89 protein-coding genes and 4 pseudogenes (1 of these 93 running past the window's edge) are annotated in these 115,343 nt (G+C 64.8%); 51 read left to right on the top strand and 42 right to left on the bottom strand.

Annotated features, from left to right (window positions below):
- From RT97_RS05235 to RT97_RS05210, 5 genes are all read right to left on the bottom strand, one after another.
- Positions 1-260 carry the 5' portion of a hypothetical protein gene (locus tag RT97_RS05235; protein WP_155403733.1) on the bottom strand. 169 nt of this gene lie to the left of the window's left edge, so only the first 260 of its 429 coding nucleotides appear in the window; it begins with the start codon at positions 258-260; its stop codon lies off the left edge, out of view.
- A 246-nt stretch (positions 261-506) separates the two neighbouring features.
- The gene (locus RT97_RS05230) at positions 507-911 is read right to left on the bottom strand and encodes a type II toxin-antitoxin system VapC family toxin (RefSeq protein WP_042577718.1); all 405 of its coding nucleotides are present in this window, start codon (positions 909-911) and stop codon (positions 507-509) included.
- A gap of 8 nt (positions 912-919) precedes the next feature.
- Complete coding sequence (locus RT97_RS05225) at positions 920-1,186, bottom strand: antitoxin (RefSeq protein ID WP_042577717.1); 267 nt, start codon at positions 1,184-1,186, stop codon at positions 920-922.
- A gap of 1,323 nt (positions 1,187-2,509) precedes the next feature.
- Positions 2,510-3,040: a PPC domain-containing DNA-binding protein gene (locus RT97_RS05215; RefSeq protein ID WP_042577715.1), complete on the bottom strand. Its 531-nt coding sequence runs from the start codon at positions 3,038-3,040 to the stop codon at positions 2,510-2,512.
- A 158-nt stretch (positions 3,041-3,198) separates the two neighbouring features.
- On the bottom strand, positions 3,199-3,621 hold the full coding sequence (locus RT97_RS05210; RefSeq protein WP_042577714.1) for a thioesterase family protein: 423 nt from the start codon (positions 3,619-3,621) through the stop codon (positions 3,199-3,201).
- Positions 3,622-3,825: 204 nt separating this feature from the next.
- On the opposite strand from RT97_RS05210, the gene RT97_RS05205 reads away from it, so the two are divergent.
- On the top strand, positions 3,826-4,749 hold the full coding sequence (locus tag RT97_RS05205; RefSeq protein WP_042577713.1) for a transcriptional regulator GcvA: 924 nt from the start codon (positions 3,826-3,828) through the stop codon (positions 4,747-4,749).
- Positions 4,750-4,772: 23 nt separating this feature from the next.
- Here RT97_RS05205 and RT97_RS05200 read toward each other — a convergent pair whose 3' ends face one another.
- Genes RT97_RS05200 through RT97_RS05185 form a run of 4 tightly spaced genes read right to left on the bottom strand, consistent with a single transcriptional unit; the run spans position 4,773 to position 8,843 of the window.
- Positions 4,773-5,699 carry an amidohydrolase family protein gene (locus RT97_RS05200; protein WP_042577712.1) on the bottom strand — a complete coding sequence of 309 codons (927 nt, stop codon included), beginning with the start codon at positions 5,697-5,699 and terminating at the stop codon, positions 4,773-4,775.
- Positions 5,700-5,716: 17 nt separating this feature from the next.
- The gene (locus RT97_RS05195; RefSeq protein ID WP_042577711.1) at positions 5,717-6,730 is read right to left on the bottom strand and encodes a Bug family tripartite tricarboxylate transporter substrate binding protein; all 1,014 of its coding nucleotides are present in this window, start codon (positions 6,728-6,730) and stop codon (positions 5,717-5,719) included.
- Between the two features lie 50 nt (positions 6,731-6,780).
- Positions 6,781-8,022, bottom strand: a complete 1,242-nt coding sequence (locus tag RT97_RS05190) for a CaiB/BaiF CoA transferase family protein (RefSeq protein WP_301280749.1) — start codon at positions 8,020-8,022, stop codon at positions 6,781-6,783.
- A 41-nt stretch (positions 8,023-8,063) separates the two neighbouring features.
- Positions 8,064-8,843, bottom strand: a complete 780-nt coding sequence (locus tag RT97_RS05185) for an enoyl-CoA hydratase-related protein (protein ID WP_042577709.1) — start codon at positions 8,841-8,843, stop codon at positions 8,064-8,066.
- Positions 8,844-9,118: 275 nt separating this feature from the next.
- On the opposite strand from RT97_RS05185, the gene RT97_RS05180 reads away from it, so the two are divergent.
- From RT97_RS05180 to RT97_RS05095, 18 genes are all read left to right on the top strand, one after another.
- Positions 9,119-10,258, top strand: a complete 1,140-nt coding sequence (locus RT97_RS05180) for an iron-containing alcohol dehydrogenase (protein ID WP_042577708.1) — start codon at positions 9,119-9,121, stop codon at positions 10,256-10,258.
- Between the two features lie 62 nt (positions 10,259-10,320).
- A complete protein-coding gene (locus RT97_RS05175; protein ID WP_042577707.1) occupies positions 10,321-11,295 on the top strand; it encodes a Bug family tripartite tricarboxylate transporter substrate binding protein in 975 nt (324 codons plus the stop codon).
- Positions 11,296-11,343: 48 nt separating this feature from the next.
- Positions 11,344-12,336: a TRAP transporter substrate-binding protein gene (locus RT97_RS05170; protein ID WP_042577706.1), complete on the top strand. Its 993-nt coding sequence runs from the start codon at positions 11,344-11,346 to the stop codon at positions 12,334-12,336.
- Between the two features lie 18 nt (positions 12,337-12,354).
- Complete coding sequence (locus RT97_RS05165; RefSeq protein ID WP_042577705.1) at positions 12,355-13,299, top strand: amidohydrolase family protein; 945 nt, start codon at positions 12,355-12,357, stop codon at positions 13,297-13,299.
- A 32-nt stretch (positions 13,300-13,331) separates the two neighbouring features.
- Positions 13,332-13,835, top strand: coding sequence for a TRAP transporter small permease (locus RT97_RS05160; RefSeq protein WP_042577704.1), 504 nt, complete (start codon positions 13,332-13,334; stop codon positions 13,833-13,835).
- A 22-nt stretch (positions 13,836-13,857) separates the two neighbouring features.
- Entirely contained in the window at positions 13,858-15,135 is a 1,278-nt protein-coding gene (locus RT97_RS05155) for a TRAP transporter large permease subunit (RefSeq protein WP_042577703.1), read from the top strand.
- 36 nt (positions 15,136-15,171) lie between these two features.
- Positions 15,172-16,626: an NAD-dependent succinate-semialdehyde dehydrogenase gene (locus tag RT97_RS05150; protein ID WP_042577893.1), complete on the top strand. Its 1,455-nt coding sequence runs from the start codon at positions 15,172-15,174 to the stop codon at positions 16,624-16,626.
- An 864-nt stretch (positions 16,627-17,490) separates the two neighbouring features.
- Positions 17,491-18,336 (top strand): translesion DNA synthesis-associated protein ImuA, encoded by an 846-nt coding sequence (gene imuA, locus RT97_RS32340; protein WP_080898175.1) that lies wholly within the window; start codon positions 17,491-17,493, stop codon positions 18,334-18,336.
- Positions 18,281-19,636 (top strand): Y-family DNA polymerase, encoded by a 1,356-nt coding sequence (locus RT97_RS05140; protein WP_042577701.1) that lies wholly within the window; start codon positions 18,281-18,283, stop codon positions 19,634-19,636. The genes imuA and RT97_RS05140 overlap by 56 nt, the downstream gene beginning before the upstream one ends.
- 6 nt (positions 19,637-19,642) lie before the next feature.
- Positions 19,643-22,759, top strand: coding sequence for an error-prone DNA polymerase (locus tag RT97_RS05135; protein ID WP_042577700.1), 3,117 nt, complete (start codon positions 19,643-19,645; stop codon positions 22,757-22,759).
- A gap of 254 nt (positions 22,760-23,013) precedes the next feature.
- Positions 23,014-23,277, top strand: coding sequence for a hypothetical protein (locus RT97_RS05130; protein ID WP_042577699.1), 264 nt, complete (start codon positions 23,014-23,016; stop codon positions 23,275-23,277).
- Positions 23,278-23,761: 484 nt separating this feature from the next.
- Positions 23,762-26,308, top strand: coding sequence for a DNA ligase D (gene ligD / locus RT97_RS05125; protein ID WP_042577698.1), 2,547 nt, complete (start codon positions 23,762-23,764; stop codon positions 26,306-26,308).
- Positions 26,309-27,538: 1,230 nt separating this feature from the next.
- Positions 27,539-28,858 (top strand): histidinol dehydrogenase, encoded by a 1,320-nt coding sequence (gene hisD, locus RT97_RS05120; RefSeq protein WP_042577697.1) that lies wholly within the window; start codon positions 27,539-27,541, stop codon positions 28,856-28,858.
- Complete coding sequence (locus RT97_RS05115; protein ID WP_042577696.1) at positions 28,858-29,625, top strand: SDR family NAD(P)-dependent oxidoreductase; 768 nt, start codon at positions 28,858-28,860, stop codon at positions 29,623-29,625. Before hisD ends, RT97_RS05115 begins: the two co-directional genes overlap by 1 nt.
- Positions 29,622-30,683 (top strand): LacI family DNA-binding transcriptional regulator, encoded by a 1,062-nt coding sequence (locus RT97_RS05110; protein ID WP_042577695.1) that lies wholly within the window; start codon positions 29,622-29,624, stop codon positions 30,681-30,683. Before RT97_RS05115 ends, RT97_RS05110 begins: the two co-directional genes overlap by 4 nt.
- Positions 30,684-30,716: 33 nt before the next feature.
- On the top strand, positions 30,717-31,712 hold the full coding sequence (locus RT97_RS05105) for a Bug family tripartite tricarboxylate transporter substrate binding protein (RefSeq protein WP_080898174.1): 996 nt from the start codon (positions 30,717-30,719) through the stop codon (positions 31,710-31,712).
- Between the two features lie 11 nt (positions 31,713-31,723).
- Positions 31,724-32,722 (top strand): Bug family tripartite tricarboxylate transporter substrate binding protein, encoded by a 999-nt coding sequence (locus RT97_RS05100; protein WP_253278129.1) that lies wholly within the window; start codon positions 31,724-31,726, stop codon positions 32,720-32,722.
- 148 nt (positions 32,723-32,870) lie between these two features.
- Positions 32,871-33,686, top strand: coding sequence for an HpcH/HpaI aldolase family protein (locus RT97_RS05095; RefSeq protein WP_367379254.1), 816 nt, complete (start codon positions 32,871-32,873; stop codon positions 33,684-33,686).
- A gap of 152 nt (positions 33,687-33,838) precedes the next feature.
- Here the strand turns inward: RT97_RS05095 and RT97_RS32010 are convergent, their stop codons facing one another.
- On the bottom strand, positions 33,839-34,534 hold the full coding sequence (locus RT97_RS32010; protein ID WP_080898173.1) for a YkgJ family cysteine cluster protein: 696 nt from the start codon (positions 34,532-34,534) through the stop codon (positions 33,839-33,841).
- Positions 34,535-34,915: 381 nt separating this feature from the next.
- Entirely contained in the window at positions 34,916-35,383 is a 468-nt protein-coding gene (locus RT97_RS05085; RefSeq protein ID WP_042577691.1) for a DUF1810 domain-containing protein, read from the bottom strand.
- 1,041 nt (positions 35,384-36,424) lie between these two features.
- Between RT97_RS05085 and RT97_RS05080 the strand changes: the two genes are divergently transcribed.
- Positions 36,425-36,658, top strand: coding sequence for a hypothetical protein (locus RT97_RS05080; RefSeq protein WP_042577690.1), 234 nt, complete (start codon positions 36,425-36,427; stop codon positions 36,656-36,658).
- Positions 36,659-36,716: 58 nt separating this feature from the next.
- On the top strand, positions 36,717-37,589 hold the full coding sequence (locus RT97_RS05075) for an SDR family oxidoreductase (protein ID WP_042577689.1): 873 nt from the start codon (positions 36,717-36,719) through the stop codon (positions 37,587-37,589).
- Between the two features lie 527 nt (positions 37,590-38,116).
- On the opposite strand, the gene RT97_RS05070 is transcribed toward RT97_RS05075, so the two are convergent.
- The 6 genes from RT97_RS05070 to RT97_RS05045 form a co-directional block, all read right to left on the bottom strand.
- On the bottom strand, positions 38,117-38,353 hold the full coding sequence (locus tag RT97_RS05070) for a hypothetical protein (protein ID WP_042577688.1): 237 nt from the start codon (positions 38,351-38,353) through the stop codon (positions 38,117-38,119).
- A 267-nt stretch (positions 38,354-38,620) separates the two neighbouring features.
- On the bottom strand, positions 38,621-38,959 hold the full coding sequence (locus tag RT97_RS05065; protein ID WP_042577687.1) for a PRC-barrel domain-containing protein: 339 nt from the start codon (positions 38,957-38,959) through the stop codon (positions 38,621-38,623).
- A 143-nt stretch (positions 38,960-39,102) separates the two neighbouring features.
- Positions 39,103-39,771 carry a carbonate dehydratase gene (gene can / locus RT97_RS05060; protein WP_042577686.1) on the bottom strand — a complete coding sequence of 223 codons (669 nt, stop codon included), beginning with the start codon at positions 39,769-39,771 and terminating at the stop codon, positions 39,103-39,105.
- A 408-nt stretch (positions 39,772-40,179) separates the two neighbouring features.
- Entirely contained in the window at positions 40,180-41,808 is a 1,629-nt protein-coding gene (gene groL, locus RT97_RS05055) for a chaperonin GroEL (protein ID WP_042577685.1), read from the bottom strand.
- A 50-nt stretch (positions 41,809-41,858) separates the two neighbouring features.
- Positions 41,859-42,179, bottom strand: coding sequence for a co-chaperone GroES (locus tag RT97_RS05050; protein ID WP_042577891.1), 321 nt, complete (start codon positions 42,177-42,179; stop codon positions 41,859-41,861).
- A 166-nt stretch (positions 42,180-42,345) separates the two neighbouring features.
- Positions 42,346-42,990 (bottom strand): hypothetical protein, encoded by a 645-nt coding sequence (locus RT97_RS05045; RefSeq protein WP_042577684.1) that lies wholly within the window; start codon positions 42,988-42,990, stop codon positions 42,346-42,348.
- A 463-nt stretch (positions 42,991-43,453) separates the two neighbouring features.
- Between RT97_RS05045 and RT97_RS05040 the strand changes: the two genes are divergently transcribed.
- Complete coding sequence (locus RT97_RS05040; RefSeq protein WP_155403732.1) at positions 43,454-43,669, top strand: hypothetical protein; 216 nt, start codon at positions 43,454-43,456, stop codon at positions 43,667-43,669.
- Between the two features lie 1,052 nt (positions 43,670-44,721).
- Here the strand turns inward: RT97_RS05040 and RT97_RS05035 are convergent.
- Complete coding sequence (locus tag RT97_RS05035; RefSeq protein ID WP_155403731.1) at positions 44,722-45,036, bottom strand: hypothetical protein; 315 nt, start codon at positions 45,034-45,036, stop codon at positions 44,722-44,724.
- 223 nt (positions 45,037-45,259) lie between these two features.
- Here RT97_RS05035 and RT97_RS32335 point away from each other — a divergent pair.
- The 7 genes and pseudogenes from RT97_RS32335 to RT97_RS05000 all read left to right on the top strand — a co-directional run bounded on the left by RT97_RS32335 (position 45,260) and on the right by RT97_RS05000 (position 51,586).
- Positions 45,260-45,626 (top strand): annotated as a pseudogene (locus RT97_RS32335) (fasciclin domain-containing protein).
- A 187-nt stretch (positions 45,627-45,813) separates the two neighbouring features.
- Positions 45,814-46,152 (top strand): hypothetical protein, encoded by a 339-nt coding sequence (locus tag RT97_RS05030; protein WP_042577681.1) that lies wholly within the window; start codon positions 45,814-45,816, stop codon positions 46,150-46,152.
- Positions 46,153-46,586: 434 nt separating this feature from the next.
- On the top strand, positions 46,587-48,089 hold the full coding sequence (locus RT97_RS05025) for an ATPase domain-containing protein (RefSeq protein ID WP_042577680.1): 1,503 nt from the start codon (positions 46,587-46,589) through the stop codon (positions 48,087-48,089).
- A 4-nt stretch (positions 48,090-48,093) separates the two neighbouring features.
- Entirely contained in the window at positions 48,094-49,788 is a 1,695-nt protein-coding gene (locus tag RT97_RS05020; protein WP_042577679.1) for a response regulator, read from the top strand.
- Between the two features lie 292 nt (positions 49,789-50,080).
- Positions 50,081-50,311, top strand: coding sequence for a hypothetical protein (locus RT97_RS05015; RefSeq protein ID WP_042577678.1), 231 nt, complete (start codon positions 50,081-50,083; stop codon positions 50,309-50,311).
- Positions 50,312-50,902: 591 nt separating this feature from the next.
- Positions 50,903-51,223, top strand: a complete 321-nt coding sequence (locus tag RT97_RS05005; RefSeq protein WP_042577676.1) for a hypothetical protein — start codon at positions 50,903-50,905, stop codon at positions 51,221-51,223.
- Positions 51,224-51,340: 117 nt separating this feature from the next.
- The gene (locus RT97_RS05000; RefSeq protein ID WP_042577675.1) at positions 51,341-51,586 is read left to right on the top strand and encodes a hypothetical protein; all 246 of its coding nucleotides are present in this window, start codon (positions 51,341-51,343) and stop codon (positions 51,584-51,586) included.
- A gap of 304 nt (positions 51,587-51,890) precedes the next feature.
- Here the strand turns inward: RT97_RS05000 and RT97_RS04995 are convergent, their stop codons facing one another.
- From RT97_RS04995 to RT97_RS04980, 4 genes are all read right to left on the bottom strand, one after another.
- Positions 51,891-52,259 (bottom strand): hypothetical protein, encoded by a 369-nt coding sequence (locus RT97_RS04995; protein WP_042577674.1) that lies wholly within the window; start codon positions 52,257-52,259, stop codon positions 51,891-51,893.
- A 117-nt stretch (positions 52,260-52,376) separates the two neighbouring features.
- On the bottom strand, positions 52,377-52,631 hold the full coding sequence (locus RT97_RS04990; RefSeq protein ID WP_155403730.1) for a hypothetical protein: 255 nt from the start codon (positions 52,629-52,631) through the stop codon (positions 52,377-52,379).
- 80 nt (positions 52,632-52,711) lie between these two features.
- Positions 52,712-56,962, bottom strand: a complete 4,251-nt coding sequence (locus RT97_RS04985; RefSeq protein WP_172672159.1) for an OmpA family protein — start codon at positions 56,960-56,962, stop codon at positions 52,712-52,714.
- Between the two features lie 62 nt (positions 56,963-57,024).
- Entirely contained in the window at positions 57,025-65,067 is an 8,043-nt protein-coding gene (locus RT97_RS04980; RefSeq protein WP_172672158.1) for an SdrD B-like domain-containing protein, read from the bottom strand.
- A gap of 245 nt (positions 65,068-65,312) precedes the next feature.
- Here RT97_RS04980 and RT97_RS04975 point away from each other — a divergent pair, with 245 nt between their 5' ends.
- Together RT97_RS04975 and RT97_RS04970 are read left to right on the top strand one after the other, a co-directional pair.
- A complete protein-coding gene (locus RT97_RS04975; RefSeq protein ID WP_042577671.1) occupies positions 65,313-66,149 on the top strand; it encodes a helix-turn-helix domain-containing protein in 837 nt (278 codons plus the stop codon).
- A gap of 1 nt (position 66,150) precedes the next feature.
- Positions 66,151-68,463, top strand: coding sequence for a sensor histidine kinase (locus RT97_RS04970; protein ID WP_052810551.1), 2,313 nt, complete (start codon positions 66,151-66,153; stop codon positions 68,461-68,463).
- A 309-nt stretch (positions 68,464-68,772) separates the two neighbouring features.
- Here the strand turns inward: RT97_RS04970 and RT97_RS32005 are convergent, their stop codons facing one another.
- On the bottom strand, positions 68,773-71,034 hold the full coding sequence (locus RT97_RS32005) for a hybrid sensor histidine kinase/response regulator (RefSeq protein ID WP_172672157.1): 2,262 nt from the start codon (positions 71,032-71,034) through the stop codon (positions 68,773-68,775).
- Between the two features lie 511 nt (positions 71,035-71,545).
- On the opposite strand from RT97_RS32005, the gene RT97_RS04955 reads away from it, so the two are divergent.
- From RT97_RS04955 to RT97_RS04930, 6 genes are all read left to right on the top strand, one after another.
- A complete protein-coding gene (locus RT97_RS04955; protein ID WP_042577669.1) occupies positions 71,546-71,884 on the top strand; it encodes a hypothetical protein in 339 nt (112 codons plus the stop codon).
- A 54-nt stretch (positions 71,885-71,938) separates the two neighbouring features.
- On the top strand, positions 71,939-72,376 hold the full coding sequence (locus RT97_RS04950; protein WP_042577668.1) for an Hsp20/alpha crystallin family protein: 438 nt from the start codon (positions 71,939-71,941) through the stop codon (positions 72,374-72,376).
- A gap of 19 nt (positions 72,377-72,395) precedes the next feature.
- The gene (locus tag RT97_RS04945; protein WP_042577887.1) at positions 72,396-72,803 is read left to right on the top strand and encodes an Hsp20/alpha crystallin family protein; all 408 of its coding nucleotides are present in this window, start codon (positions 72,396-72,398) and stop codon (positions 72,801-72,803) included.
- Positions 72,804-73,307: 504 nt separating this feature from the next.
- Positions 73,308-73,697: a VOC family protein gene (locus RT97_RS04940; protein WP_042577667.1), complete on the top strand. Its 390-nt coding sequence runs from the start codon at positions 73,308-73,310 to the stop codon at positions 73,695-73,697.
- 287 nt (positions 73,698-73,984) lie between these two features.
- The gene (locus RT97_RS04935; protein WP_042577666.1) at positions 73,985-75,112 is read left to right on the top strand and encodes a low temperature requirement protein A; all 1,128 of its coding nucleotides are present in this window, start codon (positions 73,985-73,987) and stop codon (positions 75,110-75,112) included.
- 324 nt (positions 75,113-75,436) lie between these two features.
- On the top strand, positions 75,437-76,765 hold the full coding sequence (locus tag RT97_RS04930) for a cation:proton antiporter (protein WP_437184091.1): 1,329 nt from the start codon (positions 75,437-75,439) through the stop codon (positions 76,763-76,765).
- A 212-nt stretch (positions 76,766-76,977) separates the two neighbouring features.
- On the opposite strand, the gene RT97_RS04925 is transcribed toward RT97_RS04930, so the two are convergent.
- The 5 genes from RT97_RS04925 to RT97_RS04905 form a co-directional block, all read right to left on the bottom strand.
- Complete coding sequence (locus tag RT97_RS04925; protein WP_155403729.1) at positions 76,978-77,808, bottom strand: prephenate dehydratase; 831 nt, start codon at positions 77,806-77,808, stop codon at positions 76,978-76,980.
- 835 nt (positions 77,809-78,643) lie between these two features.
- Positions 78,644-79,189, bottom strand: coding sequence for a hypothetical protein (locus RT97_RS04920; protein WP_042577665.1), 546 nt, complete (start codon positions 79,187-79,189; stop codon positions 78,644-78,646).
- A gap of 567 nt (positions 79,190-79,756) precedes the next feature.
- Entirely contained in the window at positions 79,757-80,731 is a 975-nt protein-coding gene (locus RT97_RS04915; protein WP_042577664.1) for a Bug family tripartite tricarboxylate transporter substrate binding protein, read from the bottom strand.
- 29 nt (positions 80,732-80,760) lie between these two features.
- Positions 80,761-82,026, bottom strand: a complete 1,266-nt coding sequence (locus tag RT97_RS04910) for a DUF1254 domain-containing protein (RefSeq protein ID WP_042577663.1) — start codon at positions 82,024-82,026, stop codon at positions 80,761-80,763.
- Between the two features lie 5 nt (positions 82,027-82,031).
- Complete coding sequence (locus tag RT97_RS04905) at positions 82,032-83,252, bottom strand: CaiB/BaiF CoA transferase family protein (protein ID WP_042577662.1); 1,221 nt, start codon at positions 83,250-83,252, stop codon at positions 82,032-82,034.
- A gap of 89 nt (positions 83,253-83,341) precedes the next feature.
- Between RT97_RS04905 and RT97_RS04900 the strand changes: the two genes are divergently transcribed.
- Positions 83,342-84,331, top strand: coding sequence for a LysR family transcriptional regulator (locus RT97_RS04900; RefSeq protein ID WP_042577661.1), 990 nt, complete (start codon positions 83,342-83,344; stop codon positions 84,329-84,331).
- 92 nt (positions 84,332-84,423) lie between these two features.
- Here the strand turns inward: RT97_RS04900 and RT97_RS04895 are convergent, their stop codons facing one another.
- Positions 84,424-84,651 (bottom strand): hypothetical protein, encoded by a 228-nt coding sequence (locus tag RT97_RS04895; RefSeq protein ID WP_042577660.1) that lies wholly within the window; start codon positions 84,649-84,651, stop codon positions 84,424-84,426.
- 259 nt (positions 84,652-84,910) lie between these two features.
- On the opposite strand from RT97_RS04895, the gene RT97_RS04890 reads away from it, so the two are divergent.
- The 4 genes from RT97_RS04890 (at position 84,911) to RT97_RS33015 (ending at position 88,804) form a co-directional block, all read left to right on the top strand.
- Positions 84,911-87,343: a catalase gene (locus RT97_RS04890; RefSeq protein ID WP_080898167.1), complete on the top strand. Its 2,433-nt coding sequence runs from the start codon at positions 84,911-84,913 to the stop codon at positions 87,341-87,343.
- Positions 87,344-87,692: 349 nt separating this feature from the next.
- Positions 87,693-88,148, top strand: coding sequence for a hypothetical protein (locus RT97_RS32000; protein ID WP_052810549.1), 456 nt, complete (start codon positions 87,693-87,695; stop codon positions 88,146-88,148).
- Positions 88,145-88,444, top strand: a complete 300-nt coding sequence (locus RT97_RS04880) for a hypothetical protein (protein ID WP_042577658.1) — start codon at positions 88,145-88,147, stop codon at positions 88,442-88,444. Before RT97_RS32000 ends, RT97_RS04880 begins: the two co-directional genes overlap by 4 nt.
- Before the next feature lie 186 nt (positions 88,445-88,630).
- Positions 88,631-88,804, top strand: coding sequence for a hypothetical protein (locus RT97_RS33015; RefSeq protein ID WP_155403728.1), 174 nt, complete (start codon positions 88,631-88,633; stop codon positions 88,802-88,804).
- A 460-nt stretch (positions 88,805-89,264) separates the two neighbouring features.
- On the opposite strand, the gene RT97_RS04875 is transcribed toward RT97_RS33015, so the two are convergent.
- From RT97_RS04875 to RT97_RS04865, 3 genes are all read right to left on the bottom strand, one after another.
- Positions 89,265-90,977, bottom strand: coding sequence for a phage integrase family protein (locus RT97_RS04875; RefSeq protein WP_052810548.1), 1,713 nt, complete (start codon positions 90,975-90,977; stop codon positions 89,265-89,267).
- Between the two features lie 1,883 nt (positions 90,978-92,860).
- Positions 92,861-93,904: a ParB/RepB/Spo0J family partition protein gene (locus RT97_RS04870; protein ID WP_052810547.1), complete on the bottom strand. Its 1,044-nt coding sequence runs from the start codon at positions 93,902-93,904 to the stop codon at positions 92,861-92,863.
- A gap of 1 nt (position 93,905) precedes the next feature.
- Complete coding sequence (locus RT97_RS04865) at positions 93,906-95,102, bottom strand: ParA family protein (RefSeq protein WP_253278128.1); 1,197 nt, start codon at positions 95,100-95,102, stop codon at positions 93,906-93,908.
- Positions 95,103-95,710: 608 nt separating this feature from the next.
- Between RT97_RS04865 and RT97_RS04860 the strand changes: the two genes are divergently transcribed.
- The 4 genes from RT97_RS04860 (at position 95,711) to RT97_RS04845 (ending at position 100,309) form a co-directional block, all read left to right on the top strand.
- Positions 95,711-97,057 (top strand): replication initiation protein, encoded by a 1,347-nt coding sequence (locus RT97_RS04860; RefSeq protein ID WP_172672156.1) that lies wholly within the window; start codon positions 95,711-95,713, stop codon positions 97,055-97,057.
- A gap of 596 nt (positions 97,058-97,653) precedes the next feature.
- Positions 97,654-98,553, top strand: coding sequence for a Bug family tripartite tricarboxylate transporter substrate binding protein (locus RT97_RS04855; protein WP_080898165.1), 900 nt, complete (start codon positions 97,654-97,656; stop codon positions 98,551-98,553).
- Positions 98,554-98,564: 11 nt separating this feature from the next.
- Positions 98,565-98,951, top strand: a complete 387-nt coding sequence (locus RT97_RS04850; protein WP_080898164.1) for a chorismate mutase family protein — start codon at positions 98,565-98,567, stop codon at positions 98,949-98,951.
- Positions 98,952-99,952: 1,001 nt separating this feature from the next.
- Positions 99,953-100,309: an H-NS histone family protein gene (locus RT97_RS04845; RefSeq protein WP_042577655.1), complete on the top strand. Its 357-nt coding sequence runs from the start codon at positions 99,953-99,955 to the stop codon at positions 100,307-100,309.
- Positions 100,310-100,418: 109 nt separating this feature from the next.
- Here RT97_RS04845 and RT97_RS04840 read toward each other — a convergent pair whose 3' ends face one another.
- The 4 genes and pseudogenes from RT97_RS04840 to RT97_RS04830 all read right to left on the bottom strand — a co-directional run bounded on the left by RT97_RS04840 (position 100,419) and on the right by RT97_RS04830 (position 103,728).
- A complete protein-coding gene (locus RT97_RS04840; protein WP_052810546.1) occupies positions 100,419-101,573 on the bottom strand; it encodes a PAS domain-containing sensor histidine kinase in 1,155 nt (384 codons plus the stop codon).
- Between the two features lie 9 nt (positions 101,574-101,582).
- Positions 101,583-101,771: pseudogene (locus RT97_RS34185) on the bottom strand (alpha/beta fold hydrolase); the annotation flags it as partial.
- A gap of 720 nt (positions 101,772-102,491) precedes the next feature.
- Positions 102,492-103,079: an NADPH-dependent F420 reductase gene (locus RT97_RS04835; RefSeq protein ID WP_042577653.1), complete on the bottom strand. Its 588-nt coding sequence runs from the start codon at positions 103,077-103,079 to the stop codon at positions 102,492-102,494.
- 40 nt (positions 103,080-103,119) lie between these two features.
- The gene (locus RT97_RS04830) at positions 103,120-103,728 is read right to left on the bottom strand and encodes an FMN-dependent NADH-azoreductase (RefSeq protein ID WP_042577652.1); all 609 of its coding nucleotides are present in this window, start codon (positions 103,726-103,728) and stop codon (positions 103,120-103,122) included.
- Between the two features lie 163 nt (positions 103,729-103,891).
- Between RT97_RS04830 and RT97_RS04825 the strand changes: the two genes are divergently transcribed.
- The gene (locus tag RT97_RS04825) at positions 103,892-104,812 is read left to right on the top strand and encodes a LysR family transcriptional regulator (RefSeq protein ID WP_042577651.1); all 921 of its coding nucleotides are present in this window, start codon (positions 103,892-103,894) and stop codon (positions 104,810-104,812) included.
- A gap of 298 nt (positions 104,813-105,110) precedes the next feature.
- Here the strand turns inward: RT97_RS04825 and RT97_RS04820 are convergent, their stop codons facing one another.
- Together RT97_RS04820 and RT97_RS04815 are read right to left on the bottom strand one after the other, a co-directional pair.
- The gene (locus tag RT97_RS04820) at positions 105,111-105,746 is read right to left on the bottom strand and encodes an alpha/beta fold hydrolase (protein WP_052810545.1); all 636 of its coding nucleotides are present in this window, start codon (positions 105,744-105,746) and stop codon (positions 105,111-105,113) included.
- Between the two features lie 280 nt (positions 105,747-106,026).
- Positions 106,027-106,227, bottom strand: a complete 201-nt coding sequence (locus RT97_RS04815; RefSeq protein ID WP_042577650.1) for a hypothetical protein — start codon at positions 106,225-106,227, stop codon at positions 106,027-106,029.
- Between the two features lie 264 nt (positions 106,228-106,491).
- On the opposite strand from RT97_RS04815, the gene RT97_RS31995 reads away from it, so the two are divergent.
- On the top strand, positions 106,492-109,284 hold the full coding sequence (locus RT97_RS31995; protein WP_052810544.1) for a GAF domain-containing protein: 2,793 nt from the start codon (positions 106,492-106,494) through the stop codon (positions 109,282-109,284).
- A gap of 325 nt (positions 109,285-109,609) precedes the next feature.
- Here RT97_RS31995 and RT97_RS04805 read toward each other — a convergent pair whose 3' ends face one another.
- Complete coding sequence (locus tag RT97_RS04805) at positions 109,610-110,059, bottom strand: hypothetical protein (protein WP_042577649.1); 450 nt, start codon at positions 110,057-110,059, stop codon at positions 109,610-109,612.
- A gap of 418 nt (positions 110,060-110,477) precedes the next feature.
- On the opposite strand from RT97_RS04805, the gene RT97_RS33005 reads away from it, so the two are divergent.
- The gene (locus RT97_RS33005; RefSeq protein WP_155403726.1) at positions 110,478-110,702 is read left to right on the top strand and encodes a hypothetical protein; all 225 of its coding nucleotides are present in this window, start codon (positions 110,478-110,480) and stop codon (positions 110,700-110,702) included.
- 827 nt (positions 110,703-111,529) lie between these two features.
- On the opposite strand, the gene RT97_RS04795 is transcribed toward RT97_RS33005, so the two are convergent.
- Entirely contained in the window at positions 111,530-111,958 is a 429-nt protein-coding gene (locus RT97_RS04795; protein ID WP_042577647.1) for a low affinity iron permease family protein, read from the bottom strand.
- Between the two features lie 395 nt (positions 111,959-112,353).
- Here RT97_RS04795 and RT97_RS33995 point away from each other — a divergent pair, with 395 nt between their 5' ends.
- A complete protein-coding gene (locus RT97_RS33995) occupies positions 112,354-112,830 on the top strand; it encodes an AAC(3)-I family aminoglycoside N-acetyltransferase (protein WP_042577877.1) in 477 nt (158 codons plus the stop codon).
- A gap of 274 nt (positions 112,831-113,104) precedes the next feature.
- Positions 113,105-113,494, top strand: a pseudogene (locus RT97_RS34075) (NmrA family NAD(P)-binding protein); the annotation flags it as partial.
- A 141-nt stretch (positions 113,495-113,635) separates the two neighbouring features.
- Here RT97_RS34075 and RT97_RS34070 read toward each other — a convergent pair.
- Positions 113,636-113,950, bottom strand: a pseudogene (locus RT97_RS34070) (CoA transferase); the annotation flags it as partial.
- Positions 113,951-114,087: 137 nt separating this feature from the next.
- On the bottom strand, positions 114,088-114,897 hold the full coding sequence (locus RT97_RS04775; RefSeq protein ID WP_042577646.1) for an enoyl-CoA hydratase/isomerase family protein: 810 nt from the start codon (positions 114,895-114,897) through the stop codon (positions 114,088-114,090).
- Between the last annotated feature and the right edge of the window lie 446 nt (positions 114,898-115,343).

Genomic DNA, 115,343 nt, shown 5'->3' with positions numbered 1-115,343 from the left:
GGCTTCTTAGTTGACTTGTCGAGCTCAGGCTTGTGCATACGAGACGTGATTGGGGGGCGATTGGCCTTCAGCGTCAACATGGTGAAACTTTTCCACATGACCGCGGTTTCGTAGTCCAGCCAGTTGCTCCACAGGCATGCCAAGCCCCATGGCCTGCCAATTGCACTCGCAAAGCGCCACCACTTGTTCTTTCGCTCTACCAGCAAGGCTCGTCGAAGCTCGGCGCGAGGATGCTGCAGCGATGGAGGCGATGAGTCCATGAGGTCGATTGGAGTTCGACCATCGCAACGATCAGAAGGTCCCGGCGGCGCCGGATTTCAGTGGCGCTTTTAGCGGAGCTCGATCGGCGCGAGGCCGGTACGCACTCTCAATCGCTCAGTTCGAGCCCACGCAGCGCCTTTCTTGGACTGTCGAGGGGCCGGACTTCTGTCTTCGGGAAGGGCGTCCATGACGTCGGGCCGAATGTGCGCTTCCCGGCGGTGTCCCATCCACGAGTTTCGCGATGGTCAATGTCCGGCCGGCGCTCGAAGCCAGTTGTCGAGCACCAGGCCAGGTACGCGCGCGAAGTGCTTCGTGTTGTCAGTGACGACGACGGCATCGACCGCTAACGCGTGAGCCGCGATCATCTCGTCGAAATCGCCGATTGGTGTACCGACAGCTTTTAAGTGGGCGCGCAGTTCGCCATGCCGCAGCGCCGCGTGCGCATCCCAAGGCAAGATGGGCGCGATGCGCAGAAATTCCTGGACGATCCGATGTAGTCGCGCAGCCTCGGGCCGTCGCGCAATGCCGAATTTCAGTTCGGAACAGGTCACAGCGGAGATGCACCACTGCCCCTGCGTCAACGCCTGCAGGCGAGCATCGAAGAGCGAATTGCCTTTGATCGCCTCGCTAGCCGCGTTGGTGTCGAGCATGTACAGCGTCACTCCTTCCAACCCTCAAAGGCGTCGCGCTGTGCCTCGCTCTGCTCGCGAGCGTCCAGAAAGTCTGCAGCAACGACACCCAGTTGCTCCCGCATTTGCATAAACGCCCTCCAGTCGGACGCGGCACGCGTGGACAGAATGACATCGCCCGTCGCATCGTCGCGTCGGATATACACCTCGGTAGTGCCATCGAAGCGAAACTCAGCCGGCAAGCGTACGGCTTGGCTCCCTCCGGTGGCGAAGAGCTTGGCAGTGGATTGCCGCATGGTAGGCTCCAAACATTGTTTGTAGATACAATTGTATATATATTGTGGATCAGGTCAAACGAGATGGAATCCGCCCCTACTTGTACAGGCGCGACCGGCTCATTCGTGTGAGATGGTGCAGGTTCACAGGCCGACTGTCATGCGTCGTGCCGACGCCAGATTCCGATTCCGTCGTGCACCGGGACCTTCATTCAATCGGCACGGCGGTTGGCGACAGGTATGCGCGGTGCGGGCGCGCATCGCCGAAGACACGCACCACGCGCACCAGTGTCGATTCATTATCTGCACGCACGTCAAATGGCTCTACGCCCAGTCACAGCGCGCCGACCGGGATCACCTGAGGATCTCGCGTCGCCAGGCGGCACATTGGCCTGACACGCTCATCCGCCAGCACGTTCACCGAGATCGCGCCGCGGCGAAGCTCAAGGTGAATGTCATTGACCGCGTTGGAATCTGCGCCAGCGCGAGCGAGACGAACTCGGCTTGCGGGTTACGGGCCTTCGAGGCAATGCCTCCAGCGTCGACCATGCAGCGCCACTTGTGAACGAGGTTGACGTTGAGGCCATGGGCCAGCGCCACCTGAGCCACAGATGGCCCCGGGCTCTGCGCACGCCGAGAGCACTTGCCGCTTCAGAGCGGCCGCGTAGCGCCGACGGCTCACGCGCTTGGAGTCCTCCAAGGTGTCCACTTAAATTCTTGGTGAACGCCATCGTTATATACACTGGTGCCAAGCTTAAGACGGGATCAGCGCGCGCTTGCCTCGAATGGGCCTCATTGCAGACATTGGGCCCTCCTGAAAGCGGTCGTTTGATTAAACGTATTCAATATCGCGCTCGATGCCCGAGGCGTCGTTCTCGGCGATTTGCAAGGGGCGAGCATCCAGCGACCCGCATCCCCTCGCGTGCCGGCTTGCCTGGGATCAGAGCTTCCAAACCCAAAACCTTGCCTGTGCGGTAGTGCGCCTGGTGCGCCAGCGTTCCGCTTAGCTTGTGCTGGCGCTTGTGGCCGAACTGCGAATTGCTGCAGGTGTAATGTGCAAAGTTTCAACCCGCGATGGAAATCCCCTGGAACCCCACACGGTGAAGGTGCAGATGCTGAACTGAGCTGTGGGGGGTCAGCTCAGAGTTGAAGCTGACACGAGGGTCCTCTGCCCCGAGCTGGCGTTCAAGATCGTCGGACTGGACACTCACGAAATAGCCGGCGTAGTGAACGCGATGCTCCTAGGCCTGCCCGCGCAAATCGAGATGGGTCAACTGGACGCTCGCACGCGGAACCCCTTCGATTGTGTCAAGCGGTACCGCGCGTGTGTCACGCCCGCGATTTCTAACGCGCACCGGGATGCAGCCCGAGGACGTTCGCGCCGATGGAGGGATCGACGAAGCGTTCAAGCCGCTGCGGATGCAGGATGAGCGTTATTTCGCATGAGCCGGTGCCGACGATCAGCCCCAGCAAATGGCCACCCGCGCCCATGAACGTCCCGTCCGTCACGATGCCGTGCGCGTGGATCGAGGGCTTGCCCTCCTTCCAGGCGATGGAGCCGGTGAGGTTGGCGAGCTCCACGTCCTTGAAGGTCTTCGGGTTGAAGACTTTCTTCGCGAAGTCATAGAAGCCGAACGTCGCCTCGCGCATGAAGCCGATGCCCACGATGCTCGCGCTCGGGATCTGCTCGACCACCGCGAGCCTCTCGATGTGCGCGATGACGTCGTCGCCGTTGCGCAGCACCATGAGGTAGCCGGTGGGCGTGCGCGTGACCTTGCCGGTCAGGTCCTGCGCCATGGCCGGGCCGCTGGCGGCAAACGCCGCGCAGGCCGTGGCCAGGGCGAACAGGGTGGATGCGATGGTTTTGAAGAACATGGTTTGTCTCGTTTCGTTGTGATGGAATTTCAGGAAGGCACAGTTGCGGCCCGCGCCGCGGAAGGCGAACGCCCGCCCGCCGGAAGCGATCCCGGCGTGCCGCTGCTCGACATGGGGTTGCCCGCGGCAGCGCGGGCGGCTGGAAAGGGAGCGGTTGTCTAGCGCGCGGGCGCCGTCGGCACGCGGGCGGCTTCGACCTTCGCGTGCACCTTGGCACGCAGCCGCGCCACGTTCACGACGAAGCGGCTGTGCGTGCCGCTGGCGACCTCCTCGTGGCCCTCCAGCACGCTGAAGTCGAAGTCCACGCTGCGACCGTCGACCGCGCGCACGCGCGCATCGATGCGCACCGTCTGCCCGAGCAGCGTCGCGCCAACGTGCCTGAGCGCGATGGCCGTGCCGACCGACGACTCGCCCTCGTCCGCGTGATCGAGCAGGAAATCCAGGCACGCTTGCTCCACGTCGCGCACCAGCTCGGGCGTCGCGTAGAGGCGCAAATCCTCGCCCAGGAAATCGACGGTGCGTGCGCGGTCCACCGCGAGTTCGCGTCTTAGCGCCGCGCCAGCGTTCAGTTCTTTTTTCATGAGATGTTCCGAAGGCGCCGGGGCGTCAATTGACGTTGTCCCGACTGGTTGTGCGTCGTTCTGCGAGGCAGTCTAGAAACCTCGGCGCACTGCGGCAAACGAGTTTTTCTCGAAAGATTGCCGAGAAAATATTGAAGCGCCGTCGCTCTCGACGCTCACACTGATTCGCGCCTCCATCCGCTCTCCCGAAAGAAACGCCAGACCATGTCGCGCCCCATCCCCCCACTCAATCCTCTGCGTGCCTTCGAGGTCGCCGCGCGCCACCTGAGCTTCACACGCGCGGCCGACGAGCTCTTCGTGACGCCCTCGGCCGTGAGCCACCAGATCAAGACGCTGGAAGAGAACCTGGGCATCGCGCTGTTCGTGCGCGACACCAAGTCGCTCACGCTCACCGCCGCGGGCAAGGCGTACTTGCCCGGTATTCAGGAGGCCTTCAAGCAGGTCATCTACGCCACGCAGCTCCTGCGCCAGTCGCAGGGCTCGCCCTCGCTCAAGATCAACTTGCCGCCGACCTTCGCGGTGAAGTGGCTGATCCCGCGCATGCGCCGCTTCATGCAGACGCACCCGGACATCGACCTGGAGATCTCCACCTCCAAGCACATGGTCGATTTCACCCGCGAGGACTTCGACATGACCGTGCGCTACGGCCGCGGCATCTACCCAGGCCTGCATTCGGAGCTGTGCCTGCCGGTGGAGGTGTTCCCGGTGTGCAGCCCCGCATTGATGCAGGGACCGCATCCGCTGAAGACGCCGGCCGACCTGAAACATCACGTGCTGCTGCACGACCACAGCACCTACAGCGACGTGAGCAATCCCGACTGGGGCGTGTGGCTCGACCATGCGGGCGTAACCGACGTGGACGTGACGCGCGGACCGTCGTTCTGGCCCAGCCACCTCGTGATCAACGCCGCCATCGACGGCCTGGGCGTCGCGCTGGTGAAGAAGAACTGGGTGATCAAGGACCTGGCCGACGGCCTGCTCGTGCGGCCCTTTGACCTCGCGCTGCCGGTGGAGTTTTCATACTTCATGGTGTACCCGCAGGACCGCCGCAGCGATCCGCGCATCATGGCCTTCGTGGCCTGGGTGCATGAAGAGCTCGCGCGCGATGCGGGCGCGGCGCCGGCCTGAGCCCGCTTGTTCGCAAACGCTCTTCAGCCCAGCCGATAGAGGCGCACCGCGTTGTCGTGCAGCAGTTGCCGCCGCTCCGATCCGGGCCGGTCGGCTATCGCGGTCACGAAGCCGCGCAAGATCGTGCCGTAGTCCGCCACCAGGCTGTCGACCGGAAAGTTGCTCGCGAACATGCAGCGCGCCGCGCCGAAGATCATGATCGCGTCGCGGATCAGCGGCACGTTCGCGGCCTGCGTCCATGGCAGGCCGCGCTGCCCCAATCCGGAGACCTTGATCGCGGTGTTCGGCTGTGCGGCCAGACCTTCGAGTGCGCGGCGCCAGCCGGCGAGGCCTTCGTCGCTGCGGTCGGACGGCAGACCGGTGTGATTGAGCACGAGCAGCGTTTGCGGAAAGTCGCGGGCGAGGTCCGCGGCCTGGTCGAGGTTCCACCACGGCGCCTGCAGATCGAACGACAGGCGGTGCGTTTGCAGCAGCGCATAGCCGCGGCGCCAGCGCGCATCGTCCATCGACCCCGCGAGGCCGCGCCGGGCCGTTGCCGCCGAGGTGGACGTCACCGGCTTGTGGCGGATGCCGCGCACCAGCGCGAAGCCGGCCTGCGCGGCCAGGACCTCGGGCGCGTTGTCGCCGTCCAGCGCCGCGTGCGCGACGATCGCCGAAGGCCGGCCTTCGGCGGCGGCCATCTTCGCGAGCCAGCGCGTTTCGGCCACCGGGTCGCTGCGGTCCCACTCGGCCTCGATGTGCACCGTCAGCGCCGGCGCATGGCCGGGCGTGTCGCGCGCGAGGTCTGCAGGCAGGTAGTTGCGGCGCAGCGCCGAGTAGTCGCCATAGCGGAAGTTCGGCACCGTCTCGCCCTGCAGCCAGGGGTAGGGATGCAGATCGAGGTTCCAGAAGTGCTGGTGTGCGTCGACGAATTTTCCGTCGAAGGCGAATGAGTCTTCCGTCGGGTCCATCGCTGGATTTTCGGCCTTCAGCTCGACAGGTTGATCTTGCCAGCCAGTGCCTTGAAGAATGCGCTTTCGCGCGCCATCACCGCCTCGAGCGCCACGTCGTCGGCGTAGGTGTCCGTGCTGAAGTGCAGCTTGTTGAGCGCCTCCAGCCACACCGGCTCCTTCACAGCCTTGGCTACTGCCGCCTTCAGCACGGCAATCACGTCGTCGGGTGTGCCGCGCGGCGCGGAGAGACCGCGCCAGATGCCGATCGACAGGTCGATGCCGCGCTCCTTGAGCGTGGGGATCTTCTCGAAGCCGTCGGCCACGCGACGGTCGGCCATCACAGCCAGCGCCTTGAGCTTGCCGGCTGCCACGTAGCTGGACACCTCGGCCGTGCTCACCGTCACCGCATCGATGTGACCGCCCAGCAGCGCCAGCACCGCGGGCGCGCCGCCCGCGTAGGGAATGTGGTTGAACTTCGCGCCAGTCTTCTCGGCGAGCGCGGCGGCCGCCATGTGCCATGTGGAGCCGTGGCCGGCATTGCCCACGCGGATGTTCGCATCGGCCTTGCGCGCGGCCTCGACGAACTGCTCCAGCGTGACGTAGGGCGCGTCGGCGCGCACCACCACCGCGGCCGGGTCGGCATTCAGCCGCGCGATGGGGCGCAGGTCCTTGTACGAGAACTTGGCCAGGCCTAGGTGGTTCAGGAAGGTGAGCTCAGTGGACGACAGCACGATGCGGTAGCCGTCGGGCTTCGCATTCACCACGTCGCCCAGGCCCAGCACGCCGCTCGCGCCGGGCTTGTTGATGACCACGATGGGCTGCGGCAGGTACTTCGCGACGGCCGCGCCGAACGCCCGGCCCACCACGTCGGCGCCGCCGCCGGCCTGCCAGGGCACGACCAACTCGATCGGCTTGTTCGGAAAGGGGCCGCCCTGGGCGCGCGCGGCGCCGGTGATCGCGGCGAGCGGCAGCCCGAGTGCGAAAGGCAGGGCCGAGGGAATGGCGCGCAGCATCCGGCGGCGCGCGAGGTCTGTGAATGCAGTGGTCATTTGTCTTGTCTCCTTCGCGTGTTTTTGTGTGCTGTCCGGCTTGGGTGTCTTCAGTCCGCCGCCGCGTCTGCCTCTGCCGCGGCCGCCGTCACGGCCCCGAAGGCGCCACTCTGGCGCAAGGCCGCGATGGCTGCTGGCGTCATGCCGATTTCCCCCAGCACCTGGTCGGTGTGTTGGCCCAGCAGCGGCGCGGGATGGCGCACCTGCTGCGGCGTGCCCCCGAGCTTGACCGGAAATCCGAGCGCGCGGGTTTCGCCTTCCACCGGATGCTGGATCTTGAGCACCATCTCGCGCGCCACCGCCTGGTCGCTCGCCAGCGCTTCGGCGTAGTCGAGGATCGGCGCGGCCGGCACGCCCGCGGCCAGCAGCGCATCGACCCATTCGTTGGCCGTGCGGCGCGCGAACTCGCGCTCCAGCTCCTCGATCAGCACCGTCCGGTTGCGGATGCGCAGCACGTTGTCGGCAAAGCGCGCGTCCTTGGTGAGGTCGTCGCGGCCGATCACCGTGCACAGCGCGGTCCACAGCTTCGGGTTGGCCGCGCCGATCACGAAGTGGCGGTCCGAGGCGCGCACCGCCTGGTAGGGCGCGCTCATGCGGTTGGCGCTGCCGATGGGCACCGGCACCTCGCCCGTGCCCCAGTACTCGGCCGACTCCCACACCGACAGGCTCATCGCCGTCTCGAAGAGCGAAGCGTCGACGAACTGTCCTTCTCCTGTAAGGCCGCGGCCGATCACCGCGCTCAGGATGCCGTAGGCCGCGAACAGGCCCGCGCCCAGGTCGGCCAGCGGAATCGCCGACTTCACCGGCGCCTCGCCCGCATGGCCCATCACGCTCATGACGCCGGTCATCGCCTGCGCGATCAGGTCCAGGCCCGGGCGCTTGGCCCAGGGACCGGTCTGGCCGAAGCCGGAGATGCTCGCGTACACGAGACGCGGGTTGAGCTCGCGCAGCGTGGGGTAGTCGATCTTCAGCCGCGCGGCCACGCCGGGGCGGTTGTTCTCCACCAGCACGTCGGCGTCTTTCACGAGCGCGTAGAAGGCTTCGAGGCCGGCGGGGTTCTTCAGGTCGATCTCGACGCTGCGCTTGTTGCGGTTGAGCGCCAGGAAGCCGCCGCTGTCGGCGCCCTTCAGGCGAAAGCCCATGGAGCGGCGCGTCTGGTCGCCGATTCCGGGCGTCTCGACCTTGATCACGTCCGCCCCCATGTCGCCGAGCAGCATGCAGCAGAAGGGGCCAGCCATGATCTGGCTGACGTCGAGGACCTTGATCCGGGAGAGAGGAAGAGGAAGGGACACGCAGGTGCTCCGTGTGTTGTGTGAGGGCGCGATCGAAAGGCTCAGCGGCCGGTGAACACGGGCCGGGCCTTGGCCAGGAAGGCCTGGAAGCCGATCTGGAAGTCCTCGGTGTCGAAGCAGGCGTAAGCCTCGGCGTTCTCGGCATCGGTCAGCGGCGCGGGCTCGGCCAGGCGGCGCACGAACTGCTTGTGCCAGCGCGCCACCAGCGGCGCGCCCGCGGCGATGCGCCGCGCGGCGGCGTAGCCCTGCTCGAGTACCTCGGTGTCGTCCACCACGCGATTGACCAGCCGCTTCTCGAGCGCCTCCCTGGCATCGAAAACGCGGCCTTCGAGCACGATCTCCAGAGCGATCGCGCTGCCGACCAGGTTCACCAGGCCGCCCAGCTCGCCGAAGGACATCACCAGCCCCAGCTTGTTGACCGGCACGCCGAAGCGGCTGGAATTGCCGCAGATGCGCATGTCGCACACCGAGGCGATCTCCAGCCCGCCGCCGACGCACGCGCCCTCGATCACTGCGACGGTGGGGTGCTTGCTGTGGGCGATGGCATGCATCGCGCGGTGCGTGATCTCGCCGTAGGCCGCGGCCTGCGCCGCGTTCGCGCGGCTGGTGCGGAACTCCTCGATGTCGGCGCCCGCCGAGAAGGCCTTGCCGCCGGCGCCGCGCAGCACCACGCAGCGCAGGTCGTCGTCGGCCGAAAGCTCGGCGAACGCGTCCGTGAGGCCCTGCCACATGGACTTGTCCATGGCGTTCATCTTGTCGGGCTTGTTGAGGACGACGGTGGCGATGCGGTCGTCGCGCTCGACCTGGATCAGGGAAGTCATGCGAGTGTGTCTCTTTCGTTGGGGCCTGCGGCAAGGAGGCCGGGTTGCGAATGCGGCGAAGTCTAGGGAGCGCGCGGAGCGCAGCCAAACGAAAAAAACTGGGGCAGCGTTCAAGAAAAACTCGCGCCATGACAGGGCCCCGGCCTTGTGAATTTTTCTCGGCCGCACTTCAAGTAATTCCACGTTGCCGCGCCACCGGGCCGCTCCTAGACTCGCGCCCCACAACGAACCCTCGAGCACATCGAGCACCTGGAACACAGCGAACCGGAGACCGCATGGCCCTCATCAACTACATCACCCAGATCCAGATCGACTTCGGCGCGGTGCAACTGCTCGCGCAGGAGTGCGACCGCATCGGCATCCGCCGCCCGCTGGTCGTGACCGACGCCGGCGTGCGCGCTGCGGGCGTGCTCGACCACGTCACCGCGGAGCTCGGCGCGGGCCGCGCGTTCGTGGTGTTCGACGGCACGCCGTCCAACCCCACCGAGGCCGCGATGCGCGCCGCCGTGGCGATGTACGCGGCGCACGGTTGCGACGGCATCGTCGCGGTTGGTGGCGGCTCGGCCATCGACCTGGCCAAGGGCGTGGCGGTGTGCGCCACGCACGAGGGGCCGCTCAAGTCCTTCGCCGCGATCGAGGGCGGCGCTGCGCGCATCACCGCCGCCACCGCGCCGGTCATCGCGGTGCCCACCACCGCCGGCACCGGCAGCGAGGTCGGCCGCGGCGCGGTGCTGATCCTGGACGACGGCCGCAAGGTCGGCGTGCTTTCGCCATACCTCGTGCCGCGCGTGGCGCTGTGCGACCCCGAGCTCACGCTCGGCCTGCCGCCGATGCTGACCGCGGCCACCGGCATGGACGCGATCGCGCACTGCATGGAGACCTTCATGGCGCCCGCCTTCAACCCGCCGGCCGACGGCATCGCGCTGGATGGCCTGCGCCGCGCGTGGCGCCACATCGAGCGCGCGACCGCCACGCCCGGTGACCGCGAGGCGAGGCTGAACATGATGAGCGCCTCGATGCAGGGCGCGCTCGCGTTCCAGAAGGGCCTGGGTTGCGTGCACAGCCTGAGCCACGCGATGGGCGGGCTGGTGCCGCGCCTGCACCACGGCACGCTCAACGCGATCCTGCTGCCCGCGGTGATCCACTTCAACGCGAAGGCGCCTTCGATGCAGAAGGACGAGCGGCTCGCGCGCATGGCGCAGGCCATGGGCCTGGCCGGCGCCGACGAGGTGGCGCCCGCGATCCACGCCATGAGCCAGCGGCTCGGTTTGCCGACCGGGCTCGCGGCGCTGGACGTTTCGCCCGGGATCTTTCCGCGCGTGATCGAAGGCGCGCTCAAGGACCACTGCCACAAGACCAACCCGCGCGAGGCGAGCCCCGCCGACTACGAGGCGATGCTGGCCGCGTCGATGTAGGCGCGCGGGGCCGGCACGCGGCCAACGGATTCATTCCCAAAAAAGACGGAGACAAACGCACCATGCAAAGACGCCACTTCATCGCTTCGGGCCTCGCGGCAACCGCCGCGGCAGCCGTTCCCTTTTTCGCCGCGGCATCGCCGCTGCCCACCGCGCCGGTGCGCATCGTCGTGGGCTTTCCGCCCGGCGGCGGCACCGACGTGATGGCGCGCGTGATGGCGCAGAAGCTCGCCACCGCCTGGGGCGTGCCGGTCACGGTCGAAAACAAGGCCGGCGCGGGCGGGGTGATCGCTGCGGAGTACGTCGCCAAGCAGCCGGCCAACGGCACCGTGCTGCTGATGACCAACATCAGCAACCACGCGATCGCGCCCGCGCTCTACCCCACGCTGGGCTACGTGGTGGAGCGCGACTTCACGCCGCTGGTGCTGGTGGGCGTCACGCCCAACCTGCTGATCTGCAACCCGAGCCAGCCGGCGCGCACGGTGAAGGACCTGGTGGCGCTGTGCCGCGCCAAGCCCGGCACGGTGACTTTCGGCTCCTCGGGCACGGGCGCCTCGCAGCACATGGCCATCGAGCTCTTCAAGCTGCGCGCGAAGGTCGATGCGCTGCATGTGCCCTACCGCGGCTCGGGGCCGATGCTCACCGACCTGATCGGCGGGCAGATCGACTACAGCTTCGAGACCATGACCTCGGCCACGCCGCATGTGGCCAGCGGCAAGCTCGTGGCGCTCGCGCAGACGCGCCTGCAGCGCTCGCCGGCGCACCCGCAGGTGCCCACGGTGGCCGAACTGGGCTACCCCGGCTTCGACGCCAGCACCTGGTATGGCCTCGTCGGCCCGGCGCAGATGCCGCCCGAGATGGTGCAACGCATGAACGAGGACTTCAACCGCGTGCTCGCGATGCCCGACGTGGCCGCCAAGCTCGCGAGCTATGGCGCCGAAGACGGCGGCGGCGCGGCCGCGAAGTTCACGGCGTTCATCGCGACCGAGAAGGACAAGTGGGCGCAGGTGGTCAAGGAAGCCAAGGTCACGGTCTGACGTGCTCTGACGCGTGCCCGCAGATTTCAACGACAGGAGACAAGAGAAATGAACAAGAACCTCAAGGCGCTTTCATCGGTACTGCTGGCGGTGACGATGGCCTTTGCAGCAGGCACCGCTGCTGCGCAATCGCCCGTGAAGCTGCGTTTCAGCCACACCGTGCCCGAGACTGATTCGCAGCACAAGGCTGCGCTCGAATTCGCCAGGCGCGTGAAGGAGCGCACGCAGGGTGGCGTGGAGATCCAGGTCTTTGCCAACAGCCAGCTGGGCAACGACGTGACGCTGGTGACCGGCGTGCGCAGCGGCACCATCGACATCGGCGCGACCGGCAACCCATTCGTTACCGGCCTTGCGCCCCGGCTCAACGCGCTCGACCTGCCTTATCAGTTCGCCGATGCGCAGCAGGCCTACCGCACGCTCGACGGCCCGGTGGGCCGGTCGCTGCTAGATGAACTGGCGGCGCACCAGATCAAGGGGCTGGCGTTCTGGGAGATCGGCTTTCGCAGCCTGGGCAACAACAAGCGGCCGATCAACAACGCGGCCGACATCAAGGGCCTGAAGATCCGCACCACGCCGAATCCGTCGCACCTCAAAGCCTTCCAGCTGCTGGGCGCCAACCCGCAGCCGATGCCTTTCGCCGAAGTGTTCGGCGCGCTCGAGTCCGGCGCGGTCGATGGGCAGGAGAACCCGCCCACGCTGATGCTCTCATCAAAGATGTACGAGGTGCAGAAGTACCTCTCGCTCACGCGCCACGCCTACACGCCGCTGGTGGTGATCATGAACAAGGCGCGCTTCGATGGGCTCAAGCCCGAGTTCCAGAAGGTCGTCCTGGAGGAGGCCGCAACTGCCGCGAAATTCCAGCGCAAGCTCAACAACGACGGCGAGAAGGAAGCCATCGCCCAGCTGCGCGCCAAGGGCATGCAGGTCAACGAAAACCCTGACGTCGCGAGCATCCGCCAGGTGGTGCGCGAAGAAACGCGCAAGCTCTACATCGAGAAGAACGGCGATGCGGTGCTCAAGGCCATGGATGCGCAACCCTGACACGAGGCGCAAGAATTTATGAGCACGCTGCTGCCCCGCGCCGTCGTCGACGCGCACCACCATCTCTGGCACCTGTCCGAAGGCCACTTCCCGTGGCTGCAGGAGGGCTACGACGCCGATGCGTTCTTTCTCGGCGACTACGCCGTGCTGCGGCGCGACTTCGGCGTGGACGACTACCGCGCGGCCGTCGAAGACCTGCCCGTCGTGGCGACCGTGCACGTCGAGGCCGAGCGCTCGCGCGCCGAATCGCTGGACGAGACGCGGTGGCTGCACGCCGTGCATGCGGCGCACGGTTTTCCGAACGCGGTGATCGCGAACGTCGAGTTCCTCGCGCCCGATGCCGATGCGCAGATTCGCCAGCACATAGCGTGGCCGCTGGTGCGCGGCGTGCGCTGCAAGCCGCGCATCTCGCGCGCGCCCGATCACAGCGTGCGCGGCGAGCCGGGCACGCTGCAGGACGAACGCTGGCTCGCTGGCCTCGGCCTCCTGCGCGGCCACGACCTGCTGTGGGATGTGCGCGTGCCGTACTGGCACCTCGAAGAGGCGGCCGAAGCCATCGCGCGCTTTCCCGGCTTGCGGGTGGCGGTCGAGCACGCCGGCCTGCCATGGGACCGCAGCGATGCGGGCCTGGCGATCTGGCGGCGCGGCATGACCGCGCTGGCGGCGCTGCCGGAGGTCTGCGTGAAGCTCTCGGAGTTCGGCCTGCCCGATGCGCCATGGGACGCCGCGAGCACGGTACGCGTGGTGCGGGAGACCGTCGGGATCTTCGGCGCGCAACGCTGCATGTTCGCTAGCAACCTGCCGGTGTCGGGGCTGCGCGCGCCGATCGCCGAGGTGGTGCGCACCGTGGCCGAAGGCCTTGAGGCACTCGACGAGGACGCGCGCGATGCGGTCTGGCGCGGCAACGCGATGCGCTTCTACCGCATCGATGCGGCCGAGGCCATCGGCCTTCGCGGCCGCTGAAACAACAACGACAACAACCGGAGACTTTCACCATGCTTTCCCGCCTCTTCGAGCGCGGCGCCAACGTCCTGATGATCGCGATGATGGCCGTCATGGTCGCCCTCGTGTTCGGCAACGTCGTGCTGCGCTACGCCTTCAACTCGGGCATCGTCTTTTCGGAAGAAGCCTCCCGCTTCGTCTTCATGTGGCTCACGCTCATCGGCGCGCTGATGGTGATGAAGGACAACGCGCACCTGGGCATGTCGACCATCGTCGCGCGCCTGGGCGAACGGGGCCAGCGCATCTGCCGCGGGATCGCGGACTTCGGCGCGCTCGCCTGCTGTCTGATGCTGGTGCACGGAAGCTGGAAGCTGGTGGTGATCGGCATGGACGACCGCGCGCCGGTCACCGGCGTGCCGATCGGCCTGGTGTATGCGTGCCTCCTGGTGAGCAGCGCGGGCATGGCGCTGATCTTGGCGCGGTCGCTCTGGCGCCTCTTGACCGGACGGATGACACGCGAAGAGCTGGTGAACGACACCGCCAGCGCGGGTGAATGAACGAGCCCGAGAGACACCACCCATGACCATCGTCGTCTTCATCACCTCGCTGTTGGGGGCCATGGCCTTCGGCATGCCCATTGCGTTCGCGCTGCTCGTGTGCGGCGTCGCGCTCATGGTGCACCTGGGCAGCTTCGACACCCAGATCCTCGCGCAGAACATGCTCGAGGGCGTCAACAACTATCCGCTGATGGCCGTGCCCTTCTTCATGCTCGCCGGCGAGCTGATGAACGCGGGCGGCCTGTCGTCCCGCATCGTGAAGGTGGCCGACGCGATGGTCGGCCATGTGCGCGGCGGCCTGGGGTACGTGGCCATCATCGCGGCGACGGTGGTCGCGAGCATCTCGGGCTCGGCGGTGGCCGATACCGCGGCGGTTGCGGCGCTCCTGATCCCTATGATGCGCAACGCAGGCTACAACGTGCCGCGCGCGGCCGGCCTCATCGCCGCGGGCGGCATCATCGCGCCGGTCATTCCGCCCTCAATCGCCATCGTGGTGTTCGGCGTGGTCGCGCAGGTGTCGATCACCAAGCTGTTCCTGGCTGGCCTGTTCCCCGGGATCATGATGGCGCTGACGCTCACGGCCACCTGGTGGCTGTGCGCGAAGAAGGAGAGGAACGTGGCGGTGCGTCGCTTCGATGTGCGGGAGCTCTTGCGCTGCCTGCTCGACGGCATCTGGGCGCTGGTGCTGCCCATCGTGATCATCGGCGGGATGAAGTTCGGCGTGTTCACGCCGACCGAGGCGGCGGTGGTGGCGGTGGTCTATGCCTTCGTGGTCGGCCGCTTCGTCTATCGCGAACTGCACTTCAAGCGCATGCCCGAGCTGGTGCTCAGCGCCGCCAAGACATCGAGTACCGTGCTGTTCCTGGTGGCCTGTGCGCTGGTGTCGGCCTGGCTCATCACCATCGCCAACATCCCGGCGCAGGTGACCGAGCTGCTGGAGCCCTTCGTGGACAACAAGATCCTGCTGATGTTCGTGATCATGGTCTTGGTGATCATCGTAGGCACTGCGCTCGATTTGATGCCCACCGTGCTGATCATGACGCCCATCCTCATGCCGGTGATCACCAAGGCGGGCATCGATCCGGTGTACTTCGGCGTGATGTTCATCATGAACAACGCCATCGGCCTCCTGACGCCGCCGGTGGGCACCGTGCTCAACGTCGTGGCCGGCACGGCGCGGGTCAGCCTCGACAGCGTGATCCAGGGCGTGTGGCCGTTCCTGCTGTCGCTCACGGCATTGATGTTTCTCTTCGTGCTGTTTCCGCAACTGATCCTCGTACCCGCCAGCTGGCTGCGCTGAGCCGTGGGCTCCTCCAAATTTTCCGCGTCCGACACCATGACCCCTTTCCTATCCGCCACCTACACCGACACCCGCCTGCTGATCGACAACGAATGGGTCGATGCCACCGGCGGCAAGACGCTGGACGTCGTGAACCCCGCCACCGGCAAGGCCATCGGCAAGGTGGCGCATGCCAGCATCGCCGACCTGGACCGCGCCCTGGCCGCCGCCCAGCGCGGCTTCGAAAAATGGCGCAACACCCCCGCCAACGAGCGCGCCGCCGTCATGCGCCGCGCCGCGGGCCTCATCCGCGAACGCGCCGGCGACATCGCCAAGCTGCTGACGCAAGAACAGGGCAAGCCGCTCGCCGAAGCCAAGGGCGAGACGCTGGCCGCCGCCGACATCATCGAATGGTTCGCCGACGAAGGCCGCCGCGTCTATGGCCGCATCGTGCCCTCGCGCAACCTGGCCGCTCAGCAACTCGTGCTGAAGGAGCCGCTCGGCCCCGTCGCCGCGTTCACGCCGTGGAACTTCCCGATCAACCAGATCGTGCGCAAGCTCGGCGCCGCATTGGCCACCGGCTGCTCGTTCCTGGTGAAGGCGCCTGAAGAAACCCCGGCCTCGCCCGCCGCGCTGCTGCAGGCCTTCGTCGACGCCGGCATTCCGCCCGGCACCGTGGGCCTCGTGTTCGGCAACCCCGCCGAAATCTCGAACTACCTGATCGCCCACCCGATCATCCGCAAGGTCACCTTCACCGGCTCGACCCCGGTGGGCAAGCAACTGGCCGCACTGGCCGGCTCGCACATGAAGCGCGTCACGATGGAACTGGGCGGCCACGCGCCGGTGATCGTGGCGGAAGACGCCGACGTCGCCCTGGCCGTCAAGGCTGCCGGTGCCGCCAAGTTCCGCAATGCCGGCCAGGTCTGCATCTCGCCGACCCGTTTCCTGGTGCACAACAGCCTGCGCGAGGAATTCGCCCGCACGCTGGTCAAGTACACCGAAGGGCTGAAGCTGGGCGACGGCCTCGCCGAAGGCACGACCATCGGACCGCTGGCCAACGCACGCCGCCTCACGGCCATGGCCCACGTGCTGGACGATGCGCGCAAGAAGGGCGCCACCGTGGCCGCTGGCGGCGAACGCGTCGGCGACTCGGGCAACTTCTTCGCCCCCACCGTGCTGACCGACGTGCCGCTGGACGCCGACGTGTTCAACAACGAGCCTTTCGGCCCCATCGCCGCGATCCGCGGTTTCGACACGCTCGACGAAGCCATCGCCGAAGCCAACCGCCTGCCTTTCGGCCTGGCCGGCTACGCCTTCACCAAGTCGATCAAGAACGCGCACCTGCTGAGCCAGAAGCTCGAACTCGGCATGCTCTGGATCAACCAGCCCGCCACCCCGTCGCCGGAAATGCCGTTCGGCGGCGTGAAGGATTCGGGCTACGGTTCGGAAGGCGGCCCCGAGGCGCTCGAGGCTTACCTCAACACGAAGGCCGTCTCGATCCTGGGCGTTTGATCTGGGGCAGGCGGTGCTCACGCATTCTTCCTTTGAAAGGCTGCCCTATCGCACCGCGCCGAGAGGTTGGTCAATACGTTGCAGCAGAGCCTCGTTCTCTGCTGAGGAGCGTGGCAGTCCAATCGAAAGAAGGATCAGAAACGGCGCAAGCCCCATCTGTTCGCTCGGTCATCAATCGTTCTGATGCTAGGGATGGTCTTCAAAACGCGATTCAAGAATTGGTGTGACGCGCATCGCTTTCCAACCAGTTTTCCTGTCGCTACGACGCTTTCCTGGGTGCCTCGCAGCGCGTGGACGCGAAGGAATTCATCGTCGCCACCGACACCGGCACGCTGCCCACGCTGAACCCCGCAAAGCAAGGGCGAGGTTGATGTGAAGAGTTTCACGAACAAGCCTCCCACCTCGAACCTAGGAACAGTCACCGAGATCCGGGCATCGTCGCGGCAAACGATTTCGCCGTAGCGCGGCGTGATTGCAGGCTGGACGCCACCACAGGCTGAAAAGAGAGCGCCGTGTTCAGTCCCGGAAAATAAAGTCGCCGGGAGCCTTGTCAGGCGTGCGAACTCTTACCGGACGAGCATTTCGCACAGCGCCACTGGCCTTTGACCTGGTGATTGCACAGCGCTCCCGGATTGGCGCCGCGTATTGCGACTGCGATTGCAACGCTGTCGATCACATTCGCACGGTCATTTACGAATGCCTGACCTGATGCCGGTAGGCCTCATTTCCTTGCTTCGAAAGCGCACGACGACTGCACCTGAGCCCGGCGATCCCGGAGCGCTTTCTTCACCGCTTGCGTTACAAAAACATCCCTGACAAGTGCCCATATTTGCGTAATACTGTTGTTTTATACAGTATTCCTTCATGGCTTCGCTGCTGCACTGGGATGACGAAAACGACACTGAGCGGCCGCCGCTGGGCGCTCCCGCACGGGCCGAATTGCAGCCGGGTGAATTGCCCGCGGCAGTGCAGGCCGCCGTCTGGCGCGGCGACCAACTTGGAACACCAACCACCAGAGTGGTCCTCACTGGCTTTCCTGACCTCGACAAAGAACTTCCCGGTGGCGGTTGGCCGGCCCACGCGCTGACCGAGCTTCTACAACCGCAGCCTGGCGTCATGGAGTGGCGCCTGCTTGGCCCTGCGATCCGTGACGTCGCGTCTCAGGGCAAGCACGTCATCGTCGTCAGTCCACCCAAGCATCCGCATCTTCCCGGGTTGCGTCAGCAAGGCGTCGACGAACGTCTCCTGGTCTGGATTCAGGCGGAGACTCCAGCCGAGCGCCTCTGGGTCACCGAACAGTTGGTCAAGGCCAACGCCGCCGGCCTTTTGATCTCATGGCTGCCTCAGGCCCGTCAGGAACAGATCCGGCGCCTTCAGGTCTGCGCGCACAGCTGCAACAGCCCTGTCTTCCTGTGTCGGCCTGCGACCGCAGAGCACGAACCTTCCGCGGCGCCATTGCGCCTGCAAGTGCGCCATGCGCCCGATTGGGAACTGCACGTGCACCTGCTCAAACGCAAGGGCGGCACTCATGACGGATTGATCAAGCTGCCGTCTGTCCCCGCAAGCCTGGATTCACTTATCACGCCCCGGCTTATGAAGCCGAGCGCACTCATCGCCGCACGCCAGAAGCGCGCAGTCGATACGAGCCTCTCCCATGTTCTGGGCCGCCCTTCTTCCCGCCCCCCAACTCTCCGAGTCCCAACGCCTTGAGGCCCTTCGCGGTTTCGCGCTCTGGTGCTTGCAGTTCACTCCGCGCACCAGCCTCGTCGACCCCGCCGCCGTCTCAGCCGCTGTGGTCATGGAACTGGAAGCTAGCGTTCGCCTTTTCGGCGGGAAGCGCAAGCTTGTCGAGCGCGTCAAGGTCGAGGCGCTGGACATAGGGGTCGCGCAACTTGGCTGGGCGCCGACGAGTCTTGCAGCTGTGGCTATTGCCCGCACTGGCCAGTCCAATGGCTTCGCGAAACCGCTCGAGGCGCTGCTCGACGCTTTGCCCATCGAGGTGCTGGCCCCGGTAGCCGCACATGCGGCGACCCTGTCGCGCCTGGGCTGCCAGACCCTAGGCCAGGTACGTGCCCTGCCGCGCGGGGGTCTGAGCCGCCGCTTCGACAAGGAATTGCTGGGCGCGCTGGACCAGGCGTACGGGCTGCGCCCGGAGGTGCATGCTTGGGTGCAACTGCCGGACAGCTTCAGCGCGAAGCTCGAACTGATGTCACGCGTCGAACTGGCCCCTGCCTTGCTGTTCGGCGCGCGCCGACTGCTGATGCAGATGTGCGCCTGGCTGTCGGCCCGGCGCGCGGGTGTCACGGCCTACACGTTGAAGTGGTGTCATGACGCGATGCGTGCGAAGACCGCTGGCGATGGCGGCGAAATCACCATTCGCACAGCCGCACCATCGCGCAGCATCGAGCACCTGAGCCGGCTCTTGGCCGAGCACCTCGCCAAGGTCGAATTACCGGCACCTGTCGGTGACCTGGAACTCGTGGCCGACGAGGTTCGAGCCCATGAAGAGTCCAGCCACTCGCTGCTGCCAGACGCCAGGGAAGATGGTGAGAGCCTCGCACTCGTGCTCGAACGGATTGCAGCGAGACTCAGACCGGAACGCGTGTTGCGGCCCGTGGTCACGGAAGACCACCGCCCCGAATGGATGTGTCATTGGCAACCGGCGCCCGAGCCCCATCCACGCCAACTCGCGCGCTGCGTGGAGCACCCTCAGCCCACGTTCATCTTTCCGAATCCATTGCGCCTGGCCTCGCGCGAGAACGGGCCCCTGTACCAGGGACCTTTGCAGTTGTTGGCAGGGCCGCATCGCGTGGAATACGGCTGGTGGGACCGGGTAGGCGACAGGCCCGGCGATCCCGGGAGCAAGGATCACCCGGATGCAGGCTCAACCCGACATGTCGCACGCGACTACTGGGTGGCGCTGAGCGAGCACGCCGGTGTCCTGTGGATCTTCCAGACCCGCTTGGCCAACGAAGAAAGCGCCTGGTTCCTGCACGGCATCTTCGCCTGAGCGTGTATGTCCGCCCCTTCCTCAGCGACTGCAATTCCCGACTACGCGGAACTGCGCTGCGTCACGAATTTCACCTTCCTGCGCGGCGCAAGCCAGCCGGGGGAGCTCGTCGAACGCGCCAAGGCCTTGGGCTACCGTGCTCTGGCCATTGCGGATGAGTGCAGCCTCGCCGGCGTCGTGCGCGCCCATGTGGTCGCCAAGGAGGTCGACCTTCCGCTCCTGATCGCGAGCCAGTTCCGGGTTGACTGCGCTCACCCGTTCACGTTGATCGTTTATGCCTGCAACCTCAACGGCTACGGCAATCTGTGCGAGTTCATCACGCGGCTGCGCCGCGCGTCTGAAAAGGGCTCCTACCAACTGAGCTTCGGCGAACTCGATGCAGCTGCACTGGACGATTGCGTGGTGCTCGCCTGCCCCAAGCGCATGTCCTCGCCCACACAGCTCGAAGCCATCGGCCGATGGCTGCTCAGCAAGTTCCGAGGTCGCTGCTGGTTCGGCGTCGATCAACTGCGGCTGCTTGACGATGAGATGTGGCTGCACCGGCTGCGGGAGGTCAGCGCTCTGACGGAGATTCGTTTGGTGGCCGCTGGCGACGTGCATTTCCACGTGCGCTCGCGCAAGCCGCTGCAGGACGTGATGACCGCCACCCGGGTGGGCAAGCCGCTCACCGAATGCGGACTGGACCTCCAACCGAATGCCGAACGGCACCTTCGCACCCGCCTGCGCCTGGCGCAGACCTATCCCGCGGACCTGCTTGCCGAGACGCTCCATGTCGTGGCTCGCTGTAGTTTCTCGCTCGATGAACTCAAGTACCAGTACCCCGACGAGGTAGTGCCGGAAGGCGAGACGCCTTCCTCCTACCTGCGCCGCATCACGTATGAAGGCGCGGGCCGCCGTTGGCCTGAAGGCATCTGCGCGAAGGTACAGACGCAGATCGAATACGAGCTCGAGCTCATTGCGGACTTGAAGTACGAGCACTACTTCCTCACGGTGGCCGATATCGTCACCTATGCGCGTTCGCAGCACATCCTCTGCCAGGGCCGCGGCAGTGCTGCCAACTCGGTGGTCTGCTATTGCGTGGGCGTGACGGAGGTGGATCCTGCACGCATGAGTGTGCTGTTCGAGCGCTTCATCAGCCGGGAGCGCAACGAGCCGCCGGATATCGACATCGATTTCGAGCACGAGCGCCGAGAGGAAGTGCTTCAGTATCTGTATCGCCGCTACGGCCGGGATCGCGCGGCCATCACGGGGGTGGTCATCAGCTACCGGCCCAAGAGCGCAATCCGCGACGTGGGCAAAGCGCTGGGGTTCAAGCTGGACGTGGTCGACCAACTCGCCAAGGACCACAAATGGTTCGACGGTCAGGCGGTGCTGCCTGAGCGCCTGACCGAGCTAGGCCTTTCGCTGGACGACCTACAGGTGCGCCAACTCATCCTGCTCACCGGCCAGTTGATGGGTTTCCCGCGGCACCTGAGTCAGCACACGGGCGGCTTCGTGCTCACCAAGGGGCCGCTGTGCCGCATGGTGCCCATCGAGAACGCGTCGATGGCCGATCGCACAGTGCTGGAATGGGACAAGGACGATCTGGATGCCTTGGGTTTCCTGAAGGTAGATTGCCTGGCGCTGGGCATGCTCACGGCGATCCGCAAGGCGCTGACTTTTGTCGGCCAGCGCAAGGGCTTTGACTTCGGGATGCAAGACATTCCAGCCGAGGACAGCAGCACCTACGACATGATCTGCAAGGCCGACACCGTCGGCGTGTTCCAGATCGAGAGCCGCGCGCAGATGCAAATGCTGCCGCGGTTGAAGCCGCGGTGCTTCTACGACCTGGTTGTCGAGGTCGCGCTGGTGCGGCCGGGTCCCATCGTCGGCGGGATGGTGCATCCGTACCTGCAGCGCCGCCAGGGCCTGGAACCAGTGACCTACCCGAGCGAGGCGCTCAAGGAGGCGTTGGGCCGCACGCTCGGCGTACCTGTTTTTCAAGAGCAGGTGATGCAGATCTCGATCCTGGCCGCAGGCTTCACCCCGGGTGAGGCTGATGGTTTGCGCCGCGCGATGGCAGCCTGGAAGCGCAAAGGAGGTTTGGAGCGGTACTACGACAAGATCGTCGTGGGCATGACCGATCGCGGCTACGAACGAGCGTTCGCCGAATCCATCTTCGAGCAGATCAAGGGCTTCAGCGAATACGGCTTTCCGGAGAGCCATGCGGCGTCCTTCGCGTTGCTCGTCTATGCGAGCTGCTGGCTCAAGTGCCACCATCCGGCCGAGTTCCTGGCGGCGATGTTGAACTCGCAGCCTCTGGGTTTCTACAGCCCAAGCCAGCTTGTGCAGGACGCCAAGCGCCACGGTGTCGACGTGCGGCCGCCCGATGTCATGCGCAGCGATCTCGACTGCACGCTGGAGGACATCGATCATGTCCCGGCGGTACGGCTCGGGATGCGGCTGCTGTCGGGGTTGAAGTGGACTTCCGCCCAGCGCATCGTGGAGGTACGCGCAGCTGCGCATTTCACCAGTGCCGAGGACCTCGCGCGGCGCGCCGGACTTGAACACCATGAAATGAAGCTCCTCGCCAGCGCAGATGCGCTGATGAGCTTGAGCGGGCATCGACGCCAGCAGGTCTGGGATGCGTCGGCTCTGCGTGCCACGCCGCTGCTGCTGCGCGACGCACCGGTGGACGAAGACATCCTCGAATTGCCGTCGGCGCCCGAGGGAGAGGAGATCATGTTCGACTACGCGGCCACGGGCCTCACCTTGCGCCGCCATCCCCTCGCGCTGCTACGCCCGCTGCTGTCAAGGCGCAAGCTCATGGCCGCAGCCGACTTGCAGGACCTGGAAAACGGCGAATTCGTGAGCTACTGCGGCATCGTCACGCTGCGCCAGCAACCGGAGACAGCCAAGGGGGTGATCTTCGTGTCGCTGGAGGACGAAACGGGCACGGTGCAGGTCATTGCGTGGAAGAGCATCAAGCTGGCGCAGCGGCACGAGCTGCTGAATTCACGTCTGATGGCCGTACACGGGACCTGGCAGCGGGATGGAGAGCTCCGCAGCCTTGTCGCAGCCAGACTCGAGGACCTCACGCCGCTGCTCGGGCGGCTGTCGACGGCGAGCCGGGACTTTCATTAGTGTGCGGTCGACTTGGATACGGGCCTGACCGTAGCGCTGGCTTTTATGCCGAGCAGCCTGTAGACACAGTTCTGAGGCCGCCTACGCTATTCCGACAGCGGTTGCGTGAACTAAACCCGGTTTGCATTGAGTACGGGGCGCGTTCGGATTGCTAGGGTTTACGTTAATTTGTAGATTGGTATTACTTTCCAATCTGGAAAGCGACGTGCGCCACCGCCCGGAAGGGTGTCAGGCCGCCTAGCCGGAGAACTTCATTGATCACGGTCACCTATCGAGTCGAAGTCCAGTTCGTGAACGAGCTCCTTCGCACATTCGGCCGCGACACTGATTTCATATTTGCGCTCACCAATGCGACGCGGGGGTGCAGCGCCGCGGGCCGCGGTCAAGACGGACCCACGAATACACCCTACGAGTGGGCGGAGTTCCACGACCACGCCGCAGCTAAGCGCTGCGAAATCGACTTGGCGGGGGTCAACGAAAAATTCTCGAAGCGGTTACGCGGCGAGATCATGGCTTGAGGCGCGGCGAATTTTTGCGTGTGTAGAGGACGAATTTGATTGGCCCGGTCGCTACGGTCACGCCATCACATTGCATTGGTCATCACTCGGTGGTGCACTGCGTCCGGTCGCCAACCAGATTGAGCTACGTAGGGCTCCGAGAGACGCACGGCCGACCGAAGCTGGTGCCTTGCTCCTACGTGACATGAGATTCGCTTCGAGCGAAATTCGTGCCATCCCGGTGCGAAGGAGCCCGCCTTAGTCCCTGGGGTCCGGTGAAGGACCAGCACTTTGGCCTGGGGGACATTTATCGCTTCGGATTTGGTGGCGAACATGCCGGCTTCGGAGGTGGTGCCAGAGTCTGCTGTCCCACTCGCTCAGGCTTCATCGAGCGGCAACTGAGTAGCTGAACAGACAGGATGATCAAACTGAGTTCCTGCAAATGCTCCGATGGTCCGCACAAGGTGCTCGGCCCCCGCAGCATTGCCTGAGGCGCGATTAACCGATGGCCAGAGGCGACGCACTTTCCAAATACAAGGCCAAGCGCAACTTCGCTGTCACTGCGGAGCCTGCCGAAGGCGGCACGCCGAGCCCGCACGCGCTCACGTTCGTAGTTCAGAAGCATGCGGCATCGCGCCTGCATTACGACTTCCGGCTCGAGCTCGACGGGGTGATGATTTCATGGGCGGTGCCCAAGGGCCCCAGCTTCGACCCGAATGAAAAGCGCATGGCCATCCACGTGGAGGACCATCCGATCTCCTATTCGTCATTCGAAGGCACCATTCCGCCGAAACAGTATGGCGCGGGCACCGTCATCGTCTGGGACAACGGCACCTGGGAGCCGGTCGGAGATCCGCGCGCGTCGCTGGCCGCGGGCAAGCTCGTGTTCAGGCTGCATGGTCAGAAGCTCGAGGGTCAATGGGAACTGGTCAACATCGCCAAAGGCGGCGAGCGGCAGGAGCCGTGGATTCTTTTCAAGAAAAAGGACGAACACGCGCGCGCCCACGCCGACTACGACGTGGTGACGGCGCTGCCCGACAGCGTGATCGCCAAGCCGCTGCGCAAGCCGAGTCGCCGTTCGCCTGTCGCTTCGCCCACCCCGAAGCCGGCCAGTGCGCCGCGGTCCACGAGGCCCACCCGAAAAACGGCGTTGCCGGCCGAAATCAAGCCGCAACTGGCCACGCTGGCCGCCGGCGTTCCTTCCATTGGCGAGTGGCTCTACGAGATCAAGTTCGATGGCTACCGCTTGATGGCCAGGCTCGACAAGGGAAAAGTCGCGCTGATGACGCGCGGCGGACACGACTGGAGCGCGAAGATGCCTGCGCTCGTAGACGAACTCTCCACACTCGGCCTTCGTTCATCGTTCCTCGACGGAGAAATCGTGGTGCTTGGGGCCAGCGGCTCGCCCGACTTCAACGCCCTGCAGAACGCGTTTGACCGCGGCCGAGGCACCGACCGCATCGTCTTCTTCGTGTTCGATACGCCCTTCTTCGAAGGTCATGACCTGCGGGAGCTGCCGCTGCGGGAGCGCAGGCAGCTCCTGAAAGACTTCTTTGCGGAGAAAGCGACCGAACAGGTACGGTTCAGCGACAACTTCGAGGCCGACCCGACCTCGCTTCTGCGCTCGGCGTGCCAGATGCAGATGGAAGGCGTGATCGCCAAGCGGGCCGACGCCCCGTACGTGTCCCGACGCAGCGAAACTTGGCTCAAGCTCAAGTGCAAGCTGCGTCAGGAATTCGTGATCTGCGGGTACACCGACCGTACCGATGGTGCCAACCAGGTCGGCAGCCTTTTGCTGGGCGTTCACGATGGGGACGGCAAACTGACCTCGGTGGGCAGCGTGGGCACCGGCTGGAGCGGCGAGGAGGCCCACGACATCAAACAGAAGCTGTTGCCCCTCGCGATTTCGAGCTCGCCTTTCGAGAAGGGCGACACCACGCCCGGCAGGTGGTCCAAGCGCAAGGCAGGCACCGAGCGCTGGGTGAAGCCTCGGCTGCTCGCGGAGGTGAGTTTTGCGGAATGGACGCCGGACGAGCAGATACGCCATGCCTCCTTCATCGGGCTGCGCGATGACAAGCCCGCGAAGGTCATCGTGCGCGAGCGGCCGAAGGCCATCGGCGCACCATCGGCCACTGGGGCCGGCAAGCCCACGAGCGCACCCCCGTCAGGCCCATCCGTCAAGGTAAGCCACGGCGACAGAGTCATCGATGCAAGCACGGGCGTCACCAAATTGGACTTGGTGCGCTATTACGAGTCGGTCGCGGAATTCATCCTGCCGCACCTCAAAGGCCGCCCGTGCTCGCTGGTGCGCGGGCCCACCGGTGTGACCGGCGAACTCTTCTTCCAAAAGCACGGAGAGAAGATTGGGGTCCCCGGCATCACCGAACTTCCGAAGGCGCTGTGGCCGGGCCACGCGGCGCTGCTCGAAATCGGCAACGCGAAGGCTCTGGCCGGTGCCGCGCAGATGAACGTGATCGAGTTCCATACATGGAATTCGATGGCCAAGGCGATCGGCAAGCCGGACCGGATGATCTTCGATCTTGATCCGGGCGAGGGGACGACCTGGGGCCACATCCAGGAGGCAGCCTCGCTGGTACGGGCGATGCTGGAGGCGCTTGGCCTGCAGGCCTGGTTGAAGACCAGCGGTGGCAAGGGTCTGCATGTGGTCGTGCCGTTGGCACCGCGCTACGACTACGACACAGTCAAGGGATTCTCGCAAGCGATCGTGCAGCACTTGGCCAGAACAATTCCGGGGCGTTTCGTGGCCAAGAGCGGGCCCAGCAACCGGGTGGGCAAGCTGTTTGTAGACTATTTGCGCAACGGCCACGGCGCAACAACCGCGGCAGCCTTCTCGGCGCGAGCGAGGCCGGGATTGGGCGTCTCAATGCCTGTCGCATGGGACGATCTCGGCGCGCTCAGGAGCGGATCGCAATGGAATGTGCGGACGGCGCGCGAGCACTTGTCTTTTCAGGTAGCGGATCCGTGGGCCCGCTACTGGCAGACACGCCAACCGCTGGCCGAGGCGATGAAGCGACTCGGCTACAAGAGTTGAAGGCGCGCCGTCCGAGGGAGCGGCATATCGTTCTCCACTGCAACGAACGATCCTGCTTGGAGCTACACCATTGGGGCGTCGGGTGCGAGCTACCGATCGGCCACGACGGGTCATCAGGCAGGACAGTCGACGCGCGTGACCATACAGAGAAGATTCTCACGCTCAAACCGTCAAGAGTCATGACGGAGCACAAACGTTTCGGGCGACTCCGCCAGCAGGAGGACGCGTGTTCCCATTGCCGATCTGAATCCAGGCACAACCCAGGCTGCCACCGTTCTTCGATTCCTCCCCAGTGTTAGCGTCGGCAGACCAACGCTCGCGGTGGGACTGAGAGCGAGTTCACGAAACTCGCTGCCTCAGCCGCCCGCTGCGCCGAACGGTCGCTGTACAGACCGCGAAGGCTGTTGTTACTGTGGACTTGGGGTTTGCGCTTGCCCGGTGCCTTGCGTGTTACCCACAGCGCCCTTCTTCGAGCTGTTCGACTTTCGGTCTGGGTTCATTGCGGCGCCGGAGGACTTGGACCCACCGGAGAGATTGCCGCCCGAATTCGGACTGCCCTGGGCGGCGTTGGGAAGTGTTGTCGTGCCATTCGGGTTGGTGGCCCGGTTCCACTGGTAGCTGGTTTTTGCTGTGTGGCACCGCTGTCGGGGCTGGCCAGGCCCGGGCCACCACCACCGCCGCTGCCTCCCCCTGCCTGGGCCATGGCAGACGCCGTAGCCAGGGCAATGCAGCTTGCAAAAATGGTGCGTGTGATTCGGTTCATGTCAGAGCCTCTGTAAGAAATGGATTGAAGACTCCAATGGAGCGGCTGCGCCGTGGCAACCAGGTCGGGAGGTGGCGTGGCTCCATGTCAGAGAAGGCGCACCGCTTCCAATTGCTGCGAGTCCCGGCCCTGCTCGTCGATGCGGCGAATCGATAGCGGTCTCACGGCCTAGACGAAAGCAACCGCCGTATTCATCGCGGCGGACGCAATTGAAGGGGTAGTCCCCTACTCCGCTGCCATCAAGTCGATCGCCTCAACGACCCGACGCGTATAGCGAACTGCAGCAAGGAGGCAATCAAGCCCGACGCGGATCGGACCGAGGTTTGTGAACGTTGGCGCGACTTGGTGTTGCCTTGAGCAGGCGTACGCCCTACGAACGAATCCTAGGGTTTTCCCTGTTTGCATACGAATGCAAGCTTTCGACATTGCATACGAATGCAACACCAAACCATGGGAAGAACGACCCGATGATCAAATACCTCAAGCGAGGCAAGGATGTGCAAGTCCGAGCCGATGAAGATGCCAGGGTGCGCGCCACCGTCGAAAGCATCATCAAGGACGTCGAAGCACGCGGCGATGCCGCCGTGCGCGACTACAGCAAACAGTTCGACAACTGGGATCCAGCCGATTTCCGGCTCAGTGCCGATGCGGTGGAGAAAGCGCGCCGGAGCCTCTCGGCGCGCGAGATCGAAGACATCGCCTTTGCGCAAAAGCAGGTGCGCAACTTCGCACAGATCCAGCGCGATTCGATGCAAGACGTAGAGGTCGAGACATACCCCGGCGTTGTCCTCGGCCACCGCAACATCCCGATGGACGCGGTGGGCTGCTACATCCCCGGCGGCAAGTACCCGCTGCTGGCTTCCGCCCACATGAGCGTGCTCACGGCCAAAGTGGCAGGTGTGAAGCGCGTCGTCGCGACGGCCCCGCCCTACCAAGGTGCGCCCCACCCCGCGATCGTCACGGCGATGTCGATGGCCGGCGCCGACGAGATCCTGGTGCTAGGCGGCGTGCAAGCCGTGGTGGCCATGGCCGTGGGTACCGAGACCATCGCGCCCGTCGACATGCTGGTAGGTCCGGGCAACATGTACGTGGCCGAAGCCAAGCGCCAGCTCTACGGCCGCGTGGGCATCGACCTGTTCGCGGGCCCGACGGAGACCCTCGTGATTGCCGACGAGACGGCCGACGGCGAGATGTGCGCGGTCGACCTGCTGGGACAGGCCGAGCACGGCCCCACTTCGCCGGCGATCCTGCTGACGACGAGCGAGCGGCTGGCGCAGGAGACCATGGCGGAGATCGATCGCCAGCTGAAGATCCTGCCCACCGCCGCGATCGCGGCCGTGAGCTGGGCCGAATACGGAGAGGTGATCGTCTGCGACACGCAGGAGGAGATGCTGAAGAAGGCCAACGAGCTGGCCTTCGAGCACGTACAGGTGCTCACGCGCGACCCCGACTACTTCCTGGCGCACATGACCAACTACGGCGCCCTGTTTCTCGGCCCGCGCACCAACGTGAGCTTCGGCGACAAGGTGATCGGCACGAACCACACGCTGCCCACCAACCGCAATGCGCGTTACACCGGCGGCCTGTGGGTCGGCAAGTTCCTGAAGACTTGCACGTACCAGAAGGTGCTGACCGACGAAGCGAGCGCGCTCATGGGTGAGTACTGCTCCAGGCTGTGCCACATGGAGAACTTTGCAGGCCATGGCGAGCAGGCCAACCTGCGCGTGCGCCGCTACGGCACGCGCGCCGAGGTGCCGTGGTACCAGCCGGTGCCGGCGCTGTCGTGATGGCCGGCCTGCCTCGCTCGCCGGGGTTTCGCGTGGACGGCCAGCGCGCGCTGGTCACCGGCGCCGGGCGCGGCATCGGCCTGGCCGCCGCGACAGCGCTGGCGCGCGCCGGCGCGCATGTCACGCTCGCCGCGCGTTCGGAGAACGAACTGCGCGACGCCTGCGCGCTGATCCGCGCCGAGGGCGGCGCATGCGATCACGTCGTCCTCGACGTGACCGATTCGGCCGCCGTGAACAGCGCGCTGAGCGCTGCCCGGCCGTTCCAGATCCTCGTGAACAACGCCGGACTCAACCGGCCCAAGTTGCTGACCGAGGTGCAAGACGAGGACATCGATGCCGTCTTCGACCTCAACGTGAAAGCCACGCTCTATGTCGCGCGTGCGGTAGCGCGCGGCCTGCTCGCGGCGAAATTGCCGGGTTCGATCGTCACCATCTCCTCGCAGATGGGCGTCGTCGGCAGTCCACGCCGCACGCTTTACTGCGCGAGCAAGCATGCGGTCGAGGGGATGACCAAGGCGCTGGCCTGGGAGCTCGGCCCAGCCGGCATCCGCGTCAACACGATATGCCCCACCTTCATCGAGACCGCGATGACGGCGAACATGTTCGCCGACCCCACATTCCGCGGCTGGGTCACCGAGCGCATCGCGCTCGGACGCCTGGGCAAGACCGAAGAAATCATGGGTGCAGTGGTGTTCCTGGCGAGCGAAGCATCGAGCCTCATGACAGGCAGCGCACTGATGCTCGATGGCGGCTGGAGTGCGGCATGAGGTCCAACGCCACGGCACAGGATGTCGCCCGGCTCGCCAACGTGTCGCAGTCGGCAGTGAGCCGCACCTTCACGCCGGGTGCGAGCGTGTCGGAAGACACGCGCGCCCGCGTGATGATCGCGGCCAAATCGCTGGGCTACCGGCCCAACGCCATGGCTCGCAGCCTGATCACGCGGCGCAGCCGGATCATTGCGCTGGTCATGGGTTACCTCGAGAACCAGTTCTATCCGCTGGTGATCGAGAAGCTCTCGCAGAAGTTGCAGAAGCAGGGTTACCACGTGCTGATGTTCATCAGCGATGGTGACGAGACCGATGGCGTGCTCGATGAGATCCTGCAGTACCAGATCGACGGCATCGTCATGGCCTCGGCCATGCTGTCGCCGGACCTCGCGCGCCAGTGCGCGGATTCGGGCGTGCCGGTGGTGCTGTTCAACCGCGTGCCCGACACCAGCGCCTTCGCACGCCACACGACCAGCTCGGTCACCTCTGACAACCGCGAGGGTGGGCGCATGGTCGCCGAATTGCTGCTCGCGCGGGGCCACAAGCGAATCGCATTCCTTGCCGGGTTGGAGAAGTCATCGACCAACCTGGAGCGCGAGCGCGGCTTCAACGAGGCGCTCCAGAAGGCAGGCGCCTCGGTTTTCCGACGCGAGGTTGGGCACTACAGCTTCGAACGTGCAGGCGATGCGGCGCGCGCCATGTTCGCCGGTGTACCCGAACGCAAGCGCCCCGACGCCGTATTCGTGGCCAACGATCACATGGCGATCGCCGTCATGGACGTGCTGCGCCAGGAGCTGGGGCTTCGTGTGCCGGATGACGTGAGCGTGATCGGCTTCGACGACGTACCGCAGGCAGCCTGGGGTGCCTATCGCCTGACGACCGTCGTGCAGAGCGTGGAGCCGATGGTCGAGGCCACCGTCGAGCTGCTGCACGAACAGATGCAGGACAACGCACAGCCGCGCAACGTGGTCATTCCCTGTCGCGTGGTCGAGCGCGACTCGGTGCGCACCGCACCCCCCGCGCGCCGCAAAACGGCACGAGCCTCGAAGCCCGCCTGAGCGGGACGATTTCATTCAATCAGGAGACAACCCATGACCCCCCGAATCCGACCGACCATGCTCGCCGCGCTGGCCCTTTCCTTGGTTGGTGCCCTCAACGGCGTCGGCCACGCGCAAGCGCAGCCGGCCGCCTGGCCCACCAAGCCGATCAAGTACGTCGTGCCCTTCTCGCCCGGCGGCGTGTCCGACGGCGTGGCGCGCCTGGTGGCCCAGCACCTGAGCGATCGGCTGGGCCAGCCCGTGATCATCGACAATCGGCCAGGTGTCTCCGGCATCGTCGGCACGCAGGCCGTGGCACGCGCGCCGGCCGACGGCTACACCATCATGGGCGGAACCATCACCACGCACGCGGTCAACCCCTTCTTCAACAAGAACCTGGGTTACGACCCGGTCAAGGATTTCGCACCGGTCAACCTCGTGGGCATGGTGAGCAACGTGCTGGTGGTGCCGGAAGGCAGCCGCTTCAATTCGGTGGCACAAGTCATCGCAGAACTCAAGGCCAAGCCCGACAGCCTCACCTACGGAACGGCAGGACCCGGCACGTCACAGCATCTGTCGGGCCAGTTGTTCCAGAACATCACGCATACGCGCATGCGCCAGATCGTCTACAAGGGCGGCTCGCAGGCCATCGTCGATCTGGTCGGCGGCCAGATCGACATGGTGTTCGAAACCGTGGCGGCGGCGCGGCCGATGATCGACGGCAAACGTGTGAAGGTGCTCGGCGTGACAGCAGCCAGGCGACTGCCCAGCCTTACTGGCGTGCCGACGCTGTCTGAAGCGGGTGCGCCGAATTTCGAGATGCAGTCGTGGCAGGGCGTGTTTGCGCCAGCGGGCACCCCAAAGCCGGTCGTCGACAGACTCGCGCGCGAGATCGCCGCCATCGTCGCGATGCCCGAGGTGCAGGAAAAGCTGCGCGGCCTGGGCGTCGAGCCGGACGGCCGCACGTCGGAAGCCTTCACCGCATTCCAGCAGTCGGAGATTGCGAAGTGGGGCAAGGTCATCAAGGACGCAGCCATCCAGGCCGAATAAGGAAAAGAGCCGTGAACCATCCATTCATTCTTCGCCGCGCAGTCATGTTCGCGGCCTTCGCGGGGATCGCCGGCCTCGCATCTGCACAGTCCGCCACCGGCCCCGGTGGCTACCCCTCGACCGGACGCGTCACCATCGTCGTGCCCTTTGCACCAGGCGGGGCCACCGACATCGTCGCGCGCCTTGTCGCGGACGAACTCGGCAAGCGATGGGGTACCGCCGTGGTCGTGGACAACAAGGCCGGCGCGGGCGGCGGCATCGGCACCGAATTCGTCGCACGCGCCAAACCGGATGGCTACACGCTGCTGCTTGGCACGCAGACGGCACTGTCGGTCAATCCCACGCTGCTCAAGAAGATCTCCTACAACGTCGACAAAGATTTCGCGCCCGTGACCCAACTCGCGAGCACGCCGCTGGTGCTGCTGGCCGGCAACAAGTCAGGCGCGACCGATGTGAAGTCGCTTGTCTCGGTCGTGAAGGCCAAGCCGGATGCCGTGTCGTACGGCTCGAGCGGAAACGGCACCTCGCAGCACCTCACGGCGCTCATGTTCCTCAATCGCATCGGCGGCAAGGCGGTGCACGTGCCCTACAAGGGCAGCAGCCAGTCGCTGGTCGATCTGGCGGGCAATCAGATCGACATGCAATTCGACAACATGACGACCGCGCTGGCCTTTGCCAAGAACAACCAGGCCAAGGCGCTGGCCGTGACCAGCGCCGCCCGTTCACCGCTCGCACCCGATCTGCCGACGGTGGCCGAATCCGGCGTGCCCGGCTTCGAGGCGGCGACCTGGCTCGGGCTGCTCGCGCCGGCCGCAACGCCTGCGCCGGTGGTCAACTGGCTCAACGCCGAAGTGGTGGCGGTGCTGCGCACGCCTTCGGTCGTCGAGCGGCTCGCGGCACAGGGCTTCACGCCCAAGCCGATGGCGCCGCAAGCGTTTCGTGCATTCATCCAGGCCGAAACCGCGAAGTTCGCAGAGCTGATCAAGACCAACCACGTGAGCATCGAATGAGCGCGCACGTTCTCAGTGCCGAGCGGTGCGAAAGCCGCGCTTGGTGGTGCAACGCAGAAAGGCCTTTTTTTGGCTCGCGGCCGTGCACGGCCGGGGTTCCCAGCTTGACGAAGATCGCGGCCGCCATGCGCGAAGCCGCCGACATCCATTGAAGGACGAACACACCATGGACCATCCTCACCATCCGTTGGACACACGGCTGCCCGCCCTCCTCCAGAGCGGGCAGCGCCTGCGCGGCCTGTTCAATTCGCTGCCGAACCCCGCCATCGTCGAGATGTGCGGTTACGCCGGGTTCGATTTCATCATCCTGGACAACGAGCACGGCAGCGCCAATCTGGAGAGCACCGAACACATGCTGCGCGCTGCGCGCGCGAGCGGCATCGTTCCCGTGGTGCGGTGCCTGCGCCAAGACATTTCTCGCGTGCTCGACATGGGCGCCAGCGGCGTGCAGATTCCCATGGTCGGCAGCGCCGAAGAAGCGCGCGATCTGGTCCAGCAAGTGCGCTATCCGCGCGTGGGCCGACGCGGTAGCGCATTCAGCCCGCGCGCTGCCGGCTATGGGGCCTATCCTGGCGTAGCGCACACGCAGCGCAGCAATGCGGGCGTCGCCCTGATCGTGATGATCGAAACCCCCGAAGCGGTCGAGCAGGCCGCATCGATCGCCGCCGTCCCGGGTGTCGATGCCGTCTTCGTTGGACCGAACGATCTGTCGCACGCGATGGGCTTCGACAACAACTGGAAGGCGCCCGAAGTAGAAACGGCGATCCAGCGCGCGCTCTGCGCCATTCGCGATGCGGGCAACTGCGGCGGTGTGATTGCGCTGACTCCCGAGGATGAAGCCAAGTACGGCCAGTGGGGCGCTCGCTATTTCGCAGGCACCACAACCGGACTCATCACGCAGGCGTTCCAGCAGGCTTCCAGCGCCGGCGGACGGCGCCCCGCGGCAGCGAAGCTCGGCTACTAGCCATCGCAGCCAGAGGCTGGTGCGGGCTCATCCGCTGCATGTCCGCGCTTTTCCGGAGGGGTATGCCCGCTGCACGCGCCAACCGGCAACCTGCTCTGTGCCAAGCCCGGCTCCACCCCCCCGGTTTGGGCCGCCGACCCGTAGCTCCACCATCACCCGACGCCCCTGGTCGCTCGATCAACGCTGCCCGTCCCTGCCTGCAGCGCCTGCAGGTCTTCGCTACAGGGCACCGCGTCAGGAAAAAAATCTCGGATATCGGCCAACACGCCGGCGGGCTGCAGCGCCATGTAGTGCGCCTTGAACACCATGGCGTCCGCGTAGGGCACCGGCACATCGACGCCATCAACCTTCCTGCATAGCAATTCGTCATCGTCGAGGTTGATCAGGATCCTGCACGGCAGAGGCCGGCTCTCGTAGATGCTGCAGGCATGGTCCACGAGGAACGGGCAAGGCGTGTCGGGTGCCGCAGCTTGCAGCTCGGCCTGGGCTCGCTGCCAAGCAGCGCTGTCGTTCTCAAGTTCTGCAAGCCGCACTGCCGCGGTCGGCTTCCGCGGCGAGCGACCGATTGCTTTGCCGATCACGTCTGCCTCGACCTTCGAGATCGTCAGCGGGATGTGGCAGCAGTGGTCGCAGCCCTTGCGGCAGGCAGCGACGCCCTGCATCGGTTTTGCCCAGGCAGATGCGGCGCGCTGCAACCACATGACGCGCTGCGTCGTGCTTCCCGCCTTTCTGGCTGCGTCCAGCAATCTGGAAGCGGTCGGGTCCGGTGGAAGCTTGGCGAGCTTTTCCTCGGCTCTGCGCATTGCGAGCGGTAGACGTTCACTTTGTTGCGGCGGTAGCTTGGGCATAAGGGGATTTTCTCAGAAGAGAGAAAAGGCGATCCCTCGCGTACACACAGCCAAAGCAGTGCAGGTCGCAGGCTGTGCTGAGCGACCTCGGCCCTTCCGCCGACTTCAAACACTGCGGAACACCTGATGACTGCCGGCACATCGAAGCACGTCAGCGGCGATTTCGCGCCCGATCGTCACGAGCGAGGCGACCGCCCCGTGTACGAGTTCACCGCGAGCATTCGCCATTGGCGATGCGGTGTTGGTCAACTGCTTCGGGCGTCGTCGGTTCGGCGGCGCGTGCGTGACCGTGTCCCTGCCGACGCTATTGAGCGCGGCTCTCAGCCAGACTCTGCGACGCGTCTAAGCCTCAATTCAAAGCACAGGGCGGCGGGTGCAGATTTACGCGTCCGGCGAACGCCCAGGCCGTTGAAGCAGCGTGAGGGTGGCATTGTCCGGTATGCCCTCGTAGTAGCGTTCCAGGATTTCCTTCATGACGGTCTCCTGAGGCCCCATCTCGCAAAACAGCGTCGCGCAGGAACACAGCTTCATGTCGTCCGGTGATCCAAGAATCTGATCGATGGTCTTGCCGCGAACGTCAAGAATCAACTGTGCGCACTGCAGCAGTCTTTGACGAAGCAGCGGATGCGCCCAGTACTCGCTCGCCTCCTCGATGCCGTCGATACCGAAGAACTTGGCCGTGGGACTCCGGCCGAGTGCCTTCAGTTGCGGAAAGATGAACCAGATCCAATGCGTGGCCTTCCGGCCTGCCGCAAGCTCTTGACGCACAGACTCGTAGACGGGATTCTGCGCAAGAACGAAGCGATCAAGATCAAAAGGGTTGGCAGGTCCGTGTCGTTGATCGAGCATTCTGTGATCGGTGAGGCGGCTTCAACGTCGACGCTATGCGCATGCATTCAAGGGTGCCAAGGCAAATCCGTCGTGACGACGCGTGTTGAGGGCAAGCAAAACAGCATTCGTATTTCCAGTGCAGACACTGATCTGTCTCGCATTCGGCAGACAGTGCATGCCCCGACGGCAACTTTCAGATTCAGCGCCGTTGCTGGTTGTGTGCCGAGCTCGGCGGGGGGCCGGGTTTCTTGCCCGCCTCGCTCGGAAGCTCTGCAGGGGTGCGGCCATCTGGGTTCGTCCCAGTGGCCGGCTCGGGGGTTCTCGAAGGGCTGCCGGCCGAATGGACGCTTCCACGCTTTGGCATGACTTTGCTCCGTTGTGCCCAAATGGATAGGACGGGGCATGAAGATGCAGCATCAGCAAAAAGCGCGCGTAGGCGACAGCCGCATCTTTCTTGAAAAACAAGCGACAGCCATTGCGCGACCCAGGTCAGCTGATCGGTGCGAACCTCCCTGCCAGTAACTCGGCCGACGCGGCGGCTTGCAGAAAGACCCTTGCGACACTGCGAACGACCAAGTCGCTTCGGCAGCAAGATCGTGAATGGCACCACGGAGCTGCACGCTGAGGCATTGCAGGCGCATCGCCACAGGCCGGCGGCCGGTGTCGGCCCTCGTCGATTTCAGGCACACCGGACGCCGTGTCCGAAGTGCGCGCTTGAAGGTGGTTCGCTGTAGCCGGACGATCGCTCTTTCCCGGCCGTCGGCCCTACCACTCCCATTGCTACCCAAGGAAACCGACTCGCAGAGTGAACTCTTCGTTGCAAGACTTTCGCTTCACACCACCGTACGCTGAGCCACGCGTCAGTCTGGTCCGACGCGCAGATGCGCCAGGCTCGCGTTCGCAGCACGAAATGTCCGCCGGAGAGTGGATGGGCGTTGACAGCCCGCTGTGCGATGCGTGAACGACCTTCGACCCATACATTCCGCGGGTCGACTGATGACCCTCGCCAGCCGCCGTGAGCTCGCCAGCCGTTTTTTTCCGAAAATGTAAGGAGCATCGATGAAGACATCCAACAACACCTCCGGAACCGCGGCCAAAGGCCAGCGCGTGGAAGCGCCCGATGCGGTGAACGGCGAAGAACCTGCCATCGGCGAGGCGGACGCGCAGCAACTCAAGCGCGACATGAAGAAAGCCACCGAACACGATGCCGCCTCGCCGGAGGCCGATAGCAAAGACAGCCTGAAGCGCAGCGCTGCGCGTGGCACGTCGCGCGAGAACGATGCCGGAGGCTGAACCGCCGCCGCCCTGCTTCCCTCTCCTGCCGCCTTGATAGATTTCTATGCACCCTCCAATGACAGACCCTCGCAAGGCTGGCCCCCAGCCGCCCTTCTCTACGCCGGCCCAGCAACCGCCCGGACTCGAATCGAAAATGTCGCCGCCGCCCGATTTCGGGGAGCAAAGCTACGTCGGAAGCGGCAAGCTCGAAGGCAAGGCCGCGCTCATCACGGGTGGGGACAGCGGCATCGGTCGCGCCGTGGCCATCGCGTTCGCACGTGAGGGCGCCGACGTCCTCATCTCCTACCTTGCCAACGAGGAGGAAGATGCACAGGTGACCCGTGAATGGATCGAGCGCGCGGGTCGCCGCTGCGTCACGGTGCCCGGCGACATTTGCGAAGAAGCGCATTGCCGCAAGCTCGTGAACCAGGCTTTCGACGCGTTCGGCCGGCTCGACGTACTGGTGAACAATGCTGCCTTTCAGATGACGCACAAGTCGCTCGACCAGATTTCGGCCGAAGAATTCGACCGCACCTTCCGTACCAACGTCTATGCCAACTTCTTTCTCTGCAAAGCCGCCGCGGCGCGCATGAAGCCGGGCGCATCGATCATCAGCACCACCTCGGTCAACGCCGACAAGCCCAATGCCACGCTGGTGGCCTATGCCGCGACCAAGGGCGCGATTCAGAACATGTCCGGAGGCATGGCGCAACTGCTCGCCGAAAAAGGCATCCGCGTGAACTGCGTGGCGCCCGGGCCCTTCTGGACCCCACTCATCCCATCGACCATGCCCGCCGAGAAGGTCAAGGAGTTCGGCACGCAGACGCCGATGAAGCGGCCTGGCCAGCCTGCGGAGCTGCAGGCGGTGTATGTGCTGCTGGCTTCCGACCAGGCAAGCTACATCTCCGGTGCAACGATTCCGGTCACCGGCGGCGTTCCCTTCATTTAAGCCGCCGCACAAACGCCCCTCTCGATGGCGCCGCGACGCTGCTCGTTGTGGCGAAGGTGCCTGCATGCGGCGGTCTCGACAGTTTGTCGGGCGTGAACGCACTCGGCGCGAGAATTATCGTCAGCACCGCTGTGCTGAGGCCGGTGCTGCCCCCTGCCGCAGTACAAGCCGCCGCGGGAAATCTCCAACGCTTACGTCGAACGCATCGCCCCGCCCTGTGCGGATGCCTGGCTGAGCGGTCAGGCGCTGCAACTTGTGAATCCTTACGCCGCCCCGAACTCCCATGCCGCGGTCGTACCCTGATCGGTCGCGCGGCAAAGCGTCACGCAGGAAGGATGCTGTGCTTGGGAACTCCTGCCCGGGCACCAAGGCCGAACTCTTCACCGCTTTTCGTTCGTGCAGTGGTGCGATGGCTCGTAATCCGACCGAGCGCGTAGTTGGCTCTCGCCTCGCCAATCGCGCTGCGGTCGTTGACGCCCCCGCGTCGGCGGCAGGTGTTGCAGGAACACGTGAAGAGCAAGAAGCTTCTACAAATTTGCGCTGACCTGCTCTTCTCTCGATCGGTTGAGCTCAGCACGCCCAAGGGGCGTGATTCTCAGGATGACGGCCACGCGCCGGGGCGTACCCTCGCTGCCCGAAGGCGGCAGTACCACCTCAATAAGTTGGGCCGCAGCAAGGACGGCGGCGCAATGGATATCGCCTTCGGACCTCACCGCCAACGGAAAGGAGGCATCTTCGATACGCTTGAGGAAATCCATCGGCATGTGTGCTCCCCACGTGTGCGAAAAGGGAAATGGTCGATCCGCTTGAGATCTTTTGTCTGGCTTGCAGCCGTCGATTCAGTCACCATCAGATGGCATGGTGAATGGCGGGGCACGCTTTACCCGTTCAAACGACAGAATCCCAGCGCAGACGCTAAAGACTTCGTTAGCAGGAACCCACAGGCGGAGCTGCACGATTGGCTTGCGTCAATGCGGACAGGCGCAAAGAACGGGTCTCACCCATGTGCCGCCGCATCGTCGTCCGCCCATTCAAAAGCCGTAGTACTTGTTGACCGTCGAGGTGTAGTTGTCGTCATAGTCGGGGACGCTGCTGTCGGCATAGCGCGGCGCCCCATCCAAAGTCGCCTTGTCCAGCGGGACTACATATCCATCTTGCGATGTGTCGTACTTCAGCATGTTCCAAGGAATTGGGTAGCGATCGGTGCCCATGCCGAGGAAACCGCCAAATTCCAGAACCGCATAGCGCACCTGCCCCGATACCTTGTCGATCATGAGATCGTCGATGCTGCCCAATTTGTCGCCGGAGGGGTTGTAGACGGTCGTTCCTTCGACGCGATCCGACGAGATAACGTTTGATCCGATGGTCATGGCTGTCTCCTTGCCGGGCTCGTCTGGGGGAACGCCGGCGCGCACTGCAAAGCCCAGGCAACGGGTGTCTTCCACCCGCTGTCTGCGGTTCATCGGCCATGCTTGTTTTGCGCTGTAGGAAAACCGCCGGTTCGGCGGCCAACTCAATCCGCGTTGCCGGTATATTTCAGGCGAATGCGCGCGATGGAATGGACGTAACTTGCCTGGGTTGCGGCTTCGCCGTCCACGCTCATTCCCAGATCTTGCAGCAGACCGTCATGAACGCCGAACGCCCACCCGTGCAGCGTGACGCGCTGCCCCCTCGACCAGGCGTCCCTCAACACGGCACTGCTTGCCACGTTGACGACCTGCTCCACCGCATTGAGTTCAGCGAGCGCGTCCGGTCGTGCGGACTCCGGCACACCGTCGAGAATTTCCTGGTGACGGTCGCGTACGTCCTGAACATGGCGGATCCAATTGTCAGCAAGTCCCACGCGGATGTTCTTGAGCGCTGCAGTCACCCCACCGCATGCGTAATGTCCAACCACCATGATGTGCTCGACCTGCAGGTGCTCGACTGCGAACTGAATGGCCGCGAGCGCGTTGAGGTCGGAATGGACGACCACGTTCGCCACGTTGCGGTGCACGAACACCTCGCCAGGCTCAAGCCCTGTGATCTGGTTTGCAGGGACGCGACTGTCGGAACAACCGATCCACATGTAGCGTGGCGCCTGTTGCTTGCCAAGGCTGGTGAAAAATCCCGGGCGGTCCTGCTGCATTCGGGCGGACCATGCGCGATTCTGAGAAAAGAGAATATCCAGTGCATCTGACATGCCCGAAATTGTGTCATTTCTGGACGAGCGCATCGCGTTACGGGTGCCGTCGAGTGGCAGATGCAGGATCACAGCTTCTCTGCCGGGTCGATGGCACTCCAATGCGCATCGGCGGGCGGGATTCCCCCTGCCGCAGCGGCAACTGGGCTCGCGCGACCGGACTGCCCCGCGCATGATCGACCGACGGTCGGCTCGGCCCTGACAGTTGCAGCGTCTTAGATTCCCAGACAAGTCACACACCCGTCACGCGCAGTTGCACTGCGACCGCAAAAAGCCCGGCGGGGCACCGGGCTCGTTCGGATGGACTGTCTCATGTGGCGTGTTTGGAGCCGCGAGCCAACGTTCGCACGCTTTCCAAAGAGGCAGCGCCCGCGGGTCGATGCACCCGCGGTCTTGCACGCCAGAAGATCAGAAGTCCATGCCGCCTGCGGCGGGAACTGGCGCACCCTGCTTCGAGGGCTTTGCCAGTTCCGCAACGGTGGCATCGGTCGTGAGAATCAACCCCGCGATCGAGGCAGCGTTTTGCAACGCGGTGCGAGTGACCTTGGTCGGATCGACCACGCCGAGTTCGACCAGGTCGCCGTACTCGCCCGTGGCGGCGTCGTATCCATGGTGGCCCTTGCCTTCGAGGACCTTGGCCACGACCACCGATGGCTCCACGCCTGCGTTCGCAACGATGGCGCGCAGCGGTGCTTCCAGCGCACGCAATGCGATGCGAATGCCGGCCTCCTGGTCGGTATTGGCGCCCTTGAGGTCGCCAACCGCTGCGCGTGCGCGCAGCAGCGCCACGCCGCCGCCGGGCACGATACCCTCGGCCACCGCCGCGCGCGTGGCGTGCAGCGCGTCATCCACCCGGTCCTTTTTTTCCTTCATCTCGACCTCGGTCGCCGCACCCACCCGAATCACCGCCACGCCGCCCGCAAGCTTGGCAACCCGCTCCTGCAGCTTCTCCCGGTCGTAGTCGCTGGTCGCCTGCTCGATCTGGGCCTGAATCGATTTCACGCGTGCATCGATGCGCGCTTGCTCGCCGCCACCATCGATGATGATGGTGTTCTCTTTCTGCACCTCGATGCGTTTGGCGTGGCCGAGATCCTCGAGCGTGGCCTTGTCCAACTGCTTGCCGGTCTCCTCCGAGATCACCGTGGCGCCAGTGAGCACCGCGATGTCCTCGAGCATTGCCTTGCGGCGGTCGCCGAAGCCGGGAGCCTTCACGGCCGCCACCTTGAGCACGCCGCGCATCGAATTGACCACCAATGTCGCGAGGGCCTCGCCCTCGACCTCTTCGGCCACGATCAGCAGCGGCCGGCCGGCCTTGGCGGCCGCTTCAAGCACCGGCAGCAGTTCTCGGATGTTGGAGATTTTCTTGTCGTGCAGCAACACGAGCGGATCCTCCAAATGTGCCACCTGCTTCTCGGGGTCGTTGATAAAGTACGGGCTCAAGTAGCCGCGATCGAATTGCATGCCCTCGACCACGTCCAGTTCGTTGTCGAGCGATTTGCCATCCTCCACGGTGATCACGCCTTCCTTGCCGACCTTCTCCATCGCATCCGCGATGATCTTGCCGATGGCTTCGTCCGAGTTCGCCGAAAGGGCCGCAACCTGCGCGATCTCCCTGCCTGTCGAAATCGGCTTGGAGAGCTTGTGCAGTTCGTCGAGCACCGCGGCCGTGGCTTTGTCGATGCCGCGCTTGAGGTCCATCGGGTTCATGCCCGAAGCCACATGCTTCATCCCCTCCTGCACAATGGCTTGCGCGAGCACCGTCGCAGTGGTCGTGCCGTCGCCGGCCACATCAGCCGTCTTCGACGCCACCTGCTTGACGATCTGCGCACCCATGTTCTCGAACTTGTCGGCCAGTTCGATCTCCTTGGCCACCGACACGCCGTCCTTGGTGATCACCGGCGCGCCATAGCTGCGCTCGAGAAGCACGTTGCGGCCCTTCGGTCCGAGCGTCACCTTCACGGCGTCAGCGAGGATGTTCACGCCTGCGACGATCCGCTGGCGGGCGCTGTCATGGAATTGAACGTCTTTCGCAGTCATTTTGAGATTGCTCCTTCTTCAATCATCTGTTGGTGAAAAGCAAGGCTTCGTCAGGCGACGCGCTTGAGGTTGCCGCGCTCGCCGCTTTCGATCAAGGCAAGGACGTCGTCCTCGCGCATGACCAGCAGTTCCTCGTCCTGCACCTTGACCGTCTGGCCCGCGTACTTGCCAAAGAGCACCTGGTCGCCTGCTTTCAGTTGCAAGGGACGCAGTGTGCCGTCGACGAGCAGCTTGCCCTGTCCGACGGAGACCACCTCGCCCTGCTCGGGCTTCTCGGCGGCCGACTCCGGGATCACGATGCCGGAAGCCGTCTTGCGCTGCTGTTCGATTCGCTTGACGATCACCCGGTCGTAGAGAGGTTGAAGCTTCATGTTCATCTCCTAAGCGATAAGGTCATCAAAAAGAGAACCCACGCCGCCGAACGACGGCGTGCTCGGTTCAGTCCATCTTGCCGGCGCGAGAACGCCGGCGAGCGAGAGCTATGGGCTACGGCCCGGACGTTCAAGAGGGACCGGCGAAGATTTTTTTGGCCACTTTTCAGCGGGGACTGAGCAACCACTTGCTTGCGCGGCCGAGCCGATACACGGTACGCTGTCTCATCGGTTCAATCATCGCCAGGGGAACGACCGGGCAAGGCAGGGACCTTCCGCCGCTGCTGTCGAGGGTGTCGTCCCAGTCGTCGGACACCATCGACCAAATGCCGCACTTGCGCGGCCTGAAGAGCCAGCGCACGTAGCCGCGCCGCCCTGCTTCGCGCAGCATGTCCTCACGGTCAGGCACCGCCTCCGGCGCGTGCTCGTTCGGGTGCGCTTGGTCGTCGACATGGCCGAAGGCGCGCAAGGCTTCGGTGACCTCGATGGCCGGCACGCCCAACCGCCACCATGCCGGGCGCTGCACGCGTTCCAGGTCCCATGCTCCGAGCTGCCAGGCCGCTTCGAGAAGTGCGTGCTCGAGCGCATCGGAGCGTTCACCGGTGAGGTCAAGGCGGGCCATCGAAGGCGCCACCGGTCGCGACGCCAGCTGCACGCCCGGCATCTTGAGTGGTGTCGTCCGAAAAAAACCATGCCAATGCAGCGAGAGGAGCGCCGCATCGGCGCGCTGCGCAACGCCAGTGACCGTCACCGCGTACAGCGGCAAACGCATTGCATCGGAATGGCTCGCGATGGTTTCGAGAATGTTCATCCGCACCTCCATATGTCGATCAAAGGAACAACCATGCATGATTTGAGCGCGCAGCACCGCCGAGGTTTCGCGTGGCCTGCGGCGCGCACCATCGCCAGCCGCGGCTGTGCGCGCGCAGCACCGATGCGAAGCCAATGCTCCGCCCAGTCGCCCCGTGTCTCCAGCCGAGATCCCCGGGTCTTGCCGACGCATGCACTTTTTCACGTTTGGGCGGGCGAAATGAATCCAGACGCGCACGTCCTGGCGAGGACTGTCCTTGTATCTCGTACGCTCGACCATGCCGAAAAGGCACGTTGGCACTGGAGGTGAATCCTTGGTGCAGGGGCTTCGAGATAGGAAGCGTTTGCTCGAGGTGTGGGAATGCACAGCCTCCGGATGCGCAACGACGATGGCAGTCATCGCGGTCATGTGCCCGACGGCACCGAAGACGACCGCACTTGAGACCCTCTGCAAGTTCGCTTCAATGACAACCTTCATCAGCCATATCCACGACCCCATGAATCCCGAAGATGCTGCTGACTTTTTCGACGAGATAGGAGTGACTCCGGCCGACTGCGTCGCGCTGCGCTTCCATGCCCCGGACGGCTCGGTGAAGGACATTGTCTGGGGCGGGACATGCGAAGAGCGGCAGACTGCCATGGTCGTGCTGCAAGCCGGCCAAGACCAGATTCTTCCCTGACAGCTCCAGTTCCGTTACTCAGTGCGTCCAGACCATCTGCCGCACCTGGGCAAGACCGTTCGTCTCCTGGGTAGGACGTGACCAGGGTCTGCTCGCTGCATCGCGCCGCCGCTTCGCCTGGGCCGTGCCGAGCGACGATGAACGGATACGCACATCAAAGGCGCAGGCCACCGACGAACTCGTCAATAGCCCCTCGGTCTGAGGGCAATCCTGTCCTCAAGATCCATGGCGCGAGATCTCTTGGTGCGGATTGGAGAAGCAGTTGCCTTCAACCGCAGACCGGACCTCGGTCGAAGCAAGGTGTGGAGCGGCGCCATGTGAACCCGGCGGCGGATGGCGCGAGGCGAGGCGCTTTTCGCGGCAACGCCGAGCAGTCGGCGCTCACATGGGCGAAGGCCGTCCATGCCGCACGCACCGCACCGTCAGCGCCGCGGACTTCGAGGCGGTCCGGCGCCAACCGAACGACTCCCGGATCGCCGAGCTCACATTCCAGGTTGGAGCGATTTGCGCCTGGAACAGGCTCAGTGCCAGATTCCATACGCCGGTACCCGTAACGCCCTGAGCAGTGGACTGATCTGGTTCGGCCGCTCGCCCGACGCCGCGCATCTGGGGGTGCGATGGGCGATTGGGCGATTGGGCGATTGGGCGATGGGCGCCATGGATAGCATGGATAGATGGAGGATCATCACCTTAGTACTCAGCCGCGCGCCCGCTGGATCAGTCCGCAGTCATGGACTGATTCCCGACGATGGAGCCGCGCCGCGTGACGGCGCCGGTCCTGCCCAGCCGAACGCAGCGCCTCAGCGAATCGGATGCGCGGAAAGGCCGTCTGTCGCAGGCATGTCGCCGCGGTTCAGCTGGCGGTCGCTGTGGTCGACGCAGCTGCACTCCGGCGGCCATATGCGCAGGATTTCCAACGCAGGGCATTGCATGCGCCGACGGGTGCCAGCAGTAAAGAAATGCGTCCCGTCGACGTGATCACGGCATCGCCGGGACAGGTAGATGAGATGACCAGCCGTCAGGCCCCCCACAATCCGCCCGCCTGCTCACGGCTAATTCAGATCGAAGCGCGCGAGGGCCCCGCATTCCGTGCCGGCCGCCATAGCAGCCAGATACTGTCCATGCTCGCCGGTCACCGAGAACTCACGGTCGCCGTCGGCCGTCTTGAAGCGGTTGGGCTGCGTGCGACGCACGGCCGTGCCATCGGCCAATCGATACACCACGCCGCCGAGCATGGAGCGATTGGATTGCGCCGCATGCGACGGGACAAGATGCATCACATATTCCTGAACGCAGCTCCTTGCGCCATCGGAATCGACCACCGCGAAACTGCGGCTCAGGCGAAACTCTTTCCGAAAGTTTTCCATGGCAGTGAAACATGAGTTTGTGGGCGTTCCTACGCAAGCTACCGCAACTTGGATTGCACACCTCCTACGGTGAAACCCGTACGTTGCACGCATGCATCAGGGCGAATTGACAGCACAGGTTTTCGAGTGAATCGCCTCTGCCATGATCCATCCTCGAATCTTGTGCGTACAAATCTCAGTCGGCCCGCCTGTGTGGCGGACGTAACCCACGGAGACTTTTCACATGCACAGCATATTCAAGCGCTTCGCACTGACAACGGGCGCGGGCGCCCTGGCCGGCGCGGCTTTCGCCGCGGCCGCGCAGGTCACCGTGGGAGCGCACCGATGTACCCGATGAAGGACATCATCGACAAGGCCGTGAATTCCAAGGACCACTCGACGCTGGTCGCCGCGTTGACAAACAGATCTCGGAAGGCAGGGGCGAGGCTGCGCTCAAGACTGCGTCCGGCAGAACGTTGACCGCCAAGTCCAGCGGCGGCAAGGTCACGATCACCGGCGAGAACGGCGGCAGCGCGACCGTGACCACCGCGAATGTCGCGCAGTCCAACGGCGTCATACATGTCGTCGACAAGGTGCTCCTGCCGAAGTAGGCGCATTCCGAACCGCATACGAGGCAAAGACAGCGCGATGCTGCCTTGCACACGCCTTCGCGCCTGAGCCGGCGAGAGAATGCGCGCGTCGTCTTCGGCTCTGCCCGAACAGGCCCGCCCTTTCTCCCGTCATGTGGGCGCCTGCACCTTCCCTCGATTCCATCCCGACATGGAAAGGGAAATTTAAATGACAGTGGAAACCGCCTTCGGGGCGGCGGCACTCGGTGCCGTGGCCGCCCGCGATCAGTGGGAAACGCGTCTGCTGCCAGGCCCCGACGACATGGGCGGCACGACCGTCTCCATGGACATCTGCTGGGGCACGGTGCTGATGTGTCGACTCTTGTATGCGGGCCCGTCGCGTACGACCACGCAGGTACACCGCGATGTTCAAGCGGCGCAAGACTGGATCGTGGAATACGAAACGCGCCCCTCCCCTGCGATGCCCGAATGGCACGCATGCGACGGCAAGGCGGTTGCATCTTCAAACCCGTCCGCTGGCGCTAGCCGTCCGATGGACCTGCATTGATGCCCGAAAGAATTCCAGGCCTGTTACCGACGTAGGGGAACGCGCGGCGGCGAGCGGGCTGCCCGAGGCGCGAGACCGTCTTTCAACGCACGTGCCAGGAATCAGAGTGAAGGGCGGGAAGCGTCGAATGAGGCACGACGCGTGCACGACAACATCGTGCCGCCGCCCTGCACCAAGAAGCGCCCCTTCGTGCCGCAGGACACCCGCGCCAACCTCGCGCACACGGTGGATCTCGCGGCGCTTTGGCGCCTCGTTCCCTGGCGCCAGGTCCCGGATCGCACCCACGCGGCCGCTGTCCGTCGCGCGCTGGCGCGTACGCAAGCACAGCGTCTGGGCCTACATGGGGCTGCGCCGCGCAACGCAGCGAGCCGCCTGTGCATTTCGCTAGATTCAGGAGCAGTTCCCTCTTCGATATTCCTGACTGGACAGCTTCTATGTCGCATGTATCCAATCAGCCGCTTTTACCGACCCTTGCATCCACCGGCGTTCCCGGCCTTGACGACGTCACTTCGGGCGGGCTGCCCGCGGGCCACCTGTACCTGGTCGAAGGCACGCCCGGCGCGGGCAAGACAACCCTGGGGCTTCAATTTCTTCTCCAGGGCCGCGCGCTCGGCCAGAAAGGTCTGTACGTCACGCTTTCGGAAAGCTCGCAAGAGCTAAGGGAAGGCGCGCAATCCCATGGCTGGACCCTGGAGGACATCGAGATCTTCGATCTCGTCGGCGACGAAGGCCTGAGCGTGAACGCCGAGCAGAGCGTCTTCCATCCGTCCGAGTTCGAATTGGGTGAAACGATCCGCGGGGTCATGGCGGTGGTGGAGCGCCTGCAGCCCCAGCGCGTCGTCCTCGACAGCCTGTCCGAATTGCGCCTCCTGTCGCAGGATCCGATGCGCTATAGACGCCAGATCCTGGCGCTCAAACGCTTCTTCCTGGCCCACGGGTGCACGGTGCTGATGCTTGACGACAAGGCGCGAATGGCCGACGGCACGCACCTTCACAGCATTGCGCATGGAGTGATCCAACTCGAGCAGAACACAGGCACCTACGGTTCCGACAAGCGCCGCCTGCGGGTCGTCAAGCTGCGCGGTGTCCGGTTCCGGGAAGGCGAACATGACGTCAGCCTCGAGCGCGGCGGGCTGCAGGTCTTCACCCGCCTGGTGGCCAGCGAGCACGGCCGCTCGCATGCGAGCGAGCCTCAGAGTTCGGGCAATCCGGACCTGGACCGCTTGCTCGGTGGCGGTCTGACGCCCGGCACCAATCTGCTATTTGCGGGGCCGGCCGGCGTCGGCAAGACCACGACGGCCGTGTGCTGTGCGCGCGCCAGTGTCCAGCGCGGCGGCAAGGCTGCCATCTTCCTGTTCGACGAGGGCATCAAGACGCTGATGATCCGATCGCGTGCGCTGGCTCTGGGCATCGACGAGTACATCTCGTCCGGCCAGCTGGCCGTGCACTCGATCGATCCGGCCGAGATTTCTGCGGGACAGTTTTCGCACCGTGTGCGAGATGCGGTCGAGCGCGAGGGCGTGACGACCGTGGTGATCGATACGCTGAACGCCTACCTGATCGCCATGCCCGGCAGCAATTTCCTGATGCTGCAGATGCACGAACTGCTCACCTACCTCAATCTTCAGGGCGTCACCACCATCCTTGTGCTGTCGCAGCACGGCCTCTCGGGCGACGTGCCGAACGATGTGGATCTGAGCTATCTGAGCGACTCGATGCTTCAGTTCCGGTATTTCGAGGCGAGAGGCCAGCTTCTGAAGGCCGTTTCCGTGGTCAAGAGCCGCTCGAGCGCGCACGCCACGACGATTCACCAGTTCCGCCTCGGCCCGACCGGCCTGGAGATCGGCGACGCACTCACCGACTTCGAGGGCGTGATGGCGGGGCTTCCGCGCTACCGAGGCCGCACTGCGCTGCTCGGCGACGCTGAACGGGCCTGACAAGGTGGAGAACCGGATCCTTGTTCTCGCGCCGTTCGGGCGCGACGCCCAGCTCATCCTGGATGCCTTGGCCGCCCGGCGCATCAATGCGCACGTATGCCCGGACGCGCGCGCGCTGATCGGCGAGATCGGCAAGGAGTCCGCTGCGACAATCCTCACCGAGGAGTCCTTGGACGACGGGACCGTGATGGCGCTTCGCGAACATCTGGCGCAGCAGCCCCCTTGGTCCGACTACCCTTTCGTGGTGCTCGCGGCGCGGCAGACCGTGCGCCGGACGGAGCGTGCGCGCTCGGCCCTGGAGGACCTGAGCAACCTTGTGCTGCTCGAGCGGCCGGTCAATGCTGACACGCTGATCAGTGCCGCGCAGTCCGCCTTGCGTGCGCGCCAGCGCCAATACCTCACCCGCAAACACCTGGCCGAACTTCAGGCGTCCAAGGCCAGCGTCGAGCAGATCAACGGCGCGCTGGAGTCGCGCATCGCCGAGCGCACGGCCGATCTTGCCAGCGCCAATGACCGGTTGATGCGCGAAATCCTGGAACGAGAACGCATGGAGAACTCCCTCGTCCAGAATCAGAAGCTGGAGGCGCTTGGTCGGCTGACGGGCGGCATCGCCCATGACTTCAACAACCTCCTGCACGTGGTCAATCTGAACCTGCAGTTGATCGAGCGGTTGAAGGTCGAGGAGGATCGCGTTCGTGACTATGCGCGGCGGGCCAAGCAGGCGGTGGATCGCGGTTCGCGGCTGACGGGGCAACTGCTCTCGTTTGCGCGCACGCAAAGCCTGGTACCGCGGCTGCACGATGTGAATGATTTGATTCGCAACATGGCGGAACTGATTTCCATCTCTGTCGGATCCCATGTGACGCTGACGCTCGCGCTGTGTGCGCAGCCTGCGTATGCGATCGTCGACGCGGCGCAGATGGAGATGGCCATCCTCAATCTGTCGGTCAATGCACGTGACGCCATGCCGCAGGGCGGCATGCTCGAGATTCACACCGAGATAGTTCCGGCTCCGCCAGACAGCGCCTCAGGCGAGCAGGGCTTTCCCCTCGGCTCGGTGGAAGTGACCGTACGCGACAGCGGCACCGGCATCCCGGAGAATCTGTTGGACAAGATCTTCGATCCCTTCTTCACGACCAAGCAGCATGCGGGCACCGGGCTGGGGCTGAGTCAGGTCTACGGCTTTGCTCGGCAGTCGGGAGGAAGCGTGATCGCGGAAAGTGTGGTCGGCGCCGGCACATCGATCAAACTGCGCTTCCCGCTGGCTCCGGAGGCCGACTCGGCGCCGCAAACGATGAAAGCCGCCGGGCAGGCACTGGCGGATGCACCGCAGGCCGAAATCCTGGTGGTCGAAGACGATGCCGGGGTTCGCCGCAGCATGGTCGAGAGTCTGCAGGTGCTCGGGTTCCGGGTCAGACAGGCGCCTGACGGCGCCTCCGGTCTGGCCGAACTGCAGAAGGCACGGCCGGACCTGCTTCTGGTGGACTACCTCATGCCCCACATGAACGGCGCCGAATTGATTGCACACGCCCAGAAGCTGTTCAGCGATCTTCCTATCCTGATGGCCACGGGCTACGCGGACATGGACGCGGTGGAGCGGCTTATCGGGCCGCAGTCGGTGTTGACCAAACCGTTCGACCTGGACACGCTGGGCACGGCCGTGGTGGCGGAACTGCAACGACGGAAATTGCGGCCCTAGCGACAGGCGCACCGGCCGCGGCTGCGCCGACCTCGGGTCGGTTTCTTCCAGTCGGACGCCTGACTCGCCGAGGTAAACACAAGGACCCTCACTGTCACCTTCAAAAGTTCAAAAAGGCGCCCGGGCTGTTGTGCAATTGCGCGGCAGGCTTCCCAGACACGCTGGCACGTGCGGTGACAGTCCACCAAACACCGCAGGTCGCCGCTTGCGCAGTCAACCCGACCACCGGCCCCCGAGCGGGCAAGCAGCCCATTTGCGAGAGCTACGCGCTCTGAGACGGCACAATTCGGGTATGACGACACAGCAGGAGCTCACCGACGAGGCGCTGAGCGCGATGGCAACCGAGTGGCGCAGGCGAGCTTTGGCGGGCGACATTCACGCGCGGGGCATGGCACACGAGCTTGAGACGGAGTTGCGCCGGCGCGCAGGTGCGCCGTTTACCAACTACGACACGCTCGATCTGCGTCCCCTCGAGGCGAGAATCGCGCCACGCCGCTGGTGGCGCTTCTGGCCCACGCGCTGAACGGCCTTGCAATGGGCCTCCTTGGCGCATCGCGACGGTCTGGCCTCGTTGCGCCGGCGAAGCGTTCGGGCGGTAACGATTTGGGCTCAGCCCCGAACGGATCGACTTTGTCTGACAAGAATTTCGACCCCTCGGGGCAAGAATCCGCTTCGTTCCGCCGCATCCCTCCTCCGTGGCGGAACCCTTCTGCGTGACAGCGGATTGAATTGAGCCCAGCCTTGCGCTGGGCTTTTTTTGTCATTTTTGCTTTGCCTGTGATGTAGCCGGAAACGCTTGTCCGCAGTTCTCCGGGTGCGGCGGGTGCCCTGCCTGAACTCTCAAACAGGAAATCGGATCGATGGTGAAGCGGCCGGATCGTCTCCGCGCCGACGTTCGCATTCACGAGGTCCTCATCGACACGCATGTGCTGCAGCCTTGTGGTCATGTCAGCGTCGACGGTGCGAGATCCCTCGATGCACGCAGCGAATGCATTGCGCGACACGATCGGGCCGAGTTCCTCCACCAGAAGACGCCTTGACCGCTGGGGATCGACTCACCTGTCAGGCCGCCGTCTGACACGGCTGCTCGACCGCGTTGGCGACACTGGAAAGAATGAACGGCCTGACAACTTCAGCCGGCCAGCTGCTTTCCGCCAGCGTGGCCGGCTCGCCCGCGACCGTGAGTGATCTCATGTTTTCGGCCCACTTGTATCTCACCACGCTGGAACGTCAATTCGGCAGCGCCGATGCACTGGTGGCTTGCTTTCACGCGCGACAAAAGGAACTTCAGGCGGGGGGGAACGACCTTGCCCGCACAGAGTTGCGGCTGGTGACCAAGTGGAAAAACGCTCATGCACACGCCGACCACAAGGCCCGAGTCACGCTGAGTGATCCCGACAATCAGGAGTTTGTGATCGTGCTTGCGGGCCAATAAACGAGGTTCTCTGAAGTGAACCGACCGAGACAGGCCGATGAGTCAATTCGCGCTCGGCCAAGGTGGGGCCTCGTGGACCTCACGCGTGCGCGCAGACGCCTCGCTAACATTTGCAGCATGGCTTCTCTCTACCTCTCGATGACCGAAGCAGTCATCAACCACTGGAAGGCAAATCGCAACGCCTACCCTCAGAAATTTGTCCTCAGTCCCGCTCAGTATGAAGGCTATGCGAGAACCCGCCGCAACGGCATTGGCGGGGCGAAGGCCAACATCAACGAGCACATGGGCATCCCGGTCGAGGTGGCCGAAGGTACGCCCGGTGTGATGGTCGCAGCTGACGGCAGCGAAGTGTCGCTGCGCTGACTGCAGAAGCAACGTGGGCGCCGGCGGGACACGCGGTTCGAGACTGAGGGCGAGCTCCATCCCAGCGAGCACTTCAGAGAAGGAAGGCAAGGCATGGAAAGCCCGCGGCGTCGAACCCGAAAGCTTCAGAAGCACCGTCGCGCGGGCGCCCCTGCGCACAAGTGAGAACGCCGTGTTTCACGGCTTTCGTGTCCTGAATACCCCGGCAGGTACGTCGCACAGCGCCTTCGCTGCGCCGCCGCCTCGCCACCCGAGGCAACTGCATGCCGGGCTTCCTTGGGCCAGGCTGCCGCCTGCTCCCCGATCAGGACGGACCGCCGATGTCCTGCGCCGCCCGGCGGCGCACCCTGCGGGTGGCGCGAGCAATGGATGCCTGAAGCGCAGCGAGTTCGCCAACGACATCATGAATCTGCCTGGCAAGATCCGACGCCTGTTCGTCGGCGGTCGGCCTGGCCGGTCGGCCCGCATTCTTGCCTGCCCCGGCTGGATCGACAGCGTTGACCAGCCCAGACAGCTCGAGACGCACGTCGTTCACCGCTTTGCGCAAGGTCTCGACGGCCACTGCGAGTTCCGCATCTCGCCGTGCCATGGCTGCCGAGACCGTGGTCTGAACCGGCGGTGCCGGCGGCTCGGCCGGTGCACGCGCGCTGCGGTGGTAGAAATGGTTGTCCATGATGAATTCAGGGGTTGCGCATGCGGCGGGGCGCGCCGACGCGGGGTCGATGGCCGCACGACAACTTGCCCGCCCGGGTCCCCGCGGCAGGCTCGATGCGTATGTCCCCTCCGAGCATCACCCGGTCGCGTCTGACGGCATTGCTTCGCACGCATGGCTGCCATGCTGGAATCCGTAGGACGTGGCCTGGCGCACCGCGAACGTCCGCAGGTCCTCGGCATAGGAGTCGACCGGCCTCCTGCCTGCGACAGCACGCGCTTCAAAATCGAAGAGGAAGTCACGCGCCCATTCCTCGAAGAGCGCGTACCTGCGGCCCGGGTCGCCCGCACACCGGGCATGTGCCAGCGCCTGTGCGATGTCGACCAGGGCCATGGTGAAGGAGATGCCACGGCTCTCTTGCATCAACCGTGCGCTCGCAGAGGGCGGGACCGGACGAACGCCTTGATGCATGGTCAGAACTTGCCGAGCACGTTCAGGAACCAGCCCTTGCTGCGGTAGCTCATGTCCGTGAGGTTGTCCGAGTAGTCGGTGAAGTTGTAGCCCACGCCGACCTTGAGGTTCTCGTTCACATGGTAATAGGCAGCCGTGAGGAAGCCACTCTTGCGGTCCTTGAGTTCCTTTGCGCGCAGCGTGCGCCATTCGACCATCCAGTCCCAATTGCGCACGAGCTTCCAGTCGATGCGCAGCACCGCAAGTTCCGCGGAGCTCTTGAACCAAGGCGAGGAATTATCGCGACTCGCACGCAGTTCGCCGCGGCGCCACGCGTACTTGCCTCCCACCGTCCAGCGTTCGTTGACGTCCCAGGTTGCATCGATGGCGAACACGTGGCTGCGCTGCTGGTAGTCGATGCCCGTGGTGGAGACCGCGCCCAGATTCGAATCGAGTCCGCCCGCCGACACCACCTGGCCCGGAGACGACAGGTCGTAGAGGTACGTGTACTTGAACAGCAGGTTCAATCGGTCGTCCATCGTCGGGCGCAGTCCGTAGCCGAGCATGGCTTCGGTGTACTTGGCCGCAGCCAGACTGCCGCTCGTGCTGTCGCTGTCCGCCCAGTTGAACTTGCCGATCCAGCGCGCGTCCTCATTGACCTTCCACGTGAACGAGTTCTTCACGAGCCAGCTCGTGCGGGACTCGACCGCCGTGCGATCCTTGCGGTACTCCAGTCCGCCGCTGTACTTGAGACGCTCGCTCGAATAGCCCGTGGTGAAGGCGATCGCTTCGCGCTTCGTGACGCCGAGCGTCTCCGCGCCGATCCAGCCATTCTCGAAGTTGACGCCGAATGTCCACCGTGTATCGGGCGCGTACTGCACGCCGTAGGCATGCGTGAGGCCGGGCTGCGTGCCGGTGGCCTGCCGATGCTCGGTGAACAGCGTCAGCCCGTCGCCCACGCGCGAGCGCACGCCGGTCACAAGACTTCCACCGCGACCGATCAGGTTCTCGTCCGTGCGGCCGGTGTCGGCTGCGTAGGTGACGTAGAGGTTGGAGCGGTCGTCGTACTGGTAATCGACGCCCGCCTTGCCTGCTAGGCCGCCATCGCCAGTGGACACTTCGCCACGCAATGCCAGCTTGTCGTTCACGCGATAGCGCCCGCCCACGCCCAGGCGGTCGTTGTCCAGGCGCGTGCCCGTGCGGCGCAGCGTCTTCTGTGCGAAGCCGTAGAGGCTCCATTGATCGTTGCCGGTGTACTCCAATTGGACCGTGGCATCGGCCCGCTCGCCCTCCACGGCCTGCGAGGTGGGCAAAGACGGGCTGGTGATCAGCGCATCGCCGGTCTTGTCGTCGTAGCGCAGGCCCAGGCCGAGCTTCCAATCCCGCGACAGTGCCACCGCGTACTGGGCATCCAGCACGCTTGCGTTGTAGCCGTCGCGCTCGTCGCGGCGATCGGCCTTGACCCGAAGTTCGCCGTTTTCGCCCTTCTCGCCGAACGGTACCGTGGCCTGCACGCCCACCTGTCGTGTGGCGTTGCTTGCATATTGCCCCGGTGCGGAAAAGCCCGCATCCCGCGACTGCGCATAGGCGCTCACGCGTCCGCCGCCACGGATCTCGAAGTCGCCCAGGTCTGCCTGGCCTTCGAGCCGCCATGCGCTGGCATTGCCGGTGGGGCCGTTCCCGAGACTGCTTCCGAAGGTGCTGCCCACCGAACCGTTGCGGCCCGTGAAGCTGAAGCCGCCGTCGAGCGAATCGAGCTGTGCGGTCCCAGGGCCCTTGCTGCGCGCGAACTCGCCTTTGAGGTAGGTGCTCTCGGTCTTGCGCAGCGTGATGTCTGCCCCCGCCAGTCTCTGGTCGCCGCCGATCTGGTCCTGGCGCGATGCCGTGACGCCGACGCCCACATGGTCGTTGGCCCACCACGACACCCGGCCGCCGACGGCCAGCGTGTCCAATGAACTGGCGATGGGCGTGTATTCGTAGTCCACCACCAGGTAGGCAGGCATCCCGGTGAGTCCCCCGGCACGAACCAGCGAGCCGTCGTCCGAGAGACTGGACAGCGGCGACGACAGCAGCACGCGGCCTTGCAGGTAGTCGATCTCGTAGTCCGAGCTGGGCACGAGCTGGGTCCGCTTGAGGACGAAGCCGGAATCGCGATCCCGGATCTCGATGCTCAGTCGCTCGGCACCGCGTGTGATGTCCTGGTTGCGCAGGTAGTACAGCGACCCGCCTGTGCCGCGGAATTCCTCGCGGGCCGCAAGGGTCCCGGGTTCGGCCGCGTAGGCGTCGATCTTGAGGCGTGCCTCGCCGAACGAAGTCGACTGCTCGCCGAGGTAGCGGCCGTAGAACCCGTAGAGGCCGCGGCTGACGCGGGTGAGTTCGGTGTCGCCGAAGTTGAGCTTGAAGTTGCCCCACATGGCCTGAGAGCGGCCGTCGTCCACGCGCAGATAGAAGCGGCCTTGCGTGGGCGCATCCTCGATGGTGGTCGAGTCGTCGCCGAAGGTGCTCCAGGAGTCCTCCGGATCGAATCGCCGGAACAGGGAGGTCGGGTCCTTGCGATCGAGGTTGCGAAACAGCTCCTTGAGCGGGCGCTCCTCCGTATCGACGCTCGCGGTCAGGGTCCAACGGTCGTTGAGCTGCCCCTTGGCATAACCCGCTATGCGCCCTTCGCTCCAGCCACCGCCGCCATAGCGGTTCTTGTCGTTGGTCATGATCGCGGCCGGACCGCTCACGCTGTTGCTGCCCACGGTGAGGTCGGCCTGCCCGACGAAGAACCAGTCGCTCGACGGCAAATCGAAGTCGCGGCGGTAGGCGCGCGTGACCCCCTGCGCATCGGTCACGGCGATCTCGCCGGTCTGCACGCGCCGCGGCACCAGCTGCTGGAAGACAAAGCGTCCGTTGTCGTCCACAGGCACCGCAAAGCCCAGCGCGCGCACCTGCTCGCCCGGGCGGATGGCCGCGCCGCTCGCGGTGACGGTGCCGGCGCTCAGCGGGATGTTGGCGATGGCGACGTTGTTGTTGCCGTAGCCGCGCAGCAGCTCGCGCTCTGGATCGATCGCCGGGCCGGCCTCGGGCTTGTGACGCTGAACGAGCGTGAGCGAGAGGTCGTCGGTCTCGTCGAACCGGCCCTGGCGGTCGTACACGCGCACGCGGTAGTACAGCTTGCCGCTCGCGCCTTCCGCCAGTCGATCCAGCAGGCCATCGGGCACCTTCCATTCGCCGCGCAGGCCCGCGTCCAGCGCCACCGTGGCCAAGAGGCGCCGCTGCATCGCGTCATTGGCCGTGTAGACACGCAACTCCGCCTGGCTGGTGAACAGCAGGTAGTTGCTGTAGCCCGCAAAGCGCACGGTGTCGCCTGCCACCACGGTGGTGGGCCACGCACTGGCGCTCAGCCGTCGCGGCTGGGACAGGTTGTCGTACTGCAGGCGCAGCTGATTGCGCTCGAGCTGTACGTCCACGCAGCGCTGGCGGTCGGCGCTCGTGGTTCCGTCGCCCACGGACTGCCTGCCGTCGGCGGAGAGCAACTGCCCGTCCACGCTCAGCCGCAACGGTGCATCGTCCGTTCCGAAGGCTGTGAAGGTGCGGCACACGCCCGGATTGCTCGCCGGCGCGGGCATTGGCGCGGTGGCCACGGCATCGCGCCAATACACGCGGACTTCGACGCGGCGATTGGACGCCCAGTTCTTTCGATCGTCGGCGGGCGTCGCCACGGGCTGGTCCGGTCCGCGCGAGAGCGCAGAAGCCGCCGCTTGAGGCAGGCCCAGACGCTGCGTGAGATACCCCGCGACCTGCTGAGCGCGCGCGAGACCCAACGCACGGTTGTCGGCAAATCGCGCGCGCGCCTTGGCGCTCAGCGGCTGCGTGTCGGTGTGTCCAACGACCTCGAATCGCAGCCCCTCGCGGCCCTTGACCTGATCGGCGATGCGATCGAGCTGCGCGCGCTCCGAGGCGCTCAACCTGTCGTCGCCCGACTCGAAGTGCGGCGTGCCCACATCGCTGCGCTCGGCGGGCTGTGCGGCGGATCCTTGGGCCGGCGCGTTCACGCTCACTGCAGCGCGGTCGTCGCCGAGCACGAAGGTAGCCTTGGGCAGTTCGCGCTCGCTGCCCGAAGGCAGTTGGCGTTCGCCGTTGATCTGCACCGCGCGCGAGTCCGCGGTGGCGCGATCGAGCATGCGGCCCCGGACAGCGGTTTCTTGCGCCGCGGCCCATCCCATGCTGAAACAGGCGGCGGTCACGGCGGTGGCCACGGCCATGCGCTTCGGAAGCTTTTTTCTCATGTCGACTCGCTGGATCGGATTCGATGTCGCTGGACGGGTGGTGGCGGTGTGAGGACGTCGCGTCATGGCTTCGGCGCTTCTGAAGGCGTGCCGGCGGGGACGAGCTCGACCTCCACGTCCAGGTTGAAGAGAGGCGGCTCGCTGCGCCCGGCGCGTTGCTCGCCGAGCTGCTTCCAGCGCGCCAGCACCGAGGCCTTCACCGCGTCCACGCGCCGGCGTGCCAGCGCCTCGCTCTCGCCGGGCGCGACCTTGTAGGCCAGGCGCAGCACGGCGACCTTCTCGGCCAGCGCGTTCACCGTGCGATCCAGCTCGCCGACCAGGTCGGCGCGCAGCACCGACGCTTCGCTCTCGAAGGCCGAACCCTGCAATGCGAGACGCACGACCCGGTGCACGGTGGCGCCAAAGTTGATCTTCAACACCTTGCCGCGCGTGGCGCGCTCGGCCGCCGGGTTCTCGCTCGTGGTGCGATAACCGCTGGGCAGCGTCCGGTCGTCGAGCTTGAGCACCAGGTTGCTGCCGGTGCCCTCCTTCGGGATCGCGGCGCAGGCGATGTGGTAGCGGCCCTGTGCGTCGGTGGTCACGAGCACGCCGTTGACCGTTGCGATTCGCACGTTGGCGATGCCCGGCTCACCGTCGTCCTGGTAGCCGTTGGCGTTCTTGTCGTCGTAGACCTTGCCGATCACGTCGGTGCAATCGAACAAGGCGTCCGGCACCACGCGCACGGTGGCGGTGGCCAGGTTCGACAGCACGCGCCCGCCCACGCCTTGCGTGGCGACGACCTGGTTGACGAACTCGCCCTCGCCCACGCCCACGCCCACGCCCGCGACCATCAGGTACTCCTTGGTCTCGTTGGGCGCGAAGTTCTGTCCGGGCATCACGACCTGGCGGCCGGTGACCTGGGGCACCACGGGCAGCGCGACGCCGCCTGGCAGCGTACGCACGGTCAGCGAGCCCTGGATGTAGCGAAAGCCTGGCGGCAGCGTGTCGACCACGGCAGCACCCGGGACCGGGTTGCTTCTCGTGTTGCGTGCAGTGATGCGGTAAGGCAGCAGCTCGCCCTTCTTCACGGTCAGTTTCGACGTGGTCTTGCGCAACTCGATGAGCGTGGAATCCGACGGATCGAGCGGGATGTTGTTGGCCACGACGTGCTGGCCGCCGCCGCCCGGCATCTGGAACACCAGGTAATACCCGGCGCCGGGCACGAGGCCCGCACCAGGGCTGACCACACAGGGGTTGGTCTGTGCAGGCGCCGGACCGTTGGCGGGTGCCGAGCAGGACTGCGTGCCCAGCGCGCCGGCTGCCGCCGGATAGATGGACGACGGCAGGTAGGCGCCCGGCGGCGTCACCGCCAGCCGGTACTCCCCGGCGGGCGCGCCCGGCAGCAGGAAGAAGTCGTAGTAACCGCCAGGGCCGGTGGTGTAGCTGTCGCGTCCGTCGAGCAGGTGCTGGGCCGGATCGAAACCGGGCGGTCCGACAAGACGCACGACCGCGCCGGGCACCGGGGTGCCGCTCACGCTGTCGTACACCACGCCGCCCGGGTCGTACGGCAGGTCCTGCTTCTGCACGTTGGCGCCTGGGTTCACGCGCACCTTGATGCTGAACCGCGGGTCGCTCGCTGCCGGCGTCGGATAGGGGCCGCCGGCGCCGTTCTGCGCGGCATCGGTGGGCCAGGCGCCGCCCACGAGCCGTCCTTCGGGCGAGCGGAACCGCACGCGGTACTCGCCCGGCACGAGGTCGCCGAAGCGATAGCTGCCGTCCGCGTTGGTCGTGACCGCATAGACCACGGTGGCCGCGGTTTCCGAGCACGCGTTGCTTCCATCGGCGCAGCGCAGCAGCTCGACCGTCCAGCCTTCGCCCTGGCCCTCGCCAGATTCGCGGCTGCGGTTGTGGTTCTGGTCGAACCACACGGTGCCGGTCAACGAGGCAGGCTGGTTGCTGTGCTCGTTGAAGTCATAGCCGGTGCCGTGCGCGTCCAGACCGGTGAAGTTCACCTTGATCTGGTTGGGGCCGGCGGTGGTGCCGCCCAACGTCCCCGGCACGGCAATCCCTTCGTCGTAGCCCGACGGCTGCGTTTCCGTGACCGTGTAGCCTGCGGCTCCCGGCAGCGGCAGCCCGCCGAGCTCGTAACGCCCGTTGGCGTCGGTCACGGCGGTGCGCGTGACCGGCTGCCCTGCGGCGTCAGTGCCCGTGAGCGTGATCGTCACGCCCGCGATCGGCAGGTCCTGCGGCTCGCGCGTGCCGTTGCGGTTGGCGTCGTTGTAGACGGTGCCCGCAAGCGATGCGCCGCGTTCGCCGAAGTTGTAGTTGTCGCCGTTGCCGCCGCGGTATGCGATGGCGCCGATGACATCGTTGCCCAACGTGCCGCTTGACGTCCCTTCGAGCGTGCCCACGGCGTCCTTGCCGTCGGCGTAGGTCACCGGCTGCGTCTCCCGGATCGTGTAGCCCGCGGCGTCCGCAGGCAGCAGCCCTGTGAAGACGTACCGGCCGCCGGCGTCGGTCACCGCAGTGGCGTTGACCGTCAGGCCGCTCGCGGAGCGACCCGTGAGCGTCAGCGTCACGCCGGGGATGCCCGCCTCCGCAGGTTGGCGCACACCGTCGTCGTTGGCGTCCACATGCACCCAGCCCGCGATCTGTCCGCCGCGCTCGCCGAAGTTGTAGTCGATGCCGATGTCCTCCGACACCAGCGCGAGGCCGCCGAAGCGGTCGTTGGTCGCGCCCGGATTGGCGGTGCCGCGCGGCGCGCCGGCCACCGTACCGAGCGACTCGGTGCCGTCGGCCACGCCAGCAGGCTGCGTCTCGTCGATCTGGTAGGTGCCCGGTGTCATTCCATCGACCAGGTAGCGGCCATCGGCGGCCGTCTGCACCGTGCGGTCAACGGCATTGCCCTGGAAATCCGTCCCGGTGACGCGTACGGTCGTGCCGGCGATGCCCGGTTCTGCGCTATCGCGGCTGCCGTTGGAGGGCGCCACGTCAGCGTAGACGTAGCCCGAGACGCTGGCCGGTCGCACGACCGAGAAATTGTTGCCGGCCGAGCCTGCGCCCGCGGCGCCCAGCACGATGTTCTGGATGGCGTTGGCGGTCGAGCCGTTGGGCCCGTTGGTCACGCCAGTGCCGCCCGTCGGGACGGCGCCGGGCGTGCTGCCTGCGCCGCTGACGGTGCCGGCCCGGGTGATGCCCGGCAGGTAGCCGCTCGGCCGCGCTTCGGTCACCGTGTAGTTGCCCGGCGCAAGGTTCGGAAAGCGGTAGTCGCCGCTCGCGTCGGTGGTGGTCGTCTGCGACACCGGTTGCCCATTGACGTCGGTTCCGGTCAACGTGATCGTGACACCCTCGAGCCCCGGCTCGCTTGCCGGCGTGCCCTGCAAGGCGCTGCCGTCGCGGTCGTAGTAGACGCGGCCCGAGATGCCGCCCGGCAGCAATTCACCGAAGTAGTACTCGCCCTGCGTGAGCACGCTGGCGACGGTGACCCCGGTGATGGCATTGCCGCCACCCTGCGGCGTGCCGGGGAAACCGTTGTTGTTGGCCTTGCCGGGCGCGTAGCCGGTGGGCTGCGTCTCGGTGATGGTGTACCCGCCCGGCGCCGACGGTGGCACGTTGCGGAACTCGTAGCCGCCCGGCGTCGCGGTCGGCACGGCGATGATGTTGACCGCGTTGCCTGCCGCATCGGCGCCCGTCAGCCGCAACTGCACATTCGGGATGCCCGTGTCGCCGCCTTGCGGCACGCCATCGTTGTTCGCATCGACGAACACGCGCACCGGAATGCGGGTCAGCAGCTCCCCGAAGTCGTAGCCCGTGGCCGTGACGTTCGAACGCAGCGCGATCGCGCTCACGACATCGTTGCCGACCGTGCCGCCTGCGGTACCGGCCGCATCGCTGCCATCGACGAAGGCCGCGGGCTGCGTCTCGGTCAGCGTGTAGTTTCCGGGCGTGAGGTTGCCGAATGTGTAGGTGCCCGTACCGGCGGCCGTCGTGGTGGTCAGCGACACCGGGTTGCCGAACATGTCGGTGCCGGTCAAGGTGACCGTGGCGCCGGCGATGCCCGGGTCCGCCGCGCCCGCGGCGTTGTTGTAGTCGGCATCCTGGTAGACGCGGCCCGCCAGGCTCGACGCACGCACTTCGCCGAAGTTGTTCGCAGACGACGTGCCGCCCACGCCGAGCACGATGCCGTCGATGCGGTTGGCGTTGGAGCCGTTGGGACCGTTGGAAGAGCCTGCGGGCACGTTGCCGGGGGCGCTTCCCCCACCGGTCACGCTGCCGGCCCTGGTGATGCCCGGCAGGTAGGTGCCAGGCTGGTCTTCCACCACGTTGTAGGTGCCCGCGGGCACCGTGAATGCCCAGTCGCCATTCGCGGACGTCGTCGTGGTCAGTGCAACCGGATTGCCGAAGCTGTCCGTGCCCGTCAGGCGTATCGTGACGCCTGCGATGCCTGGTTCGCCGGCATCGATCTGGCCGTTGCCGTTGAGGTCTTCGTAGACCCGGCCCGTCAGCGCGCTGCTCTGCACCGAGACGCTGCCTTCGTTGAAGTTGTTGCCGGCATCCGGATCGGGCCCGCCGTTGGTGTCACCGGAGCCGGTGGTCACCAGATGCGCGCGGTTGGTCAATTGCGTGCCGTTGGCCGGGTTGGTGCCGACCGTCGTGCGCACCGGGATGCGCACCGTCGCCGTGCCGTTCGCGGGCATGGATGTGATCGCGCAGCTGACGTTCTGTCCTCCGGCAGCCCCCGTGCATGTCGGCGCAGCAGGCGTGAAGATGCCGCCGGTGACCGTGAAGACGGGCGGGCCCGTCAGCACCAGCCCCGCGGGGAGGGTGTCAGTGAAGCTCGTCGTCTCCGCACTGTCCGGACCGTTGTTGCGCAACTGGACGAGCCAGTCGAAGTTCTGCCCGATCGCCACGGTGGTCAGCGGCGTCGCGGTGCCGGTCGCTACCGCCGTCTTGGTCACCACCTGGACATCGGCCTTGAACCGGAAGGTGGTGTTCTCCGCGACGGTGTTGTTGCCCTGGCTGACGTCGAAGGCATTGCGCGCTGCATCGAAGAAATCGACGGCCGCACGGTTCTGGAACGTGGCGCGCGTCGCCCCGCGCATCGTCACGCGAAATTGCAGCGTGCTTGGCTCGCCGGTCGACGTGGGTCCCGTCCCGCCCAGGGTCGGGATCGTGAACACGATCTGGCCACCGGCCGCCCCGATCGCCGCACCGTTGAGCACATAGCTCGTTCCTGCGGGGGCGGTGACCGCCACCAGCGTGGGCGCGGCCTCTCCACCCGGGCCAGGCAACGGCAGGCTGTCGACGAGCCGGACGCCTTCGGCGGTGGATGCGCTGTTGTTGGAGACGGTGATCGTGTAGGTGACGTTGTCGCCCACGTTCACCGGGTCGACGTCGTCGTTCTTGGTCACGACCAGGTCATAGACCGGCACGACCACTGCGGCGTTGGCTGCGGCCTGGTTGTTGTTCGCATTGCTCTCCGGCGTGACCGACGTGATGCGCGCGGTATTGACCACGGTCGTGCCGTTGACCGCATACAACGGCCGCACGCGCACCGTGACGGTTTGTTGCTGGTTGCGCGTGAGAGAATCCCAGCGGCATTCAAGCTGGTTGTTGGTCGTGCCGGCGCCCGTGGGCTGCGTCGTGCTTGGCTGCACGGGGCAGGTACCGCCGCCGTTGGCAGTGGCCGAGATGAACATCAGGCCGGCCGGCAGGGTGTCGACCACGCGCACGTCGAAGGCGCGACTGAAGCTGCCTTGCTGAACGGATTGGTTGCGCGCGGTGATCGTGTAGGTCAGCAACTGCCCCACCGGCACCGGGTCCGGGCTCGCAGTCTTGGTGACGGTCACATCGGCGATCGCATTGAAGAATGCGTTGGCAGTTGCGCTGTTGGTGCGTCCGCCGTCATCGAGCGTCGGGTCGGCCGGCGTTGCCGCGAGGGCGCTGACCTTGTTGGCGATCTCGAAGGTGTTGTCGTCGACCGCGCGACCATCGCCGAAATGCGTGGCCACCACCCGAATCACGGGGCACAGAGGCAGTGCGCTGGCAGGTTCCGCGCTCGTGCGGCAGACCGGCAGCACCGAGATGCTGCAGCCGGACAGCGCGGGATTGCCTGCGCCGCCCGACGCAGCGGGCAGCGCGCAGGTGCCGGCGAATGTCGCGCCGTTGGCCACCTGGGTCACGACGCCTGCGCCCAGCACCTGGGTGAAGGTATCGCTCACGGCGACGCTCGCCGCGGGACGGGGGCCTCGATTGACGACCTCGATTTCCCAGGTGATCGGCAGGCCGGCCGTCTGCCGGTTCGCGGCACTGCTGCCGATACCGACCACGCGCTTCTGCACCTGCACGTCGGCGTAGTCGGCCGAGGCGTCCACGCCGGTGCCAAGGCTGACGCAGTCATTGCCCGTGTTCGCGTCGGGGTCCGCGCCGCCCGTGGGAGCCGAGGACGGGAGGGCGACGTTCACGCACATGCTGTTGACCACCGGCGCATCACCGGGCGGCACCGCAGGGATCGTGACGTTGACGATGACGTAGCCGCCGTTGCGCGCGGTGGCGCCGTTCGACGTGTCGACGCCGATATCCGCAGCGAGCGTTCGCGTGCAATTCACGGTGGCGGGGCCGTCCGCGGGAAGCGCGGTCGGCACGCCGCCCTTGGTCACCGCGCATGTGTACCCGTCGCGTTGCGTGACGCTGTTGATGCGCACGCCGGCGGGCAGGTCGTCGACGAGGTTGATCGTGCTGCCCGCGAGCAGGCGCGTGCCGCCGAGGTTCGAGCTGCCCACCTGGTAGTCGAAAGCCTGGCCGATCGGCACGTTGCTCTGCGGCCACCCGCGGCGCTTGTCGGCACGAAAGTCGGCGGCGGAATTGGCCACGTCCGCAGGCGCGCTGCCGGTAGCCGAACCGGCCACCGGGCCGGTGGCGCTGACCGTGGCCTGGTTGACGACACCGGTGCCCGCGGTCATCGCGACCACCGGGATGACGATGTCGCCCAGCGCGACCCCCGCCCCGCCGGTGCCGATGTTGGCGCGCGTGCAGCTGAGGGTCTGGCCCGCCACGGCGCAGGTCCAGCCCGCGGCCGCGTTGACCGGGCCGGCGATCTGGAAGTTGGCCGGCAAGGTGTCGGTCAGCGTCACGCCGGTGGGTGCATTGCCGCTGAAGGTCGGACGCAACGTGAAGTTGAAGCGCTGGCCCACGAGCAGCTGGCCGCCGTCATGGCTCTTCGCCAGGGCAAGCAGCGTTCCCGCGGAGACGGCCGTGTTGGCCGTGGCGCTGTTGTTGACGGGGACGCCGTCGCCGATCGCGCCGGTGGGCGCCACCGCCGGCTGGTGCGTGACCGTGGAACCCGCACTGGCGGTCACCGTGCCGTTGACAGTGATCGTCCGAACGTTGCTGCCCGCGGTGGCGGAGATGGCGCCCACGTTGCAGGTCAGCACGTTGCCCGCGATCGCACAGCCTGAGGGCAGCCCGGTCGATGCGACCGACAGTCCGGTCGGGATGGCGTAGGTCAGTGTGGAGCCCGAGCTCGCGTCCGGTCCGTTGTTCGTGAGCGTGAAGACGATTGGCACCGTGGCGCCGCTCGCCGCAGTGGCCGGCGCAGAGATCGCGATGCCGACGTCGGCCCCCTGGTTCACGGTGATCGCCTTGGTCTCGCTCGCCCCGCCGCCCGCGGGGGTCGCGGTCACGCTCAGCGTGCCCTGGGTGCGCGTTCGAAGCAGCACCTCGAAAGCGCGCTGCTGTCCGCTGGCGAGCGTGATGCCCGAGCAGGTCAGGGTGCCCGGACCGTCCGCGCCAACCGCGACGGTGGAGGTGCAACTGCCCACCGGCACCGCGCCGGTGCCGGCGTACACGGTGTTCGCGGGAATCGTGTACGTGAACGAGGTGCCGGGGGGCCCGATGGGCAGGCTGTCGGTTTCTGCGATGGTCACCGTGCTGGTCACGGTGCCGCCGGCGGGCAGAATGGCCGGTGTGTGGATCAGGCTGGAGACTTGCGGCACCGCATGGGCGGCCGTGGTCAGCAGCAGGCCAGCCGCCAGCACGGCCACGCAGGCCGACAGGCCTGCGGCGCGGCGCAGTACCCGTTGGCGCGCAACGCTGACGAACTCGCGCGACGCTTTTGCGTCCGACATGGTCGATGGGGTGTTGGACATCCCGTCCCTCTTGGATTGACTCTGGGGGCCCGGAACGCGCATTCGGCGCGCCGCTCGGTGCGGCGCAGGTGTCCGGGAAAGAGCGGGATTCTTCGGGGAGGCGCCTATACAGGCTTTTGGCGCTCAGGACGGAATGTTTGCAAAAGAAGACATTTGTTTACGATTGCAACATAATGTGAACTTAGTCACACGTCAATCGCATGACCGGGTCATACGCTCAGCGCATGTCTTACTGGTCATCCACCCCACCGCGGCGAGCGCACATCCTCCTGGTCGACGACAACATGGATGAGCTGCAGCTCCTGCTCGGGGCGCTGCGTGGGGAGGCGCACCGCATCAGTCTCGCGTTCGAGGCGATGCAGGGTTACCGGCGCGCCACGGCGCTGCAGCCCGACTTGATCGTCATGGATGTGCGCATGGGCGGCATCGACGGCTTCGCCGCCTGCAGGCTGCTCAAGGCCGATCCGGCCACGGCGCAGATTCCGGTGATCTTCGTGACGTCCTCCGCCTCGGTGGAGGAGCGGCTGACCGGCCTTCAGGCGGGCGCGGTGGACTACATCCTCAAACCCTTCGAGCCCGCGGAGGTGGTCGCCCGCATCGCCGTGCATCTCGTGCTGGCGGCAAGCAGGCATTCGCCGGCGGCGCCACAGCACGCCCCTGCCCTGCCCGACGATGCAAGCCTCAAATTCAATCCGGACCGCGTCATCGCCGAGGCGGCCGAGCGCCTGGTGCTGGCCGACCTTGCGAACGTGCCGGCGATGCCCGAGCTGGCCGCGAGACTGGGCACGCACGAAAAGCGGCTCGCACGCGCGTTCCGGGCTCGGACGGGCAAGTCCGTCTTCGCGTTCGTGCGCGAGGCGCGCCTTGCCGAGGCGCGCCGCCTGCTCGTCGAATCGGCGCTGACCGTAGAGGAAGTGGCACTCGCGGTGGGTTTCGCGATGCCGGCCAATTTCTCGACGGCGTTCCGCGAACACTTCGGCACAACGCCGACGGGATTTCGCGCGACGCGTTTGCGCAAGGCGGTCGCGCCTGCGGCGCAGCCGTCGCTGGCGAAGGTCTGAGGTGTCCGCGCCGTGGCGCTGCAGCGCCGCCGCGCTGCTGTTGCAGGCGTCGCTGGCGCTCGCGTGCTTGCTTCCGGCCCACGCGGAAGAACTGCGCCTGAGCGAACATCCCCGACTGCCGCTCGAGCTGGACACCCACGTCGAGGTGCTGGAAGACCGCAGCGGCGCACTGTCGTTCGCCGAACTGCAGATGCGGGCCGGTCGAGGCGCTGAAGGCTTCACGCCCGGGACCGCGGCGCGCATGCGGCAAGGGTTTTCGAAATCGGCTTTCTGGCTGCGCCTGTCCCTCTCGAACGACGGCGATGACGTGCAACAGCTGCGGCTCGTGCTGGATACGACCTGGCTGCAGTACGCGGACTTCTATGTCCTGCGCCGCGGCGGCTTCCAGGGTGACGGTCAGGTCTGGCGTCACGAGAGTTCAGGCGTCTCGAGACCACATGCCTTGCGCGGCGACCGCGTGCCCACGCTCGCGATCGACAACATGCAGCCCGGCGAGCACGCCATCGTGCTGGTGCGCGTGCAGAGTGGCAGCAGCCTCAAATTGGCGCCCGTGCTGCACAGCGTCGACTCCCTGCGGACCACCGAAACGCGCCGCGCTCTGATCGACGGCCTGCTGATCGGCGGACTGCTGGTGCTGGCGGTCTATTCGCTTGCACTGTGGGCCATCTCCCGCAAGACGGCGATGGGATCTCAAAGCCTCGGGTTTGCGCTCGTCGCGCTCTACGAGGCGACCTACCGGGGCTATGCCAGGCCGCTGTTCTGGCCCGACAGCACCGAATGGAGCTACCGGGCGGCGGGCGTGGTCGCCGGATGCTGCGTGCTCAACATGGTGGTCTACCTGCACGTGCTGTCCCGTCGCGCACCGGTGCGGCCTCCGGGCCTGCGCGCTTTGGTGGCGTTGGCGGCGGTGCAAGGGGGGATCGTGTTCGGCACGCTCGTGGGCCCGTATGCGCCATTCGCCAAAGCCGGCACGCTCAGTGCGCTCTTGCTTGTGCTCGCATTGACGGTCAGCAGTTTCGTCTACATGCGCCGCGCCGGTCCTGGCGGCCGGCTGGCCTTCCCGGTGATGGTGGTGGTTCTGCTGGGCGTGTGCTTGCGGCTTGTCGAATTGAATGTGCCGGCCCATGCGATCCCGGGCTTCGATGCGTATGTGCTCGGGTTTCCGGGTCTGCTGGTGGGGCTCGTGGCGCTTGCTGCCTGGACGCACCACCTCTCGCAGCAGCGTCTCGCGGCACAGCGCAAGCTCGTGCGCTGGCAAGCACGCGAGCAGGGTCGCCTGAAGGACGAAGTGATCCGCAAGACGCGGGCCCTGAATTCCGCCCTGGAGCAGGCCGAGCACCGCTCGCGCGAGCAGACACGGCTCATGGCCTACATCGGCCACGATCTTCGCGCGCCGCTGGCGACCATCGTCGGCCACGCCCGCGTCCTGCGCGATGCACTCGGGAAGCCGATGGCGCCGCTGGAAGCCATCGAGCGCAGCGCGCACTACCAGCTCGCGCTCGTCGACGATCTTCTGGACTACGCCAAAGGCGAGTTGATGCCGCTGGAGCTCGACCCGCAGCCGGTGCGCCTGCCGGTGCTGATCGACGACATCGCACAGCAGGCGACGATGCTCGCGCGCCGACAGAACAACGTATTCACCCTTGAGGTCCGCGGCCCCCTGGCGCCTCTGGTGCGCCTCGACAGGAAGCGGTTCCAGCAGCTGCTGCTGAATCTGCTGTCGAATGCAGCCAAGTTCACGCGGGACGGGCAGATGGGGCTGCGAATCGGCACGCGCGCGGAGGGCGACCAGTGGCGCCTCGATGTCGAGGTCTGGGACAGCGGGATCGGCATCGACCGCAAGGATCAACGGAGGGTATTCCGCGCGTTCGCGCAAGCCGATCCGGCCGTCGATGGCAGTGGCCTGGGTCTGGCGATCGCGCGCCGCATTGTCGGGCGCATGGGCGCAGAACTGCGACTCGAGAGCCGTCGCAACCTGGGCACCAGAGTGCACTTCTCCGTCCTGCTCGACGGCGCGGCCGTGCCCGCAAGCGACGACCTGCCCTGGGGGCACGGCCTCTCGCCACAGCCGCTGCGTGAGGGGCCGCGCGCGCGCCGTGCCGGGCCGCAGATTGCCCCGCTCCCCGCCGAAGTCCGCCGCGACCTGGAGACGATGGCGCGGGACGGCCGGTGGACGGATCTGCACGAATGGATGAACCGGCTCGCGCCAGATCCTGCCCATGCCCCGCTGGTTCAAGCGGTGCGCCAGGCACTCGACGCGCTCGACTTCGAACAGATCCTCTACATGGCGCGGGCCGCGCCGGAAAAGCCCTGAAGGAGCTGCTGGCTCGCTGCAGGTGCGCTCGGCGCGACGTGTTCCGGTCACGATGCCGAAGCATGCACGCCCTAGCGAGGGCTGCCGCGTGCTCGGGCTTGCGCACGCGCTACGCCGTCGTCTGACGGACCGACTTTGACATCTCGAATCCGATGGCATCCCTTGCGGGCGAGCGGATCTCGGTCTCGATCGCGTTCCGAACGGAGCGTTGCACCTGAATGTTGTGGCGCCCGGGTTTCTTGCCTTCGACACTGTCGGGGAGTTGGGCGTTCAACTCAACGCTGCCGACGCCAATTCTTCCATGGCGCATCAGCGCTGCAGTGGAGGGCAGCGTTCAAGCAGGCGCAGCAGTTCCTCAGGGTCGAACGGCTTCGTCAAATGCGCATCAAAGCCCGCTTGGCGGGCTCGCGCCTTGTCGGAAGCCTGTCCCCATCCTGTGGCAGCGACGAGGAACGCGTGGCGCCCCCAGTTGGTTTTTCGCACCGCTTCGGCGACCTCGTACCCCGTCATCTTGGGCATGCCGATGTCCAGGATGAGCACCGCCGGCTTGACAGCCTGGGCGACGGCAAAAGCCTGTTCCCCGTCCGTGGCGATACTGACCTGGTGCCCTTCCATCCGCAACAGTTCGGCCAGCAGCTGGACGGCGCTCGTGTTGTCATCTGCGACAACGATGGACAACAAGGTCCGCTCCCTTGGAGTGTCGCTGGCGGCGGGAGAGCCCGTCTGGCGCAGCGCCGCCTCCATAGGCAGCCTCACCACAAACCGGCTGCCTTTGCCCAGGCCTTCGCTGTCTGCAGCCACCGTACCCCCATGGGCGGCGACAATGGCTCGCGCCAGCGCCAAGCCGATTCCCAGGCCGCCTTCAGGACGGTGCAACACGCTGTCTTCTTGCGAAAACATCTCGAAGATTCGCTCGAGCGAATCGTGGGCCAGACCGATCCCGTTGTCGCTCACCTCGAATTGGCAGTACCCCTCGGAGGCGGCGGCCCTCACCGAGATGCACCCGTTCACCGGGGTGTACTTGGCCGCGTTGGTGAGCAGATTCGAGAGCACCTGCGCCATGCGCACGGGGTCGGCATTCAAGGTGAGGTTGTCCTCCACATGCACCAGCGTCGTGTGCTTGCGGTTCGTGAGGATCGGGCCGGCATTTTGCAGGGCGAGATCAACCGTAGCCCGTGCCTCCACCACTTCCTTCTTCATGTTGAGCTTGCCGCTCTTGATCCGGCTCGTGTCCAGAAGATCCTCCAGCAGCCTGGACATCTGGTTGACCTGCGACCGAATCAGGTCCGCGGTACGCTGCGTGCCGGTGTCGCTCGAGCGCTTGAGCAACTGGGCAGCCAGACCGATCGGGGCGAGCGGATTGCGCAGTTCGTGAGCGAGCACCGCCAAGAACTCATCCTTGCGGTGATCGGCCTCCTGCAACTGCAGTGCATGCCTTCGCAGATCCTGCTCCATCCGCTTTGCGGCGGTGGAATCCTGCAACACTCCCAGGATGCCGGTCACCTTTGCGCTGTCGTCCTTTTGCGGTGTGCCCCACACGCTGATCCAGCGCTCGGGAAACGCCGCAAGCCGGTACTCTTCCTTGTAAGGCCCGCCGGTGCGCGTGCTCTCCGCCACGGCCTGCATCGTTCGTTCTCGATCCTCGTCGTGGATGTATGCAGCCAAGGTGCGCCAAGGGATCTGCTTGTCAACCAAGCCAAAGAGTTCCGCCGCGCGATCGGACAGAGTGACGAGGTCCGATTCGGCATTCCAGCTCCAGTCCCCCAGCAAGCCCGCAGACAGTGCGATGCTCAAGCGTTCGTTGGTGACCTCGAGCGCATGCTGCGTGCGCGTGCGTTGCAGGCTCTCCCAGCAACGACTGCACACCAACTGCACCAGTTCGAGTTCCTTGGATGTCCATCGTCGGGGCGTGCGCTGATGCACCGCCATGGCCGCGACGAAGCGTCCATCCTTGTGCAACGGAATACAGATCACCGCCTGAATCTGCGTGAGCCGGTAGGCGCCCAATTCGGTGCCGGCGGTACGCGGGTCGGTGTCCACGTCATGGATCACATAAGGCTCGTTCGCCCGCATCAGGCGCAAGCATTCGGCGCCGAACTGCGAAAACGAGTAGCGCCCGACGATCGAGGAAACCCCTTGGCTGTAGTCTCCGGTCAAGGTGAAGTGATCCTCGTCCGGGTCGACCTCGGCATACGCGCAGCGGTTCGCTGCGAGGTGCTGGCCGAGCAGCCGGGCGCTGACCTGCATCACCTGGTCGGGATCGGCCAGAGGTTGGGTCGACCGCGCCAGGAGATCGAAGAACCCGAGTTCTCCCGTTGCATCGGGCACTTCGGAAAATTCCGAAGCGTGTGGCGTTGAGTTGTTCACAGACTGGCTCGTTGGAGAAATGAACATCGACATCTCGACAGCTGTTGAACGGAGCGCCTGTTGCAGTTCGATAGGATCGCTTCGATCGACGGCCCGAGTCTCCCGCCATTTGGCAGCAGGCAAATCCAAGTCACGATGTTGTCTGACATGACGGTTGGCGATCAAGCGGTCGCCGCCACCCCGCCTCTCGAAACTCTCGGCCAACGAACTCTCTCGCCGAGGGGCCGGGTCGCGCAAGGGCCTCGGCGTCAGGTCGGGTGGTCGGTCCATGCCACCAACCTCACGGCCCGTGTGTGCCGCGCCCGGCAAGCGAGTACCGCTGGACATTCAACTCTTTGCGGCCGTTCGCTGGCGCACGGCGCCGAACGTGTCCCGACCAGTCGCCCAAAGGCGCGTCTTCTTGGGCCAAGCGGCGCTCCAATTCGGGCGCGGGCCATTCCATGGAGCGCCGGTATCCGCCCCCGCACACCATTGCAAGAATCGAATTTGTCTGACACTTAAGCGCCGGACCGCCATCGTAAATTCCCGGCTCCTGCGGGGCATCCCGCGGGCTTGCTGTAAACCTCCGCCCGGCCCGTGTGGCCGGGCTTTTTTTTGGGCGACGCACAGGTCAGGCATGGCAGGTCGAGATGGAAAAAATTCCTCTTGAAATCTTCGGCGGCCTGCCTATCTTTTCATTCGTCGGAAATTGGTCGCTCGAAAAGGAGGTATTGAAATGACCATGAACTTGCTCAAGCAAATTGCCGGCTCTCGCCTGCCTGTCACGTTCTATCGCACCGAGGACATCGATCAGGTCAGGGTGCTGCGAGCCGCCGGGCTCGTCGTCGCACTGGTGCCGTCGCCTTCCAGCCCGTTGTCGCTGTCCGGTTCGCCCACGGCCGCGCAAGTGTTGGCCATCACCCAGAAGGGGCGCGAGGAGTTGGCGCAGATCAACCACTACCCCGAACCCCGCCCGCCCCGTTGGCGACATCGCCTTCCCCGGATCACTGCATGGCGCAGCTCCGATGCCGCCAGCGGGCCGCATTCGGCCAGCAGCCAACGCCTGCCTCAGTAAAGGGCCACGCCCCTTCTTGTTTCGTCCATTCCAAGTTTTATTGGAGGTTCAACCATGTACCGATCTTTCTTTCCACGCGACATCTTCGCGGAGTTCGATCGCCTGCAGCGCGACATGCAACAGGCGTTCGACCTGGCGCCAACGATCCGCGGCATGGGCAGCAACGGCTTTCCCGCGCTCAATGTCGGCGCGACGCCCGAGGCGGTCGAGATCTACGCGTTTGCGCCCGGCGTCGATCCGGCGTCGCTGGAGGTCAACCTCGAGCGCGGACTTCTCACCATCGCCGGCGAGCGCAAGGGGGTGCTTCCCGCTGCGGATGCGAAGGCCGCCGTGCACATCAACGAGCGCTTCGACGGCGCATTCCGCAGGATGCTCACGCTGCCCGACGACGCCGACCCCGAAGCGGTCGACGCCAAGCTGCGCGACGGTGTATTGCGCATCACCGTCCAACGCCGCGCGGCGGCCCAGCCTCGGCGCATTTCCATCCAGTGAGGTCAAGGAGATGAACACCATGAGCAACGACATTCAAACCCGTTCGCCAGGTGCGCCCGAAAGCACCGATACAAAGCAAACGCCGCGTTATGGAAGCGCCGCCTTGACGCCGCCAGTCGATGTGGTCGAAGACGCGGGCGGTATCACGCTCTATGCCGATCTGCCGGGCGTCTCGCGCGAGCACCTCAACCTTCATGTCGAGGCGGAGACGCTGACCATCGAAGCCGAGTCGAGTCTGGCAGTGCCCGAGGGGCTAAAGACCAGCCACACCGAAGTGGGCCTGGGACGATTCCGTCGCGTATTCACGCTCAGCAAGGAACTGGACACGGAAAAGGTGTCGGCAGAGCTTGCGCAGGGTGTGCTCAAGCTGCGCATTCCCAAGGCAGAGCACGCCAAGCCGCGAAGGATCAATGTCCAGGTCGCCTGAGCGGCGTGAAGCCTGAGCGGCATGAAAGACACGCCCTCTTGGGCGCTCGCCTTGATCGCCTCCGTCGGCGATTGAAGCTTGCCTGCCGCCAGGCTTGCGCCCGCAAGTCCAACCAAGGGGGTTCCGGGATCAGCAGGATGTCGGACGAACGGCGCAGGAGCCATGCCGGTCCAGCTGCATGGGCAAGGCGCAAGGGCGCCGGGCGACCATCACTTGCGCATCGGGTGGCAGGGGCGCGTGTCCGTGACGCAGGTCGTCGGACGAACGCAACTGGTCTACCGGACAGCGCCACGGCAGCGATCAAGCGTTCAATTTTTGGAACGGGCGGCCGCAGCCCGGGGTCAAGTTCGCACCACGCAAAAAAGTTCGTCATGCGTCAGAAGATCCGACCCTCCCCCTGCCGGCCGAGCCGATTTCAGGACGCGCTGTTCCAAGCCCAAACGGAACGCGTGGTTCTGCGCGATGGCATATCCATTTCGCAGCTCCGATCCATAAGATGCGCGAATGCTCAAGCACTGTCGCGTCGAAACACGCATACCCACGCAAGACCTCGAAAGGGCTCGCAGGTGGTATGCGGAAAAACTGGGACTGGAACCTGTTGAGGTGCGTCCCGGTGGCATAAGGTACGAGGTCGATTCGGGCGTGTTTTGCCTGTTTGTGTCTTCGGGAGCATCGGACGGGTCGTTCACACAGATGGGCTTCTATGTCGAGGACATCGAAGCGACGGTCTCCGGCCTGCGAGCCCGCGGTGTGGTGTTCGAGGATTACGGCGGCACCATGAATGCGATCATGGAGATCGAGGGCAACTACCCGAGCAAGGGCCGGGGAGAACGGGCCGCGTGGTTCCGCGACAGCGAAGGCAACCTGCTAGGCATCGCGCAGGTCCTGCGTTGATGCGACTCGACTCTCGAGCGTGAAGTTCGAGCGGTTTGCCTCACGCCGAGATCCCGCGAAGTGGCTGATCCGGGTTTGGGGGACCGAAGCGCTCCGAACCCGAGTCGCGACGACGGTCGTTTGAAGACATTGACTATTTAAGATTTATGGCGAGTGCCCAAACGGGTGGGAGATAGGCCCTGCCCATTAAGGTCCGAGACAGGTTGCGCCCGCGTGCATCCGTCGGACTGAGGCAGCGCGGTGAAGTCAGGTCACGCGCAGGGCCGGGTTCAGGCCTATGATGGCCCATGAAGGACCTGCGATATTTCGATCCGCAACGGCGCGCGACGTGGCTGGAACTGTTCTTCGCCCTGATCTTCGTCGTTGCCCTGCACGGCGCCAACGAGATCCTGACTGAAGCGCATGAGGGCCACATCGGGGCGCAGCAGTTCCTGCGCTTCGTTCTGGTGTTCCTGCCGCTGTGGTGGATCTGGGCGGGCCACACGATCTACGCCAATCGCTTCGACACCGACAGCCGCCAGCACCGGCTGTCCACCCTGCTGATCATGTTCCTGCTGATCGTGATATCGGCGCAGATCTCGGCGGGCGCCCAACACTACACGCTGGCCGTAGCCTGCTACTGCGGGGCGCGACTGATCATCGCCTCGATGTACTTCGTCTCCAGGCGCAAGCACAACCTCCACGGTCGTTTCGCATCGACAGTGGGCACCGTGTTCGCCGTCGGCGCCGCGATCAGCCTTTCCTCGGTCCTGCTGGCGTCGCCGTGGAGCTACCTGGTCTTCTATGCTGGGATCGTGTTCGACATGACGGCGCTGGTGCTGCTGGGCGGGCGGCTGCACGTCGTGCCGGCGCACGCGGCACATCTGGTCGAACGCGTCGGCCTGCTGACCATCATCATGCTCGGCGAATCGGTGATCAGCATCTCCGCGGCACTGGCAAACATCGTGTGGACCCGATCCAATGCCGCCGCCGCAGTCAGCGGATTTGTCATGGTGTCGGCCATTTGGTGGATTTACTACGACAGCTTCCACCTGCTGGAACGGCGCAAGTTGGCAACCGGGCATTCGATCCTCTATTCGCACTTTTTCCTGTTCATTGGCCTGGCGATCCTGGCCTCGCTGATCCGGCATGCGATCCTGGACGATCTTGACCCGGGCGACTTTCGTCGGATGGCCGCGGCCGGTACGGTGCTGTTCTTCCTGGGCAAGCAGTACGGCTACTACATGGAAGTGCCCGAGCTGCGGCCCTATTTGCTGTCAAACACCGCGGCCGTGTTCGCCATGACGGCGCTTATGCTGATGTTGCCGCTCGGACTCGGCGCCATGCTGGGGGGCATTGCGGCAACCATGATCTGCTACGTGCTGCTCAATCTGCGCTACCGCCACCTGGTGCGCCCCAGGCAGGAGGCGGCCTAAACCGCTGCCGGCGCAGCTTGAGGAATTGGCGAGCACGACCGCGTTCTCGTTCTGGTTAACGCTGGACCGTCGGCCGCCAAACCGGCAGCGGTTCGACGATCAAGAACTACTTTGTGATTTCCGCAGGGTATCAGCGGCACGGAGATCGCAAAGCGCGCCCGCGAATCGACTTCGATTTACCTACCTCGGGACTGATGTCAGCTCGCAACTGCACGCCGGCGTTCACAGCGCGGGTCGCAGGTCGTTGATGGGCTCCAAGCGGTCGTCGCTGGAGCGCATGGCAGACTCGCACGCAATTCAAGTTCATTCATCGGCGACATCCACGTGAGCACCTCTGAGATTTTTCTGATCGCGATGCTGATCATCTTTTCTCTTCCGTACTTGGTGTGGCGACTGGGTCGAACCGAGTACTTCGCACCGCTGGTGGTGGTGCAAATCATCACGGGCATCGTGCTCGGCCCAGGTGTGCTTGGCGCGATCTTCCCCGACTACTACCGGTTTGTTTTCAACGGCCCGGTGATTCAGTCGCTCAGCGCGGTCGCGCAATGGGCCGTCATGTTGTTTGTTTGGATCGCAGGTATCGAACTCGATCTGCGAAAGGCCTGGGAGTTTCGTCGTGAAAGCGGGATTACGGCGGGCTTGGCGCTGGGAGTGCCGCTTGCCTTCGGCGCGAGCGCTGCCGTTGTACTGCTGCCCTTCCCAGGGTGGACGGGGCCAAACGCGAAGTCTTGGCAGTTCGTCCTGGGCATCGGCATGTCGTGCGCGGTGACGGCCTTGCCAATCCTCATCCTCTTCATGGAGAAGCTGGAAATTCTTCGCCGCCCAATTGGCCAGCGCATCCTTCGCTATGCGAGTCTGGACGACATCGCGATCTGGGGCGTCCTTGCCCTGATCCTCATGGACTGGGAGCGAGCGGGCAAGCAGATCGGCTTCCTGGCGGTCTTTTCGGCCGCTGCGGTCGCTTTCCGGTGGCTGATGATCCGTGTCCCACAGCGCGACCGCTGGTACGCCGGGCTGATCTGGCTGGCCGCCTGCGGACTCGGCGCAGACTGGTCGGGGCTGCACTACATGGTCGGCGCTTTCATCGCGGGTGCGGTGATGGACGCAGAGTGGTTCGAGCAGCAACAGATGGACTGGCTGAGGCACAACGTTCTGCTGGTCGTGATGCCTGTCTTCTTTCTTAGCACCGGCCTTCGTACCGACTGGCAGGTAGGAGGCGCCGCCGTCTTCTTGGTCACTGGAGCGCTGTTGGTGGCGTCTGTCACGGGCAAGCTGATCGGTCTCCGCCTGGCAGGGCGGATCTTGAGGTGGCCGCCAGGTGAGGGATCACTGATCGGCTGGCTGCTTCAAACCAAGGCCCTGATCATGATCATCTTCGCCAATGTCTTGCTGGACAAAAAAATCATCACCAACGAGACCTTCACGGCGCTTTTGATCATGGCGGTCGCGAGCACGATGTTGACGGTGCCGGTGGTAACTCCGAAGTTGCGCCGGATGAAAGAAATCGTTTTTCGTCACACTGATGAGCGCCAATCCCACGGTCCGCTCCACGGAGCAACTGGGCCGGGCGCGCCCGGCCGGCGGCCGGTCGTTGACCCAGACTTCAATGCCATGCCTCCGACATTCGTGGCAGCGAACAGAGATGGTGTTTGAAGTCTTTGCAGACATCATTCAAAGGATGCTGAGGGCAAAGCCCCGAACTTCATGTACGCCCAGAAGCAAGCGTGCGAGCACTGAGAACTCCGCTTGATCCCTCCTCCAAGATAGATAAGCCGCTGGCGCTGTGGAATGGCGCTCTATCGTCCGCCGCCTCTCCGAGATCGGGACAACCGCTTGCGCAACCATGTTGCTGCGCCGAGCAGCATTCAATACCGGCGCGGATAAGAGCCAAGAAGCCGGAACTCCCGGCGGTCCATCAGCAACTTGGCAATGTCTGGCTGCGTTGCATGCCCCACCACGTCGATCACATACTGATGGCCGTCCAATGACTTCTTGCCCGGACGTTCGTACACCGCAAGGATCTGGGCCGATCTCGCGAGTCGCTCCAGCGACGACTTGAAGTCGGCTTCGTTGACGGTCAACAGCAGGCTGGTCTTGTCATTGCCACTCGGTGAAGGCATCACATGACCGAGCACCCACCATCGCGTGGTGTTGTGCGGTCCTTCCTCGATGCCGTTCACGATGGGTGTGAGGCCGTAGATGCGCGCGGCACTAGGCGGTCCCATGGCCGCCATGTCCGACGCCGTCGCTTCGGCGACCAACTTCGCGGCAGCGCCGCCGCTCGCAGCGGGCTTGCGCTCGACGTCGGGCATTTCCTGGTCGAGCCACGGCTTCACCTCCTCCAGCGCAACAGGATGCGCGACGACCGTGCGCACATCGTCCTTCCGGGTTCCAGGCTTGGCGAGCAAGCTGTAGCCCAGCGTCTTGGGGTATTCGGCCACCACATGGACGGAATCGAGCGCGAGCACGTCGTCCATGTAGGGCGTGGCGCCGACCACCGACGTCGTGACCGGCACGCATACCTTGGCCACGGTCTTCGCGCTCAAAGCCTTGAAGAGCGCATGCCTGTCGAGCGCGACCAGGTTCGCCTCGCCGAACAGGTCCATGCAGGCTTGATGGGTCCAGCTTCCTGCGGGGCCCAGGTAGCCAATCTGCGCGCTGGTGACGGAGGAGACGCCCATGGTGAGGACTGTCATTGTGATGGCGCATTGAACAAGGGTTTTCATGAATTTGAACGGCACGAGCGTCAGCAGGCGGTGCGAGACGCATCGCGTTCAGGCGCACCGCATCCCGATGCTGACGTCCGCGGCAGGCGGGTCGTGATGAAGAAGGGCGTGATGATCCCCAGCGCGAGCGGCCGAGACAACGCTTGCGCGGCATGCACTTTTTCCGCGCCGCCGCGACCGGTTGGCGCAGGCACCGATCGCCAGAGCATTGACTGCCGCGAAACTTCCCGCGAGGCCGGGTCAAGGGGTGTCCAACGACGGCGCCTCTCGGGCGTCCCGCACAACCACCGCTTGCCCGTCGGACCCGTTGCGCTCGGATCGCCGGCCGGTCTTCGATGCCCCACCGCGTGATCGGTCTGCTGCCGCAGGCCCCGTGCAATGCCCGTCCTGACGAGGGCCGCGGATCGCTGCGGGCATGCTTCGTTTGCGCTCGAGGGCCGGTTGCCCAGCCAAAGCCGATTCCTGGTTTCCCATCAGATCCGCCAGCGGCCTTTTCGGATTCATCGATACCGAAGCCGAGGTCGTCATCGCGCGGAAATCCACGGCGTGGGACCGTCTGCCGGCAACGGCCTTGCGATCGCCCAAACGGAGCCGGACTGCGAGACCTTCATCGATCATTCGGGACGCCCCGCGGTCGGCCTCCTTCCATTTACGACGACATCGCGCAGTCCTCTGATCCCGCGGTGCTCCAGGTTGTGCGCCAGGGGGTACGAGGCTTAATCACAACACCTTCCGACGGATCGGAACTATCGCTGCTAGGCCGGCGAATCGGCGTCGACGGGGTCGCGCACGATGCCGAGGGACTTCACCCGCGTTTGGCTGGCGACGGATCGACGACTTCTCCTGTGGCCGGACGGGCGCCTTGGTCGAGCGCCTGCCTGATCCGGAGGGCGATGAGTTCGAGTTGATCGACCGAGAAGCTCCCCGCAAGCCCAACGCGACGCGCGGCGGATATCCAGCGAACGTGGTTGCCGGAACCCGGCGCGCCCCGATGGCCTGCACTGACGACCTCTTCGAGCGCCCTCTGCAGATCGGCGTCCGTCATCTGGCTTGGCCTTCCGGCAGTCCCTCTTTCAATGCCAGTCAACGACGACAGATCCGACGCGCGGAGTTCCAAAGGATGCTCGGGGGTGTACGGGCCGCCAGTCTTCATCTTGGCGCGCACAGCGCCGTCGATGGCGTCAGCATTTCTTGCGTAGAGAAAGGCCAGCGATCGCCCGCCGCCGAACGCGCCGAATTGGTCCTCCAGGGCCTTGCGGCTGACTCGCACCGGCGTGCTGATCCGGCCGTGCCGCACGCGGACGTGCAGCCACTCTCCCTGCTCCTCATCGTCTCCCGACTGCACTTCCATGCGACCCGCCTAGCAATGATGCCCGCATGCGCCCGAGCAAAGCGTCGCACGGCGGCCGCGCGCTTCCGCCGTTGCGTCCCCTGCCAATGACTTGCACCGTATACGCCGGTAACAAAGTGCGACAGCGGCGCAACGATATGGACGACCGTCGCTGTTGTCATCGGTAAGGTCGTCCACACCCCCATGGAAGTGAACGAAGCGTGAAGGAAATCACGCCTCGGTCAGACCAGAATGAGACGAGAAGGGTCATTGCAGCAGGGAAGCACAGGTCAGAGGTGACTTCCAAATCGATCGATGGAGCCGGTTCTGTCGCAGCAAAAGCGCCCTCCTTCGCAATCAGCATTCATCGGCACCGATGAGCAGGATGGGCAACGCATCTCGTGGTCACTTCGCAACACGAGCAAGGTTGCGGCTGAGGCGAACGGGGACCGACCTCGAGGTGTGGAGCGACTGTCTGGAGCGACGAACTGCGCAGATTCACTCGGATTCGAAGGGTTCGTCCGGGCCGCTCTTGGTCTTTTCAGCCAGTCCGGCAAGCGCCCAATTGCCGCTCCCCGGTCGCCAGCATCATTCGGCCGTGATGTTCGCAGTCTTGATGATCTGCGCCCACTTGCGGGTTTCACTCGCCATGAATGCGCTGAATTCCTCGCTGCTGCCCCCTCGAAGCTGCAGTCCCGCGGCCTCTGCCTTGCGACGGACATCGGCATCGGTCATCGCGGCATTGATCTCGGCGTTCAGCCGAGCAACGATGGTGGCCGGCGTTCCGGTCGGCGCAAGCACACCGTACCAGCCGTAGCCGACCACGGCGGGCAATCCCTGCTCGCGCAGCGTCGGTGCCTGCGGGTAGAGCGGCGTTCGCTCTTCCGTGGCCACACCCAGGACTCGGAGCTTGCCCGCCTGGATGTGAGGGATGGCGGTCGAGATGGCGGTCAAGGTGGCGTCGATCCGCCCCGCAAGCAGCTCTGTGTAGGCCGCCGCGTCGCCGCGGTACTGCACCACGATGCCCTTCGCGCCAGAGGCACGCAACAGCAGCTCGGCCGTCAGATGCGGCGCCGACCCCGCCCCAGGCGATCCGAAGGTTGCGCCCTTGGGATCGGACTTGGCGTGCTTGGTGAACTCGGCAAGCGACCTGTACGGCGCATCGGCATTGACCACAAGGAACAACGGAGCGATGGCTGTGCTGGCGATCGAGGCGAAGCTCTTGTGCACGTCATACGGCAGGTCCTTGTACAGCGCCTCTCCAATGGCGATGGGTGCTGCCGCATGAAGGAGTGTGTAGCCGTCCGCCGGGGCCTTCGCGACGAAGTCGTTGGCGATTCGCGTGCCGGCACCAGCCTTGTTCTCCACCACCACACCCTGGCCGAGCCTTCGCCCAAGGAAGTCAGCGAGGACGCGCGTCAGGATATCGTTGGACCCGCCTGCGCCATACGGAGAAATCAGACGTACCGGCCGCGTTGGCCATGCCTGAGCGACGCTCGTCGCACTCCAGGGAAGTGCCAGGCCGGCGGCGGCTGTGAGAAGGTGTCGGCGTTTGATCGTCATGCGCTTGTCTCCGTTGGATTGTCTGGACTTCAGACGGGCTTGATCGGCGGATAGTCGAACCGCAGCGCCAGATGTTCGGCACGCGGTTGGTAAAGCCGCAGCACGACATAGAACGCCTCGCCCTTCGGCGTGGGAAGCCAGTTGAACCCGGGCCCGGGATCGTCGGCCTGGAGCCGGATGGCGAGGCCGCCGTCGGCGTCGTGCAGCAAACCCCGGGTGCGATCGCCGATGGAGTAACGGTGGATAGGGTTGGCAACGAGCAGGCAGTCGCTGCGACGGTACATGGTCAACGACCAGAACGCGTCTACCTTCAACCCCCTGCCAGGCGCGAATCGCAGTTCGTAGCGCTGCGATCCATGCAGTGGTTCCCCACGCGCGTCCACCTCCGCTGTGGGGTACATCGCCTCCTCGACGCCCAACGCGCCGATGAAGTTGCGGGCGATGCGCGCGCGCGTGAGGTGATCGTCGCCCCAGTTGTTCGTCACCAAGACCGGTAGGGCCCACCCTCCGCCCAGATCGTGCGGCTGGTTGCTCGTCCGCAGCCGCTCGTAGACAGCCGGCAGCGACGTTGCGAGATTGCTTGCCGAGGGCGGCCATGTCAGCCGCTCGGCAGGCGGCGGTGGATTGCGTCGCAGTGCGGCATCGACCACGGACAGGTACACGTCGGCCGACGGTATGCGCGCGTCACGGCCATCGATCCAGGTGTCGACGCGCATGGCTGCATCGGTGCCGTCCAGGCGGACGAGGCGCATTGCGGCTTGCAACGCCCGTACGCGAGCGACATCGTCACCGTCGTCTTGCACCAGGTGACGGCCGATGACCCACACGTCGTCTCCCGGCGCAGCCACCGTCAGTGTGATGTCCGACGGGACATCGCCGCGCCATCCGGGCCCGTGCACCAAGGTGCGCTGGGGCGTGCTGCCCGTCGTGCGGCGGCCTACGTAGGCGAATGGGTTGGTCCACGCGTCCAGCAAACCCAGCGTCCAATAGCGCTCGCCCATCTCGGGCGTGTCGATGATGACCGGTCCGTCGGAAAGATCCAGCCACGCGTTGCTGTAGACCGTGTCATTGTTCGGACTGACCACCTCCTTGTCTTGCGGACCAAGACGACGATGCGTGTGAGTGAACTGGTTGACCCAGCGCGCGGTCGATGCCGGATCCGTCGCTGCGAACCCGCGCGCGGGATGTCGGCGCGCGGTTGTCGCAGCGCGCATGCGCATCATCTCGAACAGCGGCAGCGTCTGGACCACGACGTCTTCGCAACGTCGGGTGACCGCATCAATGGGTGAGTCCATGGCGTTCAAGGCCTGCGTCCGGCCACCACGTCGGCCCGGCGAAGCTCGTCGATCTCGTTGGCCGTGAACCCGAGCGCGTTCAGGATTTGATCGGTGTCGGCTCCGCAACTCGGCGCGGCTTGCGGCCGGGCTCGGGGCGCCTCGCCCAGGCGGTAGGGCAATCCCAGGGTGGGATACCGGCGGCCGTCAGCGCCGGACGCTTCGACCAATATTCCGCTCGCCTGGATGTCCTCACTGTGCAGCACCTGCCGGTAGCTGCGGACTGATCCGACAACGATCTGGTGGCGGCTCAGCAGAGATACGCACTCCTGGCTGGTGAAGGACGAGAGGCACTCGCACAACACACTACGAAGCTCGCGGCGGTGCTGCACCCGCAGCGCGTTGCTGCTGAATCGAGGGTCTGCCACGAGCGCCTCGCGTCCGACCACGCGGCAAAATCGCGCCCAGTGCTCGTCCGCGTAAGCCGACAGGACGATGTGTCCGTCGAGCGTAGGCACGACCTCCGCGGCGGGTGCATTGTTCGGCTGGCCATCGCCCATGCGCGTGGGCTCGGGCGCACCTCCGAGGTAGTCGCACCAAGTTGTGGCCTGCAGGTGCATCGCCACCTCGAGCAGCGAGGTGCGCAGCGTTTCGCCAAGCCCCGTCTGCTCGCGTCCGTAGAGCGCTGCGAGCACCGCCTGGGCGCCCAGATGGGCAGCGGCTGCATCGATGATCGGCACGCCCACCTTCTGCGGGAGGCGATCCGGCTCGCCGGTGACCGACATCAAGCCGCTTTCCGCCTGGGCTGCAATGTCGTAACCGGGGCGTTCGCTCGAAGGTCCCTGGTCGCCGAATCCCGAGATCGACAGATAGATGACCCGGGGAAACCGCTCACGCACGGCAGCCGGGCCCAGGCCCAACCCATCCACCGCACCGGGGCGCAGGTTCTGGATCACGACATCGCTCTCGCCGATCAGGCGCCAGGCGATCTCCAGGCCCGCCTTGCTCTTCAAGTTGAGCGCGATCGACTGCTTGCCGCGGCTGTAGGCGCGGATCATCGACTCGCCGTAACGGCCGATGTGCCTGGCCTGGTCCCCCGCCAACGGTTCGATCTTGATGACCTGCGCGCCGAGTTCAGCCAGCACCATGGCCGCGCCCGGTCCGGCGATGTATTGCCCCAGATCGATCACGCGCACTTTCTTCAGCGGGGCCGCGGGCGTACTTGCCTCTTTGGATTCGAAGTTCATCAGGCCAACGTTATCGCCCTCCCCTATTCTTGAAAATTCGATAATCGTGAAGGAGTGATCACGATTGGCTATTGGCACAGGACGCCCGAATGGACACGAAGACCGACCGCCTGGTGCGCACGTTGCGCCTGCGACACCTTGAACTGCTCGTGGTTCTTTCCGAGACGGCGACCATGCGCGGCGCGGCGGCGCGGCTGCACCTGAGTCAGCCCGCCATCAGCAAGATGCTTGGCGAGCTAGAGGGCTGTTTCGGGGCCAGGCTTTTCGAACGCAGTCACCAAGGCATCCATGCGAATGCGCTGGGTGCCGGCGCCGCATTCCGCGCACGCGCCGTGCTGCACGAACTGGCTCGGGCCACCGAAGACGTCGACGCCCTGCAAAGCGGCGTCACGGCAGTTCTTCGCGTCGGCGCGCCATCGGTCACAGCCGCTGTCCCAGCGGCCATCGTCGAACTGCGGCAGCGGCTGCCGGGCGCGGCCGTGCATTTGCGCGAAGGCCGAGTCCATGAACTCATCCATCGTCTGCTCGAGGGAGAGCTCGACTGCGTTTTCGGTGCCATCACGCCCGAGCTGATCTCCAGTGATCTGATCCCTCTGCTCGAACCCGTTGTCCTCTTGAAGGACGAGTTGTGCGTGCTTGCCTCGACGTCGAACAGGACCGTGCCAGCACCACGGTTGAAGTGGGCCGATCTGCAGACCGCGCAATGGGTGCTTCCTCCCAAGGAAACACTGGTCCGGCAGGCGTTCATGACGGCTTTCCTGAACAGCGGTGCAACGCCGCCCGAGCCGGTCATCGAAGCCCTGTCCTCGGTCACGATAGGCACCGTGCTTCGCAAGGACCCCTCGCTGCTCTGCGCGGTGCGCCTGGAGCACGCCGTCGATGAAGTTGCCAGGGGTGGCGTGCAAAGACTCAAGGTCAGCCCCCGGGTCGTGCTGCCGTCGTTCGGGCTGTTCTTTCGACGGGACGGACTGGCCAAGCCTGCGATCCTCACAGCTTTTGCGGATGCGATGCGAAGCATCGGCAAAACCCGCGCGTCGCAGGCTGAGCCGACGACACGCGCATCCGCGCCCAAGCGATGAGTTCGGCGCAATTGAGTTACCGGGCCCCGGCGAAGATCCGCGTCCGCGTCCATCCAAGCCCGGGGCCGCAGCCGATGCCGGGACCTGGCCTATCAAACGCTTGAGCGCAGGCCCAGTGCTCGGACCCCCTTGTCTGTGAGCCGGTAGTAGGCCTTGTCCAGCGACTGGGTCAGCAGTCCATCGTCCATGAGCTGCACGATTCCCACGCTGGATCCAACGACGCGTCGGCTCAGTTGCAAGGCGCTCGCCGAACGCTCCTCGTTCGGCCAATACTCTTGGCGAAAATATGCAAGAACTCGATCTGCTTCGGGCGTCAGCATGCAGCGTCTCAATGGTGAATGGGCAGATCATGCTAGCCGGATCGCTGCGCCGCAGTGGCCCGATTTTGTAGGCCGGCATCGAATTCGCGTCGATCCGCCCGGGCGCGAATCGATGGCCTGAACCGGCTGCGCCCCGCGCTCCTGTCGATCCGGAGCACCTCGACAACCTTCTCCAAGGCGGCGGCGGCGATTGGAATTTTTCCTACACGGTGCGAAAACCCGTGCCCATAGCCTCTCGTCCCGAATTTTGGAGAGCCACATGGTCAAGAAATCTTCCTCGCCCGCACCGAGCGCAGCAGCGCTCGACGCTGCCCGTGCCGCGGCACGCAACACGGACAGCGGCCCAGCCCACCCCGCCCCGCCCGCTGCGGGCAAAGGGGATCTCCCTGCACAGAAAGCCATCGACACGCAGACCGTTGCAGCCAGCATGCGGGCCAACCTGAACAAGGCTTCGGAATATGGTGAAGCCAATTCGGCCTCAACGCCGCAAGGGACCAGCGTGTCTCCACCGTCCTTGTTGCCCGGGGCCAGCAGCTTGTCGGAACAGAATTTTTCCAACAAGACCGGCTCGCGCGCGCATGAGGGCGTGAATGCAACGATCGACACGTTGGACCGCGTGCGCGTCGATTCCGCCGGCCAGCGCCTCACGACCAACCAGGGCGTGGCCGTGGCCGACAACCAGAACTCGCTCAAGGCCGGCGCACGCGGCCCGGTGCTGCTGGAAGACTTCATCCTGCGCGAGAAGATCACGCACTTCGACCACGAGCGCATTCCGGAACGGATCGTGCACGCGCGAGGCTCGGGCGCCCACGGCTTCTTCGAATGCTATGAATCGCTCAAGCCGTTCACGAAGGCGGCGCCGTTCAAGGAAGCCGGCAAGGTCACGCCCGTGTTCGTTCGCTTCTCGACGGTGGCCGGCGAGCGCGGCTCCAAGGACACCGCGCGCGACGTGCGCGGCTTCGCCGTCAAGTTCTACACCGACGAAGGCAACTGGGACCTGGTGGGCAACAACATGCCCGTGTTCTTCATCCAGGACGCGATGAAGTTCCCCGACCTCGTGCATGCGGTCAAGCCTGAACCGCACCATGGCATGCCGCAGGCCGCCTCGGCGCACGACACCTTCTGGGACTTCGTCTCGCTCATGCCCGAATCCACCCACATGCTGATGTGGCAGATGAGCGACCGCGCCATTCCGCGCAGCTACCGGATGATGCAGGGCTTCGGCGTGCACACCTTCCGACTCGTCAATGAGGCAGGTGAAAGCTTCCTCGTGAAGTTCCACTGGCAGCCCAAGCTAGGCACGCATTCGTTGGTCTGGGAAGAGGCAGTGAAGATCTCCGGCGCCGATCCGGACTTCCACCGTCGTGATCTCTGGGAGGCGATCGAAGCCGGAGAGTATCCAGAGTGGGAGCTCGGCCTGCAGATCTTCTCGGAGGAGCAGGCCGAGCAATTCAGCTTCGATATCCTGGATGCGACCAAGATCGTGCCGGAGGAACTCGTGCCGATCCGCATCGTTGGCCGCCTGGTGCTCAACCGGAACCCGGACAATTTCTTCGCGGAGACGGAGCAGGTTGCCTTCTGCGCGGCACACATCGTGCCAGGGATCGATTTCACAAACGACCCGTTGTTGGCCGGCCGCATTCACTCCTATGTGGACACGCAGATCTCGCGTCTGGGCGGACCGAATTTCCACGAGCTTCCTATCAACGCGCCCATCGCTCAGGTCCACAACAACCAGCGAGACGGCATGAATCGACAGGCCATCCATCGCGGCCGTGTGGCCTACGAACCGAACTCCTTGGCCGGCGGCTGCCCATTCCAGGCGGGCGCCGCACAAGGGTTCGCCAGCATCGCCAGGCGCCTCGATGCCAAGGAAAGCAGCGACAAGGTACGCGTCAAACCCGAGAAATTCGCCGACCATTACACGCAAGCGCGCCTTTTCTACGAAAGCCAGAGCGAAGTCGAGAAGGCGCATATCGGCAATGCCTTCCGCTTCGAGTTGTCAAAGGTGACAGTGCCGGCCATCCGCGAACGCATGGTGGCAAGTCTGCTCAACGCAGCGCCCGATCTTGCGGCGCGCCTGGCTCAGGATCTCGGCATGGAATTACCCGCTCCGCTGCCGAAGGCACTCGAGAACGAAGTCGCACCCGAAGTGGAAATTTCACCCGCTTTGTCGCTCATGGCAAGGCCAGGCGACGGTGGGATCCGCACCCGCAAGATAGCCATACTGATCGCCCATAACGTCGAGGGTGCTTCTTTGCAGAAGTTGATATCCGCGCTCGTCGCCCAAGGCGCCGTCCCTCGCCTCGTGGCTGCCCGGCTGGGAACCTACCTCGGTGCCGGCGGCGAAAAATTCGAAGCGGATGCCACCATGGAGAACTCCCCGGGCGTCCTGTTCGACGCGCTTGTCCTGCCGGACGGCCCAAAGGCGGTGGAGGCGCTCGATCAGGACGCGCACACGATGGAGTTCCTGCGCCTTCAGTACTGGCATTGCAAGACGATCCTGGCGTTCGGTGCTTCGGAAGCCCTTCTGGCCGAGGCGCAGATTCCGATGACCATGCCCGATGGGTCGGTGGACCCGGGCCTGATCCTGGCTGATCCCGCCGCGGCCGACGACGCCATTGCGAACTTCATCGCAGCCATGGGCGCCCATCGGCACTACGGCCGGGAAAACGATCCGCCCAAGGCTTGACGTCGGCGCTGCAGACTGGGTCGAAGCATCGGATCGAACTGGCTGCAGCGTCGCCTGGAGAAGCCTTCGAGGGCAGGGTCGCGAAAGCGTGACCTGCCGGTCTCCGGACCGATCACAACCAGCGCGCCAGTGGACGCGGCTTGCGTGCTCTGCGCAGTTTGCCCTGACGGCGACGGCTGGTACGCGTGCCAGACGCTCAGCGGCGTCAACGCGAGTGCGCTGCACATGTCGTCGCGGGCACCAACGTCGTTTGGGTCAGCCAGACCTACAAGACATGCCTGCATCGCCCCACATGGCGCTGTCGCGGCGCCGCTAACTTTCTAAGCCAACCTCCTCCTCTCACGCTCACATGACCGACGCATTCACGCCATCGGAGAAGCTTGCGTTCTCCCGCGCCGCGCTTCTCGCCGCGATGGGATACAACGCTCTCGAGACGACTGCAGTCGGGCCAAGCGCCGCTGCGTCTTGGAACGCCAATCGACGAGGTCGGGCCAGCCTGATCGGGCGCTGGTGGCGACGCAGCCACCTGAGCACGTTCGCTGAGATCGGTATGCCGTTTCTACAGGATTACGCCTCAAGGCACCCTGCGAGGCTGGTCGCATACGCCGCGGGCACGGGATCGCTGATCGTGCTGGTCAGGGCTTGGCGCATCCTGTCGTTCGGGATGGTCGTGGGCCTGGTCCTGCGCAGTACCGACCTTTCGGCCCTTTTCTCCGATGGCCTGGCGGCGAAGACCGGCGCTGCGGAGGGGACTCGCGACGACTTCCTTGATCAACCTGCACGACAGGTGCTCGACCATCCATGAAACCATTCAATGAGCTGAAGCCCATGACCCCGATGTCTCCGTCTGCGGACCGCTGGTGGCCTTCGGAACTCGCCCACCCTTCCAGTACCGGCAGCCAAGACGGTGTCCGATACGCATTCTTCCCGGAGCCTCGCCGCCTGGTGGTTGAACAACAGGGAAAGGTGAAGCAGTACGACACGGGCGCGCACCAGATCACCGGCGTGAGCCAGCAGCAGCGAGGCATCGACGATCGCACGCTCATCTTCGTCAGCCAGGACGGTCCCGTGGCGCTCGCGTCGCTGCCGGAAGTCGATTGAAGGGCCTGGAAGGCGCGAATGCACGCGTTGATCATTGCCAGCAGGCAGGAACGCGTTGAAGGATGGTGATTCGCTGCGGCGGGTTCGCGGTTGGCGCCCCGCCCTGCGGCGGAGGTGCCGCCACACTCGGGAGAATCAATGACAGGTGATGCGACAGGGACCGCTCCGGCCCGCACGGCGGGTCGTATGCGGATGGTCCTCGAAATTGCGGCGGCCCCTTTGTTTGCCGTCGCGTTGTTCGCGACCGGGATACTCGCTGCCGTGGCGCACCTCGTCGCCTTGCCGGGCCTGTACCTTTGGGAAAAATACCAGGAGGCCAAGCCGCTTCAGAACCGGCGGCCGGGAGGCCCGCTGCCGTGATTCCGTTGCCGCGCTGCACCGCCCATCACGCGTTTTCAAAACTCCACTCAAGGTCCTTCGCACGCACTCGGCTCCCATGCTGATCTCTTGCGTGCCATGGCCATGCAAGAGCCACTTGTTGTGCTGCGTCAAAAGCGCAAACTCACACACAGGAAGCTGCAGCCTGCCTGAATATCTCCAGACCATCAGTGGTCAAGAAGATTGAACCCCGCCGGATACCGTACCGCAAAGCAAATCGTCATCGGCGCGTCGCGATGTCAACCTGCGCACTTGCCCGCGCAGCACAGCATGAAGGGTCGAAGCAAGCGACGGAAGAATTCGCGAAATTGACGCAACGCGCTGGCAGGGCGTTTCAGTCCGTGAGAGGGTCTGCGCGGTGCACGGCCGGTCCGCTGCGGCATTGATCCCCCTGCCCTCGGCGCGCGCAGCACCGTCCGGACGCCATAGGGCGACAGAGCCCTTAGGTGCGCAGCGCTCTTGGCGAAGCCTGGGCCCAGCGTTGCGCCGCGCTGCCGTCCGCCAGGGCTGCCGCGCGGTCGAAGGTGGCCCGAATGGCTTTCGCAGCTCCCGAGGCCGACCAAGGACGCGCGAAGCCTGAAGACCCGAATCGGGCGAGGATATGAACGCCTTGATTGTCGGGCGCGCCGACATTGCCCGGCCGTCCCTGACGAACCAGCTCTGCCTGGAACTCTTCCACCAGTGCAGTGGGAATGAGCATCACGTGTCTGCTGCGAGGCCCATCGTCCGCCACGATCTGCCATTGGACATCGCCGTGCGATCCATGGGACCTGCGCAGATGTTCGCATCGGAGCTTCGTCAGCTCGCCGAGGCCCATGTCGCTGAACCGAAGCCATCGCATGGCGCGCGCCACCCGCCGCCCGGGTTCGGTTTGCTTGTCCAGTTCCAGCACGGCTTCCAGATGCGTCCAGTCCGCTGGCGTGATGCTGCGAGACGACACCGCCTTCGGTGCGGAGGTCCCCCGCACCGCGGACGCTGCAAATGGATTGCGCTGGATGTACGCGTGGCGAACCCAGAATCGGAACAGGCCATGGAGGACGGTGTGTGCCTGTCCAACGGCTGCAGGCGCGAGGGGCCCTTCCAGCGGGCGCCACCGTGGCGACCAACGCTGGACATGGCGGGGGCCACACCACTCGGCGGGCGGCGCGCATAAAAAGTCCCGGTATGCCTGCACGTCCTCGTCGTTCAAGGATGACATGGCCTTACAGCGAACGAGTACCGCCCAAAGGAGCAGCCGTTCAGCTTCCTTCCGGTAGGAGCGTCGTGTTGCGGCGGACCGCGCCGCGGCATCCAGCCACGCATCGATGGCTTCCCGGTCCGTACGGGCAGGCAGCTGACCGCTGCCCTGCCCCGGGTTGGGCCTTTCCGGTCCCCCTTCCAGGCCTTGGGGCACATCGAATTTCTCATACGGCCGCAATGCAGTTTCGGCCTTCACGACGCTCGCGAGCAGGTGCAGCGGGACGCGATGGCGCGGGATGAAGACGTGAGCGCCCACATCCATACTGATGTCCTTGGCGTGGAGACGAAGCCATTCCAGGATGCGTGCACCTTTGCGTGGTCCGATCCCGGGAATATGCAGCCACCACCGCGCACCGACGGCATTGACATGCTCGACCAACTGCGCGACGTCGTTCAGTCCGGCACGCGCCAACCGACGCGCAATGGACTCATCGAGCCAGGATGCCAGCGGGTCCGTCGCGGCGGGAGCCTGTGCGGCATGTTGTTCCAGCCATCGCAGCGCTTCGAGCTGCTTGGCCACGAGCCGTTGCCTTCGCCCGGATCTTCGTCCGAGGCCGGCACTTGTAGCCGAGCCCATGGCTGCCTGGTACGCCTCGAGCTGTTCGTCCGCTGAAAAGTCTTCCAGGCCGTGCTGAATGGCGAACTCTTCCAACGACGGTCGGCCCGGGAGTTCACTGAGCCGCTCCGGCTGGAGCAGGATCAGCCGTGCCAGTCCCGGTCGCCGTGCCTGTCTGGCAGCGGCGGCGAACGCGTCTCGAATCCAATCGATGGTGCGCCGAACCGTGCGTCCATCGCGATGCTCTCCCTCGGCGCGCAGATAGCGGTCCCAGCTGGCCTGCGCATCGATGCCCTGCACGACCGCGCGCATGAACGCAAAGTGGCCGTGGTGCAGGTGACGCTGGGCAATCCGTTTCATCGCAGCCAACCCGCGCGGCCCGGATCTACCGCGAACTGCGAATGCAGACGCCCACGAACCATCGAGGGTGCGTAAGCAATGCCCCGCTCGATGACAAGCTTGGCGTGCAGGAGGCGGGCGGGCTCATGAAATGGTGAGATGGCTCGAAGGTGGCCAACGGTCCGAATTCTAACAGTCCGCAAATAATCATCCATGCATTTTTTCGATGAACTTTGGGGCTTCGTTCAAGTTGCGGGGTCAAATTTCCATTTAAATCAACAACTTAGCCCTGAGTTGAGTAGTTCGAAAGAGGACGAGCTTTCACCTCCAAGCGGCATCCGTCGATCGCGGACTGTGCCAACCTAAGAGGCATGAAGTGGACGATGATCGGCCGGCGTACCGACGGGCAACGAACACGGGCCATGGCTTGGTCATCCTCCCCAGGGTGATGTGGAACGGTCCTGAACGTTTGCACGCGCCCGGCGCCTTGGTACCCGACGTCAGGGCTGTACAGTGGGCCCGCCAGTGCCGCGGCAGCGTCGTCGACGCGTTGGAGGCCGATGCCCTTCAGCCCAGCACGCTCGAGCGCGCACCTTCGAATCTGGTATTCCACGGACGCAATCGTGGCGCGTCGTTCAGGAAGGCGGCTTGTCCCGGACTCCGGTTTGCACCGCGGCTCGGCGAACTGGATGTCGCGTGGGCAACATACCCAACAAGTGCTCGTCCTTCCGACGCCTAGCAAAGATGGGCAGGGTGAGAAGCGTCGTGGACGACTGATCCTGAAGATCTCCACCAGCTCTCCCGGTGGTGCCCCCTGTCGCAACGGACCCCCTTCTCCCCTGCAGCCGTTCCAATCCTGCAAGCGCGGCGAGCGCTGCCAACGGACAGACCCTCCCACGGCATTGGCTGGTGCGCGTGTGGAATCGCCGTAAGAGCTCCTTATGCCCATAGTGACTGTTGGCAACATTTTTGGAGTGCTATGGCGCCATGGTCCGCCGATCAGGTCCGGATCCTGTTGCGAACGTGCATCCACCACGTCGCCTGGAGGAGCCATCCGGCGTTTCGTGTCGGCCGAGCGCGTGGGGTGTGGTTCGGAACCACACCCCCTTGGAGCCCCGCACTCGAGCTGATCCATCCTTGCCGGAAGATCGCAGGGACAATTTTCAGTGCGCCGCGCGCTTGTCGAGCCTGGACCGCGCAATGGATTCCGCCCATAGCGTGGTGCTGCCATGGGAGAGAATTTGCCGCGCCGGAAGCTCAGTCTGAACGCTTGCGGGATGGAATCCTCCGTTTGAATGGTTGCGCTCCGGGGTGTGGTTCCGAACCACCCCCTCCAGTCAGCGCCGTTGGACACTGAACTTTGGGTAGGAAGTGACAACTACGAAACTCAAACTGGAAGCAATTCCGTTTTGACCACTCGCCCCTCATTGCTGCGGTAGCGCTGTCGGCAAACCTTACCGGAACCGGAACGGGGGGCACCCAGCGCTTGCGCAGCCAGAATATTCAGCGCAGCAAGCCAAACTAGGGCATTACAACGAAGGGCCGAGGCAGCAGCGGCTTTCGATGGATTGAGAGGGATCCAACCTGCCACGCGCGCATCCGGCGTGACCTTCAATCGCAAGCCCGGTTGGGGGGTCGACTGCACATCCGCCATGCTCAGCCTCCTTCGGTTCTCGAATCAAGAGAGTCATTCGGCAAAAGATCAGCGGGCACGCAGCCGAGGGGCTTCGTTCTCCGAACTGCGGGGTTCGCTGATGTGAAGTTTTGAGGGTAACGACGCCATTGTCCGGCTGCCACGTGGAGTCGATCCCTTGCCTTGCGTGGCGGACCCGCGCGACTTGTGACAGAAAAAAAAGGGGGGTGGTTCGGAACCACCCCCCCTTTACCTCTTGCTCTGTCTCAGCTCAAAGCTCGGCCATGAATGCCTGCAAGAGCTCCTGCAGCTTCCGGCGTTTGGCTTCGGTCAGCGGCAGATGGATGCGAATGCTTGCGCGGCCGTCGGCGTCGAACGTCAACGTCGCCGCTTTTTTGCCGGCCACCTGCAGCGCGTACGGGCGAGCTTGAACTTGTACATCGGCTTGCGAGGACAGCAACTCGTGCAACACCTCTTTGGCCAGCGCCCGCGGACTTCTCGTAGCCAGCCCCTGAGCTCTCGCCAACACGCCCGGTTCGTCTGTTTCCAATGCGCGGTTGAGCAGCGGAGCCCAACGCAATTGGATCTCGAGCGGCGAACGGAATGCGCTGACGACCGCATCCGGCAAACGCGCGAGCGCCAAGGATTTGCCGACATTGCTATGGTCGATGCCGAGCGTGGAGGCGAGTTGCCGGTTGGATGCGAACAGCCCCAGATCCAGGGCTCGGGCGTACATCATTCCCTGCTCCCATGGCGACAGATCCTGGCGTTCACGGTTCTCGCGCTCCATCTCGACAAACAACGAACGATCGTCGAGGTTATCCACCACCGCCAATACCGGAATGCCCAACTGCCGGCACGCCTCGTGGCGACGATGCCCAAAGACGATTTCGTAAAGCACGCCATCGGCCTGCTTTGCGCCGACCGGTCTGACCTTGATCGGTTGAACGTTGCCGCCCGCCTCCTGAATCTCACGCTTGAGGCGATCGAAATCCTCGCCATCGAAACTGCTTGCATGGCGGTTCGCATAACGGCTGGGCGCGATGGTCGCCGGATCCAATTGGCGCGTGGCCTTGGCGCCATCCCATGCGCGAAGATCTTCCACGACCTCGCCAAGCTCGGCTTCCAATCCCGCCACCCGCGCGGCAACCTGGCGCAATTCCTCGTTCTCCTTCAAGAGATCGGAGCGCGCGTCGTTGGCGAACGCCATCATCGCGCCCGGCGCCGTCTTCGGCTGCTTGGTGTCCGGCGAGAAGCCTGCACCGCTCGTCAACGACGCAAAGTCAATCTTGGATGCTTTGTCGCGCAGTCCCATGTCAATCTCCTGTAGACAGCAAAACACTTTCGGCCAACTGCCGCGCCCAGACCGCCTCGATCTGCTGTTCGACCAGCTCGCACATGCGATCGTAGGCGTCGCGCGCTCTGGCAAAGGTCTTGGAATTCACGGAGCCTCGGGGCAGGTCATACACCGTCCCGAACTCTGCGCTGGCTGTCGCGGCAACCGCCGTCTTCGGAATCTCGATCGGCAGGACCTTGTCGCCATAGCCCTCGAGTACCCATCGCCGGACAATCGAGCTGGCGGCATCCGATGCTTCCACGCGGGACAGGAGCACATCGATGAACTCGAAACTCTTGTTCTTGCCACGGCTGCGTATGAGTTGATTGCACAGGTCCGAAAACAGGTCCCAGAATTGCGCAGAGCTCGCGAAGTCAAGCGCCGACGGGGGAAGAGGCATGATCACGCCGTCGGCCGCCATCAGTGCATTGATGGTCACATAGCTCAAAGACGGCGGCGTGTCGATCACGATGACGTCATAGGCTTCCCGCAAGGCGTCCAGACCGCGATCCAGCACACGCCAGAATTCGAAGCCAGGATCCTTGGCCTGGCGCGCCGGCAGAATGAACTCGGCGCTGTAGAGCAGGGGAGCCGCGCATACGAGATCGATGTTCGGCCAATACGTGGGACGGATGGCATAGGAGAGATCTTCTTGATCGCCCGCGAACAATGGCATGGCCGTATGCTCCGGGTCCACTTCCGCATCAGGAAGCACGCCAAACAGGGTGGTCGCCGAGCCTTGGGGATCGAGGTCCAGCAAGAGCACCCGATGACCGCGCATGGAAAGCCCCTGCGCCAACGTCACTGCGGAAGTCGTTTTTGCGACGCCGCCCTTGAAGTTGGCGACAGTGATCGTGATGCCTGCCGCGCCCTTGGGCCTGATGTGCGACGCCCTGAAATCTCGGGACCAGGCCTGTGCTTCGGCCATCGTCCACTCGCGACGGTTGCCCTGGATATTGCCGGCGGGCAAGTCGCCACGTGTGAGGCGGTATGCAATCTTCGATTTGTCGACACCGCACAGCTCCGCAAGCTGCGCACTGCCAAGTGAAGGGGCGATCTTGACGGCCGTCGGCGCCAGCATCGCGGAGCGGATGTGATCCATCATGCCAGCGATGCGTTGCGCCTGGAGCTCGATATCCTCGAGGGACTGGCGTTTAATTGTTTGTTTGATGTCCACTTGAAAAGCCCTTGAAAATTCGACTGTCGTGCGATTATGCCCACCGTCTGCGAATAATCGAAGAATTCTCAAGTTTCAAGTGAAATCCGGCTTCAGTGGATCGAGTTTGTGGATAACTCTCCCGAGTTTAAGTAAATATTCAATACATTAGAGAAGTTAGGCGCACGCCGAAATTCGGAAAAGTTGTTTTCTGACAATGAGTTAGCGCGTTTATTTGCAGTGCGCTGTCCGTGATTTAACCGGATCCGTCCGTGGTTTTCTCGGATCCGTCCGTTCTCTGCTCGGAAGGTGTCCGCATGCGATCTCGCCCGCCGTCCGGCTGTGGATAACTCGATTTTCCATGCGCTTGAACCTCGCTGCAAAGCCTGAACTCGAACTGTCCGCGATTTACCCGGCGTTGTTGAGGACATTTCTTGGCCTGAAACCATGGGGCGTCCGCGATTTACTCGGGCTTGCAGGGCCTCCTCAACTGCTTCGCGTCCGTGCTTTACTCGCGCCAGGCCAAGGCCCGCTGAGCAAGCGTCCGTGGTTTAACCGCGAAGCTCCGCCCGATCCCAGGTGTCGGCGTGTGCATGGTGTCCAAGCATCATTGGACATATGATCTCCCTATGCCCGCGCCTCCCGACAGCTCCCTCATTCCGACCTCACGCCCCGGCGCAGGGGAGGCGCTGGAACTGCGCAAACCGCATGAAATGATCGTGATGGTCCCGCGCTCGGCGCGAGTGACCTTGACGGCCAGGCGCATCTACACGGTGCTGCTCCAAGTGTCGCAGGCCCGCCTGGGATCGATGGCCGCCATGCCGCTGGCAGATTTCATGTTCGAGGCGCCGCTGGCGGCGGTGCTTCGCACAACGGGTTCGGATGGCGCCGACCGCACCGCCGCCAAGCGTTATCTGGGCGAGATGCGCAGCCTGGAGGTGGACTGGGAGTCCACCGCGCCCGGCGACGGGGTGAAGTGGCGCGGCTTCTCCATGCTGTCCGAGGTGGCACTGGAGGTCCGTCGCGGCGAGACCTGGGTGAGCTGGTCCTTCCCGCCTTCCATCATGACTGCGCTGCGTGATCCGTCCCGATGGGCGCGCATCGAACTGGATGTGCTCGCACGGCTGAGCACCTATGCAGCCATCGCCCTCTACGAGATCTGCGTGCGCTATCGCGACAACCCAGGTGGCGTCACCAGTCGCAAACCGGTTGGCTGGTGGACGGATGCGCTGAGCAACATACCCGGCGGTGACAAACGCGAGTGGCGAAAGTTCAAGAACGAGCGCGTCAAGGAAGCGGTGGCCGAGATCAATCAGGAAACGGATCTGGAGATTGAACTCATCGAACATCGGCAGGGCAGGGTAGTGAGCGAGGTGCAATTCGCCGTGCGCCGCCGTGCCAAGACCGCCAACCCGGCAGGACAGGAAAAGCCGGTGGATGCCAATCTGGTGCTTCGCGGCGAGACGCTCGGGATCCGGGAGATCAAGCTGGACGGCCTGATCAAGGAGTTCGGGGAAGACAAGGTGCGCGAGCAGCTCGACACGCTGGAGCGCCGCGCCGCAAAGAACTCCCTGCGTGCAGTCGACAACGCGTACTCGTACCTTCGCTCCCTGTTGCGCAACGAGCGCCCGTCCCAAAGCGAGGTTGCGCCGGATCCGATGCCGCCCGACATCGTCCCTGCAGCGCCTTCGCCGCCCCTGGTCACGCAGCCCGCGCCGGCGGACTCGGCAGGCGAGCGGATCCGGGCGATGCGCAAGGAGATCGAGGCGATGGACCCGGCACAACGGCAGGTGTGGGTGGATCGCGCGCTGCAGTCGCTCGCATCGAAAGGGATGCTCACGGCCATCGTCAGCCGTCGCGCCTCGCAGGGCGACGTGATGCACGGCATGCTGGGTTCGGTGGTGGTGCAGACGTACGCAGCTGCCACGTACGGTCCTGATTGGAACGCGCAGCAGGGACCTGGCGCCTTGGCCTGAAGGCCGGCGCCGGCCCGGCTTTGTGGGCTCATTCCGCGCGTCGAGTGGCTTGCCGTGTTGACCCGGTCTCGGTCGGGCATGACGGTCATCAGCATCCGGCAACACGAGGGCGTATGCCTGCATGCGCCGGCCGGTGCCCGACCCTTGTATGGCACGCCGGCCGCGCGATGCCGCGAGTTGGCAGTCGGACCTTCCCCGGGCCGGCGGTCAACGGCCTGTTGAGGGACCGGCCGCCAGCCTGCGAAGGAGGTGGCGTCACATGACGCTCAGCCGCGGTCTTGCATGACAAGCAAAGGCGACGGGCCATGGTCTTGCCTGCCCGCAGGCAAGCCGAGTCCGCGCGGCACGATGTCGCGTGCAGCTCATCTTGCACATCAAGCAGGAGTTGATGCTGCGCCGCGTCGCGGAAAGACTTGGGCTTCCGATTCCCAATTCGTTCTGCCATGTCCCTTCCAATTTTTCGCAAGTTCGCCGCGCGTCTGCCATGGCTTTTTGGCGCGCTCTTGTGCGCCGGTGTCGCCTGCGCGCAATCGTCCGGTGTCACCAGCCGCGCCGATCCTGGCCCCCCGGACGCTTCGGGCGTCCGCCCGGTCGATATGAACTGGCCGACGCGACCGCTGCGCCTGGTCGTCGGCTTCGGCGGCGGGTCTTCGCCGGATTTCGTGGCGCGTGTCCTGGCGGCGCCGATGGCGAAGGCACTGGGCCAGCCGGTGATCGTCGAGAACCATCCGGGGGCCAGCGGCAACATCGCGGCGGACGTCGTCGCGAAGTCCACCGACAGGCACACGGTCGGGATCCTCATCAACGGCAACATGACGATCGCCAAGATCCTCAATCCGGCGACTTCCTACGATCCGCAGAAGGACCTCGTTCCGCTGAGCATCATCTGCACCGCGCCCCTCGTGCTCGCCACGACGCCGGAGGTCTGGAAGGCCGATCCCCGCGGCTTTGTCGAGGCGGCGCGTACCGCGGGAGCGAAGTGGAGCTACGGGACGCCCGGCATCGGCACGATCGGCCACCTCGGCATGGAACTCCTGAAGGCCCGCACAGGCATCGGCGCGGTGCATGTGCCCTACCAGGGCAACCCGCAGGTCATCACCGGTCTGATCGGCGCGCAGCTGCAACTGGCGCTCCTTCCGCCGGGCCTCGCACAGGAGCAGGTCAAGGCCGGAAAGCTGCGCGCCATTGGCGTGACCTCGGCGCGCCGTTCCGCACTCGTGCCTGATTACCCGACCCTGCAGGAGGCGGGCCTCAAGGATTTCGAACTCGAGATCTGGACCGCAGCGGCCGCGCCCGCGAGCCTGCCTGCTCCCATGGTGCAGCGGCTGACGCAGGTCCTCTCGGAAGTCATCCGCCTGCCCGAGGTGCGGCAGAAGCTTTTCCAGCACGGCTACGAGGCGGCTGGCATCTCGGAGGAGGCGCTGCTGCGCCGGGTGCGATCGGACACGGCCGCGCTCACCGAGATCATCGCGAGCCAAGGCATCAAGCTCGAATAAGGAGAACGCACATGAACTCAGAACATGGACTTGCGGGCGGACGCCGGGACAGCGCGGCCCCGGGCCAAGACACAACCGCGGCCACTGTCGGCAGCGGCGAGGACGCCCAACGGATCCTGCGAACGCTGCGCGACGAGCTCGACGGCCTGGACAGGACGCTGCTCGAGACCATCCGGCGCAGGCTCGACTGCTGTTGCCGCATCGGGCTGCACAAGCGTGACCATTCGATTCCGATGATGCAACCGCATCGCATCGGCGTGGTGCAGGAGCGTGCGGCGGCCTTTGCCACCGAGCACGGCGTGAGCCCGGTCTTCCTGCGTGCCCTCTATGAACTCATCATCGCGGAGACGTGCCGCCTGGAGGACGAGATCATCGGTGCGCCGTCGACATCTGAGTGAAGCGCCCGCCTCCCGCGGGGCGAGCGGCGGCCGGCCTGTTCGCAGTTCGTCGAGTCCAACGGTGACGTGTTGCCGCGCGCTCGTGCGCACAACGCCCGGCACGGTCGCGAGCACTACTGGCTGAGAACGCCACTGCGCGGACCTGCTGCAGCACGCTGTTCAAGGAGTTGCGGAGCGGCGCGGTCGGATCGGCGACGAGGCGGGCTGTCTGCTTCAAGGCGCCGTGCCACCGGGCGGCCGCCGAATCATAAGTGGCTGCCCGGCTATGAGGGTCGTGGACGCCTTCCTTTCTCGGGCCAGCGCCATGGCGCGCGTTGCAGCCTCTGCGCGGCGGGTGCATCCGCGACGCACCTTTTCGATCGGTTGGAACCTCTCGGGTCCCCGAGGCCACGCATGCGTCGGATCCTTTCTGATATCCACAGGTGCGGCTTGCACGTTTGGTGGGCAGCGTGATGCAGCCCGCTCCCGTCAACGTTCTTGATGGCAATGCAAGCGGTTCTCCACAAAGTTATGCACAGGCGCGGGGGACAACCTTCCGAGGCTGCAAGCGAGGCATCGCATCAGTGAGGCGCTCTGAGGTACAGCGGTGCCGGGCGGTCCACACTGCCATCGGTGGACGCGGCGTCGATGACGCGCTTCCATTTGCTCCCCTTGCGCTTTTTCGCGGGTTGCGCGGGCCTGATGCGATCTGGGATGTGGGTGTGGCCAGGTGGCAGTGCGGCGATGTTGAGAGAAGAGCCGCTTGAACGCCGCGCGATCCTTTCAATCAATGGCATCGAAGGATCGCGTTCAAATAACGCAGTTTGCAATAGCGCTGCGCGTGGCTTCGCTTCAGAGCCAACGCATTGAATGCAATTCGAAATCGGCGTTGTAATCGGCTGTCGGCATCTCGCCGGACATTAGGGCCGGAGACTGCCGGTTTCAACAGGCCAATAGGAGGTGACGAGAGTCCAGAGCGTTGCGCGTTAAGCTCCCGGTTTTCTATCCATTGAAGGTTGTTCATGGCAAAGACTTTTCTCCAGGTACAAAAGCAGATCGAGCAATTGCAAAAGGAAGCCGAGCAATTGCGCAGGAAAGAGGCCGACGGCGTGCTCAGCCGGATCAAGGAAGCCATCGTCGTGTATGGATTCACGGCCGCCGAACTCGGTTTTGGCAAGGCACCCACGCAGGCGAAAGTCGCAAAGAAACGCATTGCCAAGACCGCGCGCAAGACGCAGCAGACGTCTGCTGCCGCAACGAGCGCACCGAAATACAAGGATGACCAAGGCAATGTGTGGAGCGGCCGTGGTCCGCGTCCCGGCTGGTTCAAGGCGGCACTGGAAGCCGGCAAATCGGCCGAAGAGTTCCTGACCCAATAACAGAACGCGGTCTGGCGACGCCCAGTCTGCGCCTTCTGCTCGGGGGCCGGCGTCGGAAACAAGCGGTCTCGCAGGTGCCTTTCGAACGCGCAAGGCGTTTGCAGCGTCTTTAATCGGCCGATGGAAGGTCGGGCTTCGTGACCCCGCAGACGCGCGGAAGCACCGCCAGGAAAGTCGTTCCGGACGCTTCGTTTGATTCAACCTCCACGGTGCCGCCGTGGGCCTTCGCGATTTCCAGGATGATGAACAGGCCCAGACCGACGCTTCGGCCCGTGCCGCCTACAGCGCCGCGAACCATCGGTTGGAACAAGGAAGCGATCTTGTCGCGGGGGATCGGTGCCCCCCAGTTATGGACCGCTATTTCAGCGCGGTCGCTCAGCACAGAGGCCGTGATCGTCACTTCCCGGTGGGTGTCGCCGTAGGCGATCGCATTCGCCACCAGATTGCCGACCATCTGCGACACCCGATCCGGATCGACCTGACACTCGCCGTCGCCACGCGTTTCATGCCGCAAGGCCCGACCGGGAAATGACAAGGCGAGTTCGTCCACGGTCTGGGCCACGGTGTCGTGAAGGTCGACAGCGGAGGCATTGATGGACAGGCCCTTGCCTACGCGGGCCACCGTGAAGTCAAGCAGATCGGCGACGAGTCGGTTTGCTCGGTCCACCGACTGCGCCATGCGGGACATCACACGCGCCTGGTTGTCCGTGGGCGCATGCCTGAAAAGCAGCTGGATGCCCATGCCCACCGCCGACAGCGGGTTGCGCAAATCGTGACTCACGATGCCGATCATCTGCTCGGCGAACAGCGCCCTGTCCTTGGTCTCGGCCTGAAGGCGTTCGACCGCCGCAACCTGCACCTCGAGTCGCTTGCGCGAAAGCAGCAACTCCTGCTCGTACTTGTCCCGGTCCCGGGCGACGAAGGCCGCCACCTCCTGCGTGTGTGTGGGCCCGTGTCCATGGCGAATCACGTTCAGGACCATCGGCACCGAGCTTCCGTCTCGGTGCCGGACGTCAAGTTTCAATTCGGAGATCGATCCCTGCATCTCCAGCAGCGGCGCCCAATGTGTCTGGTGAAAGATGCGAGCACCCATGCTCAGCAGATCCTGGAGTCTGCGCTTGTTCACCAGGTCTGACTTCTCGTAGCCCAGCCACGTGCAGAACGGCGTGTTGACGCGCAGGAAAACGCCCCTCGCGTCCGTCTCCATCAATCCGCAGGGTGCGCCATCGAGGAGCCTTTCGCAGTCGGGATCGAGCGTGGTCACGGGATGCGGCTAGAGGCGGTGCTGCAACAGGAAGGAATCGATCGCGTCGCTGCTCGCGCCCGGCCGGCTCAGATGCGGGCAATGCCCCACATTCTCGATGACCTTGAGCACGCTGTTCGGCATGACTCTGTGCATGTACTCGCCCACCGCAACGGGGGCAATCAGATCGTCGTCGCATTGCAGAATCAGCGATGGGGTTGTTCTTTGCCAATAATGTCTGAGACACGATCACCAGCGAAATGTTCGGAACGACGACTTCGCCCCGATGCTCCGAAGTCTGAGACAACCGCGCGAGTCGACTCCGTACGGCGCAAACCGCGAGCAACAAAGTCCGAGACAACCACCCGGGCTACATAAGTCGTGCTGCTTTGCCGGATAAAGTTGGGTTTGACGCGCGGCAGTTACTAGAGTTGTCCCGGATTTCCGTCTTTTACCCACCAAGCCGCTGTCTCCTTTTGTGCACCGACACTCATGGCTTGCAGCGCGCATTGACCTAGGTAGAAGAAGGACGGCTGGCATTTTAAGGCGCGCCCTCGCGGCGGGGGCGCTGTGCACCTCGCGAACGGGTGCGTGTGAATGCCACGCTCCACCCAAGCAACATTGGATCCAACAAGTCGTTCGCCGATAGGCCCAGCTGACAGATCGTCCCGTTGTTGCGAACTCACGCGACGTCCGAGGCTTGTGCGAGGCGCCATTCGATCCGAGAGGATCCAGCTGTCGCGCTTTTCAGCTTGAGTTGCTTACTGCTATGGGCCCTGAAGCCAACGTTTGAATCAGTGCATCGACTGCCGGCTTAGCAGCGATTACGGTCGTTGGCCGCAGATTTTTGAATGACTGCTTCGCGACTCATCGCAGTCGTCGGACGTGCCGTGACGCGATGAGCTGTTCGAAGATCTCAAGCAGAAGCGCGAGCGAGAGTCACCCCTGCTTGATGAGATTCTGCAGAACCAGCGCGCCGCCTTTGTCCAGCAACGTACCGGACTCCGCGAGTGTCCCGAGGACGATCGGCGCGAAGCCCAGGTCGCCGACCAGCTTCGAGATGACGGCGGTGGCCTGCGTCTCATCCCCGGCCACGAACATGACCCGCCGTCCGCCGTGCTCAACCGGATTCATCGCCAGCAGCCTGGCCGGAAGTTGATTGAACGTCTTGACCACGCGTGCACCAGGGAAGGCAGACGCCACCACGAGCGTGGACGGCTGACCTTTCAGCGCTTCCGGCGGAACGCCGTAGGTGTTCATGGCGTCGACCACGATCTTGTCGGTCCACTGCCCTGCAGCGCGGGCGACATCGACGTGTGCGCTGAACGGCACCGCGAGAATGACCACGTCTGCGTTGACCGCATCCTGCAGGGTCAATGCCGTGACGTAGCCAACGAGTTCCTTTTCGAGGGTTTCGATGGTGTCGGGTCCACGCGTGTTGGCGACCCCGACAGCGATGCCGCCGCGCGCGAACTGACGGGCGAGCGCCGAGCCGACGTTGCCCGAGCCGATGATTGAGTAAGTCATGAAGATTCCTTAATTGATGATTGATTGAACGTCGGGTCCTTCAGGCCGAGATAGCTGCGATGTCGGCGAGCGCCTCTGCGACGGCAGCCTTTTTGGCCTCGGGGCCCATGGCGATGCCTTCGGCGCGCACGACGGTCACGTCGGTGATTCCCAGAAACGCGAGCAAGCCGATGAGGTAGCTCTCCTGGTGTTCGAGACCCGCCGCCGGGCTGCCAGCCGAATACACGCCCCCTCGCGCCGAGGCGATGAATGCCCTCTTGCCCTTCAGCAGGCCTTCGGGGCCAGTGGCGGTGTAGCGGAAGGTTTTGCCGGCGACCGCGATGCGGTCGATCCAGGCCTTGAGCGGCGTCGGAATCGACAAGTTGTACATGGGCGCGCCGATGACGAGGATGTCCGACGCGAAGAGTTCGTCCATGTACGCGTTGCCCTTGACCAGATCCGCCGTGATGGTCGCGTCTTCGGTGGCTGCACCGTTGAAGGCGGCCAGGTGGGCGCCGGAGAGGTGCAGCACCGGGTCGGCCGCCAGGTCGCGGGACACGACCCGGATGCCGGGGTGCAGGGCGCGGTGGCGCGCGACCAGTTCGGCGGAAAGTTGCCTGCTGACGGACGCGCCGCCGAGCACACTGGAGTCGAGATGAAGGAGTTGCATGAGAGCCTCAAAAGATTGATGAAGAAGTACGACCTGCCCGCTTCGGCGCACAGGGCCTCGGGAAGTCTTTTCCCGTGGCTTGAATGGTGGAGACGCGGCATCATTCTGAGAAGCCGGTATATTGAGATCTAATCCATCTGCCCTGGAGATGGAAGGAGTTCAAATGCTCGATGGCGTGTCCCTAGACCAGCTGCGAACGTTCATCGCGGCCGTGGATGAAGGCAGCTTCTCGGCGGCGGCCCGACGGCTCAATCGCGTCCAGTCCGCGGTGAGCGGGTGGGTCAGCAGCCTGGAGGGCCAAATCGGCGTCGTGCTGTTCGACAGGTCGGGCAGGTACCCGAAGCTGACACCCGAGGGCGTTCTCTTGCTCGCGGACGCACGCAACATCGTGTCCGGCGTCGACACGATGAAGGCCCGCGCAAGGTTGATGTCTGCCGGGTTGGAAGCAGAACTCTCTGTCGTGGTGGACGTCTTTTTTCCCACGGCGCTCGTCAGTGCGGCCGCAAAGGCGTTTGTGAGCCGATTTCCGCTCACTCCGTTGAGGTTGTTCGTGGAAGGTTTAGGTGCGGGATACCAGCCGGTGCTGGACGGACGGTGCAGCCTGGGAATACTGGCGCCGCTGGCGGTCGAGTTTCCGTCGCTAAGCAGCGAGAGCATTGGCCAGGTGACATTGGTCACCGTGGCCGCACCTGACCACCCGCTGGCGAGCTTCAAGCGAAGAATTCCAAAGGCTGCCTTGGCCAAGCACGTCCAACTCGTTCTCACTGACCGATCGGAGTTGAGCGCGGGCCGGGACTTCGGCGTCAAGTCGGCTTCGACCTGGAGATTGGCAGACCTTTCCACCAAGCACGCATTTCTTAGGGACGGCGTGGGCTGGGGCAACATGCCGATGCACATGGTGCAGAGCGACCTTGCGAGCGGCGCGCTGATTTCACTCGATGTCGAGGACATGCTGCCTGCCGGCTTTTCGCTGGCGATGGCAGCATTCCATCGCGCCCTAGATCCGCCGGGGCCCGCGGCCAGGTGGCTAGTCGACGACCTGAAGGCGCGCTGTTCGCACGACGCAATGGAGTTAAACACTTAGCCTGTTGAAAGGCTTATGCCGTGACTCGGTGGTGGTCCAGACTAGCGTCTGATCTCTCTGTAGAACGGTCACGACGCAGACTGAGGCCAGAGACCGCTTCATGCCCCTCACCGTCATTGATCGTCCGGTGCCGAACGACCTCAGGCAGTCTAGACCGGCCGTAGCGAATGGCCAACCGTGATTGTCGGCCTACCTAAGACTTGGCAGCAGAGCACCAAGCCGCTAGCGCTCCCCCGACCGATGGGCGTGTCTCAGACATTAATGCGCTGTCTCGGACTTTAATGCGCTGTCTCAGACATTAATGGCAAAGAACAGGGGTCTGCAGCTTCTCGATCACCGAACGGTGGTCCGACAGGAATGTCGCCCGCGCGAATTGCTTGGCGATTTCCGGATCCGTGCGACAGAAGCTGTTGGTCAGCTCCACGCCGAGCTCAGGCTGCTCGGGCGCTCCCATGATGGCCGGCGCCATCGTGCTCGACCATCCAAGGTAATTGCTCTCGAGGGTGTGCAGCAGGGAGTCGATATCGGCACGCTCGAATCCGCCGATGTAGTCGCCATCGTTGATGTAGCACGGCGATGGACTCACCATAGCGTGCGCCGCGATCAATCCGGGATTTGCCAGATCCGCCAAGGCACCGATCATGGCGCTGACCGAATGACCAATGAAAACGGCGGGCCCCTCCCGATATTCCTTCACGATCTCCGCCACGTCGCGGGCGTGGCCTTCCAGCGTCGAATACTTGTGCGTGTCGAACGCTGACAGATCCGAAGCGCCGCTCCCCACGAGATCGAAGACCACCGTTCGATAGCGCCCGCGGTACTCCGGTTCCAACAGTCGCCACATGTTCTGATCGCAGCCGAACCCGTGGGCAAAGAACAGGGTCGCGGGGCCGCGTCCATCGGCACGGATCTGATGGCGCTGCTGCAGGTTCATGGTGGATTCAAGGGCAGGGAAGTCATCAGGGGAGGGAGGAGCCCGCGGAGCGTCGTGCAACGAGGGCAACGCGCCTCAGGAAGGCTGGGACAAGCCATTATCGACGCGGGGCGAGGCAACTCGGAAGCAGGCCGGCTGCGAGAACCTTGCGTACCGGGCCCAGCCGGCGATGCTGTCGCTGGCCGAGGTGAAAAGCGCCATGCGACATCGTCGGTTCACGCGATTGCTGCGCCGCCTTCCCGATAGGCCATGAGGCTTGCGCTCGGGGGTGTCCACCAACTCAGGGCTTCGCGGGTTGTGGCGCGCTCTGGCCCTGCGCGGCCGGCGGCTGGGGCGGCGCCTCGCCGCGCTTGTCCACCGCATAGAAGTAAGCCACTGCGCCGAGAAACACGATCACGGCGGCGCATGCGCCCCAGACGAAGACCCGCCGGTTGTCGCGGTCGTCGCTGGTTTCCGAGGGGGTGTTGCTTGAAGCACGCATGGCCTGTCTCCTTCGTGGCGACCAGCATTGGCGCTGCACTTGCTCGGGACTGTAGGAGCGCACCGCCGTTGGGATGCAGCCGACGTCGACATGTGCGGTGGCTCGTCAAAGCGCGACCCGGTCCGGTTGATGGTCTTGCTCGGTCGCAGGCGCGCGCGAGGCATTTGCCGGACATGTCCTTGAAATCCTCTGCGCGACGCTATATTCCTTGGGCCTGCGCGCCATGAGGCGGCGGCTGCGGCTTGGCTATAGAAGGAGCTAGCGATGGTGGACGATTCCGGCTGCGCAGAGCGCTCCCGCGTCGGTGGGCAGGCAACGCATCCCGCATTTTTGGAGGGAGGCGGGGAGCTGGGCAGGCTGGTGCAGGCATTTCCCTGGCATCGGACGTCGCTGGGCCCCATCGGCAATTGGCCTCAGAGCCTCAAATCCGCGACCAGCCTGCTGCTGCGCTCGCCAGTGCCGATCGTGATGCTGTGGGGCGAGGCGGGCTTCATGATCTACAACGATGCCTATTCGAAGTTCGCGGGCGAACGCCATCCGCAGTTGCTCGGCTCCAAGGTGCGCGAGGGGTGGCCGGAAGTGGCCGATTTCAACGGCCATGTCATGAAGGTCGGCCTGGCCGGTGGCACGCTGAGCTTCAAGGATCAGGAGCTTGTCCTGCATCGCCACGGGAAGCCCGAGCCTGCATGGATGGACCTCGACTACTCCCCGGTCCTCGACGAAAGCGGCCGTCCCGCCGGCGTGCTCGCGATCGTCGTGGAGACGACCGAGCGAAGGGCGCTCCAGGAGCGCGAGCGCTTCCTCTTGAAGCTGAGCGACACCGTGCGCGACCAGATGGACCCGGTCGCCGTGGCCAGTGCGGCTGCCGAACTGCTGGGCCGTCACCTGGGTGTGGGACGCGCAGGGTATGCCGAGATCGATGCCGCCCAGCAGACGGTCACCGTCGCACGCGACTGGAGTGCGAGCGGCATGCCGACCCTGGCCGGAGAGTCGCGCCTGCTCGATGGATTCGGTCCCGAGGTCATCGCCGAACTGAAGGCCGGTCGCACGCTTGTGATCGAGGATTTCCGCACGGATGCGCGTGCCGGTGACGGGTACGCCCACACGTGGGACAGCATCGGCACGCGCGCGCTCATCGTGGTGCCTTTGCTGCGCAATGGCGGCCTGCGCGCCATCTTCTACCTGCATGAATCAGCGCCACGCGCGTGGTCAGCCAACGACATCGATCTGGCCAATGTGACTGCGCAGAGAACCTGGGACGCGGTTGAACGCGCGCGCGTGGAAACGCGGCTGCGCGACAGTCGTGACCGCCTCGCCATGGAGACGCAGGCGCTGGAGACCATCAACGGCATCGGCGCGCAGATCGCTGCCGAGCTCGACCTCCAGACGCTGGTGCAACGCGTGGTCGATGCGGGCGTGAAGCTCACCGGCGCGAGCTTTGGCGCGTTCTTCTACAACATCGTGGACGAGGCCGGCGAGCGGTACACGCTCTATTCACTCTCGGGTGCCGAGCGGGCCGCGTTCGAGAATCTGGGTCTTCCGCGCGCGACCGCCGTGTTCGCGCCCACCTTCCGCGGTGAGGGCGTGATCCGCTCGCCGGACATCCTCGAGGATCCGCGCTATGGACAGAACCCGCCCCACAAGGGGATGCCAAGGGGGCATCTGCCGGTGCGCAGCTATCTGGCGGTACCGGTGGTGTCACGCTCGGGCGAAGTCATCGGCGGGCTGTTCTTTGGTCATGTGATGCCGGGCATGTTCACCGAACGCTCGGAGCGCGTGATGGTCGGCTTGGCGGCGCAGACAGCCATCGCCATCGACAACGCGCGGCTGTTCGAAGCAGTGCACCAGGCGAACACGCAGCTCGAGGAGCGCGTCAAGGCCCGCACCGCCGAACTCGAACTGGCGCACGAGCGGCTGCACCAGTCCCAGAAGATGGAGGCCGTCGGCCAGCTCACAGGCGGCATCGCCCACGATTTCAACAACATGCTGGCCGTCGTCATGGGTTCGCTCGAATTGCTCAAGCGCTGCGTCGGCGATGCGGACCCGCGCGTCCAGCGATACACCGAAGCCGCCATGGACGGCGCTCGGCGCGCCGCCGTGCTGACGCAGCGGCTGCTTGCGTTCTCACGCCAGCAGCCGCTGCGACCCGAGCCGATCGACGCGAACAAGCTGGTGGCGGGCATGTACGACCTGCTGTGTCGGGCGCTGGGCGCCGACGTGTTGCTGGTGACCGCGCCCACCGACGGGCTCTGGTGCGCCCACGCGGATCCGAACCAGCTCGAGAACGTGATCCTCAACCTTGCGGTGAATGCGCGCGACGCCATGGCCGACGGCGGGCGCCTGACCATTGCAACCCAGAACGCAGACCTCGACGGCCAGGACCCCGATTCCCGCGCGGGCGTGCCCTTGGGGCAGTATGTCGTCATTGCCGTCACCGACACCGGTGTCGGCATGAGCGAGGAGGTCATCGCGAAGGCCTTCGATCCGTTCTTTACCACCAAGGGGGTCGGCAAAGGCACGGGCCTCGGGCTGAGCCAGGTGTATGGTTTCGTCAAGCAGACCGGTGGCCACGTGAAGATCTATTCCGAAGTCGGTCACGGCACCACGGTCAAGGTCTTCCTGCCGCGATTTGAAGGCGCCGCCGAAGGCGACGGGTGCGTGCCGCGCACAGACGACGTGCCGCTCGGCGAGCGACAGGAGATGGTCCTCGTGGTGGAGGACGAGCCAGCGGTCCGCCAGCTGAGCATCGACGCGCTCACGGAGCTGGGATATCGCGTGCTCCACGCAGATGGCGCCGCAGCCGCCTTGCGTCAGCTGGAATCACATCCCGAGATCGCGCTCCTTTTCACCGATGTCGTGATGCCCGAAGTCAACGGGGCCAAGCTCGCGGAGGAGGTGCGCCGACGCTGGCCTTCGGTCAAGATTCTCTTCACCTCCGGCTATTCACGCAACGCCGTGGGACGCAACGGCATGCTCGAGGGCGGGGTCGAAATGATCGGAAAGCCGTACACGCTGGAAGCTTTGGCCAAGAAGGTCAGGGAGACCCTGAAAGGCTGAGACGGCGATGTGACGTTGAATTCGGCCTGCCGCGGAGTCCTACGGGATCTACCGCACAGGGGGCGGCGAATGCTGCGATCCTGTAAGCTCTCAGTCCGGGTTCCGACAGCCGCACTGATCGTCTTTCGTTCGCAGCGGCGTTGTGCCGGTCACCGGCACCGAGGTGCTCGAGGCGGTTCGCGCGAGCGTTGCGGGTGGCTTGGCTGTGAGGCGCGTGGCCAACGGTCGCGCGCGCTTTCCTTTGCGCGGTCGATGCCCCCTTCCGGCGATCGTGGCGCGACAGGAGCGCGCTTTCAGCGCCCTCCCAGCCGAGAGCTCGCCAGGTTCAGAGGCAGGACAACCTCAGTGCCTCGATGCGGCCGCCAAAACCGAGCTTGCGAACCAGGCCCCCTTCGCGGCTGTTGGCCTCGAAGCGCACCGTGCGATCCTTGAACATGGCGTGCTCGTACACCTCGAGGGTGGCGCGAGGGCCTACGCTCACGCTGTCGATGTCGCGCTTGAGCTGGCGTGCGGTGCCTTTGTCCAGGCTCTGCACCTGGGCGGGACCCACGAGCGTGGCGACATCGCCTTGAAAGTCGCGCTTCGAGTAGAACTGTGCCCAACAGCCCGATGCGAGCCGAGGATCCTCGACGCGGACGGGGACCAAGAGGATCGTGGGATCGGGCTGGTTGTCGATGGCCGTGGTTGAGGCCGACGAAGACGGGGTGGGGCTGTTGCCGGCGCAGGCGCCGAGCGCGACGACGCTTGCGATCAGGAGGGAACGGTGAAGATTCATGGGGGTCATGGGCCTGGCTCGGCCCGAGGCGGTTTCAGAGCAATGCACGTTATCGTGCCGATCATGGCGGCAACGTAGGAGCAGGACGCGTAGCGCGGCTCGATGCCCCCGACAACGCTGCGCCGCGGCGAGGGTTCATTGAAGGCAGGCAGCACACGCCGCATTGCAGCCTGCCGTACAACCGCGGAGGCTCGACCCGTCCTCGTTAGTCACAGTCGTCTGGCCACGGTGCCCCATCGGCTAGGGGATGCGTGCCCTTGGCGTTTTTGCGACGTTGCGGCAGCGAGGTCAGACGCATGGGCCAGCGACCGTCGCGCCTCGCGCGATCGAAATTGTGGGGCGGGCGCGCGCGGCCGACTCCTACAGCGCGCTCGTTCGAGCCAGGCGGATCCTGATTCCCCAGACAAGGAGCAATTCGATGACCGACTACGTCAAGCCACCGCAAAACAAGCCCGTCCTGATTCCCGACCCGGATGCTCGACGCGACGTCGCCGAGAGCGGGGAACTCACGCAGGACGAGGCGAAGGAGCGCAGTTCGGAAGGAGAAAGCTTGCAGACCCTCACGCGTGAACGCGATCCCTTGCCGCGTGGCAGGTTTGCAGCGGATCAAGACAATCCTGCTTCTGAGGGCCCACGGCGCTGAAGGCACGCCGCGGCTTGGCGGCCTTGTACGGTTTACCCCCGGAAAGGTTGAGGCTGCGACGCAGGCAGCGCTCACTGACCTCGCCCCTCAGGGGCGACTCCCTCGCAATCTCTCGGAGGTCGCATGCGCGGTTCTGAGCTTGCGCAAGATGTTGGTCAATGCCTGGGGGGGTCGTGTGCAGTTGTCTGGCCGCCCTGGACGGGCGCATGCCTTCGACAAGCACCAATCGCGCAGCGGGCAGCGAAGGCGAGGGTTGCAGGTTCAGCGTTTCGGACAGCCGCCAGAAATGCGCGGAGGTGAAACTCCCCAGGTTCGAAGGCGACGAGCGCGAGACGGTCGCCTGCCGAGTGTCCAGGACGCACTTCGATGCGGGGTCGATTTCCGCGATGCGAGCGATGAGGACCTCGAGGTAGGCCTGTGCGGCGGGCGTGCCGGAAACCCAATTCGAACGAATGGCCAGTTTCGAGCCATCTTCGGGAAGGGTGTGCTCCCAATTCAATCTCAACTCGTTCATGGCTGCTTCGCGCGACGTGGATCACCCAGCCCCCCGATTCGCCGGAGTTCCCTCCTGCCAAACAACGCGCGTAACCAGAAGACCTGCCAGGGCGTGTGGCGGCCATGCACGACACGGTCTACCGGAAGGATCTGTTGAGAAAAGTTCATGATGGGTTTCCGTTGAGTTGCATTGCACCCGCAGCAATGCTTGCGGGCCGGCCATGCAGGATCAATGCCGACAGCCGGGCTCTCGGCCGCTCGCAAAAACATTCGAAGACAGGCACGAGGCTCACGAGAGCATGTGACGGGTGTGAGCAGGGGGTGGCCGACGCTCAATCGTCGCGCTTGGCAAGGTCTTTCTCGTGGCCGCGCCTGCGACGCTCGGCCCGAGTGCGCTCCAGCGTGGCGTGGCTCCTTTTGGCGGCAGCCTCACAGCGTTCGTGCAGGGCGCTCAGCTCGTGGTCGGTGAGCTTTTCGATGCCCATGAATTCGTCCTGCGCGTCGGACGACCGGATGAGCTCGTCGAGCTTTGTCTGCAGAGCCACACCGTCGCGGTTCTGCGTGTTCTGGATCAGGAACACCATGAGGAAGGTGACGATGGTGGTGCCGGTGTTGATGAGCAACTGCCAGGTTTCGGAGTAACCGAAGAACGGGCCCGCTACCGCCCACGCCACGACCATCGCCACGCATGCAAGAAAGGTGGCCGGGCTCCCCGCGATGTGCGCGATCTTGTTGGCGAACGAGGCAAACAGACGGTCCATGAACAAGGTCTCTCCTTGCGCCTAGCGTAAGACCACCTCTGCGCGCGGCGCGTCGGCGAGTGCCGCAAGCGTGGCGCCATGACTGTCGTGTGAGCATGTCGGCGCGCGCCCTCGTGTTGCGGTGGCGGCATGGCCGCCGCACAAGGCTCCACCTCGTGGCAACGAGCGCGCTGTCCGCCACGGGCACATGCACGTTTTGCGCTGCCGTACCGCAGGGCGGGTGGTGCAGGCCGATGCCGCCGCAGGCGTCGGTGGTGTCGATGACCCGCCGCTCGAGCGGGTTGCAGTCTGGACAAGGTCAATCGCCTTCGGGAAAAATCGCGCGACAGGTGCGCCCGGCAGACCAGCGCTTCCGCCCGATGCGTGCGAACACGGTGCAGCCTTTCCTGTTCACGATGTCCCTCGAGCCCACGCCTTCCTTCACGATCCAGCAACTGTCGGCGACAGACGATGTGCTGATGAATGCGCTCCTTGACGTCTTCGGCGAAGCCTTCGAGGACGCGGAGACCTACAGCGCGCACCGTCCGCGTCCCGCCTATCTTCGGCAGCTGCTCGCCAGCGACGCCTTCATCGCCCTGGTGGCCGTCGAGGGATCACAGGTGGTCGGAGGGCTGGCAGCCTACGAGCTGAAGAAGTTCGAGCAGGAGCGCAGCGAGATCTACATCTACGACCTCGCCGTTGCCACCGGGCAGAGGCGCAGGGGTGTCGCGACCGGACTGATCCGCGAACTCCAGCGCATCGGCGGCGAGCGGGGCGCCTATGTCCTCTTCGTGCAAGCGGACCTCCCGGATGAACCGGCGATTGCGCTGTACGCGGGACTTGGCGTGCGCGAGGACGTGCTGCACTTCGACCTTCCAGTGCGCGCGCGTTGACGCCGGGAAATCGGTCATGCGACGTTGCTGTCCGTCAAGCCGAACACCTGACCGGAAGAAACACTGCGGCCCGGCCGTCTTCTAGCCGTTCAACATGAGGGAGCCCTCCGGGTACTGCGCGCACATGAAGTCGACGAGCGCCCGGATCTTGGGTGCAGGCAGTCGCGTATGCAGGATCCACAGTGCCACCTGCGCCCCTGACACCATGCCCCACTGAACCTCGTCACCGGTGCCACCGGCACCATCGGTTCCCTCGTCGTCCAGGGCCTGGCCAATGCCGGGGCCGGAGTCAGGGCCCTTGTTCGCACACCCCGCGAAGAAGGTCTTCCCGAGCCGCGTCGAGGAGGCCGTCGGCGACCCGATCGACGCGCCTTCGATGCGCGCGGCCTTGTCTTCGGTACGGACGCTGTTTTTGCTGAACGCCGTCTCGCCCGACGAAGTGACGGAGGCGCTCGTCGCGCCGAACCTGGCGCGCGAGGCCGACATCGAACGCATGGTCTATCTGTCTGTGGACATGTTCGCCGACGTGCCGCACTTCACCGCCAAGCACATGGTGGAGCGAATGATCGAGAGCCTCAACATACGCGCCACGATCCTGCATCTGGCCTGCTTCATGCAGAACGAGCGCTCGGTGCTGCAGGTGATCCAGGGCCACGACGTGTACCCGATGCCGGCATGCTCGGCGGTCGTCGCGATGATCGATGCGCGAGAGATTGCGGAGATCGGAGTACGCCAATTCGTATTCGGACGCGGCATGAATCACCGGTGCATAGGCCGGCGCAGCTGCCATCGGGCCCTTGTGTCCGAAGCCCGAGATGGAACAGTAGATCAGGTGTGGATTGGTGGCCGACAGCGATTCATAGTCCAGACCGAGCCGTTGCATGACGCCGGGGCGGAAGTTCTCGACCACGATGTCGGATTCCTGCGCCAGCTCGCGCGCGATGCGCTTACCTTCAGCTGTCTGAAGATCCAGGACCACGCTTCGCTTGCCGCAGTTCATCGACGCATAGTAGGTGCTGAAGCCCGAGCGGTGCGGCGGCCGGTGGCGAACCACGTCTCCCGACGGGGGCTCGATCTTGATCACGTCGGCACCGACGTCCGCCAGCGCTCGGGTGCACATGGGGCCTGACATCACGATGGTGAAGTCGAGTACGCGAATGCCGGCCAGAGGGTCGCGCGGCAATGCGGACGATCCCAGGCCCGCCCAGGCTGCGGGTTTCCGCTGGTCGCGAGCAGCGTCGTTGGTCGCCGCCATGATCAACCTGCGGTGAACGCTGGCTTGCGTTTCTCGGCGAATGCGCGCGTCGCCTCGCGGTGGTCTGCCGTCTCGAACGTGACCTGCTCCAGCGACATCGAGGCCTCAAGCAGCAAATTGACCCGCTCCTTGATGACAGTGTTGATCGAAAGCTTCGTCCAGCGGATGGCCCATGTTGGACCGTTTGCGAGCTCCAGCGCGATGGCCCGCGCTTTCGCCACTACTTCGGTACGCGGCACTGCATGGTTGACCAGGCCGATCCGTTCGGCTTCCACTCCGGTGAGCAAGGTTCCACGCATCAGGAACTCTTTCGCTTTTGAGACGCCCACCAGCAAGGGCCAGATCACCGTACCGCCGTCGCCCGCCACCAAGCCGACGCGGCTCACGTGCGTGTCGCCGATGCGCGCGTCCAAGGCTGCAACCGTGACGTCGCACAGAAGCGCGATCGTTGCGGCCAGGCCGATCGCATCGCCGTTGATGGCACAGACGATCGGCTTGTCGAGCTCGAGCAATCGTTTGACCAATCGGCGGCTGATCATCGGATCGTGAACCTCGCCTTCTTCCAGCACATCGCCTCCCGGGCGAACGGCCATGGCCTTCACGTCCCCGCCGACGCTGAAATAGCTTCCTGCGCCCGTCAGCAGCACCGCATTGACTGCCTTGTCATCGGCAAGGTCGTCCCAGATGGTCCTGAGTTCGTGAATAAACCGTTGGTTGATCGCATTGCGGGCGTCAGGGCGGTTCAACGTGACGGCGGCGACCTTGTCAGCGACCTCGACGCGGATGTGCTCATAGGTGGCGTAGCGTTGCATGTTTGTCTCCAGAAAATGGTGTTTGAGGACCGGCTCAGTCACTGCCCCGATCCGTGGTCCAAGGATCGTTGGACAGCCTCGGTCGCACAAGATGACGCGCGGCACACAATCTGTGCCGACGCGGCACAGATGCCCCGTGTACCTCTCGCATCAGAGGTCTGCGGCACTGCTCGATCTCGCTGTCGAAGTCGGCAACTCGATGGCGGCCAATGCGGAAGAATTCGAGTTCGTCGTGCGCCTGGTGGGCAATAGCTCTGACATGTACCCTGGCCTCGACTTGGCGATTGGAGACTGTTTTCCGGCAACGACTCAGCAACACTTCTGGACAGCGGTGTTCCTATAGGTAGCGACGCAGATCAGGAACGGCCCGATAGGCAACACGGACCCGCCAACTGAGTGCAGCATCGGCAGCGACGAATTGCGTCCATTCGCCAGCCGTCTTCTGC

The organism is Variovorax paradoxus, from assembly GCF_000834655.1.
GTDB lineage: Bacteria > Pseudomonadota > Gammaproteobacteria > Burkholderiales > Burkholderiaceae_C > Variovorax > Variovorax paradoxus_F.
The sequence above is the reverse complement of the archived record's forward strand: the minus strand, read 5'-3'. Positions and strand labels throughout refer to the sequence as shown.

Coding starts and splice junctions, on each gene's coding strand:
- RT97_RS05015 (WP_042577678.1), top strand. CDS start 50,081: ATGACGACACAGCAGGAGCTCACCGACGAGGCGCTGAGCGCGATGGCA.
- RT97_RS05205 (WP_042577713.1), top strand. CDS start 3,826: ATGTCGCGCCCCATCCCCCCACTCAATCCTCTGCGTGCCTTCGAGGTC.
- RT97_RS04910 (WP_042577663.1), bottom strand. CDS start 82,026: ATGGACTCACCCATTGATGCGGTCACCCGACGTTGCGAAGACGTCGTG.
- RT97_RS05135 (WP_042577700.1), top strand. CDS start 19,643: ATGTCCGCCCCTTCCTCAGCGACTGCAATTCCCGACTACGCGGAACTG.
- RT97_RS04980 (WP_172672158.1), bottom strand. CDS start 65,067: ATGTCGGACGCAAAAGCGTCGCGCGAGTTCGTCAGCGTTGCGCGCCAA.
- RT97_RS04915 (WP_042577664.1), bottom strand. CDS start 80,731: ATGACGATCAAACGCCGACACCTTCTCACAGCCGCCGCCGGCCTGGCA.
- RT97_RS05105 (WP_080898174.1), top strand. CDS start 30,717: ATGACCCCCCGAATCCGACCGACCATGCTCGCCGCGCTGGCCCTTTCC.
- RT97_RS04795 (WP_042577647.1), bottom strand. CDS start 111,958: ATGGACCGTCTGTTTGCCTCGTTCGCCAACAAGATCGCGCACATCGCG.
- RT97_RS05225 (WP_042577717.1), bottom strand. CDS start 1,186: ATGCGGCAATCCACTGCCAAGCTCTTCGCCACCGGAGGGAGCCAAGCC.
- hisD (WP_042577697.1), top strand. CDS start 27,539: ATGATCAAATACCTCAAGCGAGGCAAGGATGTGCAAGTCCGAGCCGAT.
- RT97_RS04995 (WP_042577674.1), bottom strand. CDS start 52,259: ATGGACAACCATTTCTACCACCGCAGCGCGCGTGCACCGGCCGAGCCG.
- RT97_RS04850 (WP_080898164.1), top strand. CDS start 98,565: ATGAACTCAGAACATGGACTTGCGGGCGGACGCCGGGACAGCGCGGCC.
- RT97_RS05140 (WP_042577701.1), top strand. CDS start 18,281: ATGTTCTGGGCCGCCCTTCTTCCCGCCCCCCAACTCTCCGAGTCCCAA.
- RT97_RS04990 (WP_155403730.1), bottom strand. CDS start 52,631: ATGGCCCTGGTCGACATCGCACAGGCGCTGGCACATGCCCGGTGTGCG.
- RT97_RS04845 (WP_042577655.1), top strand. CDS start 99,953: ATGGCAAAGACTTTTCTCCAGGTACAAAAGCAGATCGAGCAATTGCAA.
- RT97_RS05025 (WP_042577680.1), top strand. CDS start 46,587: ATGTCGCATGTATCCAATCAGCCGCTTTTACCGACCCTTGCATCCACC.
- RT97_RS05065 (WP_042577687.1), bottom strand. CDS start 38,959: ATGACCATCGGATCAAACGTTATCTCGTCGGATCGCGTCGAAGGAACG.
- RT97_RS05000 (WP_042577675.1), top strand. CDS start 51,341: ATGGCTTCTCTCTACCTCTCGATGACCGAAGCAGTCATCAACCACTGG.
- RT97_RS04975 (WP_042577671.1), top strand. CDS start 65,313: ATGTCTTACTGGTCATCCACCCCACCGCGGCGAGCGCACATCCTCCTG.
- RT97_RS05115 (WP_042577696.1), top strand. CDS start 28,858: ATGGCCGGCCTGCCTCGCTCGCCGGGGTTTCGCGTGGACGGCCAGCGC.
- can (WP_042577686.1), bottom strand. CDS start 39,771: ATGTCAGATGCACTGGATATTCTCTTTTCTCAGAATCGCGCATGGTCC.
- RT97_RS04920 (WP_042577665.1), bottom strand. CDS start 79,189: ATGGAAGTGCAGTCGGGAGACGATGAGGAGCAGGGAGAGTGGCTGCAC.
- RT97_RS04955 (WP_042577669.1), top strand. CDS start 71,546: ATGACCATGAACTTGCTCAAGCAAATTGCCGGCTCTCGCCTGCCTGTC.
- ligD (WP_042577698.1), top strand. CDS start 23,762: ATGGCCAGAGGCGACGCACTTTCCAAATACAAGGCCAAGCGCAACTTC.
- RT97_RS04860 (WP_172672156.1), top strand. CDS start 95,711: ATGCCCGCGCCTCCCGACAGCTCCCTCATTCCGACCTCACGCCCCGGC.
- RT97_RS04900 (WP_042577661.1), top strand. CDS start 83,342: ATGGACACGAAGACCGACCGCCTGGTGCGCACGTTGCGCCTGCGACAC.
- RT97_RS04835 (WP_042577653.1), bottom strand. CDS start 103,079: ATGACTTACTCAATCATCGGCTCGGGCAACGTCGGCTCGGCGCTCGCC.
- RT97_RS04855 (WP_080898165.1), top strand. CDS start 97,654: ATGAACTGGCCGACGCGACCGCTGCGCCTGGTCGTCGGCTTCGGCGGC.
- RT97_RS05155 (WP_042577703.1), top strand. CDS start 13,858: ATGACCATCGTCGTCTTCATCACCTCGCTGTTGGGGGCCATGGCCTTC.
- RT97_RS05110 (WP_042577695.1), top strand. CDS start 29,622: ATGAGGTCCAACGCCACGGCACAGGATGTCGCCCGGCTCGCCAACGTG.
- RT97_RS04925 (WP_155403729.1), bottom strand. CDS start 77,808: ATGACAGTCCTCACCATGGGCGTCTCCTCCGTCACCAGCGCGCAGATT.
- RT97_RS05070 (WP_042577688.1), bottom strand. CDS start 38,353: ATGCCGATGGATTTCCTCAAGCGTATCGAAGATGCCTCCTTTCCGTTG.
- RT97_RS05075 (WP_042577689.1), top strand. CDS start 36,717: ATGACAGACCCTCGCAAGGCTGGCCCCCAGCCGCCCTTCTCTACGCCG.
- RT97_RS33995 (WP_042577877.1), top strand. CDS start 112,354: ATGTCCCTCGAGCCCACGCCTTCCTTCACGATCCAGCAACTGTCGGCG.
- RT97_RS05215 (WP_042577715.1), bottom strand. CDS start 3,040: ATGTTCTTCAAAACCATCGCATCCACCCTGTTCGCCCTGGCCACGGCC.
- RT97_RS04895 (WP_042577660.1), bottom strand. CDS start 84,651: ATGCTGACGCCCGAAGCAGATCGAGTTCTTGCATATTTTCGCCAAGAG.
- RT97_RS05210 (WP_042577714.1), bottom strand. CDS start 3,621: ATGAAAAAAGAACTGAACGCTGGCGCGGCGCTAAGACGCGAACTCGCG.
- RT97_RS05200 (WP_042577712.1), bottom strand. CDS start 5,699: ATGGACCCGACGGAAGACTCATTCGCCTTCGACGGAAAATTCGTCGAC.
- RT97_RS05195 (WP_042577711.1), bottom strand. CDS start 6,730: ATGACCACTGCATTCACAGACCTCGCGCGCCGCCGGATGCTGCGCGCC.
- RT97_RS04825 (WP_042577651.1), top strand. CDS start 103,892: ATGCTCGATGGCGTGTCCCTAGACCAGCTGCGAACGTTCATCGCGGCC.
- RT97_RS05170 (WP_042577706.1), top strand. CDS start 11,344: ATGAACAAGAACCTCAAGGCGCTTTCATCGGTACTGCTGGCGGTGACG.
- RT97_RS04820 (WP_052810545.1), bottom strand. CDS start 105,746: ATGAACCTGCAGCAGCGCCATCAGATCCGTGCCGATGGACGCGGCCCC.
- RT97_RS04815 (WP_042577650.1), bottom strand. CDS start 106,227: ATGCGTGCTTCAAGCAACACCCCCTCGGAAACCAGCGACGACCGCGAC.
- RT97_RS04890 (WP_080898167.1), top strand. CDS start 84,911: ATGGTCAAGAAATCTTCCTCGCCCGCACCGAGCGCAGCAGCGCTCGAC.
- RT97_RS05080 (WP_042577690.1), top strand. CDS start 36,425: ATGAAGACATCCAACAACACCTCCGGAACCGCGGCCAAAGGCCAGCGC.
- RT97_RS05050 (WP_042577891.1), bottom strand. CDS start 42,179: ATGAAGCTTCAACCTCTCTACGACCGGGTGATCGTCAAGCGAATCGAA.
- RT97_RS04985 (WP_172672159.1), bottom strand. CDS start 56,962: ATGAGAAAAAAGCTTCCGAAGCGCATGGCCGTGGCCACCGCCGTGACC.
- RT97_RS05035 (WP_155403731.1), bottom strand. CDS start 45,036: ATGGAAAACTTTCGGAAAGAGTTTCGCCTGAGCCGCAGTTTCGCGGTG.
- RT97_RS04940 (WP_042577667.1), top strand. CDS start 73,308: ATGCTCAAGCACTGTCGCGTCGAAACACGCATACCCACGCAAGACCTC.
- RT97_RS04905 (WP_042577662.1), bottom strand. CDS start 83,252: ATGAACTTCGAATCCAAAGAGGCAAGTACGCCCGCGGCCCCGCTGAAG.
- RT97_RS33015 (WP_155403728.1), top strand. CDS start 88,631: ATGCGGATGGTCCTCGAAATTGCGGCGGCCCCTTTGTTTGCCGTCGCG.
- RT97_RS04950 (WP_042577668.1), top strand. CDS start 71,939: ATGTACCGATCTTTCTTTCCACGCGACATCTTCGCGGAGTTCGATCGC.
- RT97_RS32010 (WP_080898173.1), bottom strand. CDS start 34,534: ATGCCCAAGCTACCGCCGCAACAAAGTGAACGTCTACCGCTCGCAATG.
- RT97_RS05165 (WP_042577705.1), top strand. CDS start 12,355: ATGAGCACGCTGCTGCCCCGCGCCGTCGTCGACGCGCACCACCATCTC.
- RT97_RS04935 (WP_042577666.1), top strand. CDS start 73,985: ATGAAGGACCTGCGATATTTCGATCCGCAACGGCGCGCGACGTGGCTG.
- RT97_RS04830 (WP_042577652.1), bottom strand. CDS start 103,728: ATGCAACTCCTTCATCTCGACTCCAGTGTGCTCGGCGGCGCGTCCGTC.
- RT97_RS05005 (WP_042577676.1), top strand. CDS start 50,903: ATGAACGGCCTGACAACTTCAGCCGGCCAGCTGCTTTCCGCCAGCGTG.
- RT97_RS05150 (WP_042577893.1), top strand. CDS start 15,172: ATGACCCCTTTCCTATCCGCCACCTACACCGACACCCGCCTGCTGATC.
- RT97_RS32000 (WP_052810549.1), top strand. CDS start 87,693: ATGACCGACGCATTCACGCCATCGGAGAAGCTTGCGTTCTCCCGCGCC.
- RT97_RS04945 (WP_042577887.1), top strand. CDS start 72,396: ATGAGCAACGACATTCAAACCCGTTCGCCAGGTGCGCCCGAAAGCACC.
- RT97_RS04870 (WP_052810547.1), bottom strand. CDS start 93,904: ATGGGACTGCGCGACAAAGCATCCAAGATTGACTTTGCGTCGTTGACG.
- RT97_RS05160 (WP_042577704.1), top strand. CDS start 13,332: ATGCTTTCCCGCCTCTTCGAGCGCGGCGCCAACGTCCTGATGATCGCG.
- RT97_RS05040 (WP_155403732.1), top strand. CDS start 43,454: ATGACAACCTTCATCAGCCATATCCACGACCCCATGAATCCCGAAGAT.
- RT97_RS05030 (WP_042577681.1), top strand. CDS start 45,814: ATGACAGTGGAAACCGCCTTCGGGGCGGCGGCACTCGGTGCCGTGGCC.
- RT97_RS05085 (WP_042577691.1), bottom strand. CDS start 35,383: ATGCTCGATCAACGACACGGACCTGCCAACCCTTTTGATCTTGATCGC.
- RT97_RS33005 (WP_155403726.1), top strand. CDS start 110,478: ATGACCGACTACGTCAAGCCACCGCAAAACAAGCCCGTCCTGATTCCC.
- RT97_RS04805 (WP_042577649.1), bottom strand. CDS start 110,059: ATGAATCTTCACCGTTCCCTCCTGATCGCAAGCGTCGTCGCGCTCGGC.
- RT97_RS05180 (WP_042577708.1), top strand. CDS start 9,119: ATGGCCCTCATCAACTACATCACCCAGATCCAGATCGACTTCGGCGCG.
- RT97_RS04875 (WP_052810548.1), bottom strand. CDS start 90,977: ATGAAACGGATTGCCCAGCGTCACCTGCACCACGGCCACTTTGCGTTC.
- imuA (WP_080898175.1), top strand. CDS start 17,491: ATGGCTTCGCTGCTGCACTGGGATGACGAAAACGACACTGAGCGGCCG.
- groL (WP_042577685.1), bottom strand. CDS start 41,808: ATGACTGCGAAAGACGTTCAATTCCATGACAGCGCCCGCCAGCGGATC.
- RT97_RS05045 (WP_042577684.1), bottom strand. CDS start 42,990: ATGAACATTCTCGAAACCATCGCGAGCCATTCCGATGCAATGCGTTTG.
- RT97_RS31995 (WP_052810544.1), top strand. CDS start 106,492: ATGGTGGACGATTCCGGCTGCGCAGAGCGCTCCCGCGTCGGTGGGCAG.
- RT97_RS05175 (WP_042577707.1), top strand. CDS start 10,321: ATGCAAAGACGCCACTTCATCGCTTCGGGCCTCGCGGCAACCGCCGCG.
- RT97_RS05230 (WP_042577718.1), bottom strand. CDS start 911: ATGCTCGACACCAACGCGGCTAGCGAGGCGATCAAAGGCAATTCGCTC.
- RT97_RS04775 (WP_042577646.1), bottom strand. CDS start 114,897: ATGCAACGCTACGCCACCTATGAGCACATCCGCGTCGAGGTCGCTGAC.
- RT97_RS05185 (WP_042577709.1), bottom strand. CDS start 8,843: ATGACTTCCCTGATCCAGGTCGAGCGCGACGACCGCATCGCCACCGTC.
- RT97_RS04880 (WP_042577658.1), top strand. CDS start 88,145: ATGAAACCATTCAATGAGCTGAAGCCCATGACCCCGATGTCTCCGTCT.